Source organism: Burkholderia sp. ABCPW 14 (genome assembly GCF_001523835.1).
Classification (GTDB): Bacteria; Pseudomonadota; Gammaproteobacteria; order Burkholderiales; family Burkholderiaceae; genus Burkholderia; species Burkholderia mayonis.
The window spans coordinates 1-90,649 of the sequence record NZ_LOVS01000142.1 but is presented as its reverse complement, the minus strand read 5'-3'; the positions used below and the strand labels follow the sequence as shown (position 1 = coordinate 90,649).

The following is a 90,649-nucleotide window of genomic DNA, read 5'->3' as shown; positions in this document are numbered from 1 at the left end:
GCGCGGTCGGGTGTCGGCTTGCGGCCTGCGTACCGGCGATTGCGTGGTGCTCGAGCAGGCAGCAGCGGCTCGATGAGTGACCACAATTCGTCGTCTACAAGTTCTTTAGGCATCGCTTCCTGTCAGGCAAAACAAGACAGGAAGTTAACACCAAGTCGGAAAAGTTAACAGACCCGAAACTTAATTTCGCAACAGCTTCTTAGACGGCTCATCGCCGCCGACGAATACTCGATGTCGTTTCAGACGATACGACAATATCGTTCCGCGCTGCTGCGCGAGATCGACCGCACAAGTCCCACTCCCCCGGCCGCGATCGCGATGACACACGAACAGAACGCGGCAATCGAATTCGCGCTCGGCGCATGTGCCGGCCATCCGGCCGGCGAGCAGCATGTGGCCGCGCTTGAACCGCTCCTAAACGACAGCAATGACGCACAGATCGCAATACAACTAACCAACTCTGCTCGCGACGTGCTCATCGAGCGCCGCCGCCAGATCGAGCAGGAAGGCTGGACGCCGGAACACGACGACAAATGCGGCGACCTCGAGATGTCCTGTGCAGCAGGGTGCTATGCCATGTACACGCTCGCATATCCCGCTGGCGATCCACCGCCGCCATGGCCTTGGGCCACCGATTGGTGGAAGCCGACAACGCAGCGTCGAAATCTCGTCAAGGCCGCCGCACTGATCCTCGCGGAACTCGAACGGCTCGATCGGCTCCGCGCTCGCGCGGGAGAACGCAAATGAGCCTTCTGACCCGCGCATACATACTTGAGAAGTACGGCCCGCGCATGACGCTGGCGCAGCTCGCGCAGTTGCTGATGATGTCGGAGGGAACCATCCGTAATCAGATCAGCGCAGAGACGTTCCCGATCCCGACGTACAAGGAAGGTAGCGGCCGATTTGCCGCATACGACGCCGTCGCAGACTACCTCGATGATATGTCCCGTCGCGCCCGCGCCGAAGCCGCATAGCCCGCTTTGGGCGCGACTGGTGGCGCGCCGCGTTAAAATGATGTATATCCTCACCAACCTAATAATATCCGGGGCGAAAGATGGCAGTTAGCGAGCCGTGGTCGACCGCAGAACTTGATCCCAAGAAGATTCAACTGGACCTACGCAACCCTCGTATCGAAATTGAACCGAACGCCAAGCAGGCCGAGATTCGCGCGAAACTTCTGAAATTCGAGGACGTGCTTGACCTCGCAAGAGGAATCGTTCGAAACGAGGGGCTCTTTTACGGCGAGCGCATCATCACTTTTGTCGAGGGAGGGAAGCACGTCGTCCTCGAAGGAAATCGCCGCGTCGCCGCTTGCCAAATGCTACTTGACCCATCACTCATCCCTGCGGAGTTTGTCGGCCGATTCCCTGCCGCACCGCCCGCTGTCAAAGCTACTTTGCGCAAGCTGAGCGCCGACGTAGCGCCGAACAGAGAAGCAGCCGATCCCGTGTTGACGAAGCGCCACACCGAGCGCGGCGCAAAGCCTTGGTCGCCGGTAGCGAAGATGCGACGGGCCGTGCGCATGCTCGAGCACGCCCCAATCGACAAAGTCGCAGAAGCACTCGGCACAACGCCGGGCGCAATTCGAAAACTTGTCAAGCCGTACAGACTCCTCAAGTACGCACTCGATCTCGACACGTGGACCGATGACGAACGCGCGGTACTCGAGAACGAAAAACTTGTCACCAACCCGTATACGCGCTTCTTCACGTTAGCGGACACCCAGCGCATCTTGCAGTTATCGTTCGACGCCGATCAGAACCCCGTCAGCGCACTGCCGCCAAGAGTTTTCAAAGAACAGATGATCGCAATTGCACGCGACTTTCTGCTCCCCGACCCCGAGAAAGGCAAGCCACGCTGCGATACCCGGACGGAGCCGCTGAAGTATTTTGAACGGTTTCTCGAATCACCCGAAGGCAAAAAACACGTCAAGCCGGCGGAACCACGTCAGCACACCAAAGGCGATGGCAAAGACCCCAAAGCTCCGGGCCAACCCGCAGGCGGGCCCAATGCTGGTGCACCGCGTCCAAAAACGCAAAAGATATCTATTTTCTTCGAAAAGCTCGAATGCCACGTAACTGATGACAATCTGCTTGCATTGACCCGCGAGATTCGCGGGATCAATCACAAGATCACACCCATTTCGGCATCTTTAGTTCTTCGAGCACTATTTGAATGCGCCTTGGTCTATCAAATAAAGAAGGCAAAAAAATGGAGCGAACTCTTGAAGCTCGAGAAGCAACTGGGCCGCGATCCCGCGCTCGTCAGTATGATTAATTTTTGCTCGAACTTCAATAACGGGGTGTTTTCAGAAAATAAGATTTGTCGAGTTCTCTCTGCCGGCACCACGAAGCAAGCCAAAGATTATCTAGACTCAATGACACACCTCAAGTACCAACAGGCCGATGCACCGACATTAGAAACGATTGCAAACAACATTCGCGGCGTAATTCAGTATATTCTGGAGGGGAATTGAACATGCCCAAGAAACTTCTCCCTCGCAACGAGCCTCTTAGCCCACTGCGATACCCAGGCGGAAAGGCACGACTAGCCGCCTATATCAGCGGCGTCATTGAAGAAAATTACCTGAATGGCTGCACTTTTTACGAGCCCTTTGCGGGCGGTGCCTCGGTTTCACTGGAACTGCTTCGTCTGGGTTTTATCTCTAATGCAGTACTGGTCGAGCGTGATCCATTGGTATACGCGTTCTGGTGGTGCGTCTTCAACATCACTGAAGACCTCTGCGCAGCAGTCGAAGCATGCCCTGTCACGATGGAAACATGGGCTCAACTGCAAGCCACAAGAGAGGTAGTCTATCCTGCAGATGGGCGTTTTACGATCCTGCAGCTCGGTGTAGCTGGCCTATTCTACAATCGAACAAATTTTTCCGGAATTCTCGGAGCAGGGCCAATTGGTGGAGAAGCCCAAGCTTCTCGCTACAAGATTGACTGTCGCTTTAACAAAGAAAAGATCATTCGACAAATTCGCTCAGTGGCTCGCTTTGCAGAAAGAATTAGAATTTACTGCGATGACGCGATTACCTTCATGCGCACTAACACAGAAGAAATCGCAACGGGATTTTCGTTTGTCTACGTCGATCCGCCATATTATCAACAAGGGCCAAAGCTATATCGATACCACTATACCGATGCGAATCACGTTGACCTCGCTCAGTTTCTACAAACTCAAGGCTATCCGTGGCTGTTGAGCTATGACGACCATCCTCGTATTCGCGAGCTATACAACGGAAATACAGTTCAGCAGATCTATCTCGACTATAACGTCAAATCAAGTCGCACAGCTCGCGAACTCGCCATTTCGAACCTGATGATCCCGATTCCAGTATATGAGGGCATGCAGGAATTGCTGGATATAGAGGCAGACGCGTAACGCGCTCTACTCGTTCACCAACTTCAATTGCCCCTTCTTCGCAACCTGATCCGGCCGCAGATTCGTGTAGCGCTTCAGGTTGCGCCAATCCTTGTGACCGGTCACGGCCGCAACCCCCGGAATATCCCAACCGTCCTCGAAAAGCGCGCTTGTCGCTTCGTGCCGAAGATCGTGCAGCCGCAAATCGTCGATCCCCTTATCCACGCACGCCCGCTTGAAGTACTTACTGGCCGTGCTCTTGTCGAATCGGAATATGAACTCGTTCGGATGCGGCTCGATCGCCGGATCTGCCTTTCGCTTCGCTTCGTACTCGGGCGGCACCGGATATCGCGGCTGACGTAGCAGTACTTCGAGCGAGTCTCCAATCAACGGCACCCACTCGTCGTTTCCTTTCTTCTGCCGAGGGTGCTTTCGATCACGCACGAGCGCGAGGCGGCGCTCGACGTCGAGATCGGACCACGTAAGCCGGAACAATTCGCCGCGCCGGAACGCGCTCTTCATAGCGACACGAATCACGTCCGGCACTGCCTGCTCTCGCTCAGGATGCTCCGCGAACCACTCGAATATCTTCACAATCTCATCGCGCGTCGGCCGCCGATTCCGATGGTTGCCTGGTCCGATAAGCCGCAAGTGATCGAGAGTCGGCCGCGCGATACTTGGTGCAAGCGGCAATCGCAGATCGAGGAGTGACGCCATGTGCTTGAAAACGGTCCCGAGCTTCGAAATATCCATGTCGATGGTGTACTGGCCAGCGCCCTCCTTCTTTCGCAATTGAGCGAACTTGACCAATCGCTGCGTTGACAGCTTCGCGGCTACTTCATCATCAAAGTGACTTTCTAGTCGTGCGAGCATGTAGTGTTCATTCGACTTCTCGCCAACCGGTCGGCCGGACTCCTTTCGGGCCTCTCGATAGCGCCTCACCAGTTCGCCGACCGTGATGGTTTCTTCGACCGCCGCCTCGCGCCCCTTATCGATCGACGATTCGATGTCGCGTGCCCAAGCCTCGGCCGCTCCCTTTGTTCGGAATGTCTTTGATATACTCTTGCTCCCTAGCCGGCGGACCTGAGCCCGCCAGCGAGAGCCAATCTGGATGATTGACGCCACGTGCTACCCCGTTGAAAAACTGTAGCAACGCGGTCCGAACAGAGCGTGCTACAGGGTGGTTTTGTAGCAAAAGTGTAGCAGAGGCGGCGTTAAACCCTCTGTCATCGCATGTCATTATGCGTCATCAGTCGATTGGAGAAAATCGCCGAAAGGCAAGCGGGACAAGGCTTAGAGCCTGATTTTCAAGGGTTCAATCCATCCCGCTCAAACTATCCGCCCCCCGTAGTTCAATGGATAGAACAAGCGCCTCCTAAGCGCTAGATACAGGTTCGATTCCTGTCGGGGGGACCAGCCAAGCCCCAAACCTTCCCCAAGCTTCGCAAGAAATACCCCCAGAATCACCGTCTGGCGGGCCTCCCAGCCTCTAACGTTGCCCAAGGTTGCCCAGTGACAGCCAGCGAATCTGCTGGTATTTTTGCTGGCATCTCCAGATACCAGCAATCGAGATACCAGCAGATGCCGCTTACTGATGTGCAGGTCCGAAACGCGAAGGCCGGGACCACTCCGTACAAGCTCACCGACGGCGAGGGGATGTACTTGTTCGTCCACCCGAACGGCGGAAAGTACTGGCGCATGTTCTACCGCTTCCTTGGCAAGCAGAAAACGCTGGCCCTTGGCGTGTACCCGGCCGTCACGCTGGCGGCGGCGCGCAAGAAGCGCGACGAGGCGCGCGAGCAGCTCGCCGCCGGGATCGATCCGGGAGAAGCAAAAAAGGAAGCCAAGCGGACCGCAGAGATCGCCGCCACCAATTCATTCGAGGCGGTGGCCCGCGAGTGGTACGACTCCCAACGCGCGGGATGGACGGATGGCTACGCCGAGAAGGTGATGCACTCGCTTGAGGTCGACGCCTTTCCGAAGATCGGCGCGCGTCCCATCACCGAGATTGACGCCCCGCAGATGCTCGCTATCGTGCGCGCGGTAGAAGCGCGAGGGGTACGGGAGACGGCGAAGCGTATTCTTCAACGCTCGCGGGCGGTGTTCCAGTACGGAATCATGACCGGGCGATGCACGAGGAACCCGGCAGCGGATATCGACGCGCAGACGGTATTGAAGAAAGGGCCGGGCGTCCAGCACATGGCCCGCGTCAAGGCGACCGAGATACCGCAGCTCATGCGCGACATTGACGCCTACCAAGGCGACCTAGTCACCCGGCTTGCGCTCCGCTTCATGGCACTCTCCTTCGTACGCACGGCGGAAATGATTCGTGCGGAATGGCCGGAGTTTAACGAAGACGCCGCAGAATGGCGCGTACCAGCGGAACGCATGAAGATGCGTGACCCGCATATCGTGCCTCTATCGCGTCAGGCGCTCGACGTGCTCGCCGAGCTACGCGCGATCAACGGCCACCATCGCTTTGTGTTTTACAGCGTGCAAGGCCGCAGCCACATCTCGAACAACACCATGCTCTACGCGCTGTATCGCATGGGCTATAAATCCCGGATGACGGGGCACGGCTTTCGCGGATTGGCGGCCACGGCCCTACGCGAGCTTGGATTCATCCGGGACGTTGTTGAGCGACAGATGGCGCATGCCGAGCGCAACCAAGTAACGGCCGCCTACGTTCACGCTGAATACCTGCCCGAGCGCAGGCGAATGATGCAGGCATGGGGTGACCATCTCGACCGTCTCAAAGCAGGAGCAGAGATCATCCCGATCGCAGCGGCGCGGTAAGCCCCACCTACCGACAAAGTGCGAGCGCGTCCCGTCTGTCGGCTCATAGGGACGCGCTGCGAGCGCGAATCGATTGAGCGTGCGGATGCACGGGCAACCGCCGCCCAATCACATCATGCCGTGTGACTTCGCGTAGTCCCGTAGCGCATCGTTCATGCGCGTTTGCCATCCTTCGCCCTGCGCTTTGTAGGCGCTCACGATGTCAGGATCGATCCGCAGCTTAAGCGGGGTCTTGGGATTGGCCGACTTCGGTCGACCACGCGGTTTCGTCAGTTTGGCTGCAACATCCTTGCCGAACAGTTCAGTCAACACCTCCTCGGCCGGACGCGCACGCGCGAAGTCGGCGTCGGTCCACTCCGGATTCTCGTCAACTGGATTACGTACTTTTCGCTTGCTCATATCTTTTCACCTCGCGGGAGTTAGCCTTGCGCAGGCTGATGACGTGAACCATGCCGTCGCGCGGCGTGAACACCAGCATATGAAGGCGATCGCCGATGCGGCCGAGCGCCTGAAAGCGGCGTTCCGGGTACATCATCCGAACATCTTCCACGATCAGCGCGCCCGCCATCTCAAATTCACGCGCCAGCTCAAACGAAAGTCCACGCTCGACAATGTTCCTTTCGCTCTTATTTGGGTCGTAGGTAATGTCCATGACAATAAATGTACCCCCAATAAATCAGAGATGCAAGGGATATTTGTACCCCCATGAAATTGTCGGCGTGCTCAATCGCAGAATCGGGGCTGCTTCCGGACGGCAGGAATTCGGAGCACTGGACTTGATTAGTGCGTCCCTTTTTCACATGCGCCCCACCGCACTTCCCCAACCAAACCGGCACCGCAGCCCCCCGTTTCGTCCCGGTATGAATGTGTCCCCCTAGTGTTGGCCACCAGTAGAGAAAGGGCGCGGGTGTGAGCCCCCGCATATCGTCTATGCCATGGGGTCCCCCGCGTTCCCGACCGGCGAGCCTTTGCGGTGAACGCAATAATGTCGGGGCGAGTGCGTCGCGGACTTTCCTTGCGGGAACGCGTTTTCGATGGCCGCCAATTCCTGGAGAGCTGCGCCCGGTCTACGCTTGCGCTTGTCTCGTATGTCCGGCACAAAGCCGCTCAGCGCAAAACACGCTGGAGACTTGGAGATAGATGCCCGGATCGGCCGCAAAGCCTTGTGACATAAGGCTTTGGCTATCTCCAAACAGGGTTGGAGAACGCTGGAGATACTGGAGATAAACGGACCCGGATCATTACGAATCCAGCAAGATTCGCCGAGCACACGCCATCCGGTTCAGTCTGGTACGCGACCTTCAAAGCGGCTTTGATGCAGGCACGAAATCGCGCGCAAAGGAATGCCCGCCGCCGCCCTCCCGCACGGCGGCGGCGCGGTTCACAGTTCGAGCGTGAAGATGGACGGGCGAACGCGATACACCATGAATTTCCCGTGGCCGGGGATGTATTCCTGTCGATACGGATAGCCGTCGCTGCGCGGCATCAGCACGCCGCGCTTCATCAACGCCTTGGCGACCATCTTGTGATCGAAGCCGGCGCACACGTCCTTGCGGAACACGGCCGCCTCGATCAGATATTCCGTCTCGACGTGCTCGGCGTCGTCGGCGCTCATCTTGCCACCGAACTCGGCGTAATACTCGCGATCGGACGCGATCGCCGTGCGGCGCTCGTCGCGCTTCACGTGCTGCTTGAAGCCCGCCCGATGCGGCACGTTCGGCCGATGATCGTCCTGCGCGCGGTTCATCCACACGAAACGATTGTCGCCGTGCGCGACGAGGAAGTGCAGCACCTGACGCACGGCTTCCGCTTCGTCCGAATTGCCCGCGCCGCCGCGCAGTTCCATCCAGCCTTCGAAGCAACGACGCGCCGCGTCGACCGACGCGCCTTCCGGCCAGCCGGTCAACCCGTGCGCGGTAGCCAGCTCGCCCGCCACCGCGACGAGGCAAAACCGTTTCGCGACACGGGCCACCTGCGAATGCGCGCCGTCCGGCACCCACTCCGTCACCAGCTCGTCGACGCGCGTGCGCAGATGTTCGGCCAACTCATCGGCCTGCGCGGATGCGAACTCGATGAACGCCGGCCCGGCCGTGCCGTAATACCGGCCCGCGTGGCGCTCTAGATGCTCGATCAACGCGGCCGGCGTCGGGAAGCCGTGCAGCGCTTCCACCACGCCCATGTCGCCTACCTCGGCCGGGATGGCCGGCAAGCGCACCTCGATACCGCCTTTCATCGGCTTGTTCGCCTCGGCCATCAACGCGGACACGCTCTTTTCGCCGTTCGATAGGAACAGAAGCCGCCACGTCAGCACCGGCTTGGCCGAACCGTTGCGCGACGCGCGCGCCTTGCCCGACTCGTTCGCGAGCATGTAAATCACATCGCCGACCAAGCGCGGCTCGACCTGCCCGATTTCATCGAGGATCAACAGCGCGTCGCTGTGCTGTGTGGCGACCGCTTCGAGCGCGTTGTCGGTCGCCTTCCAGCTCCGCACGTAGTCCGGCGAGCCGAACACGGACGCGGCGATGACGCCGCCCGTCGACTTGCCCTTGGACGTCGTTCCGAGCAGGTGGAAGCCGCCCGACTGAAGCCCGGAAAAGTGCAGCAGCGGACCAGCGAAGGCGGTAGCGACGCAGAACAGCAGCCGGCTATTGCCGACGCAGTAGGCCGCGACCTCGCGTTGCCAGTCATCCAGCGTGCCGCGCTCCTTGAACTGACTCTGGATCGGCGTGTCGGCCTGATAGATCAGCGCTTCTTTGCCGGTGCCGATCACGCGATCGGGCAGCACGAACGCGCCGTGATGCCAGCCGACGCGCGGCACGCAGCGCACGCGCTCGTCCGGCCGCGCCATCTGGATGTAGTTTGCGATCTGCGTGCGTGCGGTCTGCGTGACGCCGAGCTTGACGCCCATGTCGAGCAGCATGCGCCGCAGCTCGGTCCCGTCGCCCGCGAACAGGCCGGCCGGCACCGCCCACCGCTTGCGGATGCCGTCGCGGTCGGTGAATTCCAGCAGGTAGCCCCATTCGCTGCTCATCTCGTTACGCGTCTCGGCGATTACGTCGATGCGCGTGCTGATCCAATGCGGCGGCAGCGGATCGCCCTGATTGTTGAAGCCGTGATACCAGACGCCTTCGTCGTCGACCTCGAACCGCCACGTGCCATCCTGCGCGCGGGCCGTTTTCGGGCGCTTGGCGGGCTTCGCGACTGGCGACCTAGCCTTGCCCCTGTCGGCGTCCGACGAGCCGTCTGCAGTGAGCGCCGCGCGCACGGCGGCGGCCACCGCATCCGGGCCGAGGTGGGCGGCCAAGTCGTTAAAGTCCGTACCGGCCGCCGGACGGTTCGGGCCGAAGTCGGGAACGGCCACCACGCCGCCTACCGCGTCGGCTGCCCTGCGAGCCTTCGTGATGCCCGGATTGCCGTTCGTCGTGTGGTCGTCGTCGGCGCACACGACGATGCGCGCGTCCGGATACCGAGCATGCAGCGCCGTCGCAACCGCGTGCAGATTGCCGGCGTCGAATGCGACGGCGGCCGGGTAGCCCGTCGCGACCGCGAGCGTCGCGCAGGTCGCATAGCCCTCGCCGATCAGCAGGACGGACGACACCGGGCCGCCGATCAGCGAGAAACAACCCGCCTTACGGCCGTTCGGCAGATAGCGTTTCTGCCCGTCGGTCAGGATGAATTCGAGCGTCCACAGCTGGCCGTCCGCGTCCCTTGCCGGAATGACGAGTGCGCCGTCGCATGCGGCCGTGCCGATGCTCAGGTTGCCGCGATAGACGCGCAGCGCGTCGGCGGGGATGCGTTTGCGAACGAGGTAGGGGTGATTGGCCGGCGCGGGCTCGGCCGCCGACCAGATCGATTCGGCGAGTGCCGACGCGGCTTGCTGCTTCTCGGTCAGCGTCGCCAGCTCGGCCGTCTCGCGGGCGGCGCGTTCGGCGTGCTGCCGTTTGCGCTGCGCTGGATCGACCGGCTTGGCGCGATGCGCGTGCGGATCGAAGCCGCCTTGCTTGGCGAGGTGGAACAGCGTGTTGATGGTGATCTTGCCGCCCTTGAACGACTTCCACACATCGCGGGCGTCTTTTGCGTGGTAGTTCTGCGCGCCTTGGCTCCATTCGTTCCAGAGGGCGAAGCCCTCTTCGCCGAACTCGGCCTTGAGCGCCATCCCGGCCTGACGCCACGTGTCGCGATCGTCGGCCGGAACATAGCCGAGCGCGACACTTGCCCGCTCGAATTCGGACATGGGTGCGTTACTCATAGATTCCCATTGGACGCGCGCGGGCCGACTTTCCGATTAGTAGTCCATATCGGCAAGCCGTTTGCCCGGCGCGCGAAGAATTGAATGATGCCGACGGCCGCTTAGCGGCCGAGCATCATGGTCGCCTCAGTGCGTCGTGCGCGGATGGCGCGTGACGCCGAGCGCCGCGAACAGGTGCTGTTGCACGCGCCCCATCAGGCCCGCCACGAACGCGTGGCCGCTGACCGTGACGCGATGCATATCGACTTCGCCGTCGTCGTGCATGCCGGCTTTCAGCCCGCGCACGAAGGCGTCGACCTGAAAGGCAGCGTAGTCGTGCAGACGCACTTCGCCTTTCAGCTCAAGCCATGCATCGGCGCAGACCGCGCCGAGGTCAACGGCGAATTGCAGTTCGATCGATGCGCCCGTGTCGAGCGGCGGCGCGTTGTCGAATCCGTCAATCACGGCGGTTCGGACGTACTGGCTCATTGCGCACCTCCGACATCGGTCATCGCAAAGGCCAGTTCGCGCAGTTCGCTCGCCATGCCCTGCACCAGCCAAAGCAGGTTGACGCGCGCGCCCGCGCTCATGTCTTGAAACGTCGTGAAGCCGTCGTCGGCGAACGCCAGCAGCAGCGATTCGAGGTGCATGGCACGGCTCGCGACGAAGTGGGACAACGCGAGCGTGCCGGCGAATTCGATGCGGCGGCCGTCGTTCATGTGGATCGACAACGCGTCAGCCATGCCGCACCTCCGCACGCACGAGCGCCGCGATGGCGACGAGTGCCGCGCCGGTCGCGTCGAGCGCGGTTTGGTACGTGTCGGCGGTGGCTGCTTCGCGCAGCGCGGCGCGGATGATCGAATGGATAAGGGGAACGTTTCGCCTGGTATGGGCGTGTGTGCACTTGCGCATTGGGTGCGACCTCCGTTTTCGTGGTAACGAACCCGGCTCCCAACGCCAATTGGGGTGGCCGGGCACATGACAGGGTTGGCGTACCGGCGAAAACGGAAACCGGCGTGCCCGAGGGCACCCCCGCCAAGGCCCGACCGTTGAAGGCGTGCGTTGACGCGCGGACGAAAAAATACCGCCAAATGGCGGTCGTCCGCCGTTTTCAGATTCCGGACGCCAATCCGGGTCGCTGCTGTCTCAGCGACGACCATAGGATACCGCGCGCAGGCACGCGGCGCAAATGCGTCGAGCGGCGGCTCCGATGCAACGACGAAGCGGCCCGGCCGCAGCCGGCCGCACCGCGTCATGGCAAAGTGACTTTGGATGCGCGCGATCGTCATGCGCTCAGCCCGTTTTCGACTAGCGTATCCGACGCCCAGAGGGTGGTCGACACGCGCTCCAAGAACGCGACCATGCGAAGCAGATCGGGATTGCTGCACGTCACGTGCGCATCTTCGAACGCCACGCAAGCGTCGAGCCACGCGCGGCGCGTATAAATGGACGGCTGCGTCGACATGCGCTCGCGCGCCTTCATCAAGTTGACCGTCATTACGCGCCCTCCGTCGTCTGGTTCGTCGCGTCGACAGCGCGATAGTTCAACGGATCGGCCATCCAGCGATGAAGCTCGCGATTCGACCAGACCGTGCAGCGCTGCGTCAGACGACTCGCACGCGGAAAGCGCCCTTCCAACTCACGCTGGCGGACGGTTTCGCGGGACAAGGGAATGAAAGGACGGAGATCGCCCCAACGCGAAAAACCATCAAGCGGCAGTCCAACCGGGGCAGGTGTTGCGACTGTGTTTTTTGCGGACATTCGTGCTCCCTAAGCATAGCTGTGCCACCATCGACACAGGCCGGAAGCCTGAAGCACGAAACGCGATCGACGTATCGACAATCGCGTTTCGGTCACGTAAAACGAGACTGTCGTTACCTCAATCGCGTTTTACCGGTTCACCCGGCGAGCCACGCCCTTTTCAACTTTCGTACGTGATCCGCCGTGACGCCGAAGCGAGCCGCAATGTCCGAACAAACGTTGCGTCCCTGAAAGTCTTCACCGTTACGCCGACGACGACTGAACTCTTCGATGATCTTCGTATTCTTCGCTTTCGAGAGCCGCGCCGCCTGAGCCGGTTTGATGGCCTTTTGCCTTTCCAGCTTTGCTTGCTCCTGCCGTTCTCGCTGTTCGGCTTCGAGCAGTGCCAAATGTGCGCGCGACATTTCGTGTTCTTCCGCACGCTCGGCAATCTGCTCATGCAACGCATTGATTCGTTCCAGCAGCGCGGATTCAGTTTTACGTCGCGCGTAGAGCACGACACCTTCCAATGTGCGACTGTTGAACAGTTCGTGCTTCATCAGCTCTTGCGCGGTGCGCAGATCATCCTCGTCAACGCATTTGACCAGCAGGCCGGCCAGCAAGGCCATCGCCTCACCAACCGGCACGTCACGTGGAATGATGTCTTGCATCTGCCCGAATGGACTTTCACCATCCTCCGCAGCAAAAGGCTGGGACGCTCGGTGTTTTGCGTCTGCGGCGGCGGAAGAGAGAATGCTTCTTCTGACGCATTGCCTTGAACGCCGCGAACGAATGCCGGCGCGAGGTTTATGCGTGAGAACTGGACTAGGTGTCTTTATACGTAGCAATAGCGCACCCTTCTGTGCGGCCTTCACGAAGAACGCCGAGCCAGCCGGTGAAGGTATCCGGTTTTCGGGTGGCCGCCCTAGGCTCGACGGACCCAATTTTCTCACGACTTACTACGCCAATTGTTCCGTGTTTCGAGTTCGAGGTCGGCCATCTTCGACCGCAGGCCACCGTGCAAGGGTTGACGAGAAAACAACTGGCCCAGACTAGAAACCTGCCATACGTCCGTAAGCGCGACAGCGCCCCAATCGGAGGTAGCGAATCACTGAAACACTTCTGGTACCCGCGCAGTCACGTAATGTCGGAGACTGACATCACTGGAACTTTCCTAGCTTGGCGAGCAGGTATTTTCACTTACCCACTGGTCATCCCCGGAGTGTCCGGCGCATGGTTAAACTAGCCATACGTCACTTGTCGAGCTTGAACATGCCAGTTACGACAGCAGCACAGAACGGTGTCCGGTATTTACACCACTACCAGCGCTTTTCGGGTGACTGGCCGGGATACTTGGAGCAAACCCTGCGCGACCGGGTGATCTATCTGCCGTCCCCATCGCGATTTAACGACCCATGGGACTGCAAGCCTTGGTTTGATCTTGATGCGCTCGACACGACTTCCGTACGAGAGGAACACATCGCGTGGTTCTTGGCGCACGCGAACCCTCGGCAACGCGGCGATGAAGAGGAAATGCGAACGAGACCGGGGCTGCTGAAAGCGATGGTGACGCAGTGCTCGCGTGCATTGGCCGAGCAAATTGCCTCCGAATATCGTGTCTACTGTCTGACACCGAATGATGACAACCTGCTGATGTGGTCACATTATGCAGAGGACCATACCGGCGTGTGCCTCCAGTTCGATGTGCGTATGGAACCTTTCATAGGCGCTTTCAAGATCTCATACCGCCGGACCCTGCCGACGAGCACTCTGCCTGAGTACGGAAACGATGCAATGGTCAAAGCGCTCCTCACCAAGTCGGACGTGTGGAACTACGAACACGAGTTTCGCATCGTCGCGAAAGACCAGCGCGCCCCTGTCCAAGGCATGCCAACTGCGATTAACGGGTTGGTCCGGATCGCGGAAACGGCACTAGTGCGCGTCACAATTGGATGTCGATGCGCTGAGTCCGACCGAATCGTGGAGATGGTTCAACGGCATCAGCCACGCGTTAGCGTCCGCCAAGCTAACCGCCATCCGCATCGCTATGGAATTGGCTACACCACACTTCACGATGGCCAGTGAAGCCAAAACGCCGGCAAACGGCCGACGTGGGCCGTCGTCGTTCGAATAGGAACGCCTTCTCGCCGGCCTCCCTGCAACCGACCGGACGGCCATCGGCCTCAAATTAAATGTTCATGTCCGAAACCGTTCCCTTGCGGACATGGGTGCGCAGCCATGTACGAAAATAAGGTTTTAATATTTTCGTACATGGTCTATTATTCGTACACCTTTTTCGAACACATTGAACGCGCCACATGTCCCGAACCTTCGCATACGCCCGCGTCAGCACGACCGACCAAACTACAGCCAACCAACTCCGCGAGATCGAGGCGGCCGGTTTTTCTGTCGACAAGCGCCGGGTCGTTACAGAGAGCATTTCCGGTAGCGTCAGCTCGAACCAGCGGCCAGGGTTTGCGGAACTGCTCCTCAAGATGGAAGAAGGCGACGTATTGATCGTGACGAAACTCGACCGACTCGGCCGGAACGCGATGGACGTGCGCGCGACCGTTGAGGCGTTGGCAGATCGCGGCATTCGGATTCATTGCCTTGCGCTCGGTGGGGTTGACCTGACCAGCGCGGCCGGCCGGATGACCATGCAGGTATTGAACGCCGTCGCCGAGTTTGAACGCGACTTGCTGATCGAACGAACCCAAGCCGGTATCGCGCGAGCAAGAGCGGAAGGGAAAGCGATGGGCCGGCCGGCCGCGCTGACCAAGCAACAACAGGATGAGGCTCGCCAGCAGTTGAGCAAAGGAGCAAGCGTGGCGAGCCTTGCAAAACAGTACGGCACAAGCCGCCAGACAATCATGCGGGTGCGCGACGCGGCGTAACGCCCAACCGTTCAAAATCGCTTTTTACGGGCCGCACGGCCCGCTGTCGTTTCCGTGCACGGGGGGTGGCGGCGCGGGGGAATTTCTTTGCGCGTAGCGTTCCAGCAGGCGGCTCATCCGGGCGCGGCGGGAGTATCGGCCTCTATGCCAACACGTACCGCCGTGAGCAGTACCCGGCTTGTTCCCAATATATATGAGTGTTTGGGAACAACATGGGAACAAAAATATCCTTACTAAACAATCAACTACAACCCTTGTTCCCATTGTTCCCGCTGTTCCCACGGTTTTGAATCCGCCGGAACTTGAAACAGCACGCAACCACAAGAAAGCACATCATCTTGCCTCAAGACAGCCAGCCGATAGTCTCCGGGGGTTGTTTTGGGGGTTTTTCGATAACTCAAACTCTCAGAGTCCTTACTGCATAAGCGATAGCTGGCACAATTCGAGTGCCGCCGCCCCACGAATACCCCAAAGCCCTTGTTATTCAAGGGCTTTTCTTTTGGTCACGGCAATTTCACGCCGTGCGTTCAATACTCGGCGCAAGCGGCGCATCGTGTGCGCGCTTCGCCAACATCGCCGTCGCCCGGTCGGCCGCACCGCACCGCCCCCGCTTCGTCCCGGCATCGCCACATGCGCGAGCGCAACACAGCGGGTAATACATGATGGCCTTCGTTTTTTATCGTGGCAGGCTAGCTTGCCGGTCGCGGAGCCGGATCCGATTTCGTCGGACCGTCGCCGCGTCCCGCTTGCCGCTCAATTATTGCCAGGAATGGACCCATGCGAATCCCCGAGCTCGCGCTCTTCCTGCGAGCATGGCTGCGCAATCCCCGCCAGGTCGGCGCGCTCGCGCCGTCCGGCCCCGCGCTCGCCACGCTGATGACTGCCCAGATTCCCAGCGAAAGCGCGCTCGTGATCGAGCTCGGCGCAGGCACGGGCGTCTTTACGCGCGAGTTGCTGTCGCGCGGCGTCGCCGCGGATCGGCTCGTGCTCGTCGAAGCCGATCCGGCGTTCGCCGCGACGCTGCGTCGCCGTTTTCCCGACCTGCGGGTCATGAACATGGATGCGGCCGAACTCGGCATCACGCGCGGCCTGTTCGGCGATGCGCGTGCAAGCGCCATCGTCAGCGGATTGCCGCTCGTCGCGATGCCCGTCGAGCAGGCGGTGGCGATCGTGCATGGCGCGTTCGCGATGCATCTCGGCCCGGGCGGCGCGTTCTATCAGTTCACCTATCTGCCCCGCTGCCCGATTCCCGCCAGCCGGCTCGCGGCGATCGGCATTCGCGCGGAGCGCATCGGCATCGCGTGGGCGAACGTGCCGCCCGCGGCTGTTTATCGGCTGCAGCGCTGCGCGGACTTCTCGGGTTCCCCGTCGTCGATCGGCCATGCATGGCCGGGTGCGCGACCGCCTTCGACGGCCGCGTGACGCCATGCCGGCGACGTGCCGGCAACATGTCGGCCGCAGCCGCTTGCCGCGTTCGTGTTCGCTCGTCTTGTTCGACCGGCGACCTCATGCGCCGCATCGTGCGCGACGCTGCCGGACGCGTTGCGCGGCCGGCCGCCGCCTCGCTCGCCTCTCGCGCGGCCGCTTCATGTGGCGCTGCGCCAGAACGCCGTCAGTCCATCGGACACTTCAAGTTGCAGCCGTTCGGGTCCCCAATGTCGCCCTTCCTGCGCAAGTCCGACTTCTTGCCGGTCTGATATTTCTTCGACGGCGCCGACGCGGCGAACTGCATCTGCGGATGCTCGTTCAGCCGGAACTGCTCGTTCAGGATGCCACCCGGCACGCCGGGAGAGTTCTGCGCGAACGCGACCGTCGCGGCCGCGGCGAGCGCGCCCGCAACTGCGGACGCGACGGCGAGATGGGTCAGGAGCTTCATTGATGTCGAACGCCGGTGCGGCGCTTTGATTCATACGAAAGGAAGCGGCTAGCGTAACGCAAATGCACGCGCCTTGCAGCGCCGCCCGCATGCCCGCTTCGTTACCGTTGATGACCGTCCGCGCGCGCTTCGCCCGCCGTGCCCGCGAGGCCCGCCGGCACGTCGACGAGCGTACCGCACGCGCTCGGATCGTAGCCGTCGAGCCGTGCGACGGCAGCGCGATAGCCGTCGTCGCGCAGCAACGCGAGCGCGCCCGCGAGCGGTACGTCGCCGAGCCGCGAACGCTCGCACGCGAAGTAATAGTCCTCGTCGACGACCGGAATGAAATCGAGCCCGAAGTGGCGCGCCGCGGGCTCGACGCCGAAGCCGAGATCTGCCATCCCGCTCGCGACGAATGCGGCGATCGCCGAATGCGTCAGTTCCGCCGACGCGTAGCCGTCGATCCGCTCCGGATCGACGCCGATCTCGCGCAACGCGAGATCGAGCAGCATCCGCGTGCCGGAGCCCGGCTGCCGGTTGACGAAGCGGATGTCGCCGCGCGCCAGGTCGGCGAGCCCCGCGACCCCCTTCGGATTGCCGCTCGGCACGAAAAGGCCCTGCTTGCGGCGCGTCAGATGGATCAGCACGTGATCGGCGTCGTCGAGCCATGGCCGGTAAATCTGCGCACAGTGTGTGCGAAACGCGCCGCGCGGCAGATGAAAGCCCGCCAGATCGCATTCGCCGCCCGCGAGCGAGCGCATCGCCTCGACGCTTTCGCGGTACTTGATGTCGACGGGCGAGCCGGCGTCGACGAGCGCGGACACGAGCGCCGCGACCGCATAGCCGTGCGACGCGTGGATTCGCAGCGCGCCTGCATGCCGCGCGAGCCGCCGGTTGAGACCGCTCGCGACCTCCGCCGCGAGCGCGCGCAGGTTGCCGTCGAGGCGCTCGCCGGCCAGCCGCTGCGCGTCGAGGACCGCCTGCCCGAGCTCCGACAGCGACGAACCCTTGCCGCGCACGGTCTCGATCAGCGCACCGCCAACGCACACCTCCAGCGCGCGCAGCAGCCCCCACGCGTGCCGGTACGACAGCCCTTTCGCCTCGGCCGCCTGCGCGATGCTGCCCGTCGCCGCGACGAGTTCGAGGAGCGGTGCGACATCGGTCACGCTCGCCGTGCGGCCGTCGTTGTCGCGCACGATCAAATGCGCGTCGCATTCGACTCGAATCATTTATGCAATCCCATTTCCTATTGCGACCATCATTCTATCGATTTATCGTTGACCCACATCAATATCTCAAAGCCTATTTGCGCTCCATATGAATCCAAAGCGCATATATGACTTCGGAGGAGGCAACCGGATGTCCCCCAATACCGCCGCGCCCGACGCGCTCGTGCGCGCGCACGCGCAGCCCGGCAGGTCGCTCGTCGCGATCCTTCACGCGATCCAGGACGAAGCGGGCTACGTGCCGCCCGCGTGCGTCGAGCCGCTCGCGAAGGCACTCAATCTGTCGCGCGCCGAAGTCCACGGCGTGCTGACCTACTACCATCACTTCCGCACCGCACCGCCCGCGCGCGTAACGATCCGGCTCTGCCGTGCGGAAGCGTGCCGCAGCATGGGCGGCGAGGCGCTCGTCGCGCACGCGCAGGCGCGCGCCAGTTGCCGGATCGACGGCGAGCACGGCGAAGAAGTCGCGCTCGAATCGGTCTATTGCCTGGGCCTCTGCGCACAGTCGCCGTCGCTCACGATCAACGATGAACTGCACGCGAAGATGACCGCCGAGCGCTTCGACGCGCTCTTCGACGCGGCCGTGCACGCAAAGGAGCCCGCATGAGCACGCGCATCCACGTGCCGCGCGATTCCGCCGCGCTCGCGGTCGGCGCCGACGCGCTCGCGCGCGCGATCGAGGCCGAGGCGGCCCGGCGCGGCGTCACGATCGAGCTCGTGCGCAACGGCTCGCGCGGGCTGCTGTGGCTCGAACCGCTCGTCGAAGTCGGCACCGCGGCGGGCCGCGTCGGCTACGCGAACCTGTCGGCGGCCGATGTCCCCGCGCTCTTCGACGCCGGCTGGCTCGACGGCGGCGCACACCCGGCGTGCGTCGGGATCGTCGACGAAATCCCTTATCTGAAGCGCCAGCAGCGGCTCACGTTCGCGCGGATCGGCATCACCGATCCGCTGTCGATCGACGACTACGTCGCGCACGGCGGCCTCGAAGGTCTGAAGAACGCGCTCGCGCTAGACGGCGCGGCCGCATGCGAGACGCTCGTCGAATCGGGCCTGCGCGGACGCGGCGGCGCGGCATTTCCGGCGGGCATCAAGTGGCGGACCGTGCGCGAGGCCGCGGCCGCGCAGAAGTACATCGTGTGCAACGCGGACGAAGGCGATTCCGGCACGTTCTCCGATCGCCTCATCATGGAGAGCGATCCGTACGGTCTGATCGAAGGGATGATCATCGCGGGCGTCGCGACGGGCGCGACGATCGGCTACATCTACGTGCGCAGCGAATATCCGCACGCGATCGCGACCCTCGACGACGCGATCGCCCGCGCGCGCGACGCCGGCTGGCTCGGCGCGAGCGTGCTCGGCACGGCGCACGCGTTCGAGCTGCACGTCGCGAAAGGCGCGGGCGCCTATGTCTGCGGCGAGGAAACGGCGCTCCTCGAATCGCTCGAGGGCAAGCGCGGCGTCGTACGCGCGAAGCCGCCGCTGCCCGCGCTCGCGGGGCTCTTCGGACAACCGACCGTCATCAACAATGTGATCACGCTCGCGACCGCGCCGATCATCTTCGCGCGCGGCGCGGCGTTCTACCGCGACTACGGAATGGGCCGCTCGCGCGGCACCCTGCCGTTCCAGCTCGCGGGCAACGTGAAGCGCGGCGGGCTCGTCGAGCTCGCGTTCGGCGTCACGCTGCGCGAGCTGCTGTTCGACTTCGGCGGCGGCACCGCGAGCGGCCGCCCCGCGCGCGCCGCGCAAGTCGGCGGCCCGCTCGGCACGTACCTGCCCGACAGCCAGTGGGACATCCCGCTCGATTACGAGGCGTATGCGGCGGCGGGCGCCGTCGTCGGGCACGGCGGCATCGTGCTGCACGACGACACGTCGAACCTCGCCCAGCTCGCCGAGTACGCGATGCACTTCTGCGCGCTCGAATCGTGCGGCAAGTGCACGCCGTGCCGGATCGGATCGACGCGCGGCGTCGAGACGATCGCGAAGATACGCGCGGGCGACACGTCGGAAAGGCAGGTGCGCCTGCTGCGCGACCTGTGCGACACGATGACCGCGGGCTCGCTCTGCGCGATGGGCGGCATGACACCGTACCCGGTGCTGTCCGCACTCGATCATTTCCCCGAAGATTTCGGCCTCGCCGCGCACGCGCCAAGCGCTGCGCCGGCCACGGCCTGACAGAAGGAATCCCGATGACCTCTTCCGCATTCGATTCGTCCCGGCAGGGCTGCGGCTCAGGCCAGTGCGCGTGCAAAAGCGCGGCGCCTGCGCGCCGCGCCGATCCGTTCGGCGACACCGACTACGGCACGCCGCGGCGCCACGCCGATACCGACGTCACGCTCGACATCGACGACCGCACGGTCACGGTGCCAGCCGGCACGTCGGTGATGCGCGCGGCGATCGAGGCCGGCGTCAACGTGCCGAAGCTGTGCGCGACCGATTCGCTCGAGCCGTTCGGCTCGTGCCGCCTGTGCCTCGTCGAGATCGAAGGCCGGCGCGGCTATCCGGCATCGTGCACGACGCCCGTCGAAGCGGGCATGAAGGTGCGCACGCAAAGCGACCGCCTGCAGGACCTGCGCCGCAACGTGATGGAGCTCTACATCTCCGATCACCCGCTCGACTGCCTCACGTGCGCGGCGAACGGCGATTGCGAGCTGCAGGACATGGCGGGCGTCGTCGGGCTGCGCGAGGTGCGCTACGGCTTCGACGGCAAGAACCATCTGAGCGACGCGAAGGACGAGTCGAATCCGTATTTCAGCTACGACCCGTCGAAGTGCATCGTCTGCAATCGCTGCGTGCGCGCGTGCGAGGAAACGCAGGGCACGTTCGCGCTGACGATCGCCGCGCGCGGCTTCGCATCGCGCGTCGCGGCGAGCGCGGGCGATGCGTTCATGGACTCGGAGTGCGTATCGTGCGGCGCGTGCGTCGCCGCGTGCCCGACCGCGACGCTCGTCGAGAAGAGCGTCACGCGGCTCGGCCAGCCCGAGCATGCGGTCGTCACGACCTGCGCGTACTGCGGCGTCGGCTGCTCGCTGAAGGCGGAAATGAAAGGCGGCCAGGTCGTGCGGATGACGCCTCACAAGAACGGCCTCGCGAACGAAGGCCACGCGTGCGTGAAAGGCCGCTTCGCGTGGGGCTACGCGACGCACAAGGACCGCATCACGACGCCGATGATCCGCGAGAAGATCACCGATCCGTGGCGCGAAGTGAGCTGGGACGAGGCGATCGGCTACGCGGCCGCGCAGTTCCGCCGCATCCAGGACGAGCATGGCCGCGATTCGATCGGCGGCATCACGTCGTCACGCTGCACGAACGAAGAGACCTATCTCGTGCAGAAGCTCGTGCGCGCGGCGTTCGGCAACAACAACGTCGACACGTGCGCGCGCGTCTGCCATTCGCCGACGGGCTACGGACTCAAGGCCACGCTCGGCGAATCGGCGGGTACGCAGACGTTCGCGTCGGTCGGCTCGGCCGACGTGATCGTCGTGATCGGCGCGAATCCGACCGACGGCCATCCGGTGTTCGGCTCGCGCCTGAAGCGCCGCGTGCGCGAAGGCGCGAAGCTGATCGTCGTCGATCCGCGCAGGATCGATCTCGTCGACGGCCCGCACGTGAAGGCCGTCCATCACCTGCAACTGCGGCCCGGCACGAACGTCGCGCTGATCAACGCGTTCGCGCACGTGATTGTCACCGAAGGGCTCGTCGACGACGCGTTCGTCGCCGAGCGCTGCGAGCCGCACGCATTCGACGTGTGGCGTGCGTTCGCCGCGCGGCCGGAGCATTCGCCCGAGGCAACGGCGGACGTCACGGGCGTGCCGGCCGACGCCGTGCGCGCCGCCGCGCGCCTCTATGCGACGGGCGGACGCGCCGCGATCTTCTACGGCCTCGGCGTGACCGAGCATGCGCAAGGCTCGACGATGGTGATGGGAATCGCAAACCTCGCGATGGCGACGGGCAACCTCGGCATCGAGGGCGCGGGCGTGAACCCGCTGCGCGGACAGAACAACGTGCAGGGCTCGTGCGACATGGGTTCGTTCCCGCACGAGCTGCCCGGCTACCGGCACATCGGCGACGCCGCGGTGCGCGCGCTCTTCGACGAAGCCTGGTCGACGACGCTGCAGCCGGAGCCCGGCCTGCGCATCCCGAACATGTTCGACGCGGCGCTCGACGGCAGCTTCAAGGGCCTCTACTGCCAGGGCGAGGACATCGTCCAGTCCGATCCGAACACGCAGCATGTCGCGGCCGCGCTGTCGTCGCTCGAATGCCTCGTCGTGCAGGACATCTTCCTCAACGAGACCGCGAAGTACGCGCACGTGTTCCTGCCGGGCGCGACCTTCCTCGAGAAGGACGGCACGTTCACGAACGCCGAGCGCCGGATCTCGCGCGTGCGCCGCGCGATGAAGCCGCTGTCCGGCTTTGCGGACTGGGAAGTGACGCTGATGCTGTCGCGCGCGCTCGGCTACGAGATGCACTACGCGCATCCGTCCGAGATCATGGACGAGATCGCACGCCTCACGCCGACGTTCGCGGGCGTGTCGTACGCGCGGCTCGACGAACTCGGCAGCGTCCAGTGGCCGTGCAACGACGCCACGCCGGAAGGCACGCCGACGATGCACGTCGGCCAGTTCGTGCGCGGCAAGGGCAAGTTCATGATCACGCAGTACATCGCGTCGCCGGAGAAAATCACGCCGCGCTATCCGCTCATCCTGACAACGGGCCGGATCCTGTCGCAGTACAACGTCGGCGCGCAGACGCGCCGCACCGACAACGTCCGCTGGCACGACGAGGACCGGATCGAGATCCATCCGCACGACGCGAACGATCGCGGAATCAGGACGGGCGACTGGGTCGGCATCGAATCGCGCGCGGGGCAGACGGTGCTGCGCGCGCGCGTCACCGAGCGCATGCAGCCGGGGGTCGTCTACACGACGTTCCATTTCCCCGAATCCGGCGCGAACGTGATCACGACCGACAGCTCGGACTGGGCGACCAACTGCCCCGAGTACAAGGTGACGGCCGTGCAGGTCGCGCCCGTCGCGCAACCGTCCGAATGGCAGCGCGCATACACGCGCTTCAGCGCGGAGCAGCTCGCGCTGCTCGAGCGGCGCACCGCGGCGCCCGCGCCGGTAACGGGCAAGTGAGGTCGAAATGGAAAGCCGACACTTGATCGACATGGCGAACCAGATCGGCGCGTTCTTCGCGTCGATGCCCGATCACGACGAGGCGGTCGCGGGCGTCGCCGACCACATCCGGCGCTTCTGGGAGCCGCGGATGCGGCGCGCGCTCCTCGCGGCGCTCGACGATCCGCACGACGAGGCCGCGCGAAGCGTCGCGCCGATCGTCCGCGAGGCGGTCGACACGCACCGCGCGTCGCTCGAGCCCGCGCCGCCGCGCGCGGCGTAGGGGGCGGCGTCGCGGGAGCACGCGACACGACACGACGACGACGTAGCGATCGCTCGCATCAGGATGCCGACGACGACAAGGCGACGCCGATCGTCGCGCGCCCCCATGTTCGCGTCGGCGCCTACACATCGCGCGCCCTCCTCGTCAAGCCTCGAGCCGCATCCCCGAGAACCACGTCTCGCAATGGCGCAGCAACGCGTCCGCATCGGCCGCCGGGCGGCCGCGCGCGGCGACGTAGCCGTCCGGCCGCAGCAGATAGAACACCGGCCGCGTGCGCCCATACGCGTCGCGCATGAGCGGCGCGCCTTCACCTTCCGCATCCGTCACGCGCCAGCAGCGCACCGCGCCCGGCATGATCCGCTCGAGCGCATCGGCGAGCGCGCGGCCGTCTTCGCCCGGATCCGACGGCAACGTGTCGCCGATGGCCGCGCTCGGCTCGAGCACGAGCAGCGTGAAATGCGCGGGATCGTGCAAATCGAAGAGGCGCGCGACGCCGGGCGCCTTGCCGAGCGGCCCGTCGAGCACGTGCACGAGCGCGTCCGGCGCGCGCTCGCCCGCGCGCGGCCCGCCGTCGAACGCGCGCTCGAGCGTGAGCGGACTCTTCCGATACTGGATCGCGAGCTCGCTGACCGTGCGGCGCGCCGCGTCGCGCAACGGCCCGAACGACGCGAGGATCGGCACGACGTGCTCGCGCAGCAGCTTGAGCGGCCCGCGGTCCGCCTCGACGACCTGCGTCGCGAAGCTCGTCTGCCGCAGCACGTCGCGTTCGATCGGATGGCGCTCGGCATGATAGGTGTCGAGCAGACGCTCGGGCGCATTGCCGGCAAGCACCCGCGCGAGCTTCCAGCCGAGATTGAACGCCTCCTGGATGCCCGTGTTCATCCCTTGCGCGCCCGCCGGGCTGTGCACGTGCGCCGCGTCGCCCACGAAGAACACACGCCCGTGGCGCAGCTTCGCGACCATCCGGCTGTGCAGATGAAAGTACGACGACCACGCGAGATCGCCGATCTTCAGCTCGGGCGTCACGCGCGCGCGCATGACGTCGCGGCACAGCTCGAGCGACGGCCCGTGCTCGTCGTCGAGCGCGCCGTTGCGCGGCGGGCGGTCCGCGACGAGCCGGTAGCGGCCGCTACCCATCGGAAACAATCCGGCGAGGCCGTCGCCCGTCGTGAACAAATGAATCTCGTCGTCCGGCCAGTCGGCGCCGACGTCGAGATCGGCAAGCATGAACGTCTGCTCGAGCGCATGTCCGACGAAATCGACGTCGAGCAGATGCCGGACGGTGCTGTGCGCACCGTCCGCCGCGACGACGTACGACGGCTGCATGCGCTCCTCCCAGCCTTCGTCGTGGCGCAGCCGGACGTCGAGCGCGCCTTCCGGATCGGTGCAGCGCGTGAGCGTCACGCCGCGCTCGACATCGACGCCGAACGTCGCGAGATGCTCGGTCAACAGCCGCTCGGTGACGGTCTGATCGAGAAACAGCAGATACGGATAGCGCGTTTGCAACGGATCGAAGTCGAGCTCGGCGATGCGCTGCCCGCCCGAATACAGGATCGCGACGCGCGCGCGATGCCCGAGTTCGACGAACCGCTCGACGACGCGCTGCTGCTCGAGGAGCTCGAGCGTTCTGGCCTGGATGCCGATCGCGCGCGAATAGCGCGCGGGCTGCGCCGCCTTGTCGACGATCCGCACCGGCACGCGCGCGCGCGCGAGGCAGAGCGCGGCGGCGAGCCCGGTCGGACCCGCGCCGACGATCAGGACGGGAGGAGTGGCGAGCGGAACGACTGCCATAAAGACCTCGTCGATACGCAACATCCGCAGTCTACGCCCGCCGCCTCGCCGCATCCATAGCGCAGCCGAAACGGCCGCCGCCATCCGAGGTATGGGAAAATGTCAAGTTTCTCGCTTGCCTCGCGTCATGGAATCCGCTTTCGACCGCGCATTTGCCGCGCACCGCGCAGGCCGGCTCGACGATGCCGAACACGGCTATCGGGCGGCGCTCGCGGCCAACCCCGCCGATGCCGATGCGCTGCACCTGTTCGGCGTGCTGCGTCATCAGCAGGGCCGGCACGAAGAAGCGGCCGATCTCGTCGGCCGCGCTGTCGAGTTGCGCCCGAACGACGCCGCGCTGCAGCTGAATCTCGGCAACGCGCTCAAGGCGCTCGGCCGGCTCGACGACGCGATCGAGCGCTTTCGCAACGCGCTCACGCTCGCGCCTGCGTTCCCGCTCGCGCACTACAACCTCGGCAACGCATATGCGGCGCAGGAGCGCCACGAAGACGCCGTCGACGCGTTCGAGCGCGCGCTGGCGCTCACGCCCGGCGACGCGTCGATCCACAACAACCTCGGCAACGCGCTCAACGCGCTCGGCCGGCATGACGACGCGCTTGCGGCGTTTCGCCGCGCGCTCGAGTTGCGTCCCGGCCACGCGGGCGCGCACAACAACCTCGGGATGGCGCTCGCCGCGCTCGGGAAGACCGACGAAGCGGTCGCGCATTTTCGCGCGGCGCTCGCCGCCGAGCCGCGCTTCGTCGCCGCGCATTTCAATCTCGGCAACGCGCTCGACGCGGTCGGCCGGCATGCGGAGGCGCTGCCCGCGTTCGAATCCGCGCTCGCGCTGCAGCCGCGCTTTCCGCTCGCGCTGTTCGGTCTCGCGAACGCGCTCGCGGCGCTCGGCCGTCATCGCGACGCGCTGCCGCATTACGAGCGCGCGGTCGGACTCGATCCGTCGTTCGTGCTCGCGTGGCTCAACCTGGGCACCGCGCACCATGCGCTCGGCGCGCACGAGATGGCGCTGCGCGCGTTCGATCAGGCGCTGCGGCTCGATCCCGCGCACTCGCTCGCGCACATGCACCGCGCGGTCACGCTGCTCACGCTGCGCGACTTCGCGCGTGGCCTGCCCGCGTACGAAGCGCGGCATGCGTTGCCGGGCGCCGCGCCGCTCGGGCCGCTGCCGCGCTGGCAAGGCGAACCGATCGACGGCCGCACGCTGCTCGTGCGCGCCGAACAGGGTTTCGGCGATACGCTGCAGTTCGTGCGGCTCGTCCCGCTCGCGCGCGAGCGCTGCGCACGCTTGATCCTGCAGGTCCAGCCGGCGCTGCTGCCGCTCGTCGAGCCGATGGCCGCGCGCTGGCGCGTGAACGTCATATCCACCGATGCGGCGAGAACGCCCGCCGCCGATCTCGTCTGCCCGCTCCTCAGCCTGCCGTTCGCGCTCGGCCTCGAATACGACGCGATCCCGTCGCCCGCGCCGTATCTCGACGTGCCCGACGCGGCGCGGCGCCGCTTTCGCGGCTCGCTCGGCGGGCAGGCGAAGCGCAAGTTCGGGATCGCCTGGTCCGGCAGCGCGCAAGTGCAGGAAAACCGTGCGCTGCCGCTCGACGCGCTCGCGCCGCTCTTCGCGCTCGCCGACGTCGACTGGATCCCGCTGCAACCGGCGCTGTCGGACGCCGAGCGTGCGGCGCTCGATGCGCATCCGCATGCGGCGCGCATCCATCGGTTCGACGATCTGACCGATTTCGCGGCGACGGCCGCGCTCGTCGACCGGCTCGATGGCGTCGTGTCGATCGACACGGCGGTCGCGCACCTCGCGGGCGCGCTCCGCAAACCGCTGTGGCTGATGCTGCCCGTCGCCGCCGACTGGCGCTGGAGCACGGGCGACGACAGCCCGTGGTATCCGCACGCGCGGCTCGTCAGGCAGTCGGAGCCGGGGCGTTGGGAGGACGTGGTCGCGGCGGTCGCGGGCGAGATCGCGCGCGGGTGACGGCGGGCGGTCGCGCGTTCGTGCGTGTGCTGTTCGTCCGTGCTTCGCGTCGGCGAATCGTCGCACGGCCGCGGTGCGGTGCTGTCGAACGCCCTCGCTTTCTCGCTTTCTCGCTTTCTCGCTTTCTCGCTTTCTCGCTTTCTCGCTTTCTCGCTTTCTCGCCTTCTCGCCTTCTCGCCTTCTCGCCTTCTCGCCTTCTCGCCTTCTCGCCGCCGAGCCGCCGAGCCGCCGAGCCATCAGCGCATCAAGCCTTCAAACCGCAACGTCATCGATGCCGCACCATCACGCCGACGCGCCCTGCCACCCCATGCCCGGGCGTCGCCGCACCGCCCCGTCGCCCCGTCGCCACGGCGCACCGCCTCGCCAAAACAAAAACGGAGCGCCGAGCGCCCCGTTTTTTCGCTTCGTCCGCCGCGGCCCGCTTGCGCGGAGCCGCTCGTCCGCTCAAGTCGTCTTGTACTGACTGCGCGCTTCCGGCGACCGGTACAGCACGAGCGTCGCGATCAGCCCGCAGATCGCCGCGAGGCCCAGCCAGAGGCCCGGCGCCGCCTTGTTGCCGGTCTCGTGGATCAACAGCGTCGAGATCGCCGGCGTGAAGCCGCCGATCGTCGTCGCGAGGCTGTACGCGAGCGAGAAGCCCGCAGTGCGCACGTCGACCGGCATCACTTCGGTCAGCGCGACGACCATCGCGCCGTTATACGAGCCGTAAAGGAACGACAGCCACAGCTCGACCGACAGCAGCCGCAGGAACGACGGCGATGCGACGAGCCACTGCATCGCCGGATACGCGGTCAGGATCGTGAGCGCCGTGAACGCGATCAGCACCGGACGGCGGCCGATCCGGTCGGACAGCGCGCCCGACAGCGGCAGCCAGAGCAGGTTCGACAGCCCGACGCAGACGGTCACGACGAGCGCGTCGATCGCCGACAGATGCAGCACTTCCTTGCCGAACGTCGGCGTGTACGCGGTGATCATGTAGAACGACACCGTCGTCATGATGACCATCCCCATGCCCGCCAGCACGACGCCCCGGTTTTCGAGCATCGACTTCATGATCTCGCCCATGCTCGGACGGTGGCGCTTCGCGAGGAACTCGTCGGTTTCCTTCAGCGAGCGGCGGATCAGGAACAGGAACGGCACGATCAAGCAGCCGATCAGGAACGGAATGCGCCAGCCCCACGACGTCATCTGCTCGACGGGCAGCGCGCGATTCAGCAGCACGCCGACGAACGCGGCGAACACGACGGCCACCTGCTGGCTGCCGGACTGCCACGACGTGTAGAAGCCCTTGTTGCCCTTCGTCGCGATCTCGGACAGGTACACCGACACGCCGCCCAGCTCGACGCCCGCCGAGAAGCCCTGCAGCAGCCGTCCAAGCAGCACGAGGATCGGGGCGAGAACGCCGATCGTCGCGTAGCCCGGAATCGTCGCGACGGTCAGCGTGCCGAGCGCCATCAACGCGAGCGTCAGGATCAGGCCCTTGCGGCGGCCGTGATGGTCGATGTACGCGCCGAGCACGATCGCGCCGATGGGACGCATCAGGAAGCCCGCGCCGAACACCGACAGCGACAGCATCAGCGACGCGAACGCGTCGCCGTTCGGAAAGTAGGTCTTGGCGATCGCGGATGCGTAGTAGCCGTAGACCATGAAGTCGTACATCTCCAGGAAGTTGCCGCTGACGACGCGGAACACGGTCCTGGCCTTGGATTCCTGCTGAACTGCGGGGGACGCTGTAGACATGTCTCTCTCGATAAGGCTGCGCCGCGTGCCGCCCAGGCGGCCGCGGCGCGTATCACATCGTGTTTCTTGCCCCGGCGCGCCGGGGGCGGTGCAGACCGATGATGCGCTGCACGGCGCTCGCCATCTTACTGCGAACGACGACGGGATGCGTCAAAGCGTCGCTTGCGAAGTTATCCGAAAGGAATTTGAAAACAGGCAGATATCCCGGGGCTTTTCCGCATGTCCGAGCGGACGATGCGACGTCGCGTTGCGCCATCGCGAGATCGCGCGATGGCGTGCCGACGCTCCGGACGCCGAACGAACGACGGGCCGCACCGAGGTGCGGCCCGCCATTCTTCCAGCGCCGATTTCGTGTCGCGCGCCGGTTACAGCCGCGTCTCGCGCGCCGCTCTCAGAAATGTGTCGAGAAGCGGCGTGCAGTCGAGCAACTCGGGGCCGCCCGCACGATGGAACTCCGGGTGCCACTGGACGCCGACGACGAACGGCGCGCGGCGATAGCGGATCCCTTCGATGATCCCGTCTTCCGCCGATACGGCTTCGATGTTCAGATCGCGGCCGATATCGCGGATCGCCTGATGATGGATCGAGTTGACGATCGCCTCGCGGCGGCCGGGGAACATGTTCGCGAGCGTCGAGCCGTCCGGAAAGCGGATCGCGTGCCGATGCTGGTCGTAGTGTTCGCTCACATGCACGCCCGCCGTCGGCACGTCGCTCGCGATGTCTTGATAGAGCGAGCCGCCGAACGCGACGTTGATGAGCTGGCAGCCGCGGCACACGCCGAGCACCGGCTTGCCCGACTCGATGAATTCGTGCAGCAGTTCGAGCTCGTACATGTCGCGCACGCGGTCGCCGGGCCACTCGGGGCGCGCGTCGGCGGCCGCGTAGGTCTGCGGCGACACGTCGGCGCCGCCTTGCAGCAAGAGGCCGTCGAGATGCTTCGCGTAGTCGCGCAGCCGGATGTTGCTCGGATGCAGCATCCCCTGATGGCCGACGGTCGGAATCATGAACACGAGCACGTTGCGCGACATCACCCAATGCGCGATCGATTCCTCCAGATATTGCAGCGTCTTGCCACGCAGCCCGGGCGCACCCGGCTCCGGATGGAAGATGCGCGCCGACACGCCGATGCGCAGCGTGCGCTGCGTGATCCGCTGGCCGGCGCGGTCGAACAGCCGGCGCGCACGCGCGGCAACAATCCGGCCGAACACCGACCACGGCGTGTCGCTCTGTTTCAGGTAGGCGGGCGGCGCGGGCGAAGCAGCGCTCGCGGGCGGCGGGCGCGGCGTCCCGAAATCGGGTTGCGCGCCGAAGCCGGGCGGAGGCGAGCCGTTCTTGGCCGTGGCCGCCGGGGTGCCGGACGTCGATGCGCCGGCTCCGGTCGCGCCGGGCGATGCGGCGCCGGCTGCGGCCGGCTGCGCGGCCGCACCGCCCGCGGCGATGCCGGGCGCGCCCGGCTCGGCGATCGTGTCGGTCGGCGCGGCGCCGGGATCGCCGACGTCCTGCGCAGCCGCGATCTGCGCGGCGAACGCGCCGACGTGGACGGTCGCGCCCGCTGGCGGCTTGTCGGAAACGGTGGACGGCGAAGAATCCGGGCCGGCGTGGCCGGAAGACGTCGCGACGGAAGGGGAAGCAGAGCCGGACTGATCGGCTCTTGCGGACGTGTTATCGCTCATGACGGAGGTCTGGCGCGTCGGTCACGCGGACAATCAACGAGAATTCATTATCCTTCAGTACACGATCGGCGGCAAACCGACAGAATTTCGTCAATATTGTTGCAATGCTGTGTCGAATGCGCGTCGACGTCCGTTGCCATCGCGCGACATCGTGCATTTTTCGGCATACGAAGCGGCGCGCGGCCGCATGGCAGGCGCGTCGGCGCGGCAGGACAAGCGCCGTTCGTGCGCTTCGACCCCGTGCCCGGCTCAGACGCGATATCGACCGGCAGACGACAAGCGCGAGCAATCGTGCACGAGCGTCGTTGGCATATCGCAACGATTCCGCTCACGAATCAGCGTCCGACGCCGTTTCCGACCGCGCCCGATCCGGCATCCCGCCGCTTCGGCGCGCGGCGATCCGCGCATTCCAGGCAACGAGCCGACGCACGCCGCCCCCTCGCCCTCGCGCCGCAACGCTGTTCTACAATGCCCGAACCCGGCCGCCGCGCCCCGACGTTCGCGGCTGCGCGACGCACCGTGCCGCGCCGCTTCGCGCGGCACGTCGCCAACCCAATCGAACCCGATACCGCCATGAGCACGTTCGCCCCCTTCCCGCCGCTCGCCCGGCTCGCCGCCGATCTCGCCGCCGGTGCGACGACGAGCCGCGCGCTCGTCGAAGCCGCGCTGGAACGGATCGCCGATCCGGCGGGCCAGGGCGCGATCGCGTTCACCGAGGTCAATGCACAAGGCGCGCGCGCGGCCGCCGATGCGCACGACCGGCTGCGCGCGGCAGGCACCGTGTTGTCGCCGCTCGCGGGCATTCCGGTGTCGGTGAAGGACCTGTTCGACGTCGAGGGCCAGGTGACGCGCGCCGGCTCGCGCGTGCTCGACGGCGCGCCGCCCGCGACCGTCGACGCGATCGCCGTCGCCCGCCTGAAACGCGCGGGCGCCGTGCTCGTCGGCCGCACGAACATGAGCGAGTTCGCGTTCTCGGGCCTCGGCCTGAATCCGCACTTCGGCACCCCGCGCTCGCCGTACCGGCGCGGCGTGCCCGACGACGAGCGGATCGCGGGCGGCTCGTCGTCGGGCGCGGCCGCATCCGTCGCGGACGGAATGGCGGCCGTCGCGCTCGCGACCGACACGGGCGGCTCGATCCGAATCCCCGCCGCGCTCTGCGGACTGACGGGCTTCAAGCCGACCGCGAGCCGGATTCCAAAGCAAGGCGGCGTGCCGCTGTCGACGACGCTCGATTCCTTCGGTCCGATCGGCGTGTCGGTCGCGTGCTGCGCGCTCGTCGACCGGCTCCTCGCCGGCCTCGAGCCGCACGTGCCCGCCGCGCGTCCGCTCGAAGGCGTGCGGCTCGGCGTGCTGACGAACTATGTGACGGACGGCGTCGACGCACACGTCGCGGCGTCGCTCGACGCAGCGCTCAAGCACCTGGAAGCGGCGGGCGCGATCGTGTCGGAAGCGCGCTTCGCGCCGCTCGAGCGGCTGCCCGACATCAACCGCTTCGGCTTTTCGTCGATCGAGGCGTACGCGTGGCATCGCCCGCTCATCGCGCGCCATCGCGACGCGTACGATCCGCGCGTGCTCGCGCGGATACTGAAGGGCGAGCCCGCGAGCGCCGCCGATTATCTCGATCTCGTCGCCGCGCGCGCGGCGCTCATCGACGAAGCGGCGCGCACCGTATGGCAGCGCTTCGACGCGCTCGTCGCGCCGACGGTGCCCGTCGCGCCGCCGCGCATCGACGAGCTCGAGCGCGACGACGACGCATTCACGCGCACGAACGCACTCGTGCTGCGCAACCCGAGCGCGTTCAACTTCCTCGATGCGTGCGCGCTGTCGCTGCCGTGCCATCCGCGCGATACGGCGCCCGTCGGCCTGATGCTCGCCGCCGCGCCGCACCACGACGACGCGCTCCTCGCGATCGGCCAGGCGGCCGAGGCCGTGCTCGCGACGATCCGCTGACGCCGCCCGAGCGCTCGACGCCGCGCCGTCGGAATACGACGCGGCATTCGCGTTAAAATTCGACGATTCATTTTCCTGACCGCTCGAAGGAATCCCGTTTCGATGAACAACCTGACGCTCTCGCTGCGCCGCGAACGACAACTGCTCGTGCTGCTCGGCCTCGTATGCCTCGCGCTCCTGGCCGGCGCGCTGTACCTGCAATATGTGAAGAACGAGGATCCGTGCCCGCTTTGCATCATCCAGCGCTATTTCTTCCTGCTGATCGCGATATTCGCGTTTCTCGGCGCGGGAATGACGAGCGGCGCCGGCATCGCGATGTTCGAAGCGCTCATCGTGCTGTCGGCCGCCGCGGGCGTCGGCACCGCCGCGCGCCACCTGTACGTGCAAATGAACCCGGGCTTCAGCTGCGGCTTCGATGCACTGCAGCCGATCGTCGACAGTCTGCCGCCCGCGCATTGGCTGCCGGGCGTGTTCAAGGTCGCCGGGCTGTGCGAGACCGTCTATCCGCCGATCTTCGGCATCCTGCTGCCCGGCTGGGCGCTGATCGCGTTCGTGCTGATCGTCGTGCCCGTCGCGGTGAACCTGCTGCGCCACCGCGGCCGGCTGCGCTGACGTCCGCTGCGAGGCCGCGAAGCGGCGGGCGATCCCGCCCCGCCGCCGCCGTCGCGCACGTTTCGGGCCGCTTCGCCCGCCGCGCCGACGCAGCGGGCTCGTGCGGGCGCCGCGTCGGCTTTTCCAATCGGCCGCAAACCGCGCAGCGCGACGGTTTCCCGCCGCCCGGCAACTTCGGCCCGGCGCGCGAATCCTATGTGCATCATGATCGCCGCCGAATAGCCCGCATCATCGCCACGCCATACCGCCGCATTTTTGCGGTGCTATCTTCGTTTCCGGATGGCGATCTACGTGCGCGTGGCGGGAGCCTCTCGACCCAGCGTAACGCGCGCCTGATCCGCAATGTCCCGTGGATTCGCCATGACAACGCAAACCATCCGCATTTCCCGCCGCGGCCTCGTCCGCGCCGCCCCGCGCGACGACACGCGAGGCGTGCGGCCTGCCGACGACGCGCATCGCGCCCGTTCGTCGCGCATCCGAACGTTCGACGTCAGCCGATGCGTCGCGCATGCGACGCGCGACGCCGCTCGCCTTTGCCGGGTTTTCGGCGCGTGCCGCATCGACTTTGGCGACCGGGCTAACGGCATCAGCTTCCCGTTCCGCGTGCCGCGGCCTTCCGCTGCGATTCCGCGATCGCTGCACCGCGGCACGAAGCGCCGCTGCGTTATCGCCGCAGCCGCCCCTCGACTGACGCCGCGCGCGACGAATCTCGACACCGCCCGCGCCACACGAGCGCGACGCGTCATCCACGCGGCAACCGCCGCCCGCCCGGCCGTCACGGTCTGATTCTGGAGAAGCGCCGGATGGAAACCTGGCTCACCGACCTGCAGCATCTGCTCGCCCGCGGCGACGCGGCCGTCCTCGTGACGGTCGCCCGCGTCGACGGCTCCGCGCCGCGCGACGCGGGCACGAAGATGCTCGTCACGCGCGACGCCGCGCGCCATACGATCGGCGGCGGCCATCTCGAATGGAAGGCGATCGAGATCGCACGACAATTGCTCAAGGAGGGCGCGCGCACGCCGCACGCGCGCCGGCTCGAGCGGCTCGCGCTCGGCCCGAGCCTCGGCCAATGCTGCGGCGGCGCGGTCATGCTCGCATTCGAGCGGCTCGACATCGCCGACCTCGGCTGGGTCACGTCGCTCGCGAAGCGCACGGCGGCGGGCGCGCCGACTGTGCGCAGCGTATCGTTCGGCCCCGACCCCGACGTGGTGATGCTGAGCGAGCCCGAGCCAGGCGCCGCGCGCCCCGACTGCCTGCTGTGGGACACGGGCGGCGCGTCGCTGTTGACCGAGACGATCGCGCCGCGCGCGTTCTCGGTCGTGCTGTTCGGCGCCGGACATGTCGGCGCGGCGCTCGTGCGCGTGCTCGCGACGCTGCCGTGCCACGTGCGCTGGGTCGACGAGCGCGACGCGCAGTTCCCGCCGCCCGACTCGCTCGCGGGCATCCGCAACCTCGCGCTCGACGCGAACGATGCCCCCGACGAAGCGGTCGACGAAGCGCAGCCCGGTGCGTACTTCGTCGTGATGACGCACAATCACGCCCGCGATCTCGAGCTCGCGCACCGGATCCTCATGCGCGGCGACTACGCGTACTTCGGGATGATCGGCTCGCGCACGAAGCGGATGCAGTTCGAGCACCGGCTCGCCGCGCGCGGGATCGATCCGCTGCAGATCGCGCGGATGCAGTGCCCGATCGGCGTGCCCGGCATCGTCGACAAGGCGCCCGAGGCCATTGCGATCGCGGTCGCCGCACAGATCCTGCAGGCCGTCGATGCACGGCGCGCGCACGAGCATCCGGCCGCGCCGCCTTCGCCGTTCGGCGCCGGCGCGCACTGAATCGCCGTCATTCAAACCAAGATGCGACAACCGATACCACAATGACCCCGACACTCAAAGACAAGATCGCCCGCGCGCCGAAGGCGGAGCTGCACATCCACATCGAAGGCTCGCTCGAGCCCGAGCTGATCTTCAAGCTCGCGCAGCGCAACGACGTGAAGCTCGCGTACGATTCGATCGACGCGCTGCGCGCCGCGTACGCATTCGCGGATCTGCAGTCGTTCCTCGACATCTACTACGCGGGCGCGAGCGTGCTCCTCACCGAGCAGGACTTCTACGACATGACGGCCGCGTACGTCGAGCGCGCGCTCGCCGATCACGTCGCGCACGCGGAGATCTTCTTCGATCCGCAGACGCACACCGAGCGCGGCGTGCCGATCGAGACGGTCGTCGCGGGCATCGATCGCGCGCTCGCCGATGCCGAGCCGCGCGGCCTCTCGAGCAAGCTGATCCTCTGCTTCCTGCGCCACCTGTCGGAGGAAGACGCGCTCGCGACGTTCGAAGCGGCGCTGCCCCTCTTCGAGCGCTATGCGCATCGCCTGATCGGCGTCGGCCTCGACTCGTCCGAGCGCGGCAATCCGCCGTCGAAGTTCGCGCGCGTGTTCGAAAAGGCGCGCGAGCGGGGCCTCAAGCTCGTCGCGCACGCGGGCGAGGAAGGCCCGCCCGAATACGTGACGGAAGCGCTCGACGTGCTGAAAGTGGATCGCGTCGATCACGGCGTGCGCAGCTCGGAAGACGCGGCGCTCGTCGCGCGCCTCGCGAACGCGAAGATCGCGCTCACCGTCTGCCCGCTGTCGAACCTGAAGCTCTGCGTGTTCGACGACCTGACGAAGCACACGCTGAAGGACCTGCTCGATCGCGGCGTCGCGGTGACGATCAACTCCGACGATCCCGCGTATTTCGGCGGCTACGTCAACGAAAACTACTTCGCGACCGTCGACGCGCTGAAGCTTGGCGACGAAGACGTCTACACGGTAATCAGGAACGGCTTCGAAGCGTCGTTCGTGAACGCCGACGAACGCGCGGCGCTGATCGCGAAGCTCGACGCGCACTGGCACGCGGCCTGACGGCCGCACAACGCGCGCGCGCCGCATGCGGGAGGCGTGCGTCGCGATGCGGCACGCTCGACACGAGACTCTGAGGAGAGCTTAGCGATGGACCTCTATCAAGGCACGGCCGCGCCCGCGAAGCGCTCGGCGCTCGAGCGCCATTTCGGCATCCGCGAGTCCGGCTCGCGGCTGCGCACCGAGATCGTCGCCGGCGTGACGACGTTCCTGACCGCGATGTACATCATCGTCGTCAATCCCGGCATCCTGTCGCAGGCGGGCGTGCCGTTTCCGGCCGCGCTGACGGCGACCGTGATCGTCAGCTTCCTCGGCAGCTGCGCGATGGGCCTCTACGCACGCAACCCGGTGCTCGTCGCGCCGGGCATGGGCATGAACGCCCTCTTCACATTCGTGATGGTCCACGGCGGCAAGATGCCGTGGCAAACCGCGCTCGGCTGCGTATTCTGGGCAGGCGTGCTGTTCGCGACGCTCGCCGCGTTCAACGCGCGCAAGCTCGTCGTCGACGCGATTCCGGCCAACCTGCGGCACGCCGTATCGTGCGGAATCGGCCTTTTCATCAGCCTGATCGGGCTCGTGAACGCGAAATTCATCGTCGGCGATCCGGTGACGATCGTCCATGCGACATCGCTCAATCCGATGATCGTCACGTTCCTGATCGGCCTCGCGATCACGACCGTGCTCGTCGTGCGCCGCGTGACGGGCGCGCTCATGCTCGGCATCGTTGCGACGACGCTGCTCGCGATTCCGATCGGCCGCCTGTGGGGCGACGGCAGCGCCTACTGGCCCGCCGCGATCGCGACGAAGACCCTCGTCAACTGGAACGGCTTCGTCTGCGCGCCGGACTTCTCGGCGATCGGCCAGCTCGATCTGCTCGGCTCGCTGAAATTCGCATACTGGCCGTTCATCTTCGTGATGCTGTTCACCGCGTTCTTCGACGCGCTGTCGACTTTCATGGCGATCTCGGAAGCCGGCAACCTGCGCGACCGCGACGGCAATCCGCGCAACATCCGTCAATCGATGATCGTCGACGCGTTCTCGGCCGTCGTGTCGGCGCCGCTCGGCACGAGCCCCGCGAACGCGTACATCGAATCGGCGGCGGGCATCTCGACGGGCGGCCGCACGGGCCTCGTTGCGGTGGTCGCGGGCTTATGCTTCGTGCCGTTCCTGTTCCTGTCGCCGCTGCTCTCGCTCGTGCCCGCGATCGCGACGGCGCCCGCGCTCGTGCTCGTCGGCGTGTTCATGATGGAATCGATCGCGAAGATCGAATGGCATCGCTTCGACGAGGCGATCCCCGCTTTCCTCGCGATGATCCTGATTCCACTCACGTACTCGATCACCGAAGGCATCGCCTACGGCTTCCTCGCGTTCGTCGTGCTGAAGCTCTTCACGGGCCGCCGCCACGACGTGAAGCCGGCGATGTGGGTCGTCGCCGCGCTGTCGGTTCTTCTCGTCGCGCAGCTCTGACTTCAATCGATACGGATTCCCTACGATGACTCAAACCGCTTTCCGCGCGCGCCTGCTGACGTTCAACGGCGATCCCGCGCAGTCGGCCGAGATGGCCGCGTACGACGAAGACGGTCTGCTGATCGTCGACGACGGACGCGTCGTCGCGGCCGGCGCGCACGCGGCGCTCGCGCCGTGTCTCGCACCCGGCGCAACGCTCGTCGAGATGCGCGACAAGCTGATTGTGCCCGGCTTCATCGACACGCACGTCCATTATCCGCAGACCGAAATGATCGCGTCGCCCGCGCCGGGCCTCCTGCCGTGGCTCGACCGCTACACGTTCCCGACCGAGCGGCGCTTCGCCGATCCCGCGCATGCGCGCGACGTCTCCGAGTTCTTCCTCGATACGCTGCTTGCGTGCGGCACGACGACGGCGCTCGTCTACTGCACGGTGCACAAACAGTCGGCCGACGCGTTCTTCGAGGCGAGCGACGCGCGCGGCCTGCGGATGGTGGCGGGCAAGGTGCTGATGGACCGCAACTGCCCCGAATTCCTGCGCGATACCGCGCAGTCGGGCTACGACGACAGCGCCGAGCTGATCGGCCGCTGGCACGGCCACGGCCGGCAGCTGTATGCGCTGACGCCGCGCTTCGCGCCGACGTCGACGCACGAGCAACTCGAAGCGTGCGGCGCGCTCGCGAAGCGCAATCCGGACGTGTTCATCCAGAGTCACGTCGCGGAAAATCTCGACGAGATCCGCTGGGCGGCCGCGCTGTTCCCCGAGCGCCGCAGCTATCTCGACGTCTACGATCACTACGGCCTGCTGCGCCGCCGCGCGGTGTACGGCCATTGCATCCATCTCGACGACACCGATCGCCGGCGCTTCGCGGAAACGGGCGCGATCGCCGCGCACTGCCCGACGTCGAACCTGTTCCTCGGCAGCGGCCTATTCGATTTCGATCGCGCGAACGCGCAGCGGATGGCTGTTACGCTCGCGACCGACGTCGGCGGCGGCACGTCGTTCTCGATGCTGCAAACGATGAACGAGGCGCACAAGATCGCACGGATGACGGGCCATCATCTGAGCGCGACGCGGATGTTCTGGCTCGCGACGGCGGGCGCCGCGCACGCGCTCGATCTCGCGGACACGATCGGCACGCTCGCGCCGCGCACGGAAGCCGACTTCGTCGTGCTCGATCCGGCCGCGACGCCGCTTCTCGCGCGCCGCACGGCGCGCGCGGAATCGCTCGAGGAACTGCTGTTCGCGCTCGCATTGCTCGGCGACGATCGCGCGGTCTACCGCACGTACGCGGCGGGCCGCTGCGTGCATCGGCGCGACGGCGCGCACGCGAGCTGAATGCGCGGGTAGACGACGGGCCGTTCGGCGAGAACACGCGCCGGCGGTCCGGCTACGTCGGCGCGCATCGATCGACGTTCGAATGACGATCCCGCGCGACGCTGCAGTGCAGCAGCCGCGACTGCGCAGAGACCGACGCGCGCCGACACACGTCGGCAAGCATCGAAACGCCGACGAACGCGGCTCCGGCTCGCGGCCTCGCCGGACCGCCTGCCGTCCGCCCCCATCCATGCCCTCGAATTCGAACCGGACGCGACCGGCGCTTCCCTGCTTGTCTTGCCCCGACGCGTCGCCCGCGCTTGCCCCGCTTTCGCCCATGCCGCCCGCGTCCGTCGACCCACGCGAGCGCCTGCGACATCCCTCGCCGCATCGATTGCACGCGTTGCCCCGCCCGAGGCGACGAACCGCAACAATCCTTCCCTTCATGCCAAAAAGGCGTGCTAGAATCCGCTCCTCATTGGGGAGTAGCCGCTCCGCTCGAGCCGACGCCGCCCGGCGCGCTCGTGACGGAGGCGTCCGTCAACAGACTTGGCCGTCGCGGCCATGGCGGACGCAGCCCGCAAGGCCTGGCGAGACCGATGGTTCACCGCACGCCGTAGATGGGCCCGGCGCGCGGCGAATCGTCGCTCGCGTTCAACCAGGCCCAGGGATATCCGTTCCGTGACTCAAGCCTTCCTGATCTCGACAGGCGCTGTCGCCCTCGCCGAAATCGGCGACAAGACCCAGTTGCTCTCCCTCGTCCTCGCCGCCCGCTACCGCAAGCCGTTGCCGATCATCGTCGGCGTCTTCGCCGCGACCCTGATCAACCACGGCTTCGCCGGCGCGCTCGGCGAATGGCTCGGCGTGTATCTGACGCCGTCGGTGATGCGCTGGGCGCTCGCGATCTCGTTCATCGGGATGGGCTTGTGGATTCTCGTGCCGGACAAGCTCGACGCCGACGAGGCAAACGCGAACCGCTCGCGGCTCGGCGTGTTCGGCGCGACGTTCGTCGCATTCTTCCTCGCGGAAATGGGCGACAAGACGCAGATCGCGACCGTCGCGCTCGCCGCGCGCTTCCAGGATTACATCGGCGTCGTCGCCGGCACGACGTTCGGAATGATGCTCGCGAACGTGCCGGCGATCCTGCTCGGCGACCGTTTCGCGCACCGGCTGCCGACGAAGCTCGTCCACGGCATCGCGGCCGTACTGTTCATCGTGCTCGGCGCGCTCGCGTTCGTCCACGGTGGCGCTTGACGGCACGAAAGCCGCATCAGGCCGGCGGAACATTCGCTGGCGCAGCCCCCCACGGCGCACTGCAGCGGCTCACGGCGGAGGCTGCGGCCTGTTGTCTGCCGGCCTGGCGCAACGCCCGCTTCGCCGATGTGCCGCATCTTTGACTTGCCGCTTCATCGGCTTCCCGCCTCGCCAGGTCGGCCGTTCAACGCGCCGGCACCGTTGCGGCGCCGGATGCGGGCGCGGCCGGCACCGCGCGCTCGTTCGAAGGCATCGGCGCGGGCGCGCCGTTCTTGTCGACGGGCAGCCGCACCGTGCGCACGGTGCCGTTGCCGAGCGGAAAGTCCGCAAGCGCCGCACGGGCGAGATACGGCATCGCCTGCAGCAGCGACGAGCCCTCGCCTGCGTTGCGCGCCGCGACGTTGTAGACCTCCTTGCCCGTCGCGCGCTCTGTGATCCGGATCTCGAGCGTGCGCTGGAAGATCTGGTAGCTCTGGTTCACGTAGCCCGCCGGAAACGGTCCCCACGGACCGAACGGCCCCCAGGGGCCGCCGCGCCAGTACGGGCCGGGGCCGAACCACGGGTCGTAATAGACGGGCTGCGGCACCGACACCCAGTCGCTCTTGATGCCGTACGCGAGGCCGACGAGGTAGCGCGCGTCCTTCGCCGGCACGCGGGTGAACGCGTAGGTCGACAGCTCGTTGCCGACGATCTGCTCGTAGGTCGACTGCTCGAGGCTGTTCTGCTGCTCGGCGGTCCGGACGAACGCGTAGCTGCGCGTCGCGTCGCTGCCGCTCCAGTTCGAGAACGCCGTGACCTGCGTCGTGACGTAGGACGTGCAGCCGGACAGCAGCACGATCAGGGCACCCGCGACGAGCGCCGCGCCGCGGATGATGGGATTGCGTTTCATGTTCGTCCTCTTGGTCGGTGGCACCGCGCGGGCTGGCCGGACGTCGCGATGACCGGATCATACGCCGTCGCGCGAGCGCCGCGCCGATAATACAAAGACCGTTCCCGCCGCCGAAAAGTTCGTCCCGCGCACCGTGTGCAAAGGCTTTGTACAATGGGCTCTTGCTGCCGCGCTGCCCGGTCGGCGCGCCCCCTCTCTTTCTTACGCCCACGATCGACATGTCCGATACCGCCGCTCCCTCCGCCGTGATCCGCCGCAGCGACTACACGCCGCCTGCGTTCCTGATCGACGCCGTCGCGCTCGAATTCGATCTCGATCCCGCGCGCACGATCGTCAAGAACACGATGCGCGTGCGCCGCAACCCGGACGCCGCGCCCGCGCCGCATTTCGAGCTGATGGGCGAAGCGCTCGCGTTCGTCGGCGCGCGCGTCGACGGCGAGCCGTACGACGCCGTGCGCGCGCACGAGCACGGCCTGACCATCGAGAACGTGCCCGGCGCGTTCGAGCTGACGATCGAGAACGCATGCGCGCCCGAATCGAACACGACGCTGTCCGGCCTCTACGTGTCGAGCGGCAACTTCTTCACGCAGTGCGAGGCGGAAGGCTTCCGGCGCATCACCTACTTCGTCGACCGCCCCGACGTGATGGCGTCGTACACGGTCACGCTGCGCGCGGACAAGGCCGCGTACCCGGTGCTGCTGTCGAACGGCAACCTCGTCGATTCGGGCGAGCTGCCGGGCGGCCGCCACTTCGCGAAATGGGAAGACCCGTTCAAGAAGCCGAGCTACCTGTTCGCGCTCGTCGCGGGCAAGCTCGTCAGGCTCGAGGAAAAGATCACATCGGGCGGCGGCAAGGAAAAGCTGCTGCAGGTATGGGTCGAGCCGCAGGATCTCGACAAGACCCGCCACGCGATGGATTCGCTGATCCACTCGATCCGCTGGGACGAGCGGCGCTTCGGCCTCGAGCTCGATCTCGACCGCTTCATGATCGTCGCCGTCGGCGATTTCAACATGGGCGCGATGGAGAACAAGGGGCTCAACATCTTCAACACGAAGTACGTGCTCGCGAATCCGGAGACGGCGACCGACGTCGACTTCGCGAACATCGAATCGGTCGTCGGCCACGAGTATTTCCACAACTGGACCGGCAACCGCGTGACCTGCCGCGACTGGTTCCAGTTGAGCCTGAAGGAAGGCCTGACCGTGTTCCGCGATCAGGAATTCTCGGCCGACATGTCGGCGGGCGACGGCGAGAACGCGGCCGCGCGCGCGGTCAAGCGGATCGAGGACGTGCGCGTGCTGCGCCAGCTTCAGTTCGCCGAGGACGCGGGCCCGATGGCGCACCCGGTGCGGCCCGAGAGCTACGTCGAGATCAACAACTTCTACACGATGACTGTCTACGAGAAGGGTTCGGAAGTCGTGCGGATGTACCAGACGCTGCTCGGCCGCGACGGCTTCCGCAAGGGGATGGATCTGTATTTCCGGCGTCACGACGGGCAGGCGGTCACGTGCGACGACTTCCGTCACGCGATGGCCGACGCGAACGGCCGCGACCTCGCGCAGTTCGAACGCTGGTACAGCCAGGCGGGCACGCCGCGCGTGACGGTCCGGACTGCGTACGACGCCGCCGCGGAGCGTTACTCGGTGACGCTGCGGCAAGGCTACGGCGACGCCGCGCCCGCGGCGCGCGAGACGCAGAACGGGCCGCTCCTGATCCCGTTCGCGATCGGCCTGATCGGCGCCGACGGCCGCGACCTGCCGCTGCGCGTCGAAGGCGAGGCGGCCGCGGCCGGCACGACGCGCGTGCTCGAGCTGGCCGAAACCGAGGCGACGTTTACATTCGTCGACGTCGACGAGGCGCCGCTGCCGTCGCTGCTGCGCAACTTCTCGGCGCCCGTGATCGTCGAGTACGACTACCGCGACGAGGAACTGGCGTTCCTGCTCGCGCACGACAGCGATCCGTTCAACCGCTGGGAAGCAGGCCAGCGCCTCGCGACGCGCGCGCTGCTGACGCTCGCCGCGCGCGCGGCCGCGCAACAGCCGCTCGCACTCGACGATGCGTTCATCGCCGCGTTCAGGCGCGTGCTGACCGACGACACGTTGTCGCCCGCGTTCCGCGAACTCGCGCTCACGCTGCCGTCGGAGGCTTACCTCGCCGATCAGATGACCGAGGCCGATCCGGCCGCCGTCCACCGCGCGCGCCAGTTCGTGCGCCGCCAGCTCGCCACGGCGCTGCGCGGCGACTGGCTCGCGATCCACGAACGCCACCAGACGCCGGGCGCGTATGCGCCGACGCCCGACGACGCGGGCCACCGCGCGCTGAAGAACCTCGCGCTCGCGTACCTCGCCGAACTCGACGAGCCGGCCGACGCGATCCGTCTCGCGAACGCGCAATACGATGCAGCAAACAACATGACCGACCGCGCATCCGCGCTCGTCGCGCTGCTGTCGTCGGCCGCGGGCTCGGCCGACGCCGCGCAGTCAGCAGATCGCGCGCTCGACGACTTCTATCGCCGCTTCGAGAAGGAAGCGCTCGTGATCGACAAGTGGTTCTCGATGCAGGCGACGCGGCGCGGGACGCCCGAGCATCCGACGCTCGACGTCGTACGCGGGCTCCTCGCGCATCCGGCATTCAACCTGAAGAATCCGAACCGCGCGCGCTCGCTGATCTTCGGCTTCTGCTCGGCGAACCCCGCGCAGTTCCATGCGGCCGACGGCTCGGGCTACGCGTTCTGGGCCGAACAGGTGCTCGCGCTCGACGCGCTCAATCCGCAGGTCGCCGCGCGGCTCGCGCGCGCGCTCGAGATGTGGCGGCGCTTCACGCCGGCGCTGCGCGACAAGATGCGCGACGCGCTCGAACGCGTCGCCGCGAACGCGCAGTCGCGCGACGTGCGGGAGATCGTCGAGAAGGCGCTCGCCTGACGGCGCGCCGTATTTTCCGCAGCGGTAGACGAAAACGAAAAGGCCGGTATCGCGTCATGCGGTGCCGGCCTTTTTGTCGAACCAGCGAATCGATACGAATCGATACGAATCGCGTGGCGTCCGCGCGGCATGAGCGCGTCGACGCGCGGCGCATACACGCGCCGCGCGCCCATCGCTACGCGCTGCCGCGTCGAATCACACGAGCGCCGTTTGCGCGACCGTCTCGCGCACGCGCTTCGCCGCTTCGACCATCGCGGCGAGCGCCGCGTCGACCTGCTGCCATTCGCGCGTCTTCAATCCGCAGTCCGGATTCACCCATAAGCGCTCCGCCGGAATCCGCTCGAGCGCGAGCAGGATGAGCCGCTCGATCTCGTCCGCGCCGGGCACGCGCGGCGAATGGATGTCGTAGACGCCCGGCCCGATATCGTTCGGATACTCGAACGTCTCGAATGCGTCGAGCAGTTCCATGTTCGAGCGGGTCGTCTCGATCGAGATCACGTCGGCGTCGAGCGCGGCGATCGACGGCAGGATGTCGCCGAACTCCGAATAGCACATGTGCGTGTGGACCTGCGTCGCGTCGGCGACACCCGACGACGCGATCTTGAACGCGCGCACCGCCCAGTCGAGATACGCGGCGCGCTCGCGCAGCTTCAGCGGCAGCCCCTCGCGCAGCGCCGGCTCGTCGATCTGGATCATCCCGATGCCGGCCTTCTCGAGATCGAGCGTCTCCTGTCGCAGCGCGAGCGCGATCTGCAGCGCGGTCGTCGCGCGCGGCTGGTCGTCGCGCACGAACGACCATTGCAGCATCGTCACGGGCCCCGTCAGCATGCCCTTCACCGGCTTCGTCGTGAGGTTCTGCGCATAGGTCGCCCAGCCGACCGTCATCGGCTCCGGCAGATAGACGTCGCCGTAGACGAGCGGCGGCTTCACGCAGCGCGAGCCGTAGCTCTGCACCCAGCCGTTGCTCGTGATCGCGAAGCCCCACAGCAGCTCGCCGAAGTATTCGACCATATCGTTGCGCTCCGCCTCGCCGTGCACGAGCACGTCGAGTCCGTACGCGAGCTGCTTGTCGATCGCGATGCGCACCTGCTCACGCATCGCTTCCAGATAGCCGAGATGATCGAGCACGCCCTGCTTGAACGCCGCGCGCGCACGGCGAATCTCCTGCGTCTGCGGAAACGAGCCGATCGTCGTCGTCGGCAACAGCGGCAGGTCGAACCGCGCTCGCTGCGCGGCCGCGCGCGCCGGATACGCGCTCGCGCGGCGCGCGTCGGCGTCGGTCAATGCCTCGACGCGGCGCTTCACGAGCGGGTTGTGGATGCGCGCCGACGTGCGCCGCGCGGCCGCCGCCGCCGCCGCATCGTCGAATTCCGCCGCGACCGCCGCGCGCCCCTTCACGAGCGCGTCGCGCAGCGCCGCGACCTCGCGCGTCTTCTGCACCGCGAACGCGAGCCACGCCTTCAGCTCGTCGTCGAGCTTCGGCTCGTGCGCGAGATCGACGGGCGCGTGCAGCAGCGAGCAGCTCGTCGCGACCCACAGCCGCTCGCCGAGCACGTCGCGCACCGGCGCGAGCCGCGCGAGCGAACGGTCGAGGTCGTTGCGCCACACGTTGCGGCCGTCGACGATCCCGCACGACAGCACCTTGTCGGCCGGATAATCGGCGACGAACGCGTCGAGCTGCGCGTCGCCGCGCACGAGATCGATGTGCAGGCCCGCGACGGGCAGCGCCTTCAAGCGCGCCGCGTGCTCGCTCGCATCGTCGAAGTACGTCGCGACGAGCAGCTTCGGCGCGTCCGGCACGAGCGCTTCGTAGGTCGGCTGCGCCGCGTCGCGCCACGCGGCGGGCAGATCGAGCGCGAAAATCGGCTCGTCGATCTGCACCCAGTCGACGCCCTCTTCCTTCAGCCGCGCGAGCAGCGAACGGTACGCGGGCAGCAGGCGCGGCAGCAGTTCGAGGCGATCGGCGAGCCCGTCGCGCGCCTTGCCGAGCCACAGCAGCGTGAGCGGGCCGACAAGCGCCGCTTTCGCCGAATGGCCGAGCGCGCGTGCTTCCCGCACTTCGTCGAACAGCCACTCGACGCCCGGCCCGAACGTCGTCGCCGGCGAATACTCTGGCACGAGGTAGTGGTAATTCGTATCGAACCACTTTGTCATTTCCATCGCCGGCTGCGCGGCGTTGCCGCGCGCGGCCGCGAAGTAATCGGCGAGCGTGAGCGCGCGCGCGTCGAAGCCGAACCGCGACGGCAGGCCGCCGACGTGCGCAAGCGTCGTCAGCACGTGGTCGTACCAGGCGAAGTCGCCGACCGTCACGCAATCGAGCCCGGCGTCGCGCTGCGCTCGCCAGTGCGCGGCGCGCAACGCGCGGCCGGTATCGGCAAGCGCGCGTTCGGCATCGGCCGAGGCGCCGTCGCGCCAATAGCGCTCGAGGGCGAACTTCAATTCGCGTTGCGCGCCGATGCGCGGAAAACCCAGGATGTGTGCAGTGCTCATCTCGATCCTCCAGAAGTGTCCGGCAGTATCGGATTTGCTCTATCATTACTCAAACGAAAGTTTTTGCCGAATAACATGAATATTTTTCAATATCGTCACCGGCCGAGTTTTCCGCGATGATCCGTTCCCCGCTCGAATTCCGGCATCTGCAGACGCTCGTCGCGCTGCGCGACACCGGCAACCTGTCGCGCGCCGCACAGTATCTGTGCTTGACGCAGTCGGCGCTGTCGCATCAGTTGAAGGCGCTCGAAACGCACTTCGGGCTGCCGCTCTTCGTCCGCAAGTCCGCGCCGCTCACGTTCACCGCGGCCGGCAAGCGCCTCCTCGCACTCGCCGAGCAGGTCGTGCCCGCGATCGAGGAGGCCGAGCGCGACATCGCGCGTCTCGCGCTCGGCACAGGTGGCGCGCTGCGGATCGCAGTCGAGTGCCACACGTGCTTCGACTGGCTGATGCCCGCGATGGACGCGTTCCGGCAGCGCTGGCCGGAAGTCGAGCTCGACATCGTGTCGGGCTTTCACGCGGACCCGATCGGCCTGCTGCATCAGGACCGCGCGGATCTCGCGATCGTCGCCGAGGCCGACGCCGGCGAGGCGGTCGACTATCACCCGCTCTTTCGCTTCCAGATCGTCGGGCTCGTCGCCAACGATCACGCGCTCGCGCAGCGGGCGTCGCTTGCCGCGGACGACTTCCGCGACGAGACGCTCATCACGTATCCGGTGCCCGACGAGATGCTCGACATCGTGAGGCAGGTGCTGAAGCCCGCCGGCATCGAGCCGAAGCGGCGCACGTCGGAGCTGACGGTCGCGATCCTGCAACTCGTCGCGAGCCGGCGAGGCGTCGCGGCGCTGCCGCTGTGGGCGGTCGCGACCTACCTGGACAAGCGCTACGTGAGCGCGCGCCCGGTGCTGCGCGCAAACGGCTCGACGCTGTCGGGCGAGCTCTACGCGGCGACGCTGCCCGCGTTCTCGCCGCGCCCGTACGCGGCCGATTTCGTCGCGACGATGCGCGAGACGAGCGCCGCGTCGCTGCCCGAGATCGAGCTGCTGTAGGCGGCGCGCGGCACGCCGTTCCGACCCGCTTTCGCCGAAAAACCGTCGGCCGCCGGGCGCGGCGGGTAAAATCGAGCCTATTCCTATCCCAACATCCAACGCATTCGTCAGCCTCTCGGAGTCCCCATGTCCATTACCCGACGCACCACGCTGTCCAAGTATCTGATCGAGCAGCAGCGTGAGACCAACAACCTCCCCGCGGACCTGCGCCTTCTGATCGAAGTGGTCGCGCGCGCGTGCAAGGCGATCAGCTACAACGTGAGCAAGGGCGCACTGGGCGAAGCGCTCGGCACGGCCGGCAGCGAGAACGTCCAGGGCGAAGTGCAGAAGAAGCTCGACATCCTGTCGAACGAAATCCTGCTCGACGCGAACGAATGGGGCGGCAACCTCGCCGCGATGGCGTCGGAGGAAATGGAGACGTTCTTCCCGATCCCGTCGAACTACCCGCGCGGCGAATACCTGCTCGTGTTCGATCCGCTCGACGGCTCGTCGAACATCGACGTGAACGTGTCGATCGGCACGATCTTCTCGGTGCTGCGCTGTCCGGACGGCCATCAGGCGACCGAGCAATCGTTCCTTCAGCCGGGCACCGAGCAGGTCGCCGCGGGCTACGCGGTGTACGGCCCGCAGACCGTGTTCGTGCTGACGACGGGCAACGGCGTGAACTGCTTCACGCTCGACCGCGAAGTCGGCTCGTGGGTGCTCACGCAGAGCAACCTGCGCATTCCGGAGGACACGCGCGAATACGCGATCAACGCGTCGAACGCGCGCCACTGGTACGACCCGGTGAAACGCTACGTCGACGAGCTGAACGCAGGCGCCGACGGCCCGCGCGGCGAGAACTTCAACATGCGCTGGATCGCGTCGATGGTCGCCGACGTGCACCGGATCCTGAACCGCGGCGGCATCTTCATGTATCCGGCCGACAAGCGCACGCCGGACCGCCCGGGCAAGCTGCGCCTGATGTACGAAGCGAACCCGATGTCGTTCATCGTCGAGCAGGCGGGCGGCGCGGCGACGACGGGCCTGCAGCGCATCCTCGACGTGCAGCCGACCGGCCTGCACCAGCGCGTGCCGGTGATCCTCGGCTCGAAGAACGAAGTCGAGCGCGTCACGCGCTATCACGAGGACGTCCAGTCGTAACGCAGCGCCGCGCCGGTCGCGCGTCACCCCGCTCTTTCGCATGCGATCCGTGCGGCATGCGGGGCCGCTCGGCCGGGTGATGCATGAACAAGGCGTCGCTCGCAAGATGCCCTTCGCGGCGCGAGCACGCGTTTTGGATCGATGCGGGCGAGTCGAATGCCGGCAAACCGCCTGAATCGATCGCCCGCATGCCCGTCGAATCAGGCAGTGACCGGCATCGACAAAAAATGCCGATTTTTTTGCCAAACCCTCTTGTCAGCCCGCCGCTAGCTCCCTATAATTTCATTTCTCTGTTGCCGGTGTAGCTCAGTTGGTAGAGCAGCGCATTCGTAATGCGAAGGTCGTAGGTTCGACTCCTATCTCCGGCACCAAAAGATTCAAGGGCTGCGATGCGAAAGCGTCGCGGCCCTTTTCGATTTGTGCGTGTGCTTTCTCGTCGCCGCGCGCGCATCGCGTTCGCCGCAGCGACGCCATCGACAAGCTCGCAGCGCGCATCCCGCCCGAAGCACGCCTCCCGCACAAGCCCCGGTCGAGCGTGCGAGCGCCTCGCCCATCGCCCGCCGCCGGACCGCGCGCACAGCCGTGATAAAGTGAATTCGCACGTATTGCGGCGCGCGCCCGCCCCGTTTCCGCGTCCATCAGATTGAGCCTGCCCATGCGCCCCGATCCGCCAGACACGTCGAAACTCCCTTCCCTGTCGGCGCTGCGTACGTTCGAAGTGTCCGCGCGCGGCTATAGCCTGACCGAAGCCGCGCATCACCTGCACGTCACGGTCGGCGCCGTGAGCCGCCAGATCAAGATGCTGGAGGACGAACTCGGCGTGAAGCTGTTCGACCGCAAGGCGAACAGCCTGAGCCTGAACGAAACCGGCCGGCAGCTCGCGCGCGACCTGTCGCGCGCGTTCGCGATGATCCTCGCCGCGACGAACCGCGCGCGTCACCAGTACAAGACCGAGATCCGGCTGACCTGCACGCTGTCGATCGCCAGCCACTGGCTCAACAAGCGCATCGCCAAGCTCACCGCCGACGCCGGCAACGGGATCGCGCTGGCGATCGATCCGTCGGCGGACGTCCGCGATCTCGACACGGGCGAAGCCGATCTCGCGATCCGCTATTGCCCGACGTCGCTGCCGCGCCTGAACGCGCGCCCGCTGTTCGCCGAGCATTTCCTGCCCGTATGCCCGCCGCAGTACCTGCGGGAGCTCGGCGGCGTCTCGACGCCCGACGATCTGCTGCGCGCGCGCCTCATCCATGCGCCGTGGTTCCTCAACAACCATCACGAGAATTCGAGCTGGGACGACTGGTTCGCGATCGCCGGCGGCGGCGCGAGCCGCAAGGCATTGCCCGTGCTGTCGTTTACAGGCGTCGGCTACGCGGTCGACGAGATCCTCGCGAACGGCGGCGTCATCATCGGCAGCTCGGCGATCATCGCCGACGATCTCGCCGACGGCCGGCTCGTGCCCGTATTCGACGACCGGTATCGAATCGCGTCGCCGTACGAGTACCGGCTCGTCTGGGCGCCGTCCGCGACGAACTCGCCCGAAGTCAGGCAATTGATCGACGCGATCCTCGCGCTCGCCGGCCACGCGCCCGAGTTCGAGCGGTGAGCTGAGCTGAGTCGCGTCGCGCGCAACCTGCGTCGCATGCAACACGCCGCACGCAGCGCGCCCGCGCACGTCAGCCGTCCTTGCACGCGAGCACCTCGATCGCGACGCGCATGTCCTTCTCCGGAAACGGCAGCACGTGCAGCAAAGTAAACGCAGGACGCACGTCGCGGAAAAAGCGGCCGTGCACGGCCGCGGCGCGCTGCCAGTGCGCGATGTCGGTCAGGTACATCCTGCTCTGCACGACGTCGCCGACGCCGAAATCCGCATCGGCCAGAATCCCCGCGATCTTTTTCAGCACGACGTCGGTCTGCTCGCCGACGTCGTCGGACGCGATCGTGCCGTCCGGCCCGAGCGGGCCGGTCTTCGACACGAACAACAGGTTGCCGACGCGAACCGCCCGCGAAAAGCCGAACGCATCCTCCCAGCTCGACCCCGATTCGTACCGTGTTCGCATCTGCGCCCCCGCGAAATCTCATGCCGCGCCGTTCGCCGCGCCCTTTCGATCGTCGGATTTCCTGATCACGTAGTAATGCGCGCGGTTCACGTTGATGTAGCGCCCGTTCTCGACGACGAACGCGATCGACGCGACACCGTCCCGCACGAGCCCGTCGAGATACGACGCGAACGGCTCCGACGCGAGGTAGCTCTCGCGCACGCTCGCGACGACGTGACCGCCCGGCTTCGCCGCGCGCAGCAGTTCGCCGAGCGCGTCGACCTTCACGTGCCCGTCGATGAAGACGCCGCAGCAGATCGTGTAGTCGTAGCGGCCCGTCGCGATCTCCGCCGACGACGCGTTCAGGTCGACGTCGCCGATGAGCCGGCGGTACACGTCGCGCTTGCGCGCGACGTCGATCATCCCCGCCGACAGATCGACGCCGTCGATCGCCGCGTAACCGTACTTCGCGAGCTGCCCGCCGACGAGGCCCGTTCCGCAGCCCGCGTCGAGTATCTGCACCGCGTCGCGTGGCGCGTCGCTATACACCTGATGGACGAAATCGAGCAGCTTCGCCGCCAGCAGATAGCCGACGTATTCCTCGCCCGCCGCAGTCGCTTCGTACCCGTGCGCCCAGTCGTCGTAAAACTTCGCGAGCCGCTCATTGTTTCCGCCGAGATTGTGCGAATCGGTGACGATCAGATTTTCCTTCGAGTCGTGCATGTGCGTCCCTCGCTGCGCAAAGTCGTCAAGAACGGGCCATCGCCGCGCCGTGGCGGATGCCGTCGCGCAGCGCGTCCGAAAGATGTCCGCCTGTCCGAAGCGAACGGAGAATCGCCTCGGTGATCCCGCCCGGCGTCGCCGCGTGGTTCAGATACGCCTGCGTGTCGGCCTCGCCCAAATTCCTCGGCCGCACCCGTTGCGCCCAGTCGAGCACGCGGCGCCAATCGCCGAGCCCGCATGCGGCCGCGCAGTCGAGCACGTCGTCGTCGCGCGGCGCGATGCCCGCGGCTTCGCAGTAAGTGAGCGCGATCGGCAGGCACGGCCCGAGCGCGGTGAACGCGTCGAACCGCGCCTCGCCGTCCAGCGCGACGACCTCGGTGCCGATCCGCTCGAACAACGCCTTCGCCTGCGCGCTCGCGTCGCCATAGAACGCACCGATCGAGCGGCCGGCAACGATGGTGTCAGGAGAACTGATCATCGCCCGCGCGAGCCGGCCCGCGCCGCGCGCATGACGCGCGACGTTCGCGAGCGGCGTGCCCGCCAGCACCGAAATCACGCTCTGGCCGCACTCGAGCGGATACGCGCCAAGCAGTGCGCAATCGGCCGGCCGGACCGCGTACAGGATCACGTCCGAACTGTCGACGGCCGCTTTCACGTCGGTCAGCAGATCGGCAACGCCGGCCGCGGCCGCGCGCTCGCGCGAAGATGCGGATTCGCGATTGCCGAGCCGCAGCGAATCACCGCCGACGCCGCTCGCGACGAGGCGCGCGGCCACCGCGACGCCGACATGGCCCGCGCCCACGATGCCGATGCGGCCGAGCGCATCGCGCTTGCCGGCGTCATCAGTCACGAGCGGCTCCTGCGCCGCCGCGGCTCGGCACCGCGAGCGGCATGGGTTCGCCGCGATCCGCGCGCGTCGGCGCGCGCTCGAGCCGTGCATCGCGCGCGCGTCGGCCCTGGTCGAGCGCCTCGATGACGCCGATCCCGACGATGCCGAAGATCACCATCGCCGCGCCGCACACGAACCAGACGCTCAGCGCGTCGTCCAGCGCGAAATAACCGAGCGTCACGCCGACGATCGGCGTGATCAATTGAATGATCGACAGCCGCGACGCGAGATATTTCGTCAGCAGCCAGTACCACGCGAGAAAAGTGCCGAGCACGAGCACGACGGTCTGGAACGCGAGATTCGCGACAGTCACGGCGTCCGCGGCGATCCGCGCGCGTCCCATCAGAATCGTCAGCGGCAGGATGACGACGCTCGACACCGCGACCTGATAGAAGAGCGTCTTCTCGGCGGGCGCATTCGACAATCGCGTTCGCTTCACGACGACGGTGGTCGCGCCCCAGGCGATGCCGGACAGCAGACCGAAGCCGTCGCCGACGAGCGAGCCGCCGCCCGCCGCGCCGTCGCGGCCGAGAAAGCTGACGACGATCCCCGAGAACGCGACGAACATCAGCAGCCATTGCAGCGCCGACAGTCGCTCGTCCTCGTGCGTGAAATGCATGCCGAAACTCGCGAACAGCGGCCCTGTATAGAGCAGCACGGTCACGTGGCTCGACGACGTGTACCGAAGCCCCTGCGCAATCGCGATCGATTCGACCGCGACGAGCAAGCCGACCGCGACGCCCGCGCGGAACGTGCCATCCCGCAACACGCGGCGTCCGTGGCGCCAGAACAGAAAACAGCCGAGCACGATCGCGGAGATGCCGTAGCGAATCGACAACTGCATCAATGGATCGACGCGCGGTGCGGCCACCTTGATGAGTACCTGCTGCGATCCCCAGCAGAAGCACAGCACCAGCATGATTGCGATCGACATGGCGTCCAGCGGACGACGGGTTTCGAGCACTGCAGCCTCACGACGAAGAAAAGGGGCCGACCTCGATGTCGGCCTCCGGACATGTGCCGCGTCGCCGGGCGGACACGCGCGGCGACGGCGAAGCGTATTCCCCGGACGATTGAATTGGCCTGAAACACGATTTATTTGATCGGTCGAATTACGTATCTCGAATCCGACCGCCGTCTCCCGAAACGAATGGCGCCCGGGAGGAAGGCCGCTCGCCTTTTATCAACATTCAGCCAATAATCGGCGAGCCATTACAGGATAAATAAAAATACCCGGCGGCAACATCGATTTTTCCTGATGGGTGGTTGAGCCGAAGTCAATACAATTTGGCTGCCTTTATAGATTTAAACAACGTGCTTGATCGACATGACATATAAAATTCATTTGTCGATCCACTTTCCGTCCACTAGCCTTTGCTCACCGGAATTATTGCTTTTAGTCAACCAAATAATTAATTAGATTAATTCCATTAAATGAGAAACGGGAATAACAGATCAGGACTTCAAACTCATGAATCAGAACAAGCTTATTCGATTTAATGAAATACGCGACGCTGTTCCTCGAATTCCGCGTCCCGCGTTGAACCGGCAGTCGTCGCGGCCGCCTTTGCCGCCTCCGCTCGTTCCGCGGCAGACGACTCGCCCCGGTCTGCCGGCCGAAAGCTGCGTGCCCCACCTCCACGGCTTCCCGCCATCGGCCCATCCTGCCGGCCTGCCGCCCTCCCTTTAATCGGCAAAATCCGCGACGCTCCGTCACCGCGATCGCACAAGCGAATCGCAGCGGGATTTTCGTCGACAAATACATAGCATTCCTCATCTAGTGGATGACGACTGCGTGTCGATATCGAGCCGGCTTCCACCGCGCCGGCGTCCAACGCTTTTTCGAACGACGCAATATGTGGCTTCTCCAACTCGCCATCGTCATCGCCGTCTGTCACGCGTGCGGCCATCTCGCCGAGCGGATCGGACAGGCGCGCGTGATCGGCGAAATCGCGGCCGGCATCCTGCTCGGCCCGACGATATTCGGCGCGTTCGCGCCCGACGTCTATCGCGCGTTGTTTCCCATCGCCACGCAGTCCGGCATCGCGCTGCTTTGCGAAGTCGGGCTCGTGCTGCTGATGTTCGAAGTCGGGCTTCACCTGCGCGTCTCGAACACGTTCTCGTGGGCCGACGTCCGCCTGCCGGGCCTCGTCGCGCTGCTCGGCCTCGCGTTGCCGTTCGCGCTCGGCGTCGGCGTCGCGCTCGGCTCGAAAGACGCGCTCGCCGCAGGCTACGCGAGCGTCCCCTATGCGCTCTTCTGCGGCGTCGCGCTCGGCGTGTCGGCCGTTCCCGTGATGGCTCGCATCGTCGCCGACCTCGACTTGTCCGCGCATCCGAGCGCAACGACCGCGCTCGCGTCGGCGATGCTGACCGACGTCGCGGGCTGGCTGCTGCTCGCGCTCGTCGCGTCCGTTGCACAGCCCGGCCACGGCGACTGGTTCGCGCTGCTGCTGTCGATGGTATCGATCGCGCTGTACACGCTCGCGTGCGTCGCATCGCTGCGCCACGTCGTCGGACCGTTGCTGCAGCGTGCGAGCGCGCGCGGCAACGTGCGCATCGTCGCCGTCGTCGTGGCGGGTTGCGTGCTCGCGTCCGCGTCGGCCACGCACGCGCTCGGCTTTCACGGTGCGTTCGGCGCGCTCCTCGCCGGCCTCGCGCTGCGCGACGCGCCGGTCGTCGCCGACCAGTGGCAGCGCACGTTCAGCGGCTTCGTGCATGTCGTGCTGACACCGGTGTTCTTCGCGTACGCCGGCCTGCACACGTCGATCTCGTCGCTCGACGACGTCGGCGCATGGACGTGGTTCGGCGCATTTTTCGTCGCCGGATTCGCGGGCAAGTTCGGCGGCGCCTACGCGGCGGCGCGCTGGTGCGCTCGCACGCCGCACGACGCGGTGCTGATCGGCGCGCTGATGAACGCGCGCGGGCTGATGGAGCTGATCGTGCTGTCGATCGGCCTGCAACTCGGCGTGCTGCCGCAAAAGGTCTACACGATTCTCGTCGCGTTCGCGCTGCTGACGACCGCGATGACGACCCCGTTCGTCCGCTACGCGACGCGCCCCGGCGCCGCGCCGCTCGCGGACCCGCAAACCTGAGCCTCCCTTTCACCACTCGACCGAAGCGACTTCACATCATGCAAATCACCGACACCCAGCAACAGATCGTCGAACGCCTCCGCGACATCGTCGCCACCCGGCTCGATCTCGACATCAAGCCCGAGCAGATCGGCCTGACCGACGGCTTCCAGTCAACGATCGGCATCGATTCGATCGGTTTCATCGAATTGCGCTACCAGTGCGAAGAGGCGTTCGGCATCAAGATCGACGACGACGACTTCACGCCCGAGAACTTCTCGAATTGCGACGTGCTGTCGCGCTTCCTTCTCACCAAGCTCGACGCATGATGCGCGCGCCGCGCCGAACGAGGGATCATCCATGCATATCGCCAATTTCGATCGCCTGATTGTCGAAGCGTCCGCGCTCGCCGGGTCCGATGCATCCGTCGACGACGTCGAACGGCTCGTCGCCACGCTGCCCGGAGCCACGCTTTCGTCGAGCGGCGTCGTGCTGATCGGGATGCCGAACGGCAAGACGCTGCTCAGGCTCTTCTTCTCGCTGCTTGCCGCCGGGTACACGCCGGCGATGCTGTCGCCCACCACGCCCGTCGTGCGGATCAAGCAGATGGCCGAGGACTTCGGCGCGATCGCGATCGTGAAGCCGCGTCTCGGCGAGGAGCTGCGCGCACAGCTCCGGATCGGCAAAGTCGAGCGCCGCGCCGGCTGCGAGATCGGCTTCTTTCCGCAAACACGCGAAAGCGTCGCCGGACCGGGCGAAGTCATCCTGACGACGTCCGGCACGTCGTCGGAATTCAGCAGCGGCTGCGTGCACGCGTTCGAATCGCTGCAGGAAAACGCGCGCCGGCACGCGGCGGACATCGGCCTGCACGCCGGCGACGTCGTGCTCGTCAACCTGCCGCTCTTCTATTCGTTCGCGCTCGTCGCGCAGGCGATCGCCGGCATCGAATGCGGCGCGAAGCTCGTGATCAGCGGGCCGCCGTTCATTGCGCCACGCTATTTCTCCGAACTCGCACGCCATCGGATCAGCGTCAGCTCCGTCACGCCGGTGCTGATGCGCGACATCCTCTCGCACACAGCCGACACGCTGCCGCCCTCGCTGCGCGCGCTGACGATCGGCGGCGATTTCCTTCCGCCCGCGCTCGCAGCGGAGTTCGTCGCGCGCTTTCCGGGCAAGGCGCTGTATCTGACATACGGCGCGACGGAAGCCGGGCCGCGAATCGCGACCTGCCGCGCGCACGAGGTCGACGAACGGCGGCTCGCGTCGGTCGGCAAGCCGATGCAGGGCACCGAGGTGTGCGTGCTCGGCGATACGCCGTCGTCGCGTGAAGGCGAACTGCTCGTGCGATCGAGCACGCTGCTCAAACGCAAGGTCGGCCGCAACGCGCGCGATCCGCTCGTCGAATTTGACGGCCGCGTCTGGCTCAGGACGGGCGACATCTTCGAGATCGACGACGAAGGCTATCTGTTCTTCAAGCACCGCAAGACAGATTTCGTCATCCTGAACGATGAGAAGGTCAATCTCGCGGCGATCCGTCGGCACTGCCGTTCGCTGCCGGGCGTGCTGACCTGCAAGACGCGTCCGCTGAAGCAAGGCGACGCGATCGCAGGATATCAGCTCGAAATCGTCGTCGACGACCGGCTCGTCGATCAGGCCGGCGCCGACGACGTGAAGGCTCAGCTCCTGAAAGGCCTCAAGCACTACGAACGTCCCGCCGCGCTGACGGTCACGCATGTCGATCGCGCGGTGCACGAGTTCTACAAGTGAGGAAAATCCGATGAATCACGACACCCGCCGCCTCGTCGACGCCGTTCTCGCGCGCCACGAGCCGCGCAGCATCGAGGATGTGCTGCGCTTCGTTCCGACCCGGATGTGCCACATCACGCAGGAACCGGACGTATTCAGGACCTACCCGCCCGTCGTCATGCGCCTCAGCGTTCCCCGTGAGCAATGGGCCGAGCACGAGGCCACGTACGCGCGCTATCGCGACGAGATCATCCCGTCGCATTCGCTCGACGATTACCTGCGCGCGTTCCTCGAGCCCGACGCGCCGCGCCTGCCGTGTTTCTGCGCGGAGATGTCCGACGTCGCGGGCGCGCTCGTGAGCACGCTGCTCGGCCAGCGCGTGTATGCGATCCGCAACATCTACGTGAACTATCTGTATCTGCCGCAGCGCTGGCATTGCATCAACGCGATCGTCGCCGACGGCCGGATCCGTTATTTCGATTCGTCCGCCTACCGCCAGGTGTTCGACAAGTCGCGCCGCAAGTTCCTCGCTCCCGACGAGCTCGACGGATTCGATTGTGCGGACGTCGAGCCGCGCTTCATCGTCAGCGACAAGTGGCTGCAGAGCGAGCCGTTCGCGCGCTCGATCTCGCTCGAAGGCCGCACGATCCGCGACACGTTCCATCCGAATCCGCTCGACGCGTCGAAGCCCGACGAATTCCTGCGGATCTACGAATGAGCGTGCCGACACATCGCCTGTTCTCTTCCGACCGATCAAGGAGCCTTCGATGACAGACGACATCATCGTGACCGGCATGGCCTGGCATACGGCGCTCGGCCGCTCGCTCGCCGGCGTCTGGCAACGCCTGCTCGCGGGCGACACGGGTATCGCGCCCGTGCCGTCGCCGCACGCGCTGAAGAACGATCTCGCCGCCGCAGTCGCGCTCGACGCGCGCGGCGACGCACGCGACACGCTCGCGCGCCTCACGCGCGAAGTCGCCGCCGATGCACTCGAACACGCGGAGCTCGATGCGGGCCGCGCCGGCACGCGCACGTTCCTCGTCGTCGGCACGAGCTTCGGCGCGCGCCTCGACGACGCGCGCGCCGCCGCCGAGCCGCTCGACCAATGGGTACGCGACATCGCGGACAAGCTCGGCATCGCCCACGCGGCGCTGTCGACCGCCTGCTCGTCGGGCTCGGATGCGCTCGTGCTCGGCGCAATGCTGATCCGCGCAGGCATCGCCGACCGTTGCATCTGCGGTGGCGCCGACGTGCTGACCGAATCGAAGCGGCTCGCGCACAGCGGGCTCGGCACGATGTCGGCGACGACGCTGCGCAGCTTCGATCATCGGCACGACGGCACGATCCTCGGCGAAGGCGTCGGCTTTCTCGTGATCGAGCGGCGCGGCGCGCGGCCGACGAAGCCGCTCGCGACGCTGCGCGGCGCGGGCTCGTCGAACGACGCGGCCGGACTGACCGCGCCCGACAAGGACGGCAATGGCATCCGGCTCGCCGTCGACCGCTCGCTGCGCGACGCCGGTCTGCAGCGCTCGGACATCGGCATCGTGAATGCGCACGGCTCGGGCACTCGCACTAACGACCGGATCGAGAGCGCCGCGTACGCGTCGCTGTTCGCGCCGTCGCGGCCGATCGTGTTCGCGACGAAGGGCGCGTTCGGCCATACGCTCGGCGCGACGGGCGCGCTCGAGGCGATCGCACTCGTGACTTCGCTGAACGAAGGAATCGCGCCGCCGATTCACGGACTCGACACACCGCTGCCCGGCTTCGACCTGCCGCTGCCGATCCGCACGCCGAGCGAGTTCGATGCGACGTACGGCCTGAGCGTGACGATCGGCTTCGGCGGCTTCAACACAAGCCTCGTGTTCGAGCGGGGAGACGTGCGATGACACGAGCGCGCTCTCTCGATTACGCGACGGATCACGCGCTCGACTGTATCGACGCGCGCGAATCCTCGACCGCCAATCACGCTGAATTGCCGGCCGACATCCGCGGCGGCGCGAAGCAGGCCGATCCGGCCGTGTGGCCCGTACTCGACACGGTCTGGCGGCTCTACAGCGAGCATCGCGCGCGGCTCGATCCGCATCTCGAGCACGTCGGGATGATCCATTACGGCAGTGCGTTTCCGAAACGCGCCGCGCGGCAGGTGATCGACGACGTCGCGCGCAGCGGGCGCGTGTCGCCGCTCACGTTCATTCACGCGAACGCGGGCGCCGCGCTGTCGATCTGCTGCACGCGCTTCGGCTTTCGCGGGCCGACGCTGAATCTGACGATGGCGGCCGCCGACGCGGGCCGCTTCGCCGACATCGCCGCCGCGCGCTGGCTGGAGCGCGGCGATGCGCGCTATTTGTTCGTCGTCGCGGCCGAATTCGACGCGAACGAAGGCGTCACCGCGAAAACTACGCTGTATGCGCGCGCCGCTTGCGTCGCCGATTGAACCCGCCGACACGCGGCGGCCGGCGCCCTTGCGCGTTCTCTACGTCATCCACTTCCGGAGTTGCAATCATGAAACGAGACTACGACGTCGCCATCATCGGCTCGGGCATCGCAGGCGCGATGCTCGCCGCGATCCTCGCGAAGCACGGCGCTTCCGTCATCCTGCTCGACGCCGGCACGCATCCGCGCTTCGCAGTCGGCGAATCGATGGTGCCGGAAAGCGCGATCCTGCTCGAAATCCTCGCCGAGCGTTACGGGATTCCCGAACTCGCGTATCCCGGCAACATCGCCGCGATCAATCGGCACATCGGCACGTCCGCGGCGGGCATCAAGCTCGCATTCAGCTTCGCGTGGAACGGCCATCGCCGCGAGCACGACATCGCCGACGTCGTGTCGACACCCGTGCTCGCACCCGAGGCGCATCTGTTCCGGCAGGACGTCGATGCATACTACGTCGGCGTCGCGGCCCGGCTCGGCGCGGTCGTCAAGCAGCAGACGAGGATTCGCGCGATCGACGTCGCCGAAAGCGGCGTGACGCTCGATATCGTCGACGAGCCGCCGTTGCGTGCGCGCTTCGTCGTCGACGCGGCCGGCTATCGCGCGCCGCTCGCCGACCAGCTTGAACTGCGCGAAGGCGCACGCGAGATGCAGGCGACGACGCGCTCGCTCTTCACGCACATGATCGGCGTCGATCTCTACGAGAAGGCGATCGCACCCGTCGAGACGCACGGCGCGCCGATCGCGCTCGCGCAGACGACGCTGCATCATCTGTTCGACTGCGGCTGGCTGTGGATCATCCCGTTCGACAACCAGCCGTTCAGCACGAATCCGCTCTGCAGCGTCGGCCTGCAGTTCGACATCGGCAAGCACGGCCCCGCGACGCGCGATCCGGAGGGCGAGTTCCGGCAGTTTCTCGCCGATTATCCGTCGGTCGCCAAGCATTTCGTCAATGCGGCGCGCGTGCGCGAATGGACGGTCGCGCCGCGGCTCAACTACACGAGCCGCCAGACGGCCGGCGACCGCTATTGCCTGCTCGGTCATGCAGTCGGCTTCGTCGATCCGCTCTTCTCGCGCGGCCTCGTCAACACGTTCGAATCGATCGTGCGACTCGCGCCGCGCCTCATCGCCGCCATCCGCGACGACGTCTGGAAGCGCGAGAACCTCGCGTCGCTCGAGCGCTACAGTCTCGAAGTCGTCCGCGTCAACGACCGGCTCGTCGCGAATTCGTATACCGCGTTCAAGTCGTTCCCGCTGTGGAACGCATGGTTCCGGATCTGGCTGAGCGGCAGCTACATCGGTGTGCTGCGGCTGCGCAAGATCCTCGCCGACTACCAGCGCGTCCGCGACGACCACGCGCTCGAGGCGGCATTCGCGAATGCGACGTATCCGGGCCATCTGTCGATCGAAAGCCACCGTTACGAGCAGATGTTCGACGTCGCATGCGCGACGCTCGAAAGCTTCAAGCGTGCGGAGACGACCGAGCGGGACGCGATCGACACGCTGCACCGGCTCTATGTCGACAACCGCGCGCATCTGCCGCTTGATTTTTCGAATTTCGCGAACCGCTATGTGTCGCGGCCGACGGCCGAGTTCGCGGCGTCGCTCGTCGACTGGGCGAATCACGCGCCGGACGGGCTCGCGAGCAAGCTTGCACGGGGCCCGAATACACGCCAGTTCGATTTCCTCGATCGCTACCGCTACGGCGACCGCCTCGCGCTCGCCGCGCGCGCCGACGCCGATCTCGCCCGCGCGAGCGCGCCCGAGCTCGTCGAAAAATGAACGCGGCCCGCATCCTTTCTCCCGTCCATCGAGGACCGAGACAATGAGTTCATCGAACGAAGCATGGAACCGGCGCCGCGCCGACGCCGTCGCGCACGGCGTCCACCAGGCGCATCCGATCCACGTCGAGCGCGCGAGCAACGAGCGCGTGTGGGACGTCGACGGCAACGAGTACATCGACTTCACGAGCGGCATCGCCGTGCTCAACACGGGGCATCTTCATCCGCGCGTCGTCGCCGCGCTGCAAGCTCAGCTCGCACGCTTCACGCACACCTGCTTCGCGGCACTGCCGTATACGGACTATATCGCCGTGTGCGAGCGGATCAACGCGCTTGCGCCGGGTTCGCATCCGAGCAAGACGGCGTTGTTCAGTACGGGATCCGAAGCAGTCGAGAGCGCGCTGAAGATCGCGCGCGCGCATACGGGCCGCACCGGTGTCGTCGCGTTCACGAACGCGTTTCACGGCCGCACGTTCGCGACGCTCGCGCTGACCGGCAAAGTCCGCCCGTACTCGGCCGGTATGGGCCCGATGCCGGGCGGCGTCCATCGCGCCCGCTATCCCGACGCACTGAACGGCGTGAGCGTCGCGGACGCGCTCGCGAGCATCGAGCAGATTTTCCAGGCGGACGCCGCGCCCGACGACATCGCCGCACTGATTTTCGAACCCGTCCAGGGTGAAGGCGGCGTGCAGGTCGCGCCCGTCGCGTTCGTCGAGCGCGTACGCGAGCTGTGCGACCGGCACGGCATCGCGATGATCGTCGACGAGGTGCAAAGCGGCGTCGGGCGCACCGGCGCATTCTTCGCGATCGAGCAGATGGGCGTCGCCCCCGACCTTCTCGTGTTCGGCAAATCGATCGCGGCCGGGCTGCCGCTCGCCGGCGTGACGGGCCGCGCGGATCTCGTGGACGCCGTCGCGCCGGGCGGGCTCGGCGGCACGTACGCGGGCAACCCGCTCGCGTGCGCCGCCGCACTCGCGGTGCTCGACGTGATCGAGCGCGAGCGGCTCGTCGCGCGCGCGCGGCAGATCGGCGAGATCATGCAGGCGTCGCTACGCGCGATGCAGCGCCGCCACGCGTTCATCGCCGATGTGCGCGGACTCGGCGCGCTGATCGGCGTCGAACTGCGCGACCCGGATGGCGATCGGCCGGCGACGGACATCGCGCGGCGCTGCATCTCGCTTGCTCGCGAGCGCGGGCTGCTGCTGCTCGCGGGCGGCGCGCACGGCAACGTGCTGCGCCTCCTCGCGCCGCTCACGATCGGATTCGACGCGCTCGAAGCCGGGCTCGCGATTCTCGACGCGTGCCTCGCCGAATGCGCCGCGCCCACGGAGGCGGCGACGCCATGACGACTTTCGCCGATCTGCTGCGGCGGCACCGGTCGATTCGCCGCTACAGGCCCGATGCGATCCCGCGCACATTGATCGACGATGTGTGCGCGGATGCGGTGGCGGGTGCTTCGTCGTTCGGCAACCTGAACAGCGTATCGCTCGTGCTCACTCAGGACCCCGAACGCAAGCGCCGGCTGTACGAGCTGCACGGCAGGCAGCCGATGATTCTGCAGGCGCCGCTCATCGTCACGTTCGTCGCCGATTGCTACCGCACCCGCCGCTGGCTCGCACGCGGGCGCGCGCGCGACAACTTCAACAACCTGCTCGGCCATCACGCCGCGCTGTGCGACGCGATGATCGTCGCGCAGAACGTGTGCCTGGGTTTCGAGGCCCGCGGCCTCGGCGCGTGCTACATGGGTTCGACGCTGACCGCGATGCGCGGCATCGCCGCCGCGCTCGCGCTGCCGAAAACGTGTGCGCCGATCACGACGCTCGTCGTCGGTTATCCGGACGAAGCCCCCGAGAAACGCGACCGGCTGCCGCTCGATGCGATCGTCCACGACGAAGCGTATCGCGCGCCGACCGACGCGCACATCGATGCGAGCTATGCGGAACGCGACCGGCTCGCATGGGCGCGTTGCACGTCGTCGCCCGCGAATCGCGCTCGCGTCGCGCAACTCGGCATCGATTCGGTCGCGCAGTGGTATTCGAGCGAACTGAAATACGATCCGGACCGCTGCCGGCGCGATTCGGACGCACTGCTCGAGTTCCTCGTGCATCACGACTTTCTGCGTGCGGACGCGCTTCGCCGGCCGCAGCACGACGCGCCGAAGAATCCGGCCGAAGCCGATGCGCGCGAACGTCGCGCGCCGCACCGCGCCATCCCCATCTCATCCCCGCTCAAGGAGAATCGCGATGAAATTGATCGGCATGCTTGATTCGCCGTACGTGCGCCGCGCGGCGATCGGCCTGCGCCTGCTTCGGATCGAATTCGAGCACACGCCTGTGTCGGTGTTCGGCGAGTTCGACGCGTTCCGGGCTATCAATCCGGTCGTCAAGGCCCCAACGCTCTTGCTCGACGACGGCGAAATCCTGATGGATTCGACACTGATTCTCGACTATGCGCGCGCGATCGCCGCCCCCGACGCGCCGCCCGGTCCGCGCGACGCGGCCGAGCACGCACTCGCGGCGAAGCTCGCGGGCCTCGCGCTCGCCGCGTGCGAGAAGACCGTGCAGATCGTCTATGAGCGCCGCCTGAGACCGCCCGAGAAGCAGCACGAGCCGTGGGTCGAACGCGTGCGCGGCCAGTTGCACGCCGCATATGGCGCGCTCGAAGCGTCATTGCCGTGGACCCGGTTCGCCGCGCACGACAACCGGCTCGCGCAAACGGGCGCGACCGTCGCGATCGCATGGCGCTTCACGCAGATGGTGTTGCCGGAAATCGTCGACGAAGCGGCCCATCCGCGCCTGACGGCATTTTCGGCGTCGGCCGAGGACACACCGCTTTTCGCCGCCTTTGCGCCCGATTGAACCTCATGCGCCGTCCGACGCGGCGAGCCGAGCCGCGCGAAGACATCGGCGCGGCGCAGCGCTGGCGCGCCCGACGGAAGACATACGGGATTCGTTCGTCGCTCTGAACGGTGGCGCACCGCACAGAGCGCCCGTTCGCCGCCCCCTCTCGTCGAGTCCTTTCGCATCGCGAACAATTCGGCGTTCGTTGCAGCGCCGCATGCGCACCGTTTGCCGATACGAAAGAATCGCGCGCAGATTTTCCTTACGCTTTTATTTCAATCCGCTCACCGAAATCCGGCTCGCAAAAAATATTTGGTCAATCCGGACGAGGTGCGTAACATTACTTAACGATCCTGACCCGTCTATTGCAGTAAATTGCGTGTGCGACGCTCCGGGATCGGCGTGTGATCCGCGTCACGTCACAGGCAACGCCCGACGTCGGTTAATTCGTGGAAGTTAACAAAGGAGAGGACCACCATGGCTCATGGCTTGATTATGTGGCTCATCATCGGCGCAATCGCCGGCTGGCTTGCCGGCCTGCTCGTGAAGGGCGGCGGCTTCGGGCTGCTCGTGGACATCATCGTCGGCATCGTCGGCGCAGTCATCGGCGGCTGGCTCGCCGGCATTCTCGGCATTCACATCGGCGGCGGGTTCATCAGCTCGATCATCGTCGCCGTCATCGGCGCCGTCATCCTGTTGTTCGTGATCCGGCTATTCAAGCGAGCCTGACGTGTGCGTCGCCCGGCGCGCCGCACAGCCGCCGGGCGCTTTCCCCGCCTTCCCTCCATCCTCGCGGCCGCGCCTCTTTCTCCACTGGCGCCGATCTTCCGATCGCCCCCTTGCTCGAAAGTCCTTCGCACGCGATCGCGCATTCGCGCGCAAGACGCTACGCGCCGCCGTGCAGGCCGTCGGCAAGCCGAAGCGATTCCGGCGTGCCGACGACAGCGCTTTCAGCACGCCGATCGTCAGTTATCCCGACGTTGCAGCCACGCATCGAGCACGCCCGGCGCGAGCAGCCCGCTCTTCGCACGCCGCGCGCCGTCCGCACTGATCCACAGCGTGCGCGGCAGCTCGCCGCGCCAGCCCGGATCGAGCGCCGCACGCAGCCGCTCCGGCATCGGTTCGGCGTTCGCGTATTGCGCGACGCGCTCGGGTAGCTTCATCTGCGCGAGCGCGTCGGCGAGCTGCGGTGCATGCTCATCGAGCGAATCGAGCGAGACGAGCGCGACCCGCACCTGCGGATGTCGCCGCTGCCATTCGACGAGATGCGCGGCGTTCTCGCGGCAATAGCCGCAGTCGAGCGACCAGACTTCGACGACGAGCGGCGCGCCGCGCCCGCTCGCATAGAGCGACGCGACGTCCGCCGCGCGCAGCGGCCGCGGCTCGGCTGCGGCGCTCGACGCCGCGAAGACGAGCGCCGCGAACAGGAAGACGATGCACATCATCGTTTTTCCTCCACGTCGATCAAACGATAGCCGTCGTTGCGCGTGCGCCACGACAGATAGACGCGTCCGCGGTCGAGCAGCAATTGCGGGTTGTCGCTCGCGCCCGATGTTTCCGCGAGCGTGCGCGGCGTGCTCCAATGCGCGCCGCCGTCGTCGGAACGGCGCAGCTGGATGCGCATCGCGTCGCCGTCGAACGCCTTCCACGCGAGCCACAGCGTGTCGCGCTGCGCAACGAGCGCCGCGTGCGACGCCTGCTCGCTCGGCGCCGCCGGATCATCGCCGAACGCGAACGGCGTGCCGAGCGGCACACCGCTCGCATCGAGCCGCGAATAGAACACGTCGGCCTTGCCGTCGACCACGCCGAACCACGCGAGGTGACGCACGCCGTCCGTCGTGATCGCAAGCGCGGGCCCGTGATCGGGACACGCTTCGACGTGCCAGTTCGAGAACGTCGCGCGCACGGGCTCGATCGCGCGATCCGCCGATGCGGGCAGCACCGCGAGCGCGTGGTCGCGGATCTGCCCCGGAAACACGTTGCGCCACGCGGCCTGCACGCGGCCGTCGGGATCGATCGCCATCGCGATCCGGCAGCAGTCGCACGTGTGATCCGTCACCTTGCGCTCCCGCTCGAACGTCGCGCCGCCGTCGGTCGACACCGCGTAGTAGATCGCCGCGCCGTCGTACGCGCGCCCTGCCCGCTGTGCGGCGACGAGATCGCGCTTGTCGATCCACGCGACGAAGATTCGGCCTTGCGGATCGACCGTCAGCATGTCGAAGCGATGCGTGATCGCCTGCCGGTCGCGATGCACGGTGATCGGCACCGACCACGTCGCGCCGCCGTCGAGTGAGCGCGAGAAGCGCACCATTCCGGTATACGGCGCGTCGAGCGGCATCGACCACGTGACGTAGATCGCGCGTCCGTCCGGGCTCGCGGCGACCTTCGACCGATTCTCGGCGCTCGTGTAGACCGGTTCGGGCAGCGCGTTGACCGTCACGGGCGCGGACAGCGTGCGCCCCGCGTCGTCCGAATGCGCAACGACGACGTGCTGCCCTTCGACCCATGCGATCCACAGCCGATGACGTGCATCGAATGCGGCCCCCGTCGCGAGCGGCGCCTTTTGCGTCGAGCCCGCCGTCATCGAGTCCATCGCCACGTGCGCGGCATGCGGCGCGGACGCGCCCGCCGCCGGCTGCACATCGTGCGCGAGCGCACCGCATGCGAACGCGAGCAGCGCGCCGCCCGAGAGAAAGTGCTTCACAGCGACCATTTCAACTCTCCATAGAACGTCCGGCCCGGATACGGGTGGAACACGTAGTAGCGGCGGTCGGTGACGTTGTCGATGCCGAACGACGCAAGCCAATGGCGATCGAACCGATAACGCGCCTTCAGGTCGACGACCGTAAACGAGCTGGTGCCGCCGTACACGTTCGGGTTCACGTCGCTGTTGTCGAGCGTGTTGTACTGGCGCCCCGAATAGCGAACGCCAATGCTCGTCATCCAGTGCTCGTCGAAGCGGTACGACGCGAGCAGGTTCGCGCGCATTCGCGGAATCCGCGGCCAGCGCGCGCCGACATAGTTCGGATTCGCCGTGTCGGCAAGCGTCTGCGCATTCGTCGCGGACACGTTCGCATCGACGTCGAGTCCCTTGATCCCGACGTCCTGCCCCGAAAACGCGAGCTCGACGCCCCGCACGCGCACGCGGTCGACGTTCGAGATGTTCGTGTACGTCGAAGCGCCGGCGACCGTCGTCTGGCTGTAGATCGAGTTGCGCAGATCGCTCTGGAACACGCTCGCGCGCACGATGCCGAAGCCGACTTCGCGCTCGGCCGTGAAGTCCCAGTCGATCGCCTTTTCCGGCTGCAGGTTCGGGTTGTTGTTGACGATCGCGTTGTTCGAAATCGTTCCCTGAAACAGCTCGGAGACGGTCGGAAAGCGCGTGCCCGTCGCGAACGACAACCGGAAGCGCCACGCGTCCGCGGGCTGCCATTCGAGCGCGAGCTTCGGCGACAGCGCAGTCGCGCCGCGATCCGCGTAGCCGAGCGTCGCGTTCGCGTTGCCGAGTTCGCCGCCGTATGCGTCCCAGCGCTCGTAGCGCAAGCCGAGCGTCGCGAGCCAGCCGGGCGCGAAGCGCCACGCGTCCTGCGCGTACAGCGCCTGCGTGCGCGTGTTGCCGCCGTAGCTGCTCGCGAGCGTCGTCGGCACCGCGTTCAACCAGTTCGCCGTGTTGTAGGTCGCGTTGCGCAGGAAATAAGTGTCGAAGTGATAGCCGAACGTGAAGCGGTGCCCGCGCACGTCGGGCGATTCCGCGCGCAGATCGACGGTGCGCCAGCCGGTGCCGTCGCCCTGGAATACCGTGCCCGCGCCGCCGTCCCACGCGGCGGGGGGCGCACTCGACGCCGCGCGCAGCACGTCTCGCGACACGTCGTACGCGGACGCGGTCGCCGACAGCTTCCAGCCTGACGCAAGCCGCGCGTCGAGCCCGAGCCCGTACAGCCAGTTCTCCTGGTCGCCGTTCTGCGGCGCGAACGCGGTCGGCGACACCGTGTAGTTGCGCCCGCCGAACGACACGTTTCCGCCATACACCGGGTTGCCCGCCGCGTCGCGCAGGAACGTGTCGCCGTGCTGACGGTAGTGATTCTCCCAATGTCCCAGCGTGACCGTCGCGTCGATATGATCGGTGAACGCGTAGCCGAAGCGCAGCGTCTCGTTGAGCTGCTCGGTGCGCTCGATCGTCTGCGCACCGACGATCGTCCGCGGCCGGCCGTTCGGGCCGACATCGGAGACCGCGCCCGTCACCGGCACCGGCGCGCCGAGCCTCTGGTCGTACGCGCCGTTCGGGCTCGCGTACTGCATCGGCTGGCCGTCGTTTTCGAGCCGGTCGAGCGACAGCGCGTACCAGAAGCGCCCGATCCGGTCGGCGATCCGCGCGGTCTGGTGGTTGCCGCCGAAGCTGTCGGCGAAGCCGTAGCCGTCGCGGTAGCGCTGCGTGAAGAACTGCGTCGACACCGACGCCTCGAGCCGCTCCGGCTTGCGCGTCGTGATCTGCACGGTCGAGCCGATCGCGTTGCCCGGGTAGAGCGCGGAGAACGGGCCGTACAGCACGTCGACGCGTGCGATGTCGTCGGGCTGGATCAGCGACCAGCGCGGCGGGTACGAATAGCTCGAGCCGAGCAGATTGGACAGCAGGAGGCCGTCCGCGTAGACGAGCCCGCGCGCGCTCTGCAGCTCGTTGAAGTCGCGGCCGGCGAACACGGCGTTGCGATCGCCGATGTAGCGCCGGCGCACCATCAGGTTCGGCGCGTACTTGAGCGCATCTTCGGTCGTCACGTTGACGTGCGAGTCGATCTGCTCGCGCGTGAGCGCCTCGACGACGCCCGGCGTGTCGGGCGCGAATGCGGAACGCCGCGCGGTGACGGTGACGACATCCAAGGTTTTCCCGGATGCCGTCGTCGCAGCAGCGGCGTCGGACGTTGAATCGGTAGGCGCGACGCCCGTCGGCGCCGCATGGGCGACGGGCCAGGCGAATGACGCGAGACAGGCGGCCGCGAGCCGCCTGCGCGCGACGTATGCGGCAAGAGCATTGGACATGGACAAGCAAATCCTGAAAACGGGGTCGACGAATCGCCGCGCAGGCGAGCGCGCGCCATGCCGGCCTTCGCGAAGAAGCGCAGACATGGCGCGGGGGTATCGCGCGCGCGACGGCGCTCACGCGTGGCGACGCGCGAGCGAATTGCAGGGATCAGACCGGGACGGTTTCAGGCGGGGCGCGCGGCTGCGCGATGCGCACGCCGCGGCGGAAAAAGACGGCGGGCCGCTCGACGCGGCTCGCATAAACGAATGCGCGGACGAAGCTCGGCAACGCGGGCGCGCTCGAGCCGAGCGCGACGTTGGCGGCGAAGCCGGGACAGTAGACGCAATGCGCGACGTGCGCGAGCGAGCCGTTGTCCTGGCGCGTCCCGCCATCGACGACGATGCGTTTCGCGCCCGCTGCGCTGCACAATTCGAGCGCGAACGGCGTATCGGACGCGTTCGCGGCGGCGCGCGCGTAGCCGATGACGGGCGACAGTACGTTGAGTACCAGCGCCAGCCAGACGAGGCTCATCCATCGCGTCGAACGTTTCATCGCAGTTCGGTAGAAAGAGGCGCGCAGTATAACAAGGCCGTTTGCGATTGCGCTGCGTAGGATGCGCATCCGTGCGGGATCGCGCATTGCTGCAAATCAACGCAAATGTATGTGCCGTTTAAGCAACATAGACAAAATCTAACGATTGAACGCTGGCACAGAGCAAAACTTGCGATCGATAATCACCTTACCCAAGGAGAGAGATCATGGACGAAAGGCCAACCCGCATCCCGCCGCCCGAGAAAGTGATGAGCCCGGACCCAGAGCCCGTGGCCGTCGAGTTTCTCGCCGAGCTGCCCGAGCATGTGCGCGCGTTCTTCGACGAGCAGCACAAGCTGTGCACGCCGAAGTGACCGTGCATTCGCTGACGGCGCGTTCGGGCCGGTGAGCCGTCGCGTGTTCGCGAACGTTTCCGTGCGCTCCACCGCTTCCTCGTCTCGGCAAGTTGCGCTGAACCCGGGCCGCATCGGCCAGCCGGGTCGAAGTAGCTGCGTCCGCTGATCTCCTGCTTGCGCCGCGTCGCCGCGCAACGTCTTCGCTTATTCTTCTGTTTTTTCCATCGCTCGGCTCCTGCAAGCCGGCATTGTCATTTTTCGCCATGAAACTGTCGCTTCGCGCAAGCCTGGGCGCCGCCGTGCTCGGCCTCGCCGTGCTGACCGCACCTCGCATCGCCGCCGCCGACGGCGACGACACCGCGCTCACGAACCTCGTCGCACTCGCGTCGCAGCGCCTCGCGCTCGCCGAGCCCGTCGCCCACTGGAAGTGGATCAACAAGAAGCCGATCTCGGATTCGCCGCGCGAAGCGGCGCTCCTTGCCGACGTCGAGCGGCGCGCAACGGCGAACGGCGTGGATCCCGCCTATGCCCGCGCCTTTTTCGAGGACCAAATCACGGCGAGCAAGCAGGTGCAGAACGCGCTCTTTGCGACGTGGCGCGCGACGCACGGTCCCGAGGGCCCCCCGCCCGATCTCGCGACGAGCACGCGGCCGCAGCTCGATCGGCTGACGCAGTCGCTGATCGCCGCGCTCGCTCGCGTCGCGCCGCTGCGCGACGCGCCGGATTGCCCGTCGCGTCTCGCTCGCAGCGTCGCGAACTGGAAAACACTGACGCGCTACGATTCCGGCCAGAAGGACGCACTCGGCACCGCACTGTCGCACGTCTGCACGGCGGGCGGCGCAAGCGCCGTCGGCTGAGCGTCGGCGGGCGCCGCGCTAGCAAGCGGAATCAGCTGCAGCCCGCGCGCGAGATGCGTTTGCAGAATGCGGCGCACCGCTGGCGTGGCGTCCACTTCGCGTTCGCTCGCCTCGCGCGCCTGAGCCGCAAGCGTCGCTGCCTGCTCGATGGAAAAAGCGGCGCCGACGTAGCGCCAGCGGTCGACCACGTGGAAGACGCTCGATGCGCCGCGCTCCTCGAACGCGGCCGGCCCGTCGAACGGCCAGTTCGCGTCGCCAGCCGGGCGCGCCGCGCTTCGGTCGGGCCGCCGGTTGAACGACGGCGCGAGCGCGGCGATCCAGTCCGCCTCGGCCAGCAGCGCGCCGAGCTCGCCGCCCGTCTCGCGCCACTCGACGCGCCGAACCAGCTGCGCCAGCCGCATTTCCCTCGACGAGCGCCGCTCGCCCGTCAGCAGCGCGCGCAGCCGCTGCCGGACCCGGACGCTGCGGCCCACGTAGAGCGGCACATCGTCGTCGCCGAACAGCGCGTAGACGCCGCAACCGGCGGGCGCGCGCTCCAGGCGCTCTTCCGTCAACTCGCCCGCGAGCTTGAAACGGCGCGTCGTGCGCTCGATCTGCTCACGCAGTTGCTCGCCCGGTATCGCGTTGTGCAATTTCTGCCAGAACTGCCAGATGAGATCCGCGTCGGCGAGCGCCCGGTGGCGCGCCAACGGCGTGAGCGCGTGGCGCTCGATCAGCGCGTCGAGCCCGTGGCGCGACTCGCGCGGAAAAAGCACGCGCGACAGCCGCACCGTACAGAGCACGTCGGGATTGAACGCAAAGCCCGCCCGCTCGAATTCCGCGCGCAGAAAACCGCGGTCGAAGCTCGCGTTGTGCGCGACGAAGAGCTTGCCGTCGAGTCGCTCGAACAATGCGGACGCGACGTCGGCGAACGTCGGCGCGTCGCGCACCATGTCGTTCGTGATGCCCGTCAGTTGCTGGATGAACGGCGGGATTGCCTGCCGCGGATTGACGAGCGTCGTCCAGGTCGACACGTGATCCGGGCTCACGACGACGATGCCAATTTCGGTGATGCGATGCTCGACGGCCGAGCCGCCGGTGGTTTCGAGATCGACGAACGCGAGCGGCGCGTCGATCGCAGGGTGGAGCAGCGGCGAGGCGGACATGGATGGCGGGCAGACGGTGCTTCGTGTTTTGTCGGATGGACGCGGGGGACAGCCCGCGGCGCTAGCAGTCCCCATTCTACCCTCCCGAAAAACCAAAACCCCCGCCTAAGCGGGGGTTGCACGGCCCTCGGTGCGTTTCAGGCGTTCAAAGCGCCTGAATATTCGCGGCTTGCTTACCTTTCGGGCCGGTTTTCACTTCGAACGAAACACGCTGATTCTCTTTAAGGGTCTTGAAGCCGTCCATCTTGATTTCGGAGAAATGGGCAAACAAATCCTCGCCGCCATTGTCCGACGTAATAAAGCCGAAGCCCTTAGCATCGTTAAACCATTTCACGATACCGGTATCCATATTCCTAGTTCCCCACTAAATAAAAATAAACACGGGCTACGCCCTTATACCGTCACACAAAGCCCCGGCACTTCCTCAACCCCCTCATTCGACGTACAGGAAGCACCGCAAGCTTGGTGGTGCTTTTATAAATGGGGGAATCCAATTCAGTCAAGAAAATTTTTGATGACCTCTTATGCGATTTGATACAAATACAACTGGAATCGGTACACTCGAAGCGAGAAATTAATTAACCGCAACAACACCTGTCATTATTACCGGGGCAGTTCGTCATTTAATTTCGCAAAAGAAAAATCTACCGCGATCAAGCGAATCGGCCGCAGCTCGGTATTTTTCCGGGTTGCGGCGCGCAAAAACATTTGCAATGCTGATCGTCGCCTCTAAGGGCGCGGGAGACTGTCATGCTGAACGGCATCAAACGCTTCGCACACCGGCTCGGCATTGCGCGCCGCAGCAATTCGGCGGGCCGCGCACCGGCGACGTCCGCAACGTTCGCCAGCGAATTCGACGCGACATGGCACGGCGATCACTGGCAAAACCTGCTCGCGTCACCGCTCGATGCGCGTCACTATGTGATGGAAGACTGGGCGCAACCCGCCATGCCGGCGCGAGAGGAACAAGCGGACACGCAGTCGCCCAAGCGCCGCAGGCGCTGGTACGAACAATAGGCAGGCAAAAAAAGCGCGACCGGAAAGTCGCGCCGACAAAGGTTTGGAGATCTTTTCCGTCAACGAAAAAGTCTGCTTTGGTAAGCAGAAGCTGCAGTATAACGAGTTGACTCCCTTTCATTAGTCATACTCCCCACAAACCTCTATTGCCGAAGCGTCAATAATCACTTTCTTACGCGACGCACACCCGGCCGCCGCCCCACACATTGTCGCTGTCGCGCAACGCTGCCGCAGGTTCGGAGGCGGAGAAATATTCCCCCGACGAGGCTCAAAGCCTTGCCTCACAAGGGTTTCCGCCGCCAACCCAATTATTGCCGAAAAGAAAATACATTATTTCTTAAACCGAATTCCTCGACTTTCGACAACGCTCTTTTACACTGCGGATAGCTTGATGGCGGGCGCCGGTACACGCCCGAGACATGCCCCGGCTCCGTTTCTCGCAGCAGCGGCCGGGAACATCGAAGAACAGGTCAGATATCGTCATCCACCCTGTTTCGGACGGAGATAAACCCAATGAAAAAGATCCTCATCGTTGCCGCTCTCTCTGGCGTCTTCGCGACGGCCGCCCACGCACAAAGCAGCGTGACGCTGTACGGCCTGATCGACGCCGGCATCACCTACACGAACAACCAAGGCGGCCACAGCTCGTGGTCGCAATCTACCGGCTCGGTCAACGGCAGCCGCTGGGGCCTGCGCGGCGCCGAGGATCTCGGCGGCGGCCTGAAGGCGATCTTCGTCTTGGAGAACGGCTTCGGCATCAATAACGGCACGCTGAAGCAGAACGGCCGCGAATTCGGCCGCCAGGCATTTGTCGGCCTGTCGCACGAGCAATACGGCACGCTGACGCTCGGCCGCCAATACGACAGCGTCGTCGACTACATCGGGCCGCTGTCGCTGACGGGCACGCAATTCGGCGGTACGCAGTTCGCCCATCCGTTCGACAATGACAACCTGAACAATTCGTTCCGGATCAACAACGCGGTCAAATACACGAGCGTGAACTGGGCCGGCCTGAAGTTCGGCGCGTTGTACGGCTTCTCGAACAGCAACCAGTTTACGAACAACCGTGCGTATAGCGCAGGCGTGTCGTACAGCTACGCCGGCTTCAACATCGGCGCCGGCTACCTGCAACTGAACAACAACTTCGGTCCGGCGGTCTCCAACGCATCGGGCGCCGTCGCACTCGACAACACGTTCGTCGGCAAGCGCCAGCGCGTGTTCGGCGGCGGCCTGAACTACACGTTCGGCCCGGCGACGGCCGGCTTCGTGTTCACGCAATCGCGCGTCAACCGCGCGACGGCGATCGGCGCGGGCGCATCGGGCGTCGCGGACGGCATCGCACTCGACGGCACGTTCCTGCGCTTCAACAACTACGAAGTGAACGGACGTTACGCGATTACGCCGGCCTGGACGGTTTCGGGCTCGTACACGTACACCGCGGGCTTCATCGAAAACCATCACCCGGGTTGGAACCAGTTCAACCTGCAAACGGCCTACGCGCTGTCGAAGCGCACGGACGTGTACCTGCAAGGCGTGTATCAGAAGGTCAACAGCGACGGCACGGGCCTCGGTGCTTACATCAACGGCATCGGCGGCATGTCGTCGAGCGAAAAGCAGGTCGCTGTCACGGCCGGCCTGCGCCACCGCTTCTAATTGATCGCGGTTCAGCACCAATTAAAAGCGCCTCGAACGGGGCGCTTTTTTTATGCTTTGTCGCGTAGAGCCGACGTGCGACGCAGCCGCGGTCACGCCGTCGGCACGGCCCGCCCGCCATCCCCCGCTCGTGAACAGCACATCGGCCGATCCGCATTCGCCGCGGACGCACGAGAAGCGAAGCGCCCTCCTTCGACTACGACTTATGCCGCGCCCGGCGCCGGATAGCGGACGTCGAGCACGTCGATCGGCTCCGGACCAACCGGCGTCAGCAGCGTGACCGTGTCGCCGACGCGCGCCTTCAGCAGCGCGCGTGCGACGGGCGAGATCCAGCTCACGTGTCCGCGATCCAGATCGACCTCGTCGACGCCGACAATCGTCACCGTATGCTCGGTGCCGTCCTGCGTCGCGTATTCGACGGTCGCGCCGAAGAACACCAGGTCCGCGTTCTCCTGGCGGCTCGCATCGACGACTTCGGCAAGATCGAGCCGTTTCGTCAGAAAGCGGATACGGCGGTCGATTTCGCGCAGGCGCCGCTTGCCGTAGATGTAGTCGCCGTTTTCGGAGCGATCGCCGTTCGACGCCGCCCACGACACGAGTTTCACCACTTCCGGGCGCTCCTCGTCGATCAGGTGCAGCAGTTCGTCGCGCAGGCGCTTGTGACCCGCCGGCGTGATGTAGTTCTTCGCGCCAGGCGGGATGGCTGCCTGTGCATGTTCGAGGTCGTCGTCGTCACCGTCCGACTCCTTCACAAACGCTTTGTTCATGATGCAATTTCAACGGCTATCGGATGCTTCAAGATTACACGAACAGCTTCATCCGATAAATCGCTGCGAAAGACTTCCCTTTTCAAATTTGTTTGCTATAATCCCACTTCTGCGTGCGGCTGTAGCTCAGTTGGATAGAGTACTTGGCTACGAACCAAGGGGTCGTGGGTTCGAATCCTGCCAGCCGCGCCACTTTTTCGAATGGCCTTCTCCCGAGAGGGCCCTTTCAGTTTAAAGTTGTACCGCTTTGCGTGCGGCTGTAGCTCAGTTGGATAGAGTACTTGGCTACGAACCAAGGGGTCGTGGGTTCGAATCCTGCCAGCCGCGCCATTTATGAAGGGCCTTCCTCCGGGAAGGCCCTTTGTTTTGTACGCACGGCGGGCGGATGCGCTGCCGCGTTGCTAGCCCGCTATGGAGCCGGCATATGCCGCCCGCTCGCCTCCTGCCTCCGGCGCGCCTCGTACTCGAAATGATAACGGCGGCCCCAAGGCGCGCCGTCGACGACGCGCGGCACCCGCGCACTCGCCCCTCGGGCACCCGCCCGCGCTAGTAGTCCTGCCGCTCGCGATCGATCCGCATCCCGCCGTCGTGCCGTGCATGCACGACGTCGTCGTTCGAACGCTCGCGCATGATTCGCATCACATCCGGATTCGTGCGCACGCGGCGCATCACGTTCGCGAGGTGCACGCGGTCGCTCACCTGGATCACGAAGCGCAGCACCGTCGATTCGTGCGTCAGATCCTCGTCCATCGCGATATGGACGATGTTCGCGTCGGCCGACGTAATGTCGGCCGCGACGCGCGCGAAGATCCCCTTCGTGTTCTTCACGAGCGCTTTCACCGCGACGTCGAACAGACGTCCCGGCTGCGGCGCCCACGCGACGTCGATCCAGCGGCCCGGATCACGCCGGTGGATCCGCTGCGCGACACGGCACGCGGTCGTATGGATCGCCATCCCGAGCCCGATGCCGATGTAGCCCATGATGTCGTCGCCCGGAATCGGCCGGCAGCACGCCGACAGTTGCACTGACATTCCTTCCGTGCCGGTGATGACGACGGGCGGCGCATGGTTCGCCGCATGACGCTCGGCGCGCGGCAGATCGTCGTCGGCGTCGCGCCCGCTCATCAGCACTTCGATGCGCTTCGCCATCACGGCGGCCACCCGGCGGCCGAGGCCGATGTCCGCGAAGATTTCCTGACGGCTCTTGTTGCCCGTCCACTGGACGAGCTTTTCCCACACCTCGGGCGCGACGTCGGCAAGCGCGAGCCCGTAGCCCTTCAGGCTCTGGTCGACGAGCCGCTCGCCCAGTTGCACCGATTCGTTCAGGCGCATCGTCTTCAGGTAATGCCGGATCGCCGAGCGCGCCTTGCCGGTGCGCACGAAGCCGAGCCACGCGGGATTCGGCTTCGAGTACGGCGCGGTGATCACCTCGACGATGTCGCCGCTCTTCAGCTCGGTGCGCAGCGGCAGCAGCTCGTTGTTGATCTTCACGGCGACGCACTGGTTGCCGAGATCGCTGTGGATCGAATACGCGAAGTCGAGCGCGGTGGCGCCGCGCGGCAGCGCCATGATCTTCGACTTCGGCGTGAACACGTAGACCGCATCCGGGAACAGATCGATCTTCACGTGCTCGAGGAATTCGCTCGAATCGCCCGCCTCGCTCTGGATGTCGAGCAGCGACTTCAACCACTGGTGCGCGCGCGTCTGCACGTCGTTCAGATCCGCGCTGCCGTTCTTGTAGAGCCAGTGCGCGGCGACGCCGGCTTCCGCGATCTCGTGCATCTTGCGCGTGCGCACCTGGAACTCGATCGGCGCGCCGAACGGGCCGACGAGCGTCGTGTGCAGCGACTGATAGCCGTTGACCTTCGGGATCGCGATGTAATCCTTGAACTTGCCCGGCACGGGCTTGTAGAGCGCGTGCAGCACGCCGATGCACGTGTAGGAGTCGAGCGGATGCTCGACGACGATCCGGAAGCCGTACACGTCGAGCACCTGCGAGAACGACAACTGCTTGTCGCGCATCTTCTTGTAGATGCTGTAGATCGTCTTCTCGCGGCCGGTGATCTCGGCGCCGATCTTCGCGTCCGCCATCGCGCGCTGCACCGACTCGAGGATCTTGCCGATCACTTCGCGGCGGTTGCCGCGCGCGGCCTTCACCGCCTTCTCAAGCGTCGCGTAGCGATTCGGATTGAAGTTCGCGAAGCTCATGTCCTGCAGCTCGCGATACGTATTGTTCAGGCCGAGGCGGTGCGCGATCGGCGCGTAGATGTCGAGCGTCTCGCGCGCGACGCGGCGGCGCTTTTCCATCGGCACCGCGCCCAGCGTGCGCATGTTGTGCAGGCGGTCGGCAAGCTTCACGAGGATCACGCGCACGTCGCGCGCCATCGCGAGCAGCATCTTGCGGAAATTCTCCGCCTGCGCTTCCTCGCGGCTCCTGAATTCCATCTTGTCGAGCTTCGACAGACCGTCGACGAGCTCGGCGACCTTCGGGCCGAAGCGCTCGGCAAGCTCGCTCTTCGTCACGCCCTGGTCTTCCATCACGTCGTGCAAAAGCGCCGCCATGATCGCCTGGGCGTCGAGTTTCCAGCCGGCGCAGATTTCCGCGACGGCGACGGGATGGGTGATGTAAGGTTCGCCGCTCTGGCGATATTGACCGAGGTGGGCTTCGTCGCCGAAGTGGAACGCCGCCTTGACCTCTTTGATTTCCTCGGGACTGAGGTAATCGGCAAGCGCGGCGGTCAGTTTCGCGATGGAGACGACGCCGTGCTTGCGCGGCTGTTCCGGCGTCGCGGTCGGCCCGAACAGATGGCGAAACGACTGTTCGAGGACCGCGTCGATGTATTGACGCGCGGGCGACGGTGCGGTGGTCTCGGCGTGGCCGGCCTCCGAGGAGGCGGACGATGGTGTGGTGCTCATTTTCGCCTCCTTGGTTCGCACGTCGGTTGCGCGGGGACTACATGGCTGAAGAAATCCGAGTGTGCCTTAAACCGGCACTTTCTTCAGCATTTCGACACCGACCTGGCCGGCCGCGATCTCGCGTAGCGCGACGACCGTCGGCTTGTCGCGGCTTTCGATCTTCGGCGTATGGCCTTGCGCGAGCTGCCGCGCGCGATAAGTGGCGGCAAGCGCCAGTTCGAAGCGGTTCGGAATCTGCTTCAGGCAGTCTTCAACGGTAATGCGAGCCATGTTGGGTCGTTCCTTCTGAATATGTTGGTTATTCTACCTTATGTGCTTCGTTCGCCGCCGTCACTCGGCATGCGGCAGATGAATGCCGAGCTCGACGAAAAGTTCGGCGTGCCGCGCATATTGCGACGTGAAGCGCAGGCGCGTCGCGGCGACGATGCATTCGAGCTCGGCGAGCGCATGCTCGAAGGTTTCGTTGATGACCACGTACTCCGCCTCCGCCGCATGCGCGATCTCGCTGCCCGCGGCGAGCAGGCGCCGCGTGATCACGTTCGGCTCGTCCTTCCCGCGCTTCTTCAGGCGCTCCTCGAGCGCGACGAGCGACGGCGGCAGGATGAAGATGCCGACCGCGTTGCGGAACTGCTTCTTCACCTGCTGCGCGCCCTGCCAGTCGATTTCGAGCAGCACGTCGTGGCCGTTCTTCATCTGCTCTTCGATCCAGACGCGGGACGTGCCGTAGTAGTTGCCGTGCACTTCGGCGCTCTCAAGAAACTCGTGGCGCGCGTGACGCTCGCGGAAATCCTCGACCGTCGTGAAGTGATAGTGCTCGCCGTCCTGTTCGCCCGGACGCGGCTTGCGCGTCGTGTACGAAATGGATAGGCAGATCTCCGAATCTTTCGACAAGAGCGCGTTGACGAGCGTCGACTTGCCCGCGCCCGACGGCGCGACGACCATGAAGAGATTGCCCGGATAGACGCCGGCGTGCAGCGTGTGCGCTGCCGCGCCGTCGCGGTTCGAATCGGTCATGTTGCTTTACTCCAGATTTTGCACTTGCTCGCGCATCTGCTCGATCAGCAGCTTGAGCGCCATCGACGCGTCGGCAAGCTCCTTCGCCGCCGCCTTCGAGCCGAGCGTGTTCGCCTCGCGGTTCAGCTCCTGCATCATGAAATCGAGACGCTTGCCGACGCGGCCGCCCTTCTCGATCACGTGGCGCGTCTCGTTCAGATGCGCGGTGAGGCGCGACAGCTCCTCGGCGATGTCGATGCGGATGCCGTACATCGTCACTTCCTGACGGATTCGCTCGGCCGCCTCCTCGCGCGATGCGATGGGCGCGCTGCCTTCGGGCGCGGCGATGCCGAGCGCTTCCTGCAGCCGCTCGACGATCTTCTGCTGATGCTTCGCGATCAGCTCCGGCACGAGCGGCACGATGCGCGCGACGATCGCTTCCATCTCGGCGACGTTCGCGAGCAGCATCGTCGCGAGCTGCGCGCCCTCGCGCGAGCGCACGACGACGAGCTCGCCGATCGCTTCCTTGCCGCACGCGAGCACCGCGTCGCGCAGCGTGTCGGCCGACACGCCGCTCTCGGCGAGCACGCCGGGCCAGCGCAGGATCTCGCCAGCACGCATGCGGCCGACGCCCGGAAACGCGTCGAGCACGGCGCGCTCGAGCTCGGCGAGCTGGTTGAGCGCCACGTGGTTCAGCGCGCCCGCGTTCACGTTCTGGTCGCCGCGCTGCAGGTTGATGCGCACGTCGACCTTGCCGCGCGACAGCTTGTTCATCAGCATCTCGCGCAGCGCCGGCTCGCACGCGCGCACATCGTCCGGCATCCGGAAATTCAGGTCCAGGAAGCGCGAATTCACGGTCCGGAATTCGACCGATACGCTCGTGCCGCCGTTGCCGGAGGCCGTCGCGAGATCGCGCGTCGCGCTCGCATAGCCCGTCATGCTGTAGATCATCGTTTCGTCCCGTCGTTTGATGGCCCAGCGGGCCAGGAGGATTCGAGACGCCCGGCGCTTGCGAGGCGCGGGGCGCGAAACGGTCATTATCCCATTTTTGCGGGCCGGACCCGCCGGGCCGACGCGCCGTGCGCGCGGTAAAATCCAGCTTTCCCCTCAAGCATATTGCTCCCGATGACGAATTCCTCCCCACGCCCGAGCGGTCGCCGCGCCGACCAACTGCGCGACGTGCGCATCACGCGCCGCTACACGAAGCATGCCGAAGGCTCGGTGCTCGTCGAATTCGGCGACACGAAGGTGATCTGCACGGCGAGCGTGGCCGAGCGCGTGCCCGAGTTCCTGCGCGACCGCGGCCAGGGCTGGCTCACCGCCGAATACGGGATGCTGCCGCGCGCGACGCACACGCGCAGCGACCGCGAGGCGGCGCGCGGCAAGCAGACGGGCCGCACGCAGGAAATTCAGCGACTGATCGGCCGCGCGCTGCGCGCGGTATTCGATCTCGACGCGCTCGGCCCGCGCACGCTGCACCTCGACTGCGACGTGATCCAGGCCGACGGCGGCACGCGCACGGCGAGCATCACGGGCGCGTTCGTCGCCGCGCACGATGCGGTGACGAAGCTCGTCGCGGCAGGCAAGATCGCGCGCTCGCCGATCACCGATTACGTCGCGGCGATCTCGGTCGGCATGTTTGGCGGTGCGCCGGTGCTCGATCTCGACTACGACGAAGACTCCGCTTGCGACACCGACATGAACGTCGTGATGACGGGCTCGGGCGGCTTCATCGAGGTACAGGGCACTGCGGAGGGCGTGCCGTTCTCGCGCGCCGAGATGAACGCGCTCCTCGACCTCGCGCAAGCCGGCATCGGCGAGCTCGTGCGTCTGCAGCGCGCGGCGCTGGAGGCCTGAGATGTCGCATGCATCGACCGACGCCGCGCGCTCGCGCATCGTCCTCGCCTCGAACAATCCGGGCAAGCTGCGCGAGTTCGCCGCCCTTTTCTCGACGGCCGGCATCGACGTCGTGCCGCAGGGCGAACTCGGCGTGTCCGAAGCCGACGAGCCGCACATGACGTTCGTCGAGAACGCGCTTGCGAAGGCGCGCCATGCGTCGCGCGCGACGGGCCTGCCCGCCGTCGCCGACGATTCGGGCCTGTGCGTGGCCGCGCTGCGCGGCGCGCCGGGTGTCTATTCGGCGCGCTACGCGCAGCGTGCCGGCCGCGAGAAGAGCGACGCGGCGAACAATGCGTATCTCGTCGAACAATTGCGCGACGTCGCAGACCGGCGCGCGTACTACTGCTGCGTGCTCGCGCTCGTGCGCCACGCGGACGATCCGGAGCCGATCATCGCCGAAGGCCGCTGGGCGGGCGAGATCGTCGACGCGCCGCGCGGCGCGCACGGCTTCGGCTACGATCCGCACTTCCTCGTGCCGGCGCTCGGCTCGACCGCGGCGGAGCTCGATCCGGCCGCGAAGAATGCGGTGAGCCATCGCGCGCTCGCGCTGAAGTCGCTCGTCGCGCGGCTGGGAGAGATTCGATGAGCGACGCCGCCGCCAACGGCGCGCGCGTCGTCGCGACGTTCGTCGCGCCCGGCAGGATCCGGCTCGCGTCGCTGCCGCCGCTCGCGCTGTACGTGCACTTCCCGTGGTGCGTGCGCAAGTGCCCGTATTGCGACTTCAACTCGCACGAATGGAAGGACGGCGGCGCGCTGCCCGAGCACGACTATCTCGACGCGGTGCGCGCCGACCTCGAGCAGGCGCTGCCGCTCGTCTGGGGGCGCCAGGTGCATACGGTGTTCATCGGCGGCGGTACGCCGAGCCTGCTGTCGGCGGCGGGCCTCGACCGGCTGCTGTCCGACGTGCGCGCGCTCCTGCCGCTCGACGCGGACGCCGAGATCACGCTCGAAGCGAATCCCGGCACGTTCGAAGCGGCGAAGTTCGCGCAATTCCGCGCAAGCGGCGTGAACCGCCTGTCGATCGGCATCCAGAGCTTCAACGAGGCTCACCTGAAGGCGCTCGGCCGGATCCACGACGCCGCGCAGGCGCGCGCCGCGGTCGAAATCGCCGCACGCACGTTCGACAACTTCAATCTCGACCTGATGTTCGCGCTGCCGAACCAGACGCTCGACGAATGCCGTACGGATCTCGAGACCGCGCTGTCGTTCGCGCCGCCGCATCTGTCGCTCTATCACCTGACGCTCGAGCCGAACACGTATTTCGCGAAATTCCCGCCCGTCGTGCCGGACGACGATGCGTCGGCCGACATGCAGGACTGGCTGCACGAGCGCACCGCGCAGGCGGGCTACGAGCGCTATGAGGTGTCCGCCTACGCGAAGCCGCATCGGCAGTGCAAGCACAACCTGAACTACTGGCGCTTCGGCGACTATCTCGGGATCGGCGCGGGCGCGCACACGAAACTGTCGTTTCCGAACCGGATCCTGCGCCAGGCGCGCTACAAGCATCCTGCGACGTTCATCGAGCAGGCAAAAGCGGGCACGGCCGTGCAGGAGGAGCGCGAGGTCGGGCCGCGCGATCTGCCGTTCGAGTTCATGCTGAACGCGCTGCGGCTCGTCGAAGGCGTGCCCACGCACAGCTTCGCGGAGCGCACCGGCCTGTCGCTCGCCGCGATCGGGCCCGCGCTCGCGGAAGCCGAGCGGCGCGGCCTCATCGTGCACGATCACACGCGCATCGCGCCGACGCCGCTCGGCCAGCGCTTCCTCAACGATCTCCAGGCGCTCTTCTTGCGCGACGAATGATCGGCGGATAACCGACGAGCGAGCGGCCGCGCGGCGGCGCGAATCGGCCGGGTTGCCGCGATCGATTCGCGCGTCATTTCGGTTACAATGCACGGCCTTGGAAGCGTGGCCGAGTGGTTTAAGGCACTGGTCTTGAAAACCAGCGACGGGCAACCGTCCGTGAGTTCGAATCTCACCGCTTCCGCCATGACACGCTTTCCCCGCCTCTCAAGAAATGCCGCAAAGCCAAGCCAGACAAGGGTTTGCGGGCCATCTGAGCTTTCGCAAGCCTCCAAGAAAAGTCGTAAAATTTCAGATTTTGCCGGGTACTTTTCCGGGTACTTTTGGGACCTATAACGACAATGCCTGAGAGCCTCCTACGTCATCTGCAATGCCGCGCGGCCAAGCCGCGCGAACGCGTCTATCGCCTTAGCGACGGCGGCGGTCTCGCATTGCTCGTCAAGCCCAACGGATTGAAGGACTGGCAGTTCCGGTACATGAAGCCGGACGGCCGCGAAGGCTTGATACAGATCGGCCCGTACCCACGCGTCACGCTAGAGGCCGCAAGAGCGGCACGGAACGAGCATCGCGCGGCCGTGCAGGGCGGCAACGATCCTGCGATGCAGCGCAAGCAGGAGAAGACCCGCCGCAAGATCGACGCAGCCCGCGCGCTGAACTTCAAGCAATGCGCGACGGCGTTTATCGAGGCACGCAGTGCGGAATGGGTGAATCCGAAGCACACGCAACAGTGGACGAACACCCTCGCGACCTACGCCTATCCCATCATCGGCGCATTGCGCCCCGCCGACATCGACACGGACCTCGTGCGTCGAGTGCTTGAGCCGATCTGGCTAACGAAAAATGAGACCGCATCGCGCCTGCGCGGCCGAATCGAAAACGTGCTGGATTGGGCGAAGGTGCGTGGCCTGCGCGACGGCGAGAACCCGGCTCGATGGAGTGGGCATCTCGATCAACTGCTAGCCGCGCCGACCAAGGTGCAAAAGCCCAAGCATCACACCGCCCTTCCCTTCACGGAAATTGGCGCGTTCATCGCGGAGTTGCGCGGCATGGTCGGCACGGCGGCGCGTGCGCTGGAATTCACGATCCTGACGGCGATGCGTACCGGCGAGGTGATCAGTGCGCGCCACGATGAATTCGACGCGGATGCGCAGCTTTGGACCGTTCCAGCCGAGCGGATGAAGGCCAAGCGAGCGCATCGTGTTCCGTTGTCGTCGGTGGCATTGGAACTGCTGAAAGCGCTGCCTACGTCGGAGGATTCGCCCGTCGTATTCGAGGGCATGAGGGCTCGACGGCCGATGTCCAACATGGCGATGCTGCAAGTGTTGGAACGCATGAAGCGTTGCACGCTGACTGTCCACGGCTTCCGCTCGACGTTCCGGGATTGGGCGGCAGAGAGCACACCGTTTTCGAACGAGGTAGTCGAGATGGCGCTTGCGCATGCTATCCGCGACAAAACCGAGGCGGCGTACAGGCGCGGCGACCTGTTCGAAAAGCGCCGAACGCTGATGCAGGCATGGGCCGACTACATCGAGCAGGAAGTGGCGACCACATTAACCAAAGCCGCAGCCTGACCGCTTGGCCGCTCGGGCGTTCGACGGTACGCCTGTTGGTCGTGAGCGCCATTGCCGCTATGAATATGTCCCCCTTCCGTGAGTTTCTCACCGATAAAACGGGCGTGACCTGGACGTGACGCGGTCAATTGATTTAGCCCGCTATGATTATGTGGCCCCCCTATATCCGTCACCAGTAGAGAAAGGACGCGGGTGTGAGCCCCCGCATGCCGGCGACGGCATGGGGGCCCCCCGCGACTCCGGCCGCTGAACCCTTGCGATGGACGCAACAATGTGGGTGGGAGCGCGTCGCCGACTTCCCCTGCGGAAACGCGTTTTCGATGGTTTCCAACTCGCGGAGAGCCGCGCCCGGCCTACGCTTGCGCTTGTCTCGGGTGTCCGCCGCAAAGCCGCTCAGCGCAAAACACGTTGGAGATTTGGAGATAAACGCCAGAATCGGCCGCAAAGCCTTGTGGCGTAAGGCTTTGATTGTCTCCAAACAGACTTGGAGAACGCTGGAGATACTGGAGATAAACGAACCCGGATCGTTACGAATTCAGCAAGATTCGAGACCTGCTTTCCCGGCTCGTGCCCAGTGATTTACGGGGCTGCTCCAATCGAAATTTAGGACAATCTATAGCTCAACATGACAGCTAGGCGACATGACGAACTGAAAATGGTCCGTAAATACCGTGTCCTTGAATGCACCATAGCGCGACGATTCAAGGCATGGCAAGAATCTCGGGAAAACTTGATAAGGACGGAAACCTTGTGTCGCTCGGCGCGGCGATTCGCGCTCGCCGCAAGGAATTGGTGATGTCGCAAGAGGCGTTGGCTGATTTTGCAGAGATCGACCGCTCGCACATGGGCAAGATTGAACGCGGTGAACGAAACGTTACCTTCATGAATATCGTCCGCATTGCGCACGCATTGCAACTTCTTCCCTCCGAGTTACTGCGTAGCGCCGGCCTGTAGGCGCAGGCAACACATAGCGTGCGCCGCCCGGTCCCATCTGGTGCGCATTGCCAAAGCAACTTTGATTCGCGGGTGTGGAACCGCGCGCAAAGGAATTCCCGCCGCCGCCCTCCCGCACGGCGGCGGCGCGGTTCACAGTTCGAGCGTGAAGATGGACGGGCGAACGCGATACACCATGAATTTCCCGTGGCCGGGGATGTACTCCTGTCGATACGGATAGCCGTCGCTGCGCGGCATCAGCACGCCGCGCCTCATCAACGCCTTGGCGACCATCTTGTGATCGAACCCGGCGCACACGTCCTTGCGAAACACGGCCGCTTCGATCAGGTATTCCGTCTCGACGCTTTCGGCATTTTCGGCGCTCATCTTGCCGCCGAACTCGGCGTAATACTCGCGATCGGATGCGATGGGCGTGCGGCGCTCGTCCCGCTTCACGTGCTGCTTGAAGCCCGCTCGATGCGGCACGTTCGGCCGATGGTCGTCCTGTGCCCGGTTCATGCACACGAAACGGTTGTCGCCGTGCGCGGCGAGGAAATGCTGTACCTGCCGCACGGCTTCCGCCTCGTCCGAATTACCCGTCCCGCCGCGCAGTTCGAGCCAGCCTTCGAAGCAGCGGCGCGCAGCCTCGACCACTTCGCCCTGCGGCCAGCCGGTCAGCCCGTGCGCCGTCGCCAGCTCGCCGGCCACCGCAACCAGGCAGAACCGCTTCGCGACGCGCGCGACCTGCGAATGCGAGCCGTCCGGCACCCATTGCCCGACCAGCTCATCGACACGCATGCGCAGATGCTCGGCCAGCTCGCCGGCCTGCGACGACGCCCATTCGATGAAGGCCGGTCCGGCCGTGCCGTAGTGCATGCCTGGGTGCCGCTCTAGATGCTCGATTAGCGCGGCCGGCGTCGGGAAGCCGTGCAGTTTCTCTACGACACCCATTTCGCCGACCTCGGCCGGGATCGCGGGCAAGCGCACCTCGATACCGCCTTTCATGGGCTTGTTGCCCTCGGCCATCAGCGCGGACACGCTCTTTTCGCCGTTCGACAGGAACAGCAGCCGCCACGTGAGAACCGGCTTTGCTGAGCCGCTCCGCGACGCGCGGGCCTTGCCCGACTCGTTCGCGAGCATGTAGATCACATCGCCAACCAAGCGCGGTTCGACCTGCCCGATTTCATCGAGAATCAGCAGCGCGTCGCTATGCTGCGTGGCGACGGCTTCGAGTGCGTTGTCGGTCGCCTTCCAGCTCCGCACGTAGTCGGGCGAGCCGAATACGGACGCGGCGATGACACCGCCCGTCGACTTGCCCTTGGACGTCGTGCCGAGCAGGTGGAAGCCGCCCGACTGAAGCCCGGAGAAATGCAGCAGCGGACCAGCGAAGGCGGTAGCGACGCAGAACAGCAGCCGGCTATTGCCGACGCAGTAGGCCGCGACCTCGCGCCGCCAGTCGGCGAGCGAGCCGCGTTCCTTGAACTGACTCTGGATCGGCGTATCGGCCTGATAGATCAGCGCCTCCTTGCCGGTGCCGATCACGCGATCGGGCAGCACGAACGCGCCGTGATGCCAGCCGACACGCAGCACGCAGCGCACGCGCTCGTCGGGGCGCGCCATCTGGATATAGTTCGCGATCTGCGTGCGGGCGGTCTGCGTGACACCGAGCTTCACGCCCATATCGAGCAGCATGCGCCGCAACTCGGTCCCGTCGCCCGCGAACAGGCCGGCCGGCACCGCCCATCGCTTGAGGATGCCGTCGCGGTCGGTGAATTCCAGCAGGTAGCCCCATTCGCTGCTCATCTCGTTACGCGTCTCCGCGATTACGTCGATGCGCGTGCTGATCCAATGCGGCGGCAGCGGATCGCCCTGATTGTTGAAGCCGTGATACCAGACGCCTTCGTCGTCGACCTCGAATCGCCACGTGCCATCCTGCGCGCGAGCCGTTTTCGGGCGCTTGGCGGGCTTCGCGACTGGCGACCTAGCCTTGCCCCCCTGTCGGCGTCCGACGAGCCGGCCGGAGTGAGCACCGCGCGCACGGCGACGGCCACCGCATCCGGGCCGAGGTGGGCGGCCAAGTCGTTGAAGTCCGTTCCGGCTGCCGGACGGTTCGGGCCGAAGTCGGGAACGGCCGCCACGCCGCCTACCGCGTCGGCTGCCGCGCGAGCCTTCGTGACGCCCGGATTGCCGTTTGTCGTGTGGTCGTCGTCGGCGCACACGATGAGGTGCGCGTCCGGATACCGACCGCGCAGCGCTGTCGCGATAGCGTGCAGGTTGCCGGCGTCGAACGCGACGGCGGCCGGGTAGCCCGTTGCCGCTGCGAGCGTCGCGCAGGTCGCATAGCCCTCGCCGATCAGCAGGACGGACGACACCGGGCTGCCGATCAGCGAGAAACAACCCGCCTTACGGCCGTTCGGCAGATAGCGTTTCTGCCCGTCTGTCAGGATGAATTCGAGCGTCCACAGCTGGCCGTCCGCGTCCCTTGCCGGAATGACGAGTGCGCCGTCGCATGCGGCCGTGCCGATGCTCAGGTTGCCGCGATAGACGCGCAGCGCGTCGGCGGGGATGCGTTTACGAACGAGGTAGGGGTGATCGGTCGGCGCGGGCTCGGCCGCCGACCAGATCGATTCAGCGAGCGTCGACGCGGCTTGCTGTTTCTCGGTGAGTGTCGCCAGCTCGGCCGCCTCTCGGGCGGCGCGTTCAGCGTGCTGTCGTTCGCGCTGTTCCGGATCGACCGGCTTGGCGCGATGCGCGCGCGGATCGAAGCCGCCAAGCTTTGCGAGGTGGAACAGCGTGTTGATGGTGATCTTGCCGCCCTTGAACGACGTCCACACATCGCGGGCGTCTCTTGCGTTGTAGTTCTGCGCGCCTTGGCTCCATTCGTTCCAGAGGGCGAAACCCTCTTCGCCAAATTCGGCCTTGAGCGCCATGCCGGCCTGACGCCACGTGTCGCGATCGTCGGCCGGAACATAGCCGAGCGCGACACTTGCCCGCTCGAATTCGGACATGGGTGCGTTACTCATAGATTCCCATTGGACGCGCGCCGGCCAGCTATCCGATTAGTAGTCCATATCGGGTGTACTGTCGGGCCATCATCAACAAGTTGCCGTCATCAGCATCGGCTTCGCCACCGCGCTTGAAGATGCTGTACGCCTTGTACATCAAGTTTGTTGCGGCGCGTTGTGCCCAGGCCGGGTAATCCCATCTTTCCACGACTTCGGCCCGCCGCCAGCAATACACGTTTCGGCGACAAGCGCCTTCGATTTCCCAGTACCGTCCGAGGGTGGTCTCAATAAATCGCGCCAGGCTGAGAGCCATTTCCTGCCATTCGGGGCGGCGGCGGATTACATCACGGCGATCGAGCGGAGCGAGTAGATCAGCGAAGAAGTAATCAGAGAGCGGATTGATCGCGACGTGCCGATTACGCAGCGCGATTGTGTCAAGGCAATTCACTTCATAGCCAACGTCATCAACGACCGCGCCAAACGACCTGTACAGCCCTTGTAGCAAGTAGCCTCCCTGAGAAAATGTGTGTGAATAGACGCGGCGGGTTGGCAAGCCCAGTTCGAACGAAAACGTGAGCCTCTGCGACGTTAGAATGAATCCAGGACACCCCTCCATCCCCCCCTCGGCAAAGCCCCGCGCAACGGCGCCGGCCGTGACGATGGCTTCGCTCAGGCCAAGTCCGACCGTGCCCCCATATCCACGACGCGGTTTGGCGGCAGACCTAATTGGGCAGTTACATCCAACTCGTTCTTGTAGAGCAGGATGAATAGACTCAGCAGCACGCGCCGCCCCAGGTTGCCGCCCACAGGCACCACTAACGATTCGCGGCCCAGATGGCCAGCGGCATACCACCGACGGTACGTGGAGACTGCGAGACTAGCGGAACACGCACATTCTTCATATCGGCCATAGTGGTCGCTTCAGAAAACAGAAATAACGCACGCTAGGCCCGCGAGGCCAGCCTGGCTCGGAGTTTTGGCAATCGCGCAGCAAAGGCCTGACTGAGTCATCTGGTGTGCGTGACCTTCCCCCGTTCTCCCGAACGGATGTAATGACACGCCATGCTCTGTGCTAACGAAGATCAATGTTGAATGCCGCCGGTGCGGATTGTAGAAGTATTCGTTGTTGTCGAACACATCGGCACACGCCTCATCAATATAGCGTGCAGTGATCTGCCCCGTGCAGGTCCTCGCTGAGACCAGAACTTGAGTAACACCCGTGAGTTGCAACAATCCCACGAGAGGCTCGTAATCTGGATCCATTTTTCTTGGGAAATTATGGACTTGCCAAATTTTGCCAAACTAAGTAGGATGCTCGCATGAGCACGATGAACATTTCCTTGCCGGAAGCGCTGAAAGTATTTGTCGACGAACAAGTCAGTCAGCGTGGCTACGGCACCAGCAGCGAGTACGTCCGCGAGCTTATTCGTAAGGATCAAGACCGTCAGCGACTTCGCGATCTGTTGTTGCAGGGAGCTGCAGCAGCGCAGACGCCGGCCGTCGATGAGGGATATTTTGACTCCTTGCGTGCACGCGTACGGAACGCTCGCGGATGAAGGTTAAGCCACTTATTCCGAGAGCGTTGGCTAGGCAAGATGTCGATGACGCAGTGAGCTGGTATGTGAACGAAGACGCCGAACGAGCCGCGTTGGGCTTCATTGATGCGTTGGAACAAGCCTACGCTCACATATGTCGCCATCCGTCCTCAGGTTCGACGCGCTATGCATACGAGCTTGGCATTCCTGAATTACGTTGTTGGTCGTTGAAGCGGTACCCATACATAGTCTGCTATGTGGAAAGGGACGACCACATCGATGTCTGGCGTGTTCTGCATGACCAGAGAAATTTCGCCGATTGGCTCGTCAGTGAGCATTATTGAGAATTACTGAATCCATGACAACCGATTTTCTGCCGGTGCGTTATACAGTCATCACGCTGAATGGAGGTTCGGTTGATGGCCAAAATGGACGAAGCTACGCGCAAGCGGGTGCGTGCTGGTC

The 90,649-nt window shown here is 65.8% G+C and carries 79 protein-coding genes, 5 tRNA genes, 3 pseudogenes and 1 riboswitch; of the genes and pseudogenes, 52 read left to right on the top strand and 35 right to left on the bottom strand.

Features of this window, described 5'->3' with window-relative positions; genetic code table 11:
* A pseudogene (locus tag WS62_RS36765) lies at positions 1-113 on the bottom strand (IS5/IS1182 family transposase); the annotation flags it as partial.
* 118 nt (positions 114-231) lie between these two features.
* Here WS62_RS36765 and WS62_RS34520 point away from each other — a divergent pair.
* From WS62_RS34520 to WS62_RS34515, 4 genes are all read left to right on the top strand, one after another.
* A complete protein-coding gene (locus WS62_RS34520) occupies positions 232-747 on the top strand; it encodes a hypothetical protein (protein ID WP_231748376.1) in 516 nt (171 codons plus the stop codon).
* Positions 744-974 carry a hypothetical protein gene (locus WS62_RS21785; protein WP_009935686.1) on the top strand — a complete coding sequence of 77 codons (231 nt, stop codon included), beginning with the start codon at positions 744-746 and terminating at the stop codon, positions 972-974. Before WS62_RS34520 ends, WS62_RS21785 begins: the two co-directional genes overlap by 4 nt.
* 80 nt (positions 975-1,054) lie before the next feature.
* Positions 1,055-2,476: a hypothetical protein gene (locus tag WS62_RS21780; RefSeq protein WP_066575152.1), complete on the top strand. Its 1,422-nt coding sequence runs from the start codon at positions 1,055-1,057 to the stop codon at positions 2,474-2,476.
* A gap of 2 nt (positions 2,477-2,478) precedes the next feature.
* Positions 2,479-3,390 (top strand): DNA adenine methylase, encoded by a 912-nt coding sequence (locus WS62_RS34515; protein WP_082721184.1) that lies wholly within the window; start codon positions 2,479-2,481, stop codon positions 3,388-3,390.
* A gap of 6 nt (positions 3,391-3,396) precedes the next feature.
* Here the strand turns inward: WS62_RS34515 and WS62_RS21770 are convergent, their stop codons facing one another.
* On the bottom strand, positions 3,397-4,494 hold the full coding sequence (locus WS62_RS21770) for a site-specific integrase (protein WP_066575147.1): 1,098 nt from the start codon (positions 4,492-4,494) through the stop codon (positions 3,397-3,399).
* 216 nt (positions 4,495-4,710) lie between these two features.
* Here WS62_RS21770 and WS62_RS21765 point away from each other — a divergent pair.
* Positions 4,711-4,785, top strand: a tRNA-Arg gene (locus WS62_RS21765).
* A 165-nt stretch (positions 4,786-4,950) separates the two neighbouring features.
* Entirely contained in the window at positions 4,951-6,165 is a 1,215-nt protein-coding gene (locus WS62_RS21760) for a tyrosine-type recombinase/integrase (RefSeq protein WP_043298391.1), read from the top strand.
* 108 nt (positions 6,166-6,273) lie between these two features.
* Here the strand turns inward: WS62_RS21760 and WS62_RS21755 are convergent, their stop codons facing one another.
* The 9 genes and pseudogenes from WS62_RS21755 to WS62_RS21720 all read right to left on the bottom strand — a co-directional run bounded on the left by WS62_RS21755 (position 6,274) and on the right by WS62_RS21720 (position 12,804).
* Complete coding sequence (locus tag WS62_RS21755; protein WP_038754853.1) at positions 6,274-6,564, bottom strand: BrnA antitoxin family protein; 291 nt, start codon at positions 6,562-6,564, stop codon at positions 6,274-6,276.
* Positions 6,542-6,817: a BrnT family toxin gene (locus tag WS62_RS21750; RefSeq protein WP_038754856.1), complete on the bottom strand. Its 276-nt coding sequence runs from the start codon at positions 6,815-6,817 to the stop codon at positions 6,542-6,544. The genes WS62_RS21755 and WS62_RS21750 overlap by 23 nt, the downstream gene beginning before the upstream one ends.
* Positions 6,818-7,546: 729 nt before the next feature.
* Positions 7,547-10,399 carry a DUF927 domain-containing protein gene (locus WS62_RS21745; protein ID WP_066575142.1) on the bottom strand — a complete coding sequence of 951 codons (2,853 nt, stop codon included), beginning with the start codon at positions 10,397-10,399 and terminating at the stop codon, positions 7,547-7,549.
* Positions 10,400-10,540: 141 nt separating this feature from the next.
* The gene (locus WS62_RS21740; RefSeq protein WP_059671009.1) at positions 10,541-10,882 is read right to left on the bottom strand and encodes a hypothetical protein; all 342 of its coding nucleotides are present in this window, start codon (positions 10,880-10,882) and stop codon (positions 10,541-10,543) included.
* Positions 10,879-11,136 carry a hypothetical protein gene (locus tag WS62_RS21735; protein ID WP_004547464.1) on the bottom strand — a complete coding sequence of 86 codons (258 nt, stop codon included), beginning with the start codon at positions 11,134-11,136 and terminating at the stop codon, positions 10,879-10,881. The genes WS62_RS21740 and WS62_RS21735 overlap by 4 nt, the downstream gene beginning before the upstream one ends.
* Positions 11,129-11,305 (bottom strand): hypothetical protein, encoded by a 177-nt coding sequence (locus WS62_RS37535; RefSeq protein WP_006024957.1) that lies wholly within the window; start codon positions 11,303-11,305, stop codon positions 11,129-11,131. The genes WS62_RS21735 and WS62_RS37535 overlap by 8 nt, the downstream gene beginning before the upstream one ends.
* Positions 11,306-11,705: 400 nt before the next feature.
* Positions 11,706-11,891: pseudogene (locus WS62_RS21730) on the bottom strand (hypothetical protein); the annotation flags it as partial.
* Positions 11,891-12,154: a helix-turn-helix transcriptional regulator gene (locus WS62_RS38355; protein WP_071897830.1), complete on the bottom strand. Its 264-nt coding sequence runs from the start codon at positions 12,152-12,154 to the stop codon at positions 11,891-11,893. The gene WS62_RS38355 and the pseudogene WS62_RS21730, both read right to left, overlap by 1 nt.
* Before the next feature lie 137 nt (positions 12,155-12,291).
* A complete protein-coding gene (locus tag WS62_RS21720) occupies positions 12,292-12,804 on the bottom strand; it encodes a hypothetical protein (protein ID WP_038719164.1) in 513 nt (170 codons plus the stop codon).
* A 601-nt stretch (positions 12,805-13,405) separates the two neighbouring features.
* On the opposite strand from WS62_RS21720, the gene WS62_RS21715 reads away from it, so the two are divergent.
* The 3 genes from WS62_RS21715 to WS62_RS21705 all read left to right on the top strand — a co-directional run bounded on the left by WS62_RS21715 (position 13,406) and on the right by WS62_RS21705 (position 16,449).
* Positions 13,406-14,218, top strand: a complete 813-nt coding sequence (locus tag WS62_RS21715; RefSeq protein WP_162185942.1) for a DUF2971 domain-containing protein — start codon at positions 13,406-13,408, stop codon at positions 14,216-14,218.
* A gap of 233 nt (positions 14,219-14,451) precedes the next feature.
* On the top strand, positions 14,452-15,027 hold the full coding sequence (locus tag WS62_RS21710) for a recombinase family protein (protein WP_012730184.1): 576 nt from the start codon (positions 14,452-14,454) through the stop codon (positions 15,025-15,027).
* A gap of 777 nt (positions 15,028-15,804) precedes the next feature.
* The gene (locus tag WS62_RS21705; protein WP_066575132.1) at positions 15,805-16,449 is read left to right on the top strand and encodes a class I SAM-dependent methyltransferase; all 645 of its coding nucleotides are present in this window, start codon (positions 15,805-15,807) and stop codon (positions 16,447-16,449) included.
* 190 nt (positions 16,450-16,639) lie between these two features.
* On the opposite strand, the gene WS62_RS21700 is transcribed toward WS62_RS21705, so the two are convergent.
* Entirely contained in the window at positions 16,640-16,903 is a 264-nt protein-coding gene (locus WS62_RS21700; RefSeq protein WP_066575129.1) for a hypothetical protein, read from the bottom strand.
* A gap of 101 nt (positions 16,904-17,004) precedes the next feature.
* Positions 17,005-18,111 (bottom strand): substrate-binding domain-containing protein, encoded by a 1,107-nt coding sequence (locus tag WS62_RS21695; RefSeq protein WP_066575127.1) that lies wholly within the window; start codon positions 18,109-18,111, stop codon positions 17,005-17,007.
* 130 nt (positions 18,112-18,241) lie between these two features.
* Here WS62_RS21695 and WS62_RS21690 point away from each other — a divergent pair, with 130 nt between their 5' ends.
* From WS62_RS21690 to WS62_RS21675, 4 genes are read left to right on the top strand one after another with little or no spacing between them, the layout of a single operon-like run.
* Complete coding sequence (locus WS62_RS21690; RefSeq protein WP_066575125.1) at positions 18,242-18,715, top strand: NAD(P)H-dependent oxidoreductase subunit E; 474 nt, start codon at positions 18,242-18,244, stop codon at positions 18,713-18,715.
* Positions 18,712-20,280 (top strand): formate dehydrogenase beta subunit, encoded by a 1,569-nt coding sequence (locus tag WS62_RS21685; protein WP_066575120.1) that lies wholly within the window; start codon positions 18,712-18,714, stop codon positions 20,278-20,280. The genes WS62_RS21690 and WS62_RS21685 overlap by 4 nt, the downstream gene beginning before the upstream one ends.
* A gap of 14 nt (positions 20,281-20,294) precedes the next feature.
* Positions 20,295-23,243 (top strand): formate dehydrogenase subunit alpha, encoded by a 2,949-nt coding sequence (gene fdhF, locus WS62_RS21680; protein WP_066575118.1) that lies wholly within the window; start codon positions 20,295-20,297, stop codon positions 23,241-23,243.
* Between the two features lie 7 nt (positions 23,244-23,250).
* On the top strand, positions 23,251-23,505 hold the full coding sequence (locus WS62_RS21675) for a formate dehydrogenase subunit delta (RefSeq protein WP_066575116.1): 255 nt from the start codon (positions 23,251-23,253) through the stop codon (positions 23,503-23,505).
* A gap of 144 nt (positions 23,506-23,649) precedes the next feature.
* Here WS62_RS21675 and WS62_RS21670 read toward each other — a convergent pair whose 3' ends face one another.
* The gene (locus tag WS62_RS21670; protein ID WP_066575114.1) at positions 23,650-25,296 is read right to left on the bottom strand and encodes an FAD-dependent monooxygenase; all 1,647 of its coding nucleotides are present in this window, start codon (positions 25,294-25,296) and stop codon (positions 23,650-23,652) included.
* Positions 25,297-25,423: 127 nt separating this feature from the next.
* On the opposite strand from WS62_RS21670, the gene WS62_RS21665 reads away from it, so the two are divergent.
* Positions 25,424-27,268, top strand: coding sequence for a tetratricopeptide repeat protein (locus tag WS62_RS21665; RefSeq protein WP_066575109.1), 1,845 nt, complete (start codon positions 25,424-25,426; stop codon positions 27,266-27,268).
* 444 nt (positions 27,269-27,712) lie between these two features.
* Here the strand turns inward: WS62_RS21665 and WS62_RS21660 are convergent, their stop codons facing one another.
* Both WS62_RS21660 and WS62_RS21655 read right to left on the bottom strand, forming a co-directional pair.
* Entirely contained in the window at positions 27,713-29,008 is a 1,296-nt protein-coding gene (locus tag WS62_RS21660; RefSeq protein ID WP_066575101.1) for an MFS transporter, read from the bottom strand.
* 365 nt (positions 29,009-29,373) lie between these two features.
* A complete protein-coding gene (locus tag WS62_RS21655; RefSeq protein WP_066575098.1) occupies positions 29,374-30,681 on the bottom strand; it encodes a gamma-glutamyl-gamma-aminobutyrate hydrolase family protein in 1,308 nt (435 codons plus the stop codon).
* 573 nt (positions 30,682-31,254) lie between these two features.
* On the opposite strand from WS62_RS21655, the gene WS62_RS21650 reads away from it, so the two are divergent.
* From WS62_RS21650 to WS62_RS21615, 8 genes are all read left to right on the top strand, one after another.
* Entirely contained in the window at positions 31,255-32,631 is a 1,377-nt protein-coding gene (locus tag WS62_RS21650; protein WP_066575154.1) for an amidase, read from the top strand.
* Between the two features lie 102 nt (positions 32,632-32,733).
* Positions 32,734-33,243 carry a disulfide bond formation protein B gene (locus WS62_RS21645; RefSeq protein ID WP_066575095.1) on the top strand — a complete coding sequence of 170 codons (510 nt, stop codon included), beginning with the start codon at positions 32,734-32,736 and terminating at the stop codon, positions 33,241-33,243.
* Positions 33,244-33,585: 342 nt separating this feature from the next.
* The gene (locus WS62_RS37530) at positions 33,586-34,029 is read left to right on the top strand and encodes a hypothetical protein (protein WP_197422894.1); all 444 of its coding nucleotides are present in this window, start codon (positions 33,586-33,588) and stop codon (positions 34,027-34,029) included.
* 17 nt (positions 34,030-34,046) lie between these two features.
* Complete coding sequence (gene xdhC, locus WS62_RS21635; RefSeq protein WP_066575086.1) at positions 34,047-35,078, top strand: xanthine dehydrogenase accessory protein XdhC; 1,032 nt, start codon at positions 34,047-34,049, stop codon at positions 35,076-35,078.
* A 41-nt stretch (positions 35,079-35,119) separates the two neighbouring features.
* Entirely contained in the window at positions 35,120-36,145 is a 1,026-nt protein-coding gene (locus tag WS62_RS21630; protein ID WP_066575084.1) for an adenosine deaminase, read from the top strand.
* An 87-nt stretch (positions 36,146-36,232) separates the two neighbouring features.
* Positions 36,233-37,609 carry an NCS2 family permease gene (locus tag WS62_RS21625; protein ID WP_066575081.1) on the top strand — a complete coding sequence of 459 codons (1,377 nt, stop codon included), beginning with the start codon at positions 36,233-36,235 and terminating at the stop codon, positions 37,607-37,609.
* 25 nt (positions 37,610-37,634) lie between these two features.
* The gene (gene guaD, locus WS62_RS21620) at positions 37,635-38,945 is read left to right on the top strand and encodes a guanine deaminase (protein WP_066575078.1); all 1,311 of its coding nucleotides are present in this window, start codon (positions 37,635-37,637) and stop codon (positions 38,943-38,945) included.
* A gap of 447 nt (positions 38,946-39,392) precedes the next feature.
* Positions 39,393-39,529, top strand: a riboswitch (yybP-ykoY riboswitch).
* A gap of 76 nt (positions 39,530-39,605) precedes the next feature.
* Entirely contained in the window at positions 39,606-40,178 is a 573-nt protein-coding gene (locus WS62_RS21615; protein ID WP_059470230.1) for a TMEM165/GDT1 family protein, read from the top strand.
* A 184-nt stretch (positions 40,179-40,362) separates the two neighbouring features.
* On the opposite strand, the gene WS62_RS21610 is transcribed toward WS62_RS21615, so the two are convergent.
* Positions 40,363-41,067 carry a DUF4136 domain-containing protein gene (locus WS62_RS21610; RefSeq protein ID WP_066575076.1) on the bottom strand — a complete coding sequence of 235 codons (705 nt, stop codon included), beginning with the start codon at positions 41,065-41,067 and terminating at the stop codon, positions 40,363-40,365.
* Between the two features lie 218 nt (positions 41,068-41,285).
* Here WS62_RS21610 and pepN point away from each other — a divergent pair, with 218 nt between their 5' ends.
* Positions 41,286-43,988 carry an aminopeptidase N gene (gene pepN / locus WS62_RS21605; RefSeq protein WP_066575074.1) on the top strand — a complete coding sequence of 901 codons (2,703 nt, stop codon included), beginning with the start codon at positions 41,286-41,288 and terminating at the stop codon, positions 43,986-43,988.
* 195 nt (positions 43,989-44,183) lie between these two features.
* Here pepN and metE read toward each other — a convergent pair whose 3' ends face one another.
* The gene (gene metE / locus WS62_RS21600) at positions 44,184-46,478 is read right to left on the bottom strand and encodes a 5-methyltetrahydropteroyltriglutamate--homocysteine S-methyltransferase (protein WP_066575064.1); all 2,295 of its coding nucleotides are present in this window, start codon (positions 46,476-46,478) and stop codon (positions 44,184-44,186) included.
* A 116-nt stretch (positions 46,479-46,594) separates the two neighbouring features.
* Here metE and WS62_RS21595 point away from each other — a divergent pair, with 116 nt between their 5' ends.
* From WS62_RS21595 to WS62_RS21580, 4 genes are all read left to right on the top strand, one after another.
* Positions 46,595-47,527, top strand: coding sequence for a LysR family transcriptional regulator (locus tag WS62_RS21595; RefSeq protein WP_059598208.1), 933 nt, complete (start codon positions 46,595-46,597; stop codon positions 47,525-47,527).
* A gap of 126 nt (positions 47,528-47,653) precedes the next feature.
* Entirely contained in the window at positions 47,654-48,670 is a 1,017-nt protein-coding gene (locus tag WS62_RS21590) for a class 1 fructose-bisphosphatase (protein ID WP_066493377.1), read from the top strand.
* Positions 48,671-48,965: 295 nt separating this feature from the next.
* Positions 48,966-49,041 (top strand) — tRNA-Thr (locus tag WS62_RS21585).
* Between the two features lie 284 nt (positions 49,042-49,325).
* Positions 49,326-50,276 carry a LysR substrate-binding domain-containing protein gene (locus WS62_RS21580; RefSeq protein ID WP_066575061.1) on the top strand — a complete coding sequence of 317 codons (951 nt, stop codon included), beginning with the start codon at positions 49,326-49,328 and terminating at the stop codon, positions 50,274-50,276.
* Positions 50,277-50,346: 70 nt separating this feature from the next.
* Here WS62_RS21580 and WS62_RS21575 read toward each other — a convergent pair whose 3' ends face one another.
* The 4 genes from WS62_RS21575 to WS62_RS21560 are packed head-to-tail and all read right to left on the bottom strand — an operon-like array spanning position 50,347 to position 53,255.
* Entirely contained in the window at positions 50,347-50,730 is a 384-nt protein-coding gene (locus WS62_RS21575; protein WP_066575055.1) for a RidA family protein, read from the bottom strand.
* 18 nt (positions 50,731-50,748) lie between these two features.
* Positions 50,749-51,432: a class I SAM-dependent DNA methyltransferase gene (locus WS62_RS21570; protein ID WP_066575053.1), complete on the bottom strand. Its 684-nt coding sequence runs from the start codon at positions 51,430-51,432 to the stop codon at positions 50,749-50,751.
* Positions 51,433-51,457: 25 nt separating this feature from the next.
* Positions 51,458-52,282, bottom strand: coding sequence for a pyrroline-5-carboxylate reductase family protein (locus WS62_RS21565; protein ID WP_066575051.1), 825 nt, complete (start codon positions 52,280-52,282; stop codon positions 51,458-51,460).
* A complete protein-coding gene (locus WS62_RS21560; RefSeq protein WP_066575048.1) occupies positions 52,275-53,255 on the bottom strand; it encodes a DMT family transporter in 981 nt (326 codons plus the stop codon). The genes WS62_RS21565 and WS62_RS21560 overlap by 8 nt, the downstream gene beginning before the upstream one ends.
* A 922-nt stretch (positions 53,256-54,177) precedes the next feature.
* Between WS62_RS21560 and WS62_RS21555 the strand changes: the two genes are divergently transcribed.
* The 11 genes from WS62_RS21555 (at position 54,178) to WS62_RS21505 (ending at position 64,918) form a co-directional block, all read left to right on the top strand.
* Complete coding sequence (locus WS62_RS21555) at positions 54,178-55,413, top strand: cation:proton antiporter (RefSeq protein WP_066575046.1); 1,236 nt, start codon at positions 54,178-54,180, stop codon at positions 55,411-55,413.
* A 38-nt stretch (positions 55,414-55,451) separates the two neighbouring features.
* Complete coding sequence (locus WS62_RS21550; protein ID WP_066575045.1) at positions 55,452-55,721, top strand: acyl carrier protein; 270 nt, start codon at positions 55,452-55,454, stop codon at positions 55,719-55,721.
* 31 nt (positions 55,722-55,752) lie between these two features.
* Positions 55,753-57,159, top strand: coding sequence for a class I adenylate-forming enzyme family protein (locus WS62_RS21545; protein ID WP_066575043.1), 1,407 nt, complete (start codon positions 55,753-55,755; stop codon positions 57,157-57,159).
* A gap of 10 nt (positions 57,160-57,169) precedes the next feature.
* Complete coding sequence (locus WS62_RS21540) at positions 57,170-57,856, top strand: hypothetical protein (RefSeq protein ID WP_066575040.1); 687 nt, start codon at positions 57,170-57,172, stop codon at positions 57,854-57,856.
* Between the two features lie 49 nt (positions 57,857-57,905).
* Positions 57,906-59,024: a beta-ketoacyl synthase N-terminal-like domain-containing protein gene (locus WS62_RS21535; protein ID WP_066575037.1), complete on the top strand. Its 1,119-nt coding sequence runs from the start codon at positions 57,906-57,908 to the stop codon at positions 59,022-59,024.
* Positions 59,021-59,572: a hypothetical protein gene (locus tag WS62_RS21530; protein ID WP_066575033.1), complete on the top strand. Its 552-nt coding sequence runs from the start codon at positions 59,021-59,023 to the stop codon at positions 59,570-59,572. The genes WS62_RS21535 and WS62_RS21530 overlap by 4 nt, the downstream gene beginning before the upstream one ends.
* Positions 59,573-59,640: 68 nt before the next feature.
* Positions 59,641-61,350 (top strand): NAD(P)/FAD-dependent oxidoreductase, encoded by a 1,710-nt coding sequence (locus tag WS62_RS21525; protein WP_066575029.1) that lies wholly within the window; start codon positions 59,641-59,643, stop codon positions 61,348-61,350.
* A gap of 43 nt (positions 61,351-61,393) precedes the next feature.
* On the top strand, positions 61,394-62,695 hold the full coding sequence (gene gabT, locus WS62_RS21520) for a 4-aminobutyrate--2-oxoglutarate transaminase (RefSeq protein ID WP_066575026.1): 1,302 nt from the start codon (positions 61,394-61,396) through the stop codon (positions 62,693-62,695).
* Positions 62,692-63,615 (top strand): nitroreductase family protein, encoded by a 924-nt coding sequence (locus WS62_RS21515; RefSeq protein ID WP_231748374.1) that lies wholly within the window; start codon positions 62,692-62,694, stop codon positions 63,613-63,615. Before gabT ends, WS62_RS21515 begins: the two co-directional genes overlap by 4 nt.
* The gene (locus WS62_RS21510; protein WP_066575022.1) at positions 63,593-64,207 is read left to right on the top strand and encodes a glutathione S-transferase; all 615 of its coding nucleotides are present in this window, start codon (positions 63,593-63,595) and stop codon (positions 64,205-64,207) included. Before WS62_RS21515 ends, WS62_RS21510 begins: the two co-directional genes overlap by 23 nt.
* 459 nt (positions 64,208-64,666) lie before the next feature.
* Positions 64,667-64,918, top strand: a complete 252-nt coding sequence (locus tag WS62_RS21505; protein ID WP_025990481.1) for a GlsB/YeaQ/YmgE family stress response membrane protein — start codon at positions 64,667-64,669, stop codon at positions 64,916-64,918.
* A gap of 236 nt (positions 64,919-65,154) precedes the next feature.
* Here the strand turns inward: WS62_RS21505 and WS62_RS21500 are convergent, their stop codons facing one another.
* From WS62_RS21500 to WS62_RS21485, 4 genes are all read right to left on the bottom strand, one after another.
* Entirely contained in the window at positions 65,155-65,634 is a 480-nt protein-coding gene (locus tag WS62_RS21500) for a TlpA disulfide reductase family protein (protein WP_066575018.1), read from the bottom strand.
* Positions 65,631-66,902, bottom strand: a complete 1,272-nt coding sequence (locus tag WS62_RS21495; RefSeq protein WP_066575015.1) for a sialidase family protein — start codon at positions 66,900-66,902, stop codon at positions 65,631-65,633. Before WS62_RS21495 ends, WS62_RS21500 begins: the two co-directional genes overlap by 4 nt.
* Positions 66,890-69,223 carry a TonB-dependent receptor gene (locus WS62_RS21490; RefSeq protein ID WP_066575013.1) on the bottom strand — a complete coding sequence of 778 codons (2,334 nt, stop codon included), beginning with the start codon at positions 69,221-69,223 and terminating at the stop codon, positions 66,890-66,892. Before WS62_RS21490 ends, WS62_RS21495 begins: the two co-directional genes overlap by 13 nt.
* Before the next feature lie 151 nt (positions 69,224-69,374).
* Positions 69,375-69,758 carry a DUF2946 domain-containing protein gene (locus tag WS62_RS21485; protein ID WP_066575010.1) on the bottom strand — a complete coding sequence of 128 codons (384 nt, stop codon included), beginning with the start codon at positions 69,756-69,758 and terminating at the stop codon, positions 69,375-69,377.
* Between the two features lie 206 nt (positions 69,759-69,964).
* Between WS62_RS21485 and WS62_RS37525 the strand changes: the two genes are divergently transcribed.
* Entirely contained in the window at positions 69,965-70,111 is a 147-nt protein-coding gene (locus WS62_RS37525) for a hypothetical protein (RefSeq protein ID WP_038750945.1), read from the top strand.
* Positions 70,112-70,356: 245 nt separating this feature from the next.
* Positions 70,357-70,950, top strand: a complete 594-nt coding sequence (locus WS62_RS21480) for a chorismate mutase (protein WP_066575008.1) — start codon at positions 70,357-70,359, stop codon at positions 70,948-70,950.
* Here the strand turns inward: WS62_RS21480 and WS62_RS21475 are convergent.
* A complete protein-coding gene (locus tag WS62_RS21475; protein ID WP_066575002.1) occupies positions 70,869-72,095 on the bottom strand; it encodes an exonuclease domain-containing protein in 1,227 nt (408 codons plus the stop codon). The genes WS62_RS21480 and WS62_RS21475 overlap by 82 nt on opposite strands.
* Before the next feature lie 145 nt (positions 72,096-72,240).
* Positions 72,241-72,444: a cold-shock protein gene (locus WS62_RS21470; protein ID WP_010105623.1), complete on the bottom strand. Its 204-nt coding sequence runs from the start codon at positions 72,442-72,444 to the stop codon at positions 72,241-72,243.
* Between the two features lie 401 nt (positions 72,445-72,845).
* On the opposite strand from WS62_RS21470, the gene WS62_RS21465 reads away from it, so the two are divergent.
* Both WS62_RS21465 and WS62_RS21460 read left to right on the top strand, forming a co-directional pair.
* Positions 72,846-73,112 carry a hypothetical protein gene (locus tag WS62_RS21465; protein ID WP_066574999.1) on the top strand — a complete coding sequence of 89 codons (267 nt, stop codon included), beginning with the start codon at positions 72,846-72,848 and terminating at the stop codon, positions 73,110-73,112.
* A 513-nt stretch (positions 73,113-73,625) separates the two neighbouring features.
* A complete protein-coding gene (locus tag WS62_RS21460) occupies positions 73,626-74,765 on the top strand; it encodes a porin (protein WP_066574996.1) in 1,140 nt (379 codons plus the stop codon).
* A gap of 203 nt (positions 74,766-74,968) precedes the next feature.
* Here the strand turns inward: WS62_RS21460 and greB are convergent, their stop codons facing one another.
* Positions 74,969-75,532 (bottom strand): transcription elongation factor GreB, encoded by a 564-nt coding sequence (greB, locus tag WS62_RS21455; RefSeq protein WP_066574993.1) that lies wholly within the window; start codon positions 75,530-75,532, stop codon positions 74,969-74,971.
* Between the two features lie 115 nt (positions 75,533-75,647).
* Here greB and WS62_RS21450 point away from each other — a divergent pair.
* Positions 75,648-75,724, top strand: a tRNA-Arg gene (locus tag WS62_RS21450).
* A 61-nt stretch (positions 75,725-75,785) separates the two neighbouring features.
* Positions 75,786-75,862: transfer RNA gene (locus WS62_RS21445), tRNA-Arg, on the top strand.
* Positions 75,863-76,078: 216 nt separating this feature from the next.
* Here WS62_RS21445 and WS62_RS21440 read toward each other — a convergent pair.
* From WS62_RS21440 to WS62_RS21425, 4 genes are all read right to left on the bottom strand, one after another.
* Entirely contained in the window at positions 76,079-78,448 is a 2,370-nt protein-coding gene (locus tag WS62_RS21440; RefSeq protein ID WP_066574990.1) for a RelA/SpoT family protein, read from the bottom strand.
* Positions 78,449-78,514: 66 nt separating this feature from the next.
* Positions 78,515-78,718, bottom strand: a complete 204-nt coding sequence (gene rpoZ, locus WS62_RS21435) for a DNA-directed RNA polymerase subunit omega (RefSeq protein ID WP_006025620.1) — start codon at positions 78,716-78,718, stop codon at positions 78,515-78,517.
* 60 nt (positions 78,719-78,778) lie between these two features.
* The gene (gmk, locus tag WS62_RS21430; protein WP_066574989.1) at positions 78,779-79,462 is read right to left on the bottom strand and encodes a guanylate kinase; all 684 of its coding nucleotides are present in this window, start codon (positions 79,460-79,462) and stop codon (positions 78,779-78,781) included.
* Between the two features lie 6 nt (positions 79,463-79,468).
* Complete coding sequence (locus tag WS62_RS21425) at positions 79,469-80,392, bottom strand: YicC/YloC family endoribonuclease (RefSeq protein WP_066574987.1); 924 nt, start codon at positions 80,390-80,392, stop codon at positions 79,469-79,471.
* A gap of 174 nt (positions 80,393-80,566) precedes the next feature.
* On the opposite strand from WS62_RS21425, the gene rph reads away from it, so the two are divergent.
* The 6 genes from rph to WS62_RS21395 all read left to right on the top strand — a co-directional run bounded on the left by rph (position 80,567) and on the right by WS62_RS21395 (position 85,665).
* Positions 80,567-81,298 carry a ribonuclease PH gene (rph, locus tag WS62_RS21420; RefSeq protein ID WP_066574985.1) on the top strand — a complete coding sequence of 244 codons (732 nt, stop codon included), beginning with the start codon at positions 80,567-80,569 and terminating at the stop codon, positions 81,296-81,298.
* A gap of 1 nt (position 81,299) precedes the next feature.
* Entirely contained in the window at positions 81,300-81,926 is a 627-nt protein-coding gene (gene rdgB / locus WS62_RS21415) for an RdgB/HAM1 family non-canonical purine NTP pyrophosphatase (RefSeq protein WP_066493328.1), read from the top strand.
* Positions 81,923-83,140, top strand: coding sequence for a radical SAM family heme chaperone HemW (hemW, locus tag WS62_RS21410; protein ID WP_066574980.1), 1,218 nt, complete (start codon positions 81,923-81,925; stop codon positions 83,138-83,140). The genes rdgB and hemW overlap by 4 nt, the downstream gene beginning before the upstream one ends.
* A gap of 99 nt (positions 83,141-83,239) precedes the next feature.
* Positions 83,240-83,327, top strand: a tRNA-Ser gene (locus WS62_RS21405).
* 154 nt (positions 83,328-83,481) lie between these two features.
* A complete protein-coding gene (locus tag WS62_RS21400; protein WP_066574979.1) occupies positions 83,482-84,711 on the top strand; it encodes a tyrosine-type recombinase/integrase in 1,230 nt (409 codons plus the stop codon).
* Between the two features lie 708 nt (positions 84,712-85,419).
* Positions 85,420-85,665, top strand: a complete 246-nt coding sequence (locus WS62_RS21395; RefSeq protein ID WP_066574978.1) for a helix-turn-helix domain-containing protein — start codon at positions 85,420-85,422, stop codon at positions 85,663-85,665.
* Positions 85,666-85,797: 132 nt separating this feature from the next.
* On the opposite strand, the pseudogene WS62_RS21390 reads toward WS62_RS21395, so the two are convergent.
* Together WS62_RS21390 and WS62_RS21385 are read right to left on the bottom strand one after the other, a co-directional pair.
* Positions 85,798-88,652 (bottom strand): annotated as a pseudogene (locus WS62_RS21390) (DUF927 domain-containing protein).
* Positions 88,653-88,695: 43 nt separating this feature from the next.
* Positions 88,696-89,154: a hypothetical protein gene (locus WS62_RS21385; RefSeq protein WP_156441074.1), complete on the bottom strand. Its 459-nt coding sequence runs from the start codon at positions 89,152-89,154 to the stop codon at positions 88,696-88,698.
* 814 nt (positions 89,155-89,968) lie between these two features.
* Between WS62_RS21385 and WS62_RS21380 the strand changes: the two genes are divergently transcribed.
* Positions 89,969-90,205, top strand: a complete 237-nt coding sequence (locus WS62_RS21380; RefSeq protein WP_066574974.1) for a ribbon-helix-helix domain-containing protein — start codon at positions 89,969-89,971, stop codon at positions 90,203-90,205.
* A complete protein-coding gene (locus tag WS62_RS34475) occupies positions 90,202-90,528 on the top strand; it encodes a type II toxin-antitoxin system RelE/ParE family toxin (RefSeq protein WP_082721178.1) in 327 nt (108 codons plus the stop codon). Before WS62_RS21380 ends, WS62_RS34475 begins: the two co-directional genes overlap by 4 nt.
* Positions 90,529-90,649: the final 121 nt, after the last annotated feature.

Excerpts from the sequence above, each read along its gene's own strand:
- WS62_RS21475 (WP_066575002.1), bottom strand. The coding sequence starts at position 72,095 with ATGTCCGCCTCGCCGCTGCTCCACCCTGCGATCGACGCGCCGCTCGCG.
- WS62_RS21630 (WP_066575084.1), top strand. The coding sequence starts at position 35,120 with ATGACCCCGACACTCAAAGACAAGATCGCCCGCGCGCCGAAGGCGGAG.
- WS62_RS21625 (WP_066575081.1), top strand. The coding sequence starts at position 36,233 with ATGGACCTCTATCAAGGCACGGCCGCGCCCGCGAAGCGCTCGGCGCTC.
- WS62_RS34520 (WP_231748376.1), top strand. The coding sequence starts at position 232 with ATGTCGTTTCAGACGATACGACAATATCGTTCCGCGCTGCTGCGCGAG.
- WS62_RS21590 (WP_066493377.1), top strand. The coding sequence starts at position 47,654 with ATGTCCATTACCCGACGCACCACGCTGTCCAAGTATCTGATCGAGCAG.
- WS62_RS21610 (WP_066575076.1), bottom strand. The coding sequence starts at position 41,067 with ATGAAACGCAATCCCATCATCCGCGGCGCGGCGCTCGTCGCGGGTGCC.
- WS62_RS21550 (WP_066575045.1), top strand. The coding sequence starts at position 55,452 with ATGCAAATCACCGACACCCAGCAACAGATCGTCGAACGCCTCCGCGAC.
- WS62_RS37525 (WP_038750945.1), top strand. The coding sequence starts at position 69,965 with ATGGACGAAAGGCCAACCCGCATCCCGCCGCCCGAGAAAGTGATGAGC.
- WS62_RS21760 (WP_043298391.1), top strand. The coding sequence starts at position 4,951 with ATGCCGCTTACTGATGTGCAGGTCCGAAACGCGAAGGCCGGGACCACT.
- WS62_RS21645 (WP_066575095.1), top strand. The coding sequence starts at position 32,734 with ATGAACAACCTGACGCTCTCGCTGCGCCGCGAACGACAACTGCTCGTG.
- WS62_RS21655 (WP_066575098.1), bottom strand. The coding sequence starts at position 30,681 with ATGAGCGATAACACGTCCGCAAGAGCCGATCAGTCCGGCTCTGCTTCC.
- WS62_RS21510 (WP_066575022.1), top strand. The coding sequence starts at position 63,593 with ATGAAATTGATCGGCATGCTTGATTCGCCGTACGTGCGCCGCGCGGCG.
- WS62_RS21395 (WP_066574978.1), top strand. The coding sequence starts at position 85,420 with ATGGCAAGAATCTCGGGAAAACTTGATAAGGACGGAAACCTTGTGTCG.
- rph (WP_066574985.1), top strand. The coding sequence starts at position 80,567 with ATGACGAATTCCTCCCCACGCCCGAGCGGTCGCCGCGCCGACCAACTG.
- WS62_RS21490 (WP_066575013.1), bottom strand. The coding sequence starts at position 69,223 with ATGTCCAATGCTCTTGCCGCATACGTCGCGCGCAGGCGGCTCGCGGCC.
- rpoZ (WP_006025620.1), bottom strand. The coding sequence starts at position 78,718 with ATGGCTCGCATTACCGTTGAAGACTGCCTGAAGCAGATTCCGAACCGC.
- WS62_RS21740 (WP_059671009.1), bottom strand. The coding sequence starts at position 10,882 with ATGAGCCAGTACGTCCGAACCGCCGTGATTGACGGATTCGACAACGCG.
- WS62_RS21685 (WP_066575120.1), top strand. The coding sequence starts at position 18,712 with ATGAGCACGCGCATCCACGTGCCGCGCGATTCCGCCGCGCTCGCGGTC.
- WS62_RS21700 (WP_066575129.1), bottom strand. The coding sequence starts at position 16,903 with ATGAAGCTCCTGACCCATCTCGCCGTCGCGTCCGCAGTTGCGGGCGCG.
- WS62_RS21580 (WP_066575061.1), top strand. The coding sequence starts at position 49,326 with ATGCGCCCCGATCCGCCAGACACGTCGAAACTCCCTTCCCTGTCGGCG.
- gmk (WP_066574989.1), bottom strand. The coding sequence starts at position 79,462 with ATGACCGATTCGAACCGCGACGGCGCGGCAGCGCACACGCTGCACGCC.
- WS62_RS21595 (WP_059598208.1), top strand. The coding sequence starts at position 46,595 with ATGATCCGTTCCCCGCTCGAATTCCGGCATCTGCAGACGCTCGTCGCG.
- fdhF (WP_066575118.1), top strand. The coding sequence starts at position 20,295 with ATGACCTCTTCCGCATTCGATTCGTCCCGGCAGGGCTGCGGCTCAGGC.
- WS62_RS21400 (WP_066574979.1), top strand. The coding sequence starts at position 83,482 with ATGCCTGAGAGCCTCCTACGTCATCTGCAATGCCGCGCGGCCAAGCCG.
- gabT (WP_066575026.1), top strand. The coding sequence starts at position 61,394 with ATGAGTTCATCGAACGAAGCATGGAACCGGCGCCGCGCCGACGCCGTC.
- WS62_RS21660 (WP_066575101.1), bottom strand. The coding sequence starts at position 29,008 with ATGTCTACAGCGTCCCCCGCAGTTCAGCAGGAATCCAAGGCCAGGACC.
- WS62_RS21515 (WP_231748374.1), top strand. The coding sequence starts at position 62,692 with ATGACGACTTTCGCCGATCTGCTGCGGCGGCACCGGTCGATTCGCCGC.
- WS62_RS21465 (WP_066574999.1), top strand. The coding sequence starts at position 72,846 with ATGCTGAACGGCATCAAACGCTTCGCACACCGGCTCGGCATTGCGCGC.
- WS62_RS34515 (WP_082721184.1), top strand. The coding sequence starts at position 2,479 with ATGCCCAAGAAACTTCTCCCTCGCAACGAGCCTCTTAGCCCACTGCGA.
- WS62_RS21440 (WP_066574990.1), bottom strand. The coding sequence starts at position 78,448 with ATGAGCACCACACCATCGTCCGCCTCCTCGGAGGCCGGCCACGCCGAG.
- WS62_RS21480 (WP_066575008.1), top strand. The coding sequence starts at position 70,357 with ATGAAACTGTCGCTTCGCGCAAGCCTGGGCGCCGCCGTGCTCGGCCTC.
- WS62_RS21545 (WP_066575043.1), top strand. The coding sequence starts at position 55,753 with ATGCATATCGCCAATTTCGATCGCCTGATTGTCGAAGCGTCCGCGCTC.
- WS62_RS37535 (WP_006024957.1), bottom strand. The coding sequence starts at position 11,305 with ATGCGCAAGTGCACACACGCCCATACCAGGCGAAACGTTCCCCTTATC.
- WS62_RS21690 (WP_066575125.1), top strand. The coding sequence starts at position 18,242 with ATGTCCCCCAATACCGCCGCGCCCGACGCGCTCGTGCGCGCGCACGCG.
- WS62_RS21470 (WP_010105623.1), bottom strand. The coding sequence starts at position 72,444 with ATGGATACCGGTATCGTGAAATGGTTTAACGATGCTAAGGGCTTCGGC.
- WS62_RS21495 (WP_066575015.1), bottom strand. The coding sequence starts at position 66,902 with ATGGTCGCTGTGAAGCACTTTCTCTCGGGCGGCGCGCTGCTCGCGTTC.
- WS62_RS21720 (WP_038719164.1), bottom strand. The coding sequence starts at position 12,804 with ATGCAAGACATCATTCCACGTGACGTGCCGGTTGGTGAGGCGATGGCC.
- rdgB (WP_066493328.1), top strand. The coding sequence starts at position 81,300 with ATGTCGCATGCATCGACCGACGCCGCGCGCTCGCGCATCGTCCTCGCC.
- metE (WP_066575064.1), bottom strand. The coding sequence starts at position 46,478 with ATGAGCACTGCACACATCCTGGGTTTTCCGCGCATCGGCGCGCAACGC.
- WS62_RS21745 (WP_066575142.1), bottom strand. The coding sequence starts at position 10,399 with ATGTCCGAATTCGAGCGGGCAAGTGTCGCGCTCGGCTATGTTCCGGCC.
- WS62_RS21460 (WP_066574996.1), top strand. The coding sequence starts at position 73,626 with ATGAAAAAGATCCTCATCGTTGCCGCTCTCTCTGGCGTCTTCGCGACG.
- WS62_RS21500 (WP_066575018.1), bottom strand. The coding sequence starts at position 65,634 with ATGATGTGCATCGTCTTCCTGTTCGCGGCGCTCGTCTTCGCGGCGTCG.
- pepN (WP_066575074.1), top strand. The coding sequence starts at position 41,286 with ATGTCCGATACCGCCGCTCCCTCCGCCGTGATCCGCCGCAGCGACTAC.
- WS62_RS21575 (WP_066575055.1), bottom strand. The coding sequence starts at position 50,730 with ATGCGAACACGGTACGAATCGGGGTCGAGCTGGGAGGATGCGTTCGGC.
- WS62_RS21780 (WP_066575152.1), top strand. The coding sequence starts at position 1,055 with ATGGCAGTTAGCGAGCCGTGGTCGACCGCAGAACTTGATCCCAAGAAG.
- WS62_RS21695 (WP_066575127.1), bottom strand. The coding sequence starts at position 18,111 with ATGATTCGAGTCGAATGCGACGCGCATTTGATCGTGCGCGACAACGAC.
- WS62_RS21560 (WP_066575048.1), bottom strand. The coding sequence starts at position 53,255 with ATGTCGATCGCAATCATGCTGGTGCTGTGCTTCTGCTGGGGATCGCAG.
- WS62_RS21505 (WP_025990481.1), top strand. The coding sequence starts at position 64,667 with ATGGCTCATGGCTTGATTATGTGGCTCATCATCGGCGCAATCGCCGGC.
- WS62_RS21750 (WP_038754856.1), bottom strand. The coding sequence starts at position 6,817 with ATGGACATTACCTACGACCCAAATAAGAGCGAAAGGAACATTGTCGAG.
- WS62_RS21785 (WP_009935686.1), top strand. The coding sequence starts at position 744 with ATGAGCCTTCTGACCCGCGCATACATACTTGAGAAGTACGGCCCGCGC.
- WS62_RS21380 (WP_066574974.1), top strand. The coding sequence starts at position 89,969 with ATGAGCACGATGAACATTTCCTTGCCGGAAGCGCTGAAAGTATTTGTC.
- xdhC (WP_066575086.1), top strand. The coding sequence starts at position 34,047 with ATGGAAACCTGGCTCACCGACCTGCAGCATCTGCTCGCCCGCGGCGAC.
- WS62_RS21650 (WP_066575154.1), top strand. The coding sequence starts at position 31,255 with ATGAGCACGTTCGCCCCCTTCCCGCCGCTCGCCCGGCTCGCCGCCGAT.
- guaD (WP_066575078.1), top strand. The coding sequence starts at position 37,635 with ATGACTCAAACCGCTTTCCGCGCGCGCCTGCTGACGTTCAACGGCGAT.
- WS62_RS21555 (WP_066575046.1), top strand. The coding sequence starts at position 54,178 with ATGTGGCTTCTCCAACTCGCCATCGTCATCGCCGTCTGTCACGCGTGC.
- hemW (WP_066574980.1), top strand. The coding sequence starts at position 81,923 with ATGAGCGACGCCGCCGCCAACGGCGCGCGCGTCGTCGCGACGTTCGTC.
- WS62_RS21540 (WP_066575040.1), top strand. The coding sequence starts at position 57,170 with ATGAATCACGACACCCGCCGCCTCGTCGACGCCGTTCTCGCGCGCCAC.
- WS62_RS37530 (WP_197422894.1), top strand. The coding sequence starts at position 33,586 with ATGTCCCGTGGATTCGCCATGACAACGCAAACCATCCGCATTTCCCGC.
- WS62_RS21665 (WP_066575109.1), top strand. The coding sequence starts at position 25,424 with ATGGAATCCGCTTTCGACCGCGCATTTGCCGCGCACCGCGCAGGCCGG.
- WS62_RS21525 (WP_066575029.1), top strand. The coding sequence starts at position 59,641 with ATGAAACGAGACTACGACGTCGCCATCATCGGCTCGGGCATCGCAGGC.
- WS62_RS21425 (WP_066574987.1), bottom strand. The coding sequence starts at position 80,392 with ATGATCTACAGCATGACGGGCTATGCGAGCGCGACGCGCGATCTCGCG.
- WS62_RS21735 (WP_004547464.1), bottom strand. The coding sequence starts at position 11,136 with ATGGCTGACGCGTTGTCGATCCACATGAACGACGGCCGCCGCATCGAA.
- WS62_RS21670 (WP_066575114.1), bottom strand. The coding sequence starts at position 25,296 with ATGGCAGTCGTTCCGCTCGCCACTCCTCCCGTCCTGATCGTCGGCGCG.
- WS62_RS21705 (WP_066575132.1), top strand. The coding sequence starts at position 15,805 with ATGCGAATCCCCGAGCTCGCGCTCTTCCTGCGAGCATGGCTGCGCAAT.
- WS62_RS21570 (WP_066575053.1), bottom strand. The coding sequence starts at position 51,432 with ATGCACGACTCGAAGGAAAATCTGATCGTCACCGATTCGCACAATCTC.
- WS62_RS34475 (WP_082721178.1), top strand. The coding sequence starts at position 90,202 with ATGAAGGTTAAGCCACTTATTCCGAGAGCGTTGGCTAGGCAAGATGTC.
- WS62_RS21530 (WP_066575033.1), top strand. The coding sequence starts at position 59,021 with ATGACACGAGCGCGCTCTCTCGATTACGCGACGGATCACGCGCTCGAC.
- WS62_RS21485 (WP_066575010.1), bottom strand. The coding sequence starts at position 69,758 with ATGAAACGTTCGACGCGATGGATGAGCCTCGTCTGGCTGGCGCTGGTA.
- WS62_RS38355 (WP_071897830.1), bottom strand. The coding sequence starts at position 12,154 with ATGTCCGCAAAAAACACAGTCGCAACACCTGCCCCGGTTGGACTGCCG.
- WS62_RS21710 (WP_012730184.1), top strand. The coding sequence starts at position 14,452 with ATGTCCCGAACCTTCGCATACGCCCGCGTCAGCACGACCGACCAAACT.
- WS62_RS21755 (WP_038754853.1), bottom strand. The coding sequence starts at position 6,564 with ATGAGCAAGCGAAAAGTACGTAATCCAGTTGACGAGAATCCGGAGTGG.
- WS62_RS21715 (WP_162185942.1), top strand. The coding sequence starts at position 13,406 with ATGCCAGTTACGACAGCAGCACAGAACGGTGTCCGGTATTTACACCAC.
- greB (WP_066574993.1), bottom strand. The coding sequence starts at position 75,532 with ATGAACAAAGCGTTTGTGAAGGAGTCGGACGGTGACGACGACGACCTC.
- WS62_RS21675 (WP_066575116.1), top strand. The coding sequence starts at position 23,251 with ATGGAAAGCCGACACTTGATCGACATGGCGAACCAGATCGGCGCGTTC.
- WS62_RS21535 (WP_066575037.1), top strand. The coding sequence starts at position 57,906 with ATGACAGACGACATCATCGTGACCGGCATGGCCTGGCATACGGCGCTC.